Below are 110,279 nucleotides of genomic sequence, written 5' to 3' on the forward strand. Positions count from 1 at the left end.
GCGGGGGCCGGATTTGAACCGACGACCTTCGGGTTATGAGCCCGACGAGCTACCAGGCTGCTCCACCCCGCGTCCGTGGATGCGCACTATACTCGGATAGGTTTGTGATGCAACCCCTTTTTCACATAAATCATGATTTTGTATGCAAATTGAACGACATGGCTCTGTTCGGACTATTTTTTGCGCAAAATTTGCCAAAGGGCATGCGATCGCATTTCATTAGCCCTGGCGGTTTGTTATCTTCATCACGCGGAAATGGGCAACTTAAAGACGAGATATAATGAAAGGACGTTGGGCGAAGTATCTGATGGCGGGCGCAATGGTAGCGATTCTTGCGGCCTGTTCTTCCAAACCGACCGATCGCGGTCAACAGTATAAAGACGGGAAGTTATCCCAGCCTTTCTCTTTAGTTAATCAGCCTGATGCCGTCGGCGCACCGATTAATGCCGGTGATTTCTCCGAGCAGGTCTACCAGATCCGCAACGCGTCGCCGCGTCTGTATGGCGCCCAGAGTAGCGTGTATAACGCGGTCCAGGACTGGCTTAAAGCAGGCGGCGATACGCGCAACATGCGCCAGTTTGGTATCGACGCCTGGCAGATGGAAGGGGCCGATAACTACGGCAACGTCCAGTTTACCGGTTACTACACCCCGGTTATCCAGGCACGATACTCGCGTCAGGGCGAGTTCCAGTATCCTATCTACCGTATGCCGCCAAAACGCGGTCGTCTGCCGTCTCGCGCTGAGATCTACGCCGGTGCGCTGAGCGAAAATTACGTTCTGGCCTACAGCAACTCCCTGATGGATAACTTCATCATGGACGTTCAGGGCAGCGGCTACATTGATTTTGGCGACGGGTCGCCGCTCAACTTCTTCAGCTATTCCGGTAAAAACGGTCACGCCTATCGCAGTATCGGTAAGGTGCTGATCGACCGCGGTGAAGTGAAGAAAGAAGATATGTCGATGCAGGCGATCCGCGAGTGGGGCGAGAAACACAGCGAAGCCGAGGTGCGCGAGCTGCTGGAGCAGAACCCGTCGTTCGTCTTCTTCAAACCGCAAAACTTCGCGCCGGTGAAAGGAGCGAGTGCAGTTCCCCTGATTGGCCGCGCGTCGGTAGCATCGGATCGTTCGATTATTCCTGCAGGCACCACGCTGCTGGCTGAGGTTCCTCTGCTGGACAATAACGGCAAGTTCAACGGTCAGTATGAGCTGCGTCTGATGGTGGCGCTGGACGTCGGCGGGGCGATTAAAGGCCAGCACTTTGACATCTATCAGGGCATTGGCCCTGACGCAGGCCATCGCGCGGGCTGGTATAACCACTACGGACGCGTGTGGGTACTGAAGGCAGCTCCGGGAGCTGGAAACGTATTCAGCGGCTGATTGTGGTATTCTGAGCGCAATACGGATTACTGTTCAGGGTGAGGAAAACCTCACCCTTTTTACATCTGAGGTTTTATGTCTGTGGTAATCAGCGACGCCTGGCGCCAGCGTTTTGGCGGGACGGCACGTTTATATGGTGAAAAAGCCCTGCAGCTGTTTGCGGATGCGCACGTCTGCGTCGTGGGCATTGGTGGTGTGGGGTCGTGGGCGGCAGAAGCGCTGGCGAGAACCGGTATTGGCGCAATCACGCTGATTGACATGGATGACGTTTGCGTCACCAACACCAACCGTCAAATCCACGCCCTGCGCGATAACGTCGGCCTGGCGAAGTCTGAGGTCATGGCGGAACGTATCCGTTTGATCAACCCGGAGTGCCGCGTGACGGTGATCGACGACTTTGTGACGGCAGATAACGTCGCGGAGTACATGAGCAAAGGCTATAGCTATGTGATTGACGCCATCGACAGCGTGCGGCCAAAAGCGGCGTTGATCGCATACTGCCGTCGCTACAAGGTGCCGCTGGTCACGACGGGCGGCGCGGGCGGGCAAATCGATCCGACGCAGATCCAGGTGGCCGACCTGGCGAAAACGATCCAGGATCCGCTGGCGGCCAAGCTGCGCGAGCGCCTGAAGAGCGATTTTAACGTGGTGAAGAACAGCAAAGGCAAGCTCGGCGTCGACTGCGTGTTCTCGACCGAAGCGCTGGTCTACCCGCAGGCGGATGGCTCAGTCTGCGCGATGAAAAGCACGGCGGAAGGGCCAAAACGAATGGATTGCGCCTCAGGTTTTGGTGCGGCCACCATGGTGACCGCCTCCTTTGGCTTTGTGGCGGTGTCTCACGCCCTCAAGAAAATGATGGCGAAGGCGGAACGTCAGGCCTGAGCCTGACGTGCGGCATCCAGTACCGCGTCGCCCAGCGCGATCAACCCCTGACCACGCGAGGCGCTGAGCTGCGCGCGCAGCCCCAGCTCATCAAATAACGCCAGCGGCGAATGTGCCAGCAATTCCGCCGCGCTTTTCCCTTCCACAGCGGTCAGCAATACGGCCAGCAGGCCCCGGACGATGCGGCCTTCGCTGTCGCCGAAGAAGTGCAGCTTCTCGCCGGAGACGCTCACGCCCAGCCAGACGCGGTTTTCACAGCCTGCGATCTCTTTCGCCTGCGCTTTAAGATCGTCTGAAAGGGCCGGGAGCTGTTTACCCAGCAGGATCAGCTGTCGATATTTATCTTCCCACTGCTGGAGCGGGGCGAAGGTCTGTTTTAAGGTCTCTTCTGTGATGACGGTGCCAAACGGATGTCCGGCTAAAGCAGCGCTAGTCATTAATCCACCAGTATTTCAAGGGCGCGGTCAACGGCGGCAACCAGCACGTCGACATCGCTTTGGGTATTGTACGGCGCAAACGAGGCGCGCAGCGTACCGTTAACGCCAAGCGCCGCCAGCAGCGGCTGGGCGCAGTGCTGTCCGGCACGCAGGGCAATGCCGTACCCGGCCAGCAGCGTCACCATGTCGCTATGGTGAACGCCCGCAAAATCAAAGGCGAGCAGGCTTGAATCCTGAACGCGGAACGAGCGGAAACCCGGGCGCTTTTTGAGCTCTTCCTCTGCCAGCGTCGCCAGCCCCCGGCTCCAGCTTTCAGCCTGAACGATGTCTGTTTCTGCCAGCCACTCCAGCGCCGCGCTTAAGCCAATCACCCCCGCCACGTTCGGCGTACCGGCTTCCAGTCGATAGGGAACATCCTGAGTTTTGAAGCCATCGAACGACACTTCGGTGATCATTTTGCCGCCACCCAGCCACGGCGTCATTTTTGCCAGGAGTTCTGGCTTGCCGTACAACGCCCCAATACCGGTTGGCCCGTAGAGCTTATGCCCTGAGAAGGCATAGAAATCGATATCAAGCGCCTGCACATCAGCGGGGAAGTGCACCACGCCCTGAGCGCCGTCGACCATCACCACCATCCCGCATGCATGGGCAATGCGAATAGACTGAGCCAGGTCCGGGCAACCTCCCGTGACGTTCGACATCTGTCCGAGCGCCAGAATGCGGCTGCGAGGGGTAATCAGTTCGGGGAGACGGGCCACGTCGGGCAGAAGGTCTGCACCCAGTGGAAGCTTCACCACGCGTGCACCCGTTTGCTCGGCCACCATCAGCCACGGCACCAGGTTGGCGTGATGTTCCGCCTCGCTGACGACGATCTCATCGCCCGGCTGAAGCAGCGGGCGCGCGTAGCACTGGGCCACCATATTGATGGCTTCGGTCGTGCCGCGCGTCCAGACGATGTTTTTCCCGCTCTCGGCATTGATCAGGCGAGCGACCTGATCGCGTGCGGCTTCATAGCGCGCGGTTAATCGCTGCGCTTCGGCAAACTGGCTGCGATGCACGTTCCCGGCGCTCAGGCTGTAGAACTGCTGCGTGGCCTCAATCACCGCCTGTGGCTTAAGGGCGGTGGCGGCGCTATCCAGGTAAATACCGGCATCGGCCAGGGCCGGAAACTGTGCGCGGAACTGCGCAGGACTGAAAGCGTTCATGGGATTCCTCATTTCAATATAGCGATCGTCGCGCAATTTCAGCGGCAGGGCAAGGAGGTTGATATCTATCAGAATTGTCTGCTTATCCTTACGGCCTCAAAAAAGCAGGTTATGCTAAATAGTGTTAGGCGGATGTTTTAGCCTGTTATAAATCGAGGTTTGAATAGCATTAATTGCTAAAGGAGAATAATCATGAATAAGACAGCTGCAATCATTTCTGCCTGTGCGTTTACTTTTGCCCTGAGCGCCTGTTCCGGTAATAACTACGTGATGCACACCAACGATGGTCGTTCTATCGTTTCGGAAGGGAAACCGACTACCGATAATGATACCGGGATGATTTCGTACAAAGATGCTAACGGGAACAAGCAGCAGATCAACCGCACGGACGTGAAAGAGATGAAAGAGATCGAGCATTAACAGATCGCAGGCGAAAAAAAAGCACCGCAAATTGGCGGTGCTACATTAATCACTATGGACAGACAGGGTAAATGTACAGGAAGTGAAAAATTGGTAGCGTTGCTACCGTGGTCTGAATCGCAGACCAATTGCAAACACAACAACACAACATCACAACCGTAAGCCAAAAGCCCTTCAGAACACGCATTCCGAAAAAAGCTCTTCGTTCCGGCTCAGGAAGTGCCGCCACTATAGGTATTTGCTGGTAGTTCCTCAACGGACAAATTATAATGGCTCAGATAAAAAAAACTAATAGGTTAAACGTTGTTTCCTGTTTGTTAAATTCCGTTAACATCTAAGCCAGATAACCATGTCAAAGCGATTGCCACCTCTTAATGCATTACGAGTTTTTGATGCAGCAGCACGTCATCTGAGCTTTACCCGCGCAGCAGATGAGCTTTTTGTGACACAGGCCGCAGTAAGTCACCAAATCAAGTCTCTGGAGGATTTTCTGGGCCTTAAGCTGTTTCGTCGACGCAACCGTTCGTTGCTGTTGACCGAAGAGGGGCAGAGCTATTTTCAGGATATTAAAGAGATTTTTTCCCAGCTCACGGAAGCCACGCGTAAGCTGCAGGCTCGCAGTGCAAAAGGTGCTCTGACCGTCAGTTTATTGCCCAGTTTTGCCATTCATTGGCTGGTGCCAAGACTCTCAAGCTTTAACTCAGCTTATCCGGGGATCGACGTTCGAATCCAGGCGGTAGATCGTCAGGAGGACAAGCTGGCCGATGACGTGGATGTCGCCATTTTTTATGGTCGCGGTAACTGGCCGGGCTTGCGCGTTGAAAAATTATACGCAGAATATCTCCTGCCGGTCTGTTCTCCTCTGCTGTTAACAGGTGAGAAGGCGCTGAAGTCACCCGCTGACCTGGCTCAGCATACGCTTTTGCATGATGCCTCTCGCCGCGACTGGCAAACTTATACCCGTCAATTAGGTCTTACACATATTAACGTGCAGCAGGGACCCATTTTTAGCCACAGTGCGATGGTGTTACAGGCTGCCATTCACGGGCAGGGCGTGGCGTTGGCGAACAACGTCATGGCGCAGTCCGAAATTGAGGCAGGCCGCCTGGTTTGCCCTTTTAATGATGTACTGGTCAGCAAGAATGCGTTTTATCTGGTTTGTCATGACAGTCAGGCAGAACTGGGTAAAATAGCCGCCTTCCGGCAGTGGATACTGGCGAAAGCGGCAACCGAGCAAGAAAAATTCCGCTTCAGGTATGAGCAATAACGTTTGTGTGCCGGGCACGCATCAACTCAGGACTTAAACATGACCAGCCGATTCATGCTGATTTTTGCCGCGGTGAGTGGCTTTATTTTTGTTGCACTGGGCGCCTTTGGCGCACATGTATTAAGCAAGTCTTTAGGCGCAGTAGAGATGGGCTGGATCCAGACCGGCCTTGAATATCAGGCGTTCCACACGCTGGCTATTTTTGGGCTGGCGGTGGCGATGCAGCGTCGTATCAGTATCTGGTTTTACTGGAGCAGCGTGTTTATGGCGCTGGGTACCGTGTTGTTCAGCGGTAGCCTGTACTGCCTTGCGCTCTCACATTTGCGCCTGTGGGCGTTCGTTACACCTGTCGGCGGCTTCAGCTTCCTGGCGGGTTGGGTATTAATGTTTATCGGAGCTATCCGTCTGAAACGCAAGGGCGTTGTTCATGAATAAGGTTGTTTTATATTGTCGCCCGGGGTTTGAGAAAGAGTGCGCCGCGGAAATTACCGATAAAGCGGCGAAGCGCGAAGTCTTCGGCTTTGCCCGCGTAAAAGAAAACGCGGGCTATGTGGTATTCGAGTGCTATCAGCCTGAAGACGCAGACAAGCTGGCGCGCGAGCTGCCGTTCAGCTCGCTGATCTTTGCTCGCCAGATGTTTGTCGCGGGTGAGCTGCTGAAGGATCTTCCGCCGGAAGACCGCATCACGCCAATTGTCGGCATGCTGCAGGGCGTGGTGGAGAAAGGCGGCGATCTGCGCGTTGAAGTGGCGGATACCAACGAAAGTAAAGAGCTGATGAAGTTCTGCCGTAAGTTCACCGTGCCGCTGCGTGCGGCGCTGCGTGATGCAGGCGTGCTGACGAACTACGAAACGCCGAAGCGTCCGGTGGTGCATATCTTCTTTATCGCACCAGGCTGCTGCTATACAGGCTATTCGTACACCACCAACAACTCTCCCTTCTTTATGGGCATTCCGCGTTTGCGCTTCCCGTCCGATGCGCCAAGCCGTTCCACGCTCAAGCTGGAAGAGGCGTTCCACGTCTTTATCCCGGCGGATGAGTGGGATGAACGTCTGGCAAACGGCATGTACGCCGTCGACCTTGGCGCGTGCCCGGGCGGCTGGACCTATCAGCTGGTGAAACGCAATATGTGGGTATCGTCCGTTGATAACGGTCCAATGGCGCAAAGCCTGATGGACACCGGGCAGGTTACCTGGCTGCGGGAAGACGGTTTCCGCTATCGCCCGAACCGTAACAACATCTCGTGGATGGTGTGCGATATGGTTGAGAAGCCGGCAAAAGTCGCCGCGCTGATGGCCTCCTGGCTGGTGAACGGCTGGTGTCGTGAGACCATTTTCAACCTCAAGCTGCCGATGAAAAAGCGCTATGAGGAAGTATCGCAGAACCTGGCCTACATTCAGGAGCAGATGGACGAGCACGGTATTAACGTGGAGATCCAGGCGCGTCAGCTGTATCACGACCGTGAAGAGGTGACGGTGCATATTCGTCGCTGGTGGGCTGCGGTTGGCGGACGTCGCGACGAGCGATAGTACGTGCTTTGTTTTGCCCGGTGGCGCTACGCTTACCGGGCCTACAGAAAAGCGTTAACGCTCTAATCTCAACTGCTGTAAATTCCCGTCCAGCTGTAAATCCGTCTGTAGCGTTGCGATTTCCCGGCAGATAAACGCCATCTCTTTATGCGCCTCCAGCTTCTTGCGCCACTTTTCTGGCACCTCATCCAGACGGGCGTAAATCCCTTCCAGACTCTGAAAATCCTTCAGCAGCTGCGCGGCGCTCTTCGGCCCAATACCGGCGACACCCGGAACCTTAGAGCTGCTGATGCCTGCCAGCCCCCAGTAATCCGGCAGTTGCTCAGGCGAGACGCCGAACTCGCTGGCAATAAACGGCGCGTCCAGCCAGCGTTTTTGAAAATAGTCGCGAATGCGGATAGTCGGAGAAAGCAGCTGGCAGTAGCCTTTGTCAGTTGAAACGATAGTGGCCTGATGTCCGGCGCTTGCCACCTTTACAGCCAGGGTGGACGCGAGATCGTCGGCTTCATTTCCCTGTGCACCCCAGCAGGGAACTCCCCGCTGTTCAAATGCAGCGCGCAGCATGGGCAATTCAGCGTGAAGATCGTCCGGCATCGGGGCGCGTCCGGCTTTGTAGTCGGGCAGACGCTGGTGTCGCCAGCCCGTGTTGCGGGCTTCGTCATCAAATACCGCGACCGCGTGGGTGGGTTCACTGTGGCGAATAAGCTGTTCCAGCGCGTGCAGACAGGTGTCTTTACAAGGCGTCCCCTGTACCGCATGGATACGGCGGATCAGGTTAAGAGCATCGACGATAAGTAAATGAACGGCCACAGATAATCTCCCTTCTATCTCATGCGTGAAGAGTAACACTGTCAGCAGCGTGAAACTATGAATGGTGGGGAAAACAGGAAGAAGCCTCGCAAAACGAGGCTTCCTGAGAGGCTTAATCGCAGGTCACAATCTTCATCGCCAGGCCGCCACGAGAGGTTTCGCGGTATTTGGCGTTCATATCTTTACCGGTTTCGTACATGGTTTCGATAACCTTATCGAGACAGACGCGCGGCTCGCTGGTGCGGCGCAGCGCCATACGTGCCGCGTTCACCGCCTTCACGGAGGCAATCGCGTTACGTTCGATGCACGGTACCTGTACCTGTCCGGCAACCGGGTCACAGGTCAGCCCAAGGTTATGTTCCATGCCGATTTCCGCAGCAATGCACACCTGTGTAGGGCTTGCACCCAGCAGTTCGGCCAGACCCGCCGCCGCCATGGAGCACGCCACGCCGACTTCACCCTGACAGCCCACTTCCGCACCGGAAATAGACGCGTTCATCTTATACAGCGAACCAATCGCACTGGCGACCAGCAGGTAGCGCGCCAGTGAGTTCGCGTTCACTTCACGGATAAACTTGTCGTAGTACGCCAGCACCGCCGGAACGATACCGCAGGCACCGTTAGTCGGCGCGGTGACCACGCGGCCCCCTGCGGCGTTCTCTTCGTTTACCGCCAGGGCGAACATGTTGATCCAGTCTACAACGGCCATCGGGTCCGTTGTCGTTTTGTCGGTGCTCACCAGCATACGGCGCAGCGCAGCAGCGCGACGCGGCACGCGAAGCTTGCCCGGCAGAACGCCCTCGGTGGTGATCCCGCGCTCAATACCGCCGCGCATCACTTCCCAGACGTTAGTGAAGTGCTGTTCGAGCTCTTCTTTACTGTGAAGCGCCAGCTCGTTTTTCATCATCAGGCCGGAGAGGGAAAGGCCCGTCTCCTGGCAGTGACGCTGAAGATCCGCCGCCGTTTTGTACGGATACGGCACTTCGACAGAAGAGGTATTGGTTTGACCAAAGTGGTCTTCGTCGACGATAAAGCCGCCGCCGATAGAGTAATACGTCTGGCTGTATACCGCTTTGTCGCCGGCCAGCGCGGTAATGCGCATGCCGTTTTCGTGCAGCGACAGGTTGTCCGCATGGAAATTCATGCAGTGGTCAACCGGGAATTCAACCTCATGCTCACCGTTCGCCAGCAGCAGGCGGCCGTGGGTGTTCACATCCTGGATGAAGCCAGGGATCGCATCAATATCAACGGTATCCGGCAGGTTTCCCGCCAGGCCCATGATAATGGCGATATCGGTATGGTGGCCTTTCCCGGTCAGGGAAAGCGAGCCGTATACATCGACAACCACGCGGGTAATGTCATGCAAGATGCCGCGTGCAATCAAGTCATCCGTGAACTGCTTACCGGCTTTCATTGGTCCGACGGTGTGAGAGCTGGAAGGACCAATACCGATTTTGAAGATATCGAATACGCTAATCATGATGCGTCCATTGCTTTCAGTCAGAGAGGGAGGAGTGCGCCGTCCGAAGACGGCGCGGGTGATAATCAGAACATGGTGTACAGGGAGTAGAAGATCGCAGAGATTGCGATAAGACCCATGATAACCACAAACACGTTGCTCACATGACCGCTGTACTTGCGCATAGCAGGGACTTTCTGAATCGCGTACATCGGCATCAGGAACAGAATCATCGCGATGACCGGGCCGCCCAGGGTTTCAATCATGCCCAAGATGCTTGGGTTCAGGGTCGCTACCGCCCAGGTGGTGAGCAGCATGAACAGTGCAGTGATTTTGTTCAGCTTGTTGATTTCAATGCTCTTGCCTTTACCGCGCAGAGATTTAATCACCATACCGTTGAAGCCTTCACGCGCGCCGAGGTAGTGGCCCAGGAAGGATTTGGTGATGGCGATAATCGCGATAATTGGTGCCATCCACGCAATGACCGGTGCGTTAAAGTGGTTCGCCAGGTAAGACAGAATAGAGATGTTCTGCTCTTTCGCTGCCGCCAGATCCGCCGGGGAGAGGCTCAGTACGCAGCTGAAGACGAAGAACATTACGGTCAGTACCATCATGATGTGAGCGCGCGCCAGGATGCTGGAGCACTTCTTCTCTGCGCCATTACCGTACTCTTCACGTTTCGCCACGGCGAAAGAAGAGATGATTGGAGAGTGGTTGAAGGAGAACACCATCACCGGAATTGCCAGCCAGAGGGTCATCAGCAGGCCGTTACCGGTTGCCGATGCGCTGCTCAGGGACAGGGTTTCCAGCGCTGCACCGTTCCACTGTGGGATCAGGTAGCAAGCCAGTACCATCAGAGCAATAACGAACGGGAAGACCAGTACGCTCATTGCTTTCACAATCATCTGCTCACCGAAGCGAACGATGGTCATCATGCCCACGATCAGGATCAGCGACAGAATCGCACGCGGAGGCGGCGTCATGTGCAGCTGGTGCATCATGAAGCTTTCAACGGTGTTGGTGATCGCCACGCTGTAGACCAGCAGGATAGGGTAAATCGCGAAGAAGTAGAGCAGGGTAATCAGTTTACCTGCGCCAACGCCGAAATGCTCTTCAACAACTTCAGTGATGTCCTCGCCCGGGTTTTTACCGGACAGCACGAAGCGGGTCAGACCGCGGTGTGCGAAGAAGGTCATCGGGAAAGCAATGATAGCCATGATGATCAGCGGGATCAGACCGCCGACGCCTGCGTTGATAGGAAGGAACAGTACACCAGCGCCGATTGCTGTGCCGTAAAGGCCAAGCATCCACATGGTATCCGTTTTGCGCCAACCACTTCGGGATTCAATCGAAGCAACGGTGCTGGTTTGAGTGGTTTCCATCTGTATCTCCTGGAGGAAGCAAATTGTCAGGTTTTTAGTCAAATCCGATGAAAAAGTGCCTGACGGTAATATGAAATTCGTTCAGTGACGGTTTTTTAATAATTTTCGCCCGTAACTATTGGCGGGCGGAAAGATACATTCTAGTTATGAATCTATCAGTGATCCTGATCCCAAATGCAATAATCCACTTATGATGTGGGCATCTTTAGACCATTTATCTGTTAAAAAAACGTCAAAGAGAATTTACGGGCGCGAAGGCTACCACCAACGACATGTGAGCTGAAAGACTGGCCCGTGATATAGGTGTCTTTAGCTGTAAAGAAATGGGTTTTTAGTATTTTCTGGCAGGTAATTTGGATTAAGGCTGATAATTTACGGTTGAAAAAACAAGGTAATCGTTTGCGTTTGCGCATAGTTTGTAAAAGACATAAGTGATGCGTATGAATTACCTCGTAATAAAAAAAGCCGGGACGCGCAACAGGGCGACCCGGCTTTGATGAGATGCTGTTGAGCGTTATGTGCAGATTTCGTAGCAAGGAATATAGGCTGAGCCCGGCAGCTTCATGCGGTGCTGAGCGACAAAGCCCTGCAGCATGTCGTCCATGCGACGCATCATCTCCGGGTCGCCGTGGATCTTGTACGGACCGTACTGTTCAATAGCGCGGATGCCCATCTCTTTGACGTTGCCCGCCACAATCCCGGAGAAGGCACGACGCAGATCGGCAGCCAGGACTTCCACCGGCTGGTCCGGATAGAGTTTCAGGTTCGCCATATTTTCGTGCGTTGGCTCGAACGGGATCTGCAGATCCGGCGCGATACGGATTGACCAGTTAAAGCTGTACGCATCGCCGGTATCGCGACGGTTTTCTTTTACCAACGGCATCGCTTTTTTCATCTGGCGCGCCACTTCCGCGGCATCGTCAATGATGATGCGATAGTGACGACGCGCGGCTTCGCCCAGCGTGTGCACGATAAACTCGTCCAGCACGCGGAAGTAGTCGGCGCTCTCTTTTGGACCGGTCAGGATCAGCGGCAGAACCTGATCTTTGTTGGCCGGATTCATCAGAATACCCAGCAGATAGAGCAGCTCTTCCGCTGTCCCCACGCCGCCCGGGAAGATGATAATGCCGTGGGCGATACGGACAAACGCTTCAAGACGTTTCTCGATATCCGGCATGATAATCAGCTCGTTAACCAGCGGGTTAGGCGGCTCAGCGGCAATGATCGACGGCTCGGTCATGCCGATAAACCGTCCCTCTTTGTAACGCTGTTGCGCGTGTCCCACTGCGGCACCTTTCATTGGCGCTTCCATCGCACCCGGACCGCAGCCGGTACAGATATTCAGCTCGCGCAGGCCGAGCTGGGTGCCCACCCGACGCGCATAAAGGTATTCGGTTTCGTTAATGGAGTGGCCGCCCCAGCAGACGACCATGTTCGGCGCTTCGCCAACGTGCAGGGCACGGGCGTTACGCAAAATGGAGAACACCAGGTTGGTGATATGGACTGAGCTTTCCAGGTCGAGATGCTGGAAACGGCCGGCGTTGTGGATCTGCCCGTTAACAAACAGGATGTCACGCAGCACGGCAAACAGGTTAGCCTGAAGTGAACGAATGATACGGCCGTCGACAAAGGCCTCTTCCGGCGGGTTGATGACTTCAAGCTTCACGCCACGCTCGCGGCGCAGCACGTTGATATCAAAGCTTTCGAAGCGGGACAGCAGTTCTTTACTGTTATCTGTCAGGCTTCCGGAGTTCAGTACGGCAAGTGAACAGTTACGAAACAGTTGATAAAGATCGCTGCTGGCCGTGCGCTTAAGCATGTCCACTTCCAGCTGCGACAACATATCCATTGAGCCAAGCGGGCTAATATGTGTAATCAAGTGAGCTCCTTACGGGACGATTATCGTCTTTCCCTGTTGATTACAATAGCCCTGGCGCGTGACGTTTCACAACCTAAAGCGCGGAAGATACCGCGCATATTGTGAAAATATTTATATTACTGACGCACCAGCCGTCCCGTTGCTGGCACAAAAGCGGTGTTGGTGCGCCACGGGTTGATGTCCAGACCGCCACGGCGGGTGTAGCGCGCGTAAACGCTCAGTTTTTCTGGCTGGCAGAAACGCTGAATATCGCTAAAGATACGCTCCACGCACTGCTCGTGAAATTCGTTGTGATGGCGGAACGACACCAGGTAGCGCAGCAACTTTTCCCGGTCAATTTTCGGGCCGCGGTACTGGATCTGCACCGAACCCCAGTCCGGCTGGTGGGTGATCAGGCAGTTGGATTTCAGCAGGTGGCTGACCAGCGTCTCTTCGACCACCTTTCCGCTCGCCGCGTTTTCAAGGTAATCGGCGCTGAATTCATAATTCTCCACCTCGATATCCTGATCGTCGATGCAGGTCCCGTTGAAGTGGGCGACCGGCTGCCCTTCCAGCTCGTGCAGGCGATACAGTGAAACGCTCACCTTTCCCTGCGCGCAGGCGCTTAAATCACGTTCCAGGGTGTGCTGAACGTCGTCCCAGCTGCTGAATTTTGTCTGGTTAAAACTGTTGAGATAGAGCTTAAAGCTTTTGGATTCCACGAGATTAACGCTGGCGTAATCCAGCTCAACGTGGCCCACCGCCACCTGCGGCAGACCGCGCGCGTTAAGCCACGAGAGTTCGTACAGCGTCCAGATGTCACCGCCGACAAACGGCAAGGCATCCGCATGCAGGCCCAGAGGATCGCGGTTCAGGCTGCGCGGCACTCCCTGCAGCAGGCTTGCATCGTAGGTATCGCGGTAATCGGTCGATTTACCCAGCGTTAAGCCGGTTAACGCCTGATGATTTTCGTAAGACATGTTTCATAGCCACTTTACAGGTACACTTATGGCCTGAGTTTATCCTGTCTGACAAGAAGAGAGAAATCGGTGGACATCGAAACTGCAAATGCCCTCACTAGCTTCACGACCCGCTATTGCGACGCATGGCATGAAAAGGACCAGACATGGCCGCAAAGTGCTGATTTGTATGGCGTACCTTCGCCGTGCATTATCTCTTCAGTCGACGATTACGTTATCTGGCAACCAAAACCTTTCGACGGCGAGCAAAATGTAAATGCGGTTGAGCGGGCAATGGACATTGTGGTACAACCAGCGGTTCATGCATTTTATACCACGCAGTTCGCAGGGGATATGCCTGCGCGCTTTGCTGATATCACGCTGACGCTGTTGCAGACCTGGAGCGAAGACGATCTGCAGCGTGTTCAGGAAAACCTGATTGGTCACCTGGTCACGCAAAAACGCCTGAAGCTTTCTCCGACGCTCTTTATTGCCACGCTGGACAGCGAACTGGACGTTATCTCCGTCTGTAACCTGTCAGGTGAAGTGGTTAAAGAGACTATCGGCACCCGCAATCGCGAGACTCTCGCCCCCTCTCTTGCGGATTTCCTTACCCGACTTGAGCCACTTCTGTAATCCATGATGCTATAGCGCGTGTGAGAGATCTCTTACAACGTTTGTGAGAGATCGCTGAAGATTCAGTATTACCTCATTTAATTCAGATTAATATCGCTCTGTTTTTCAATGAATTACCTGTTCATCGTATTGTTTTTAGGGATTTCTTACGGCTTACAACCCAGAAAGGGTGGGTTGTAAGACGAAGCGGAATAGCGGATTCTATTTCTGTCGACAGGACGCCGACACGAGAAACGAACATCAGGATGATGGCGTTTCTCACACAGGACTCGTCAGGATGGCGCTGCAGGAAGGCTTCAGGATGAAGCGAAGTGGATAACGCAGGATGCGTAAGGGACACCTCCAGGAAGGAGAACGAGAGCCGGTCAGGATGGTCGGTGGGTCAGGAAGGCCAGGACGTTTCAGGATGAGACAAACACGTCAGGAAGATGTGTGCAGGATGCATCGGCTTACGGATGACCAGGCCTTCGGGCGTCAGGAAAAGTTGTCACGGATGAGCAGGGAGCACGAATTGTAGCTGGAATGCTGCGAAACGAACCGGGAGCACTGTTTTTACAGTGCTCCCTTTTTTTATTTCTGCCTTCCGCAATGCTATGCTGCGCGCCGTTCACTTTTTCAGTTGAGGTTACTATGACGCAACACGATAGCGTTCGTGCTCAGTTGCACGCCATCGAAGCCCTTTTGCGCCAACATCAGCTGTGGCAGGAGACCGCGCCGCAGCCAGAAGCGTTCGCGAGCACTCAGCCCTTCTGCCTGGATACGCTGGCCCCGTTTGAATGGCTGCAGTGGGTGTTAATTCCGCGCATGCACGCCCTGCTTGAGGGCGGTCACCCGCTTCCGCAGGCGTTTGCTGTCTCTCCCTACTATGAAATGGCGCTCGAGGCGACACACCCTGCGCGCGACGTGATGCTGGTCGAACTGGAAAAACTGGATGCCCTGTTTGCCGGTGAAGATGCATGACGCTTGAGATCCTCTATCAGGACGAGTGGCTGGTGGCGGTGAATAAACCGTCAGGCTGGCTGGTACACCGCAGCTGGCTCGATCGCGATGAGAAAGTGGTGGTGATGCAGACCGTTCGCGACCAGATTGGTCAGCATGTTTTTACCGCCCATCGTCTCGACAGGCCGACCTCCGGCGTGCTGCTGATGGGGCTTTCCAGCGAGGCGGGGCGTCTGCTGTCACAGCAGTTTGAACAGCATCAGATGCAAAAGCGCTACCACGCGATCGTGCGCGGCTGGCTGACGGAAGCCGCCACGCTGGACTATCCGCTGGTGGAGGAACTGGACAAAATCGCCGATAAATTTGCCCGCGATGACAAAGGTTCGCAGCCCGCAGTAACGGATTATCGCGGCATGGCGACGACCGAAATGCCGGTTGCAACCAGCAAATTCCCGACCACACGCTACAGCCTGGTTGAGCTTTTGCCTAAAACCGGGCGTAAGCACCAGCTGCGACGCCATCTTGCGCACCTGCGCCACCCGATTATTGGTGACAGCAAACACGGTGATTTGCGCCAGAACCGCAGTGCGGCCGAACACTTTGGCTGCCATCGTCTGATGCTGCACGCCAGCGAGCTGAGCCTGACGCACCCGTTTACCGGCGAACCGCTGACTATCCGTGCGGGGCTGGACGACGTCTGGATGCAGGCGCTGTCACAGTTTGGCTGGCTGGGACAACTCCCCGAAAATGAAAGGGTTGAGTTTGTATCGGGCAACGTTCAGGATGAACGGTAAACGCATTCATTATGGGAAAATATCATGGCTGAAGTAGGCATTTTTGTCGGCACAATGTACGGCAACTCGCTGCTGGTAGCGGAAGAGGCTGAGGCAATACTCGCCAGCCAGGGCCATAAAGCCACGGTCTATGAAGACCCGGAACTGGCAGACTGGGAAAAGTATAAAGATAAATACATTCTGGTGGTGACCTCCACCACCGGGCAGGGCGATCTGCCGGACAGCATCGTGCCGCTGTTTCAGGGCATTAAAGACCAGCTTGGCTATCAGCCGGACGTGCACTACGGCATCATTGCCCTGGGCGACAGCTCTTACGCCAACTTCTGCGGCGGCGGCAAGCAGTTCGATGCACTCCTTCAGGAGCAGAGCGCCCAGCGCGTCGGCGAGATGCTGCTGATTGATGCCGGTGAGCATCCTGAACCCGAAAGCGAATCGAACCCGTGGGTGGAGAACTGGGCAACTCTCCTTAAATAGTTATCCAGGCCGGGTAAGGCATAGCCGCCACCCGGCGATACACCCCGCTCCAAACGCCAAATCCGTGAACCACCTTCCATTCCCCTGGGCTTATGCCATAAACAACCTCTCATACACCCTTTAATACTGTGTTTCTGCACGGTGAGGTGATGAGGCACTCCTTCATATACTTTTCCGGTCACTATAAAACGGCGTCAGGCCGTACCAAAACGACAAAACACCAATCTCATTCTGATTACCCTACCGGTGCTGTACAGAATGAACCAGGCGAAAGCTATGTTTCAGGAGTGCAACAATGAGTACATTAAGCCACGCAGCGAGCAGCGCTGAAAAGCGCACTAATGCCCGCTACTGGATAGTGGTGATGCTGTTTATCGTCACATCCTTTAACTATGGTGACCGCGCCACGCTGTCGATTGCCGGTTCGGAAATGGCAAAAGATATCGGCCTTGATCCGGTGGGCATGGGTTACGTTTTCTCCGCATTCTCATGGGCCTACGTCATCGGGCAAATTCCTGGCGGCTGGCTGCTGGACCGTTTTGGATCTAAACGCGTCTATTTCTGGTCTATCTTTATCTGGTCGATGTTTACCCTGTTGCAGGGTTTCGTCGATATCTTCAGCGGCTTCGGCATTATCGTGGCGCTCTTCACGCTGCGCTTCCTGGTAGGCTTAGCGGAAGCACCTTCCTTCCCGGGGAACAGCCGCATTGTCGCTGCCTGGTTCCCGGCGCAGGAGAGGGGAACGGCGGTGGCGATTTTCAACTCCGCACAGTACTTCGCGACGGTGATCTTCGCGCCAATCATGGGCTGGCTGACGCATGAGGTGGGCTGGTCGCACGTCTTCTTCTTCATGGGCGGGCTTGGGATCGTCATCAGCTTCGTCTGGCTGAAAGTGATCCACGAACCCAACCAGCATCCTGGCGTGAACAAAAAAGAGCTGGAGTACATCGCGGAAGGCGGCGCGCTGATCAATATGGATCAGAAATCCGCAAAAGCAAAAGTTCCGTTCAGCCAGAAATGGGCGCAGATCAAGCAGCTCGTCGGCTCGCGCATGATGATCGGTATCTATCTGGGCCAGTACTGTATTAACGCCTTAACCTACTTCTTCATCACCTGGTTCCCGGTATACCTGGTGCAGGCACGCGGCATGTCGATTCTGAAAGCGGGATTTGTCGCGTCGGTCCCGGCAATTTGCGGCTTCGTCGGCGGCGTGCTCGGCGGAGTGATTTCCGACTGGCTGATGCGCCGTACCGGCTCGCTGAACATCGCGCGTAAAACCCCGATTGTGCTCGGCATGCTGCTCTCCATGACCATGGTGTTCTGTAACTACGTCAACGCCGAATGGATGATTATCGGCTTTATGGCGATGGCCTTCTTCGGCAAAGGCATTGGCGCGCTGGGCTGGGCGGTGATGGCGGATACGGCGCCGAAAGAGATCAGCGGCCTGAGCGGCGGCCTGTTCAACATGTTCGGCAACATATCCGGGATTGTTACGCCCATCGCTATCGGCTACATCGTCGGTACCACCGGCTCTTTCAACGGTGCGCTAATCTACGTAGGTGTGCATGCGCTGGTGGCGGTGCTGAGTTACCTGGTGCTGGTGGGGGATATCAAACGCGTCGAACTTAAACCTGTTGCGGAGCGTGGATAATGACAACGCAATCGAGCCCAACCGTCACGGAGATGAAGGTCATCCCGGTGGCCGGGCAGGACAGCATGCTGCTCAATATCGGCGGGGCGCATAGCGCCTGGTTTACCCGTAATATCGTCGTGCTGAAAGACAGCGCAGGGCATACCGGCGTGGGCGAGGCCCCGGGTGGGGAGGTGATCTACCAGACGCTGGTCGATGCCATTCCGCAGGTGGTGGGCCAGGAGGTCGCCCGTCTGAACAAGGTGGTTCAGCGGGTGCATAAGGGCAATCAGTCTGCAGACTTTGATACGTTCGGTAAAGGTGCCTGGACGTTTGAACTGCGGGTCAACGCGGTCGCCGCGCTGGAGGCCGCCCTGCTCGATTTACTGGGTAAGGCGCTCAATGTTCCGGTTTGCGAGCTGCTGGGGCCCGGCAAACAGCGTGATGCGGTCACCGTGCTGGGCTATCTGTTCTACGTGGGCGATCGCAATAAGACCGATCTCCCGTATCTGGCCCGATCCACGGGCGATCACGACTGGTATCGCCTGCGCCACCAGGAAGCGCTCTCCAGCGACGCGGTGGTGCGGCTGGCCGAGGCTGCGCAGGATCGCTACGGCTTTAAGGATTTCAAGCTGAAGGGCGGCGTGCTGCCCGGCGAGCAGGAGATTGAAACGGCCCGGGCGCTGAAAAAACGCTTTGCTGATGCGCGGATCACCGTCGATCCCAACGGCGCCTGGCTGCTGGAGGAAGCGATTAGCCTGTGCAAGGGGCTGGGGGATGTCCTGACCTATGCGGAAGACCCCTGCGGCGCGGAGCAGGGCTTCTCGGGCCGTGAAGTCATGGCTGAGTTCCGTCGCGCCACCGGGCTGCCTGTCGCGACCAACATGATCGCCACCAACTGGCGTGAAATGGGTCATGCGGTGATGCTGAACGCCGTCGACATTCCGCTGGCGGATCCTCACTTCTGGACGCTTTCAGGCGCAGTGCGCGTGGCGCAGCTGTGCGATGACTGGGGGCTGACCTGGGGCTGTCACTCTAACAACCACTTTGATATTTCGCTGGCGATGTTTACCCACGTTGGCGCGGCGGCGCCGGGTAACCCGACCGCCATCGATACCCACTGGATTTGGCAGGAAGGGGAAGCCCGCCTGACGAAAAATCCGCTGGAAATCATCAACGGCAAGATTGCCGTACCGGATGCGCCGGGGCTGGGCGTGGAGATTGACTGGGATCAGATCCATAAAGCCCATGAAGCGTATAAAAAGCTACCGGGCGGCGCGCGTAACGACGCGGGCCCGATGCAATACCTGATCCCCGGCTGGACATTTGACCGTAAGCGCCCTGTTTTTGGACGTCACTGATAAAAGGATTACACGATGAGTACTTTTACGACCCCTGTCGTCACTTCCATGCAAATCATTCCGGTTGCGGGCCATGACAGCATGCTGATGAACCTGAGCGGCGCGCATGCGCCATTCTTTACCCGCAATATTGTCATTATCAAAGACAATTCCGGGCATACGGGCGTGGGTGAAATTCCGGGCGGGGAGAAGATCCGCCAGACGCTGGAAGATGCCATTCCGCTGGTGGTGGGCAAAACGCTGGGTGAGTATAAAAATGTCCTCAACACCGTGCGTAACACGTTTGCCGATCGCGATGCCGGAGGGCGTGGCCTGCAGACCTTCGACCTGCGCACCACCATTCACGTGGTGACCGGTATTGAATCCGCGATGCTGGATCTACTGGGTCAGCATCTGGGCGTTAACGTTGCGTCGCTGTTGGGCGAGGGGCAGCAGCGCAGCGAAGTGGAAATGCTGGGCTATCTGTTCTTTGTCGGCGACCGCAGGCTGACGCCGTTGCCTTATCAGAGCCAGCCGGATGAACAATGCGATTGGTATCGACTTCGCCACGACGAGGCGATGACCCCGGATGCGGTGGTGCGCCTGGCGGAAGCCGCGTACGAAAAATATGGCTTTAATGATTTCAAACTGAAGGGCGGCGTGCTGGCAGGTGAAGAAGAGGCGGAAGCCGTTACCGCGCTGGCAAAACGCTTCCCGCAGGCCCGCGTGACGCTGGATCCGAACGGCGCGTGGTCGCTTGATGAAGCGATCAAAATTGGTAAACAGCTGAAAGGCGTTCTGGCGTATGCGGAAGATCCGTGTGGGGCTGAGCAAGGCTTCTCAGGACGTGAAGTCATGGCGGAATTTCGCCGCGCAACGGGGCTGCCGACCGCGACCAATATGATTGTCACCGACTGGCGTCAGATGGGACACACCCTGTCATTGCAGTCCGTCGATATTCCGCTGGCGGACCCGCACTTCTGGACGATGCAGGGGTCGGTGCGCGTGGCGCAAATGTGCCACGAGTTTGGCCTGACCTGGGGCTCGCACTCTAACAACCACTTCGACGTGTCGCTGGCGATGTTCACGCACGTTGCCGCCGCCGCGCCGGGCACGATTACCGCTATCGACACGCACTGGATCTGGCAGGAGGGTAATCAGCGTCTGACTAAGCAGCCGTTTGAGATCAAAGGTGGCATGGTGCAGGTGCCTTCCACGCCGGGGTTGGGGGTTGAGCTGGATATGGACCAGGTCATGAAAGCCCATGAGCTGTATCAAAAACACGGTCTGGGCGCGCGCGACGACGCCATGGCGATGCAGTATCTGATCCCCGACTGGACATTCGACAATAAACGCCCGTGCATGGTACGATAAACGCATTGGGACCGCTCCCACAAGCGGTCTTTTACGTGGTGTATGCTTAACGTAACGACTATGCGTAAGGATGGCTTATGAAAATTGTTATCGCACCGGACTCGTATAAGGAAAGTTTGAGTGCGCTTGAGGTTGCGACAGCGATAGAACGTGGTTTTCGCGAGATCTTTCCCGAGGCGGTTTACGTCAAACTGCCGGTCGCGGACGGTGGCGAAGGGACGGTTGAGGCGATGATCGCGGCAACGCAGGGACGCATTGTGCATGTTCCGGTGACCGGCCCGCTGGGTGAGCGCGTGGAAGGATTTTATGGCTTATCCGGTGACGAGCAAAGTGCCTTTATTGAAATGGCGGCGGCAAGCGGCCTGGAGCTGGTCGTTCCTTCGCAGCGTAATCCCCTGAAAACCACCTCGTGGGGCACGGGCGAACTTATTCGTCACGCGCTGGACGCAGGCGTTAAGCATATCATCATCGGCATTGGCGGCAGCGCCACCAATGACGGCGGGGCAGGGATGGTGCAGGCGCTGGGGGCAAAGCTGCTGGACGACAGCGGGCAGCCCCTTGGGCAGGGCGGGGGCGAGCTGGGAAAACTCGCGCGTATCGACCTGAGCGGGCTGGACAGACGTCTGGCGGAGTGCCGGATTGAGGTCGCCTGTGATGTGACGAATCCGCTCACCGGAAAGGATGGCGCATCAGCCGTATTTGGTCCGCAAAAGGGGGCCACACCCGAGATGATCGTCACCCTGGACAACGCGCTGGCGCAGTATGCGAGAGTCATTGCCCGGGATCTGGATATCGACGTGCTAAACCTTGCTGGCGGCGGCGCGGCGGGTGGCATGGGGGCCGCGCTGTACGCCTTTTGCGGCGCGGAGCTGCGCCAGGGCATTGAGATCGTGACCGATGCACTACACCTGGCCGACCAGGTGGCCGATGCGGATCTGGTGATCACGGGAGAAGGCCGCATCGACAGCCAGACGATCCACGGCAAAGTCCCGGTGGGCGTGGCGAAAGTGGCGAAACGCTTTAACAAACCCGTCATCGGCATTGCAGGCAGCCTGACGTCGGACGTTGGCGTGGTACACGATCACGGCATTGATGCGGTGTTTAGCGTGATTTACACCATCTGCTCGCTGGAAGATGCGCTGGAAAATGCCAGCGAGAACGTCAGGATGGCCGCCAGGAATATCGCGGCGGTGCTGAAAGTGGGGCAGGGAATGTAGTTCTCCCTCTCCCTGTGGTAGAGGATCGGGGTGAGGGCATCAGGCCGCACCCGCAATCGTAGGCCCGGTAAGCGTAGCGCCACCGGGCTTTTATCTCAGCTTCCCAGCAACTTCGTCGCTTCGCGCGTTACGTTATCCATCTCATCCAGCAGCTCCAGAAACTCCGGTTCAAGCTCCGATTCCGGCGTGCCGGCACGCAGCTGCTGCTCCAGCAGCTGGCAAAGATTTTTCAGCCGCGGTACGCCGCTATACCCGCAGCTGCCGTGCAGCTTGTGGATCGCTTCCAGCAGCGCTTCCGGGTTTTCACCCACCAGCTGCTCTTCCACCTTATTGCGAATTTCCGGCAGAAACGCGACCAGCATTTGCAGCATTTCGCGGGCTAAATCGGGTTTACCTGCCGCCTGGCGCAGCGCGAGCTGCCAGTCAAAGGTCGCGTTCTGGTTGACGCTGATTTCAACCGGCTCGCTGGAAACCGTGTACGTCCCGCTAATGTGACCCGGCTTATAGCGTAACAGCAGGTTATGAAGTTTCTCTTCATCGATGGGCTTCGCCAGATAGTCATTCATTCCGGCGCTCAGCAGCTTCTCTTTCTGACCGGCCATCGCGTGCGCGGTGACCGCAATGACAGGGGTTTGCTGCTGGTGCGGCAGCTGGTGGATCAGCTCGCAGGCCCGAATGCCATCCATGCCCGGCATCTGAATATCCATCAGGATTAAATCGAACTGCATCTGCTTCGCCTGTTCAACCGCCTGCGCGCCGCTGGTGCACAGCTCAACGTGCTGAACCTGGTCCTCAAGCAACGCGCCAATCAGCTTCAGGTTGGCCTGATTATCATCCACCGCCATCACGCTCATCGGCAATTTTTGCTCGTCGTCAATCAGAGGGAGAGCATGCTGGCTAAGACGGCAATACTCCGTGAGCGCGGGCAGGAGGCGGGTCGAAGTGAGCGGCTTCAGCAGACACGCGGCGGCTCCGTCGTTTTTCAACTCCTCCGCATTTATCTGGGCGTGGCAGGGTAGCGCCAGCAGCAGATAGTCGGTCATTGACGCGGCTTTCGCCAGCCGCTCCTGCTGCATGGTCAGTTCGCCGGTGAAGGTGACCGGGATCCCCATCAGCAGAATATCGTAGTGCTCAACGGCAAGCGCTGAGAAGGTTGGGCTGTAGACCACCTCCAGCGGCGTGGTGCTTAAAATATCGAGCGCACACTGCGCTGCCGCCGCGTTAGGTTCGACGTAGGCCAGGCGCTTGCCTTTCAGGCAGTCCGTCACCGGGCCATCGGTCAAAACGTTCGGGTTGAGGTCCAGATTAATATGGAACCAGAAGGTTGAACCGCGATTCGGCTGGCTGTGGAAAGAGATATCGCCGCCCATCTCGTTCACCAGGCGCTGCGTGATCACCAGCCCCAGGCCGGTACCGCCATGACGGCGGGAGATACTGGCGTCCGCCTGACGGAACGCCTGGAACAGACGCGACTGATCCCGCTCAGGAATACCGATGCCGGTATCGCGGATCTGGACTTCAATCTGCACCTTATTGCTGCTGATAGAGCGTTTTTCTACCAGAATGTCGATGTTACCGCTTTCGGTGAATTTAATCGCATTCCCGACAAGGTTGGTAATGACCTGCTGCAGGCGCAGCGGATCGCCAATGACGTTATCCGGCACGTCGTTTTTAATGTTGAGCGTCAGCTCAAGGCCCTTGTCGTGCGACGAGTGCGCGAGCAGCGTCACCACCTCATCGAGCGTACTGCGCAGCGGGAACGGAATGCTTTCCAGGATCAGCTTGCCCGCTTCCAGCTTGGAGAAGTCCAGCACGTCGTTGATGATCGCCAGCAGGTTGTTGGCCGAGCGTTCAATGGTGTGCAGGTGATCGCGCTGAGTCGGGTTGAGCTCGCTTTTCAGCGTCAGGCGGGTAAAGCCGATCACGCCATTGAGCGGCGTACGCAGCTCGTGCGACATATTGGCCAGGAATTCCGACTTAATACGTGCCGCTTCCTGGGCGCGCTTTTTCGCCAGATCCAGCTCAACGTTCTGGATCTCCATCTGCTCCAGCGTTTCGCGCAGGTCGGACGTCGCCTGGTCAACGTTGTGCTGCATCTCTTCGTGATACGCCGCCAGCGACATGGCCATTGAGTTGATGCCGTTCTTCAGCATGTCCAGCTCGCCCAGCATAAACCCTTCCACCCGGCTGTCGAGCTGTCCCCGGCGGATGCGGTCAACCGTATTAACCATGTTGCGGATGGGGCCCGTCACGTCGCGCATCAGGCGCCAGCCGAAGATCAGCGCAATGCCAATGCAGAACAGCATCATCACGCCCGAGATGAAAATTTCTTTGTACTGCTGTAGCCGGACCGACTTGAGATCCAGCTCCAGCGCCACGTATCCCAGCATATTGTTGCTGGATTTGGCGTCGGATTGCGCTGACTCATCGGGTGAATAGCTTTCCGACACGATCGGCGTGCGCAGGATCATGATATCGCCGCGCCGCAAGACGGTGAGGTGGCGCGGGAACGGCGTACCGTCCGGGATCTTCAGGGCCGCCGGATCGAGATGAAAATTCGAGGTGACAAACAGGCGGTTATGTTCGTCGTAAACGGAAATGGCGCGTACGATGTCCGAGTGACGGCGGTGGAGCACGCTGATTAACTGGCCAATGGATTCGCGGTTTTGCAGGTTCATGCCGTACTCGCTGGAAACGGCAAGCGGTTCGATAATGCTGGCGCCTGCATCCTCAAGCTGTCGCTGCAAATCGTTATAGCGGTGCACAACAAAGAAGATACTCAGCAGCAAACCGATGAGAACGGTGGGGGCGAGGATCAAAATCATCATGCGCGCGCGCAGGCTGTAGTTGGTCATGGCGTTCCGTTATGGGACAATTAAGATAATTATGTTTATGTGAGAAAAATCTCGGCGATGGCGCAATTCTACTCTGCAAAGCGACGCGTGACGACGCGTCAAATCATTACTGTTGAAGCCACGGACCTCGATCCGTTTGGTCAGGGAGTGGCACGTCACAACGGTAAGGCTCTGTTTATAACAGGTTTACTGCCGACAGAACGAGCAGAAATTACGCTGACGGAAGATAAACGCCAGTTCGCGCGCGGACAGGTTAAGCGTCGCCTCAACGATAGCCCGGAGCGCGTGAAGCCCCGCTGCCCACATTTTGGCGTTTGCGGGGGCTGCCAGCAACAGCATGCGAGCACAGAATTACAGCAAAAAAGCAAAAGCCGCGCGCTGGCGCGTCAGCTTAAACATGACGTTAACGAAATTCTCGCCGATGCGCCCTGGGGCTATCGGCGACGCGCGCGCCTGAGCCTCAGCTATCAGCCAAAAACGGCGCGGCTGGAGATGGGGTTTCGCAAGGCCGGTTCCAGTGACATCGTCGATGTGCAGCAGTGCCCCATTTTGGTGCCCCATCTTGAGGCATTGCTTCCGGATGTGCGCACCTGTCTCTCCGGGCTGGACGGCGTTCGCCACCTCGGGCATGTCGAACTGGTCATGGCCAACAATGGACCGCTGATGGTGCTGCGCCATACCGCGCCGCTGTCGAAAAAAGATCGCGAAAAACTGGAACGCTTTTCGCATTCCCACGACCTGGCGCTTTTCCTTGCACCACAAAGCGAGATACTTGAGCAGGTCACCGGTGAGGCGCCCTGGTATGCGTCAAACGGGCTACGCTTAACGTTCAGCCCGCGGGATTTCATTCAGGTGAATGACGGCGTAAACCAGCAGATGGTTGAGAAAGCGCTGACGTGGCTGGATGTTCAGAAAAGCGATCGGGTGCTCGATCTGTTCTGCGGAATGGGCAACTTCACGCTGCCGCTGGCGCGAAAAGCGGCCAGCGTCGTCGGCGTGGAAGGCGTTGAGGCGCTGGTGGCTAAAGGGCAGGAGAACGCGCTGCAGAACGGCTTGCAAAATGTGACATTCTTTCATCAAAATCTTGAAGAAGATGTCACCCAACAGCCGTGGGCAAAACAGGGCTTTGATAAAATTTTGCTCGACCCGGCGCGTGCCGGTGCCCCGGGTGTGATGGCACATATTATTAAACTCGCGCCAAAGCGTGTGGTCTATGTTTCCTGTAACCCGGCAACGCTTGCCCGGGACAGTGAGGCATTAATCAGCGCGGGTTACCAGATTCAGCGTCTGGCAATGCTGGACATGTTCCCGCACACTGGACATCTGGAATCGATGGTGTTGTTCGAGCACATCTAATTTGTTTGGCTTGTCGACTTCGACAGGCCCAGGTCCCTAAAGGAGAGGACAATGGTTGCGGTAAGAAGTGCACATCTCAATAAAGCTGGGGAATTTGACCCACAAAAATGGATCGCAAGTCTGGGAATTTCCAGCCAGCAGTCGTGTGAACGCTTAACCGAAACCTGGGCCTATTGTCTGCGCACCACGCAGGGGCATCCCGACGCCGATCTTCTCCTGTGGCGCGGCGTGGAGATGGTGGAAATCTTATCCATGCTGAACATGGATATTGAAACGCTGCAGGCCGCGCTTCTCTTCCCCCTAGCGGATGCGGACGTGGTCAGCGAAGACGTGCTGCGCGACAGCGTCGGGAAATCCGTCGTCGAGCTGATCCACGGCGTGCGCGATATGGCGGCCATTCGCCAGCTCAAAGCCGCGCACACCGATTCCGTCTCCTCTGAGCAGGTCGATAACGTACGCCGGATGCTGCTGGCCATGGTGGATGATTTCCGCTGCGTGGTCATCAAGCTTGCCGAGCGGATTGCCCACCTGCGTGAGGTGAAGGATGCGCCGGAAGACGAGCGCGTGCTGGCGGCCAAAGAGTGTACAAATATCTACGCGCCGCTGGCGAACCGCTTAGGCATTGGTCAGCTGAAATGGGAGCTGGAAGATTACTGCTTCCGCTATCTGCACCCGGCGGAATATAAACGTATTGCCAAACTCCTTCATGAACGCCGTATCGACCGCGAGCACTATATCGAGGAATTTGTCGGCGGCCTGCGCCAGGCGATGAAAGAAGAGAACGTGCGCGCCGAAGTCTACGGCCGGCCTAAGCATATCTACAGCATCTGGCGCAAAATGCAGAAGAAACACCTCGCGTTTGACGAGCTGTTTGACGTGCGCGCCGTGCGTATCGTGGCGGATCGTCTGCAGGACTGCTACGCCGCGCTGGGGATAGTACACACTCACTTCCGTCATCTGCCCGATGAGTTCGATGACTATGTCGCCAACCCCAAACCGAACGGCTATCAGTCTATCCATACCGTTGTGCTTGGCCCTGGCGGCAAAACGGTCGAGATTCAGATCCGCACCAAACAGATGCACGAAGACGCCGAGCTGGGCGTGGCCGCGCACTGGAAATACAAAGAAGGCACCTCCGGCGGAGCGCGTTCTGGCCACGAAGACCGCATTGCCTGGCTGCGCAAGCTGATTGCGTGGCAGGAAGAGATGGCCGACTCCGGCGAGATGCTCGACGAAGTGCGCAGCCAGGTCTTTGACGATCGCGTCTACGTCTTTACTCCAAAAGGGGACGTTGTCGACCTGCCTGCGGGCTCTACGCCGCTCGATTTTGCCTACCACATCCACAGCGATGTGGGGCACCGCTGCATCGGGGCGAAAATTGGCGGACGTATCGTACCGTTCACCTATCAACTGCAGATGGGGGACCAGATTGAAATCATTACCCAGAAGCAGCCCAACCCGAGCCGTGACTGGCTTAACCCGAACCTGGGCTACGTCACCACCAGCCGCGGGCGCTCGAAAATTCACGCCTGGTTCCGTAAACAGGATCGTGACAAGAACATCCTTGCCGGTCGCCAGATCCTCGACGACGAGCTGGAGCATATCGGGATAAGCCTGAAAGAGGCGGAGAAATTCCTGCTGCCGCGCTACAACTTCAACGAGCTTGACGAGCTGCTAGCGGCCATTGGCGGCGGTGATATTCGTCTGAATCAGATGGTGAACTTCCTGCAGGCGCAGTTCAATAAGCCAAGCGCGGCAGAGCAGGACGCGGCGGCGCTGAAGCAGCTGCAGCAGAAAACCTATGCGCCGCAGCAGCGCAGCAAAGACAACGGCCGCGTGGTGGTTGAAGGCGTAGGTAACCTGATGCACCACATTGCCCGCTGCTGTCAGCCTATTCCGGGCGACGATATCGTCGGCTTTATCACTCAGGGACGCGGGATTTCGATTCACCGCTCCGACTGCGACCAGCTTGCCGAGCTGCAGTCGCATGCGCCGGAGCGCATCGTGGAAGCGGTCTGGGGTGAGAGCTATTCTGCCGGCTACTCGCTGGTGGTGCGCGTCACTGCCAACGACCGCAGCGGCCTGCTGCGCGACATCACGACCATTCTCGCCAACGAGAAGGTCAACGTGCTGGGCGTCGCCAGCCGCAGCGATACCCGCGAGCAGCTTGCCACCATCGATATGACCATCGAAATCTACAACCTGCAGGTGCTGGGCCGCGTGCTTGGCAAACTGAACCAGGTGCCGGATGTGATTGACGCGCGTCGTCTGCACGGCGGTTAAACACACTCTTCTGTAGGCCGGGTAAGGCTTTGCCGCCACCCGGCTTGTTTTTTTAATGGAAAACACTATGACTCAAATCGACCGCCTGCTCGGCATCATGAAACGCCTGCGCGACCCGGAAAACGGCTGCCCGTGGGACAAAGAGCAGACTTTCGCCACCATCGCGCCTTATACCCTCGAAGAGACCTACGAGGTGCTGGACGCCATTTCCCGCGAAGATTTTGACGACCTGCGCGGCGAGCTGGGCGATCTGCTGTTCCAGGTGGTGTTCTATGCGCAAATGGCGCAGGAAGAGGGGCGCTTTAACTTTGACGATATCTGCGCTGCCATCAGCGACAAGCTTGAGCGCCGTCATCCCCATATCTTCGGCGATGCCACCGCAGGGAACAGCGCTGAGGTGCTGGCCCGCTGGGAGCAGATCAAAAGCGCCGAGCGGGCGGAAAAATCCCAGCACTCGGCGCTGGATGATATTCCGCTGAGCCTGCCCGCGCTGATGCGCGCGCATAAAATCCAGAAACGCTGCTCCGCCGTCGGTTTTGACTGGACCTCCCTCGGCCCGGTGCTCGATAAAGTGCACGAAGAGATTGACGAAGTCATGCACGAAGCGCAGCAGGCGGTGGTGGATGAAGCAAAGCTTGAGGAAGAGATGGGCGACCTGCTGTTTGCAACCGTCAACCTTTCTCGCCATCTGGGTGTAAAAGCGGAAACCGCCCTGCAAAAAGCCAACATAAAATTCGAACGACGCTTTCGCGAAGTTGAGCGGATTGTCGCCTCGCGAGGCCTGGAAATGAGCGGAATTGACCTCGAAGCGATGGAAGAAGTCTGGCAAGAAGTAAAGCGCCAGGAATCTGATCTCTAACGAGATTTTGCGATCAAGCGCAATTTGTGTGATTTTTTAAATGACAAGCGCTTGATTTGCGTCAAAAACATTTACCCAAAAGGGGCTATTTTCTCACTCCTTATGTTTGTCATGGCCTGGAATGGAGACGGAGAATGAAAGTTTGTGGCGCTCGCCGTGTTCGGGTATACTACTTTCCCGTCCTGGTTATTCCATCGTTTCACCCTAACTTCTCAGGTTCAGCATGACAACGAACTATATTTTTGTGACCGGCGGGGTCGTATCCTCTCTGGGTAAAGGCATTGCCGCAGCCTCCCTCGCAGCCATTCTTGAAGCCCGTGGCCTCAATGTGACCATGATGAAACTGGATCCGTACATCAACGTCGATCCGGGCACCATGAGCCCAATCCAACACGGGGAAGTGTTCGTTACTGAAGACGGCGCTGAAACCGATCTGGATCTTGGCCACTACGAGCGTTTCATCCGCACCAAAATGACCCGTCGTAACAACTTCACGACTGGCCGCATCTACTCCGACGTTCTGCGTAAAGAGCGCCGTGGTGACTATCTGGGTGCAACCGTTCAGGTTATCCCGCACATCACTAACGCAATCAAAGAACGCATTGTTGCGGGTGGCGAAGGCCACGACGTGGTGCTGGTTGAAATCGGCGGTACCGTGGGTGATATCGAATCCCTGCCATTCCTGGAAGCGATTCGTCAGCTGGCGGTAGATATCGGCCGTGAGCACGCGCTGTTCATGCACCTGACTCTGGTGCCGTACATGGCCGCCGCTGGTGAAGTGAAAACCAAGCCGACTCAGCACTCTGTGAAAGAGCTGCTCTCCATTGGTATTCAGCCAGATATCCTGGTTTGCCGCTCCGATCGTGCGGTTCCGGCGAACGAACGTGCGAAAATTGCATTGTTCTGTAACGTGCCTGAAAAAGCCGTTATTTCAATGAAAGATGTCGATTCCATTTATAAAATCCCGGGCCTGTTGAAATCTCAGGGCCTGGACGATTATATTTGTAAACGATTCAGCTTGAACTGTCCGGAAGCGAACCTGTCTGAATGGGAACAGGTTATTTATGAAGAAGCCAACCCGGCAGGGGAAGTGACTATCGGTATGGTCGGCAAGTACATTGAACTGCCGGATGCCTATAAGTCAGTGATCGAAGCGCTGAAACACGGTGGTCTGAAGAACCGTGTTTCCGTGAACATCAAGCTGATTGATTCGCAGGATGTTGAAACGCGTGGCGTTGAAATCCTGAAAGATCTGGATGCTATCCTCATCCCTGGCGGCTTCGGCTACCGTGGTGTAGAAGGCAAGATCGCCACCGCGCGCTATGCGCGTGAAAACAATATTCCATACCTCGGCATCTGTCTGGGTATGCAGGTTGCGCTGATCGAATTTGCGCGCAACGTAGCGGGAATGGAAAACGCGAACTCTACGGAATTTGTGCCAGACTGTAAGTACCCTGTTGTGGCGCTTATCACTGAATGGCGTGACGAAGAAGGTAACGTCGAAGTCCGTACCGAGAAGAGCGATCTGGGTGGCACCATGCGTCTTGGCGCACAGGCCTGCCAGCTGTCTGACGATAGCGTGGTTCGCAAGCTGTACGGCGAGCCGGTCATCACCGAGCGCCATCGTCACCGCTATGAAGTCAACAACATGTTGTTGAAACCTATTGAAGCCGCGGGCCTGCGTGTTGCGGGCCGCTCCGGGGATGATCAGTTAGTCGAGATCATTGAAGTGCCAAACCATCCGTGGTTTGTCGCCTGCCAGTTCCACCCGGAATTTACTTCAACGCCACGTGACGGGCATCCGCTGTTTGCAGGCTTCGTGAAGGCCGCCAGCGACTACCAGAAGCGTCAGGCGAAGTAAAAAAAGTTAGAACGGCAACGCGTACCTTTGGTACGCGTTGTTTGTCTGGAGTTTTAGTTTAACTTGTACTGAGGAAAATCTAATGTCCAAAATCGTTAAAGTCATCGGTCGTGAAATCATCGACTCCCGTGGTAACCCGACCGTTGAAGCCGAAGTTCACCTGGAAGGTGGTTTCGTTGGTATGGCTGCTGCTCCATCAGGTGCTTCTACTGGTTCTCGCGAAGCGCTGGAACTGCGCGATGGCGACAAATCCCGCTTCCTGGGCAAAGGCGTACTGAAAGCGGTTGGCGCTGTAAACGGTCCGATTGCTCAGGCAATCCTTGGCAAAGACGCCAAAGACCAGGCTGGCATCGACAAGATCATGATCGATCTGGACGGTACTGAAAACAAATCTAACTTCGGTGCGAACGCAATCCTGGCTGTTTCCCTGGCGAACGCCAAAGCGGCAGCTGCTGCGAAAGGTATGCCACTGTTCGAGCACATCGCTGAACTGAACGGCACCCCAGGCAAATACTCCATGCCTGTACCAATGATGAACATCATCAACGGTGGTGAGCACGCAGACAACAACGTTGATATTCAGGAATTCATGATTCAGCCAGTTGGCGCGAAATCCCTGAAAGAAGCGGTACGTATGGGTTCTGAAGTGTTCCACAACCTGGCTAAAGTTCTGAAAGCTAAAGGTATGAACACTGCTGTTGGTGACGAAGGTGGCTATGCGCCAAACCTGGGTTCTAACGCAGAAGCGCTGGCTGTTATCGCAGAAGCAGTAAAAGCTGCTGGCTACGAGCTGGGCAAAGACATCACCCTGGCGATGGACTGTGCAGCATCTGAATTCTACAAAGACGGTAAATACGTTCTGGCTGGCGAAGGCAACAAAGCGTTCACCTCCGAAGAGTTCACTCACTTCCTGGAAGACCTGACCAAACAGTACCCAATCGTGTCTATCGAAGACGGTCTGGACGAGTCTGACTGGGCTGGCTTCGCATACCAGACTAAAGTACTGGGCGACAAAATCCAACTGGTTGGTGACGACCTGTTCGTAACCAACACCAAGATCCTGAAAGAAGGCATCGAGAAAGGCATCGTTAACTCCATCCTGATCAAATTCAACCAGATCGGTTCTCTGACCGAAACTCTGGCTGCGATCAAAATGGCGAAAGACGCTGGCTACACCGCTGTTATCTCTCACCGTTCTGGCGAAACTGAAGACGCTACCATTGCCGACCTGGCTGTGGGTACCGCTGCAGGCCAGATCAAAACCGGTTCTATGAGCCGTTCTGACCGTGTTGCTAAATACAACCAGCTGATTCGTATCGAAGAAGCTCTGGGCGAAAAAGCACCATACAACGGTCTGAAAGAGATCAAAGGCCAGGCATAATTGCTTAAGCCTTAAAATGAAAATGCCAGTCGAATGACTGGCATTTTTTTGGCTATTTAAAATCGACCGCCATTTGCTCCGGAATGGTCAGCCCCTGAGTGGTTTGCACGCAGCGGGCGATGTAATCCGTAAACCGGGGTGGCTTCGGCATCCCCATACTCAGCAGCTTATCGTTGCTGAAGCGCACGTTAAGCGTGGCAAACGCACCGTATAAACGCATGGCTTTCAGCATCAGACGTTCGTTGCACGGCCCAAAAATATGTTTCAGCTCGCGGCGCATTCTGACCAGCGTTTCGTAGCTGACCTGCGCATATTTATCCCCGACGGGGGCTTTCTCCAGCGCCTGCGCCATTGCCTGATCGATATCCGCAAAGCGAACGCTGTTCTCTTCTCCCGCAGAAATGTGTACCACTTCTCCCGGACGAGCGTTGCTGTTGAGCAGCATTAACATCGCGTCGGCGCAATAATCCACCGGAACAACGTCGATCCTGTCTTCCATTGAGCACATAAATTTCTGCAGCATCAGGCCCATGCTAAAGACCCAGAAAATGCTGCTCGACGGCGTGCAGCCGTGACGGGTATGGCCGACAACGATGGACGGACGGGCGATGAGCAGCGGCAGGTTCGGACACTCCTGGCGCATAAGCTGTTCGATAGTTGACTTCGAAAACGTGTATTCCACCAGGTGTTCTGCATTCTCTCTGAATTCAGCGCTTTCGGCGACCAGTGAATCCTGCTCCGGCGTGCATGACATTGCTGTGCCGACGTGGAGGAAACGCTGCAGTCCTGTAACCTGCTCCATACGGCGCGCCAGCGCGAGCGTACCTTCAACGTTGACTTTCCAGATCAGCGGGTTATTACCAAATGAGGCGACGGCCGCACAGTTAACCACGTGCGTGACCCGATCCAGACGGGGATCGTTGAGAAAGGCTTCAGGCTGGCTGAGGTCGCCAATCAGGATATTATCCACCTTCAGGGAGGCCAGCTTGTCCTCGGGAACGTTGAACTTGCGCATGTTCTCCAGCACGCGCTCCAGCCCGCTCTGCGGATCGCTGGAGCGCGCAAGCAAAAGGAGTTTTGCGGGTTGATCGCTGGTCAGGATTTTTTCAAGAACTGCACCACCCAGAAATCCGGTCACGCCTGTAATCAATAACATCTTCATTAATACCGTCTCATTATGATTGATGAGGCGGATTGTAGGCGTGCAAAAGTAAACGGCATTTAAATAATAAAACGCCGAAATCAATGGCGTCTTAAGCTTATTTTAAGGAAAGGAAATCAGGTGGATATATTGGACAGTATCGCAAGGGTAAAAATTCACTCTATTAAAATTTAAATTTTAACTCATTGAATTTAATTGTTTTTATGAATTCTGTGCCGAATAGCAAACCTAATTCAAAATGTAATAAATATAATAATTTGTTACACCAAATATTTATCGAATAAATGCTTTAAATACCCCTTAACTCAAATCAGACAACATACGTCGCAGGCCGATTTATTTAGCCTGCGAATGATTTTCAGAGCAAAAGGGGAAGCGTGGCGCTAGCTGTTTGCTGGCTAACGTCGCCGTAATGACCATCCAGCGCAATCATGGACGTGGTCAGCAGCTCGACCAGCAGCATCACTCCAACCTTAGCATTGAGCGCGCCTGCACTTAGAGGGCCTTCTGGTTTGGCGGCAACCAGCTGCATGTCGCTCAGAGACGCCAGCGGGCTGCGGGGCGTATTGCTGAGCGCCAGAACCTTAACGCCGCGCTTGCGGGCAAGCTTCACCACGTGGAGTAAATCCCGCGTTGAACCCGAAATGGAGATGGCCACAACCAGCGTATCTTTCGAAAGCGTTGTCGCATTCATGGCCGCGCGGTGCATATCGCTAAACAACTGTGCGGGTTTGCCCAGCCGCAGCAGCTTGTAATGCAGATACTCCCCGAGGATCGCGCTGGCCGCGACGCCATAAATCTGCACGGATTGCGCCTGATGCAGCGCCAGCGCCGCTTTTTCAAGCAACGTGCGGTCGAGGAGTCTGGCGGTATCCTGCAAAGCCTGCACCGACTCATCCACGACGTTATCAATCTCATCCCCCGCCTGACGCGCGGGCTGGCCCTGCTGAATATCCAGCGCAAGCGCCATTTTAAATTCGTTATAGCCCTTGCAGCCCAGCGTCCGGCAAAGGCGCGTGACGCTGGCTTCGCTGGTGTGGCTCTCGCGCGCCAGTTCAGTGATCGTCAGGTAGAGCACCCGGGCAGGATCGCTGAGGACAAACTCACCGAGTTTTTGTTGCGTTGGGCTGTACCCGGAAGCCTCCTGGCGGAGCTTCAGCAGCAGATTTTCATGGTCCGACATGCCACGTCCTTAATGTGTTTCGCTGCGACTAGTGTGGCGGAAAGGAGGGGAAAGATGCCAGTCATTTTGAAAAAGTATGATCGGCTTCCTGGTTTTTGATGATAATTTTCACTGAGTGATATTTATATGGTAAAAATTTTCATCGTTTAAAGGGGAGATGAAAAAATGATGCAAATGTTCAGTGGTGCTTCTTCGGGGGGATGGTTTGAAAAAGCGCAGCGCTTTGGTAAATCCTTTATGTTGCCTATCGCCGTGCTGCCCGCGGCGGGCCTGCTGCTGGGGATAGGCGGCGCGTTATCGAATCCCAATACGCTGGCGGCTTATCCGTTTTTAGATGTGGGCTGGCTGCAGGCCATTTTCACTATCATGAGCAGCGCCGGTTCAATCGTGTTTGCGAACCTCTCGGTGCTGTTTGCGGTTGGGGTAGCCGTCGGGCTGGCAAAAAGCGATAAGGGCACGGCTGGGCTGGCGGCGCTACTCGCGTTTCTGGTGATGAATGCCACCATCAACGCGCTGCTGATCCTCACCGGCAAACTGGCGCACGAGAACCCGGGCGCTGTGGGGCAGGGCATGACGCTGGGGATCCAGACGCTGGAAACCGGCGTGTTTGGCGGCGTGGTGATTGGTCTGGTGACCTGCACGCTCCATCATCGGTTTAATAAAATTGCGCTTCCGCAGTTCCTCGGGTTTTTTGGCGGCTCGCGCTTTGTTCCCATCATCAGCTCGCTGGCGGCGATACTCGTCGGCGCGCTCATGACGGTGGTCTGGCCGCATTTCCAGAAGCTGATTTTTGGTCTCGGCGGGCTGGTGGATGCCACCGGCTATCTGGGAACCCTGCTGTACGGCTTCATTTTACGCATGCTGGGCCCGTTTGGTTTGCACCACATCTTCTATCTGCCGTTCTGGACCACCGCGCTCGGCGGCAGTGAGATTGTTAACGGTCACCTCGTTGAGGGCACACAGCGGATCTTCTTCGCCCAGCTGGCCGACCCGAACACGCAGCATTTCTATGAGGGCACGTCGCGCTTCATGTCCGGGCGCTTTATTACGATGATGTTTGGCCTGCTCGGCGCGTGTCTGGCGATGTACCACACGGCAAAACCGGAGAGCAAAAAGCGCGTTGCCGGGCTGCTGCTCTCTGCGGCGTTAACCTCGTTCCTGACCGGGATTACCGAGCCTATCGAGTTCTCCTTCCTGTTTATTGCGCCGGTGCTTTACGTCATTCATGCGCTGTTTGACGGGCTGGCGTTCATGCTCGCACACATGCTGCATATCACCATCGGGCAAACCTTCTCCGGCGGTTTTATCGACTTCGTGCTGTTCGGCATTTTGCAGGGGGAAGCCAAAACCAACTGGATGTTCGTTCCGCTGGTCGGCGTGCCGTGGTTCTTCCTCTACTACTTCACTTTCCGTTACCTGATTAACCGCTTCGATTTTGCCACGCCGGGCCGTGAAAAGGAGGCGATGGCCAATGAGGTGACCTTCTCACAGAGCGAGCGCGCCGTTGCGGTGATCGCGGGATTAGGCGGAAAAGAGAATCTGGAAGAGGTGGACTGCTGCGCCACGCGGCTTCGCGTCACGGTGAAGGACGGCAGCAAAGTGAATGACGCGGCGCTGAAAGCCACCGGCGCGCGCGGCGTTATCGTGCGCGGTAACGGGGTTCAGGTCATTTATGGCCCGCACGTCACGATTATCAAAAACGAAGTGGAAGAGATCTTATCGTAATGAAAACTGTACTGGATAACCTGAAGGGAAAACTGGTCGTCTCCTGTCAGGCGCTGGAAAATGAACCGCTGCATAGCCCGTTTATTATGTCGCGCATGGCGCTGGCGGCGGCGCAGGGCGGAGCCGCCGCCATTCGTGCCAACAGCGTGGTGGATATCGAGGCCATTAAGCAGCAGGTCTCTTTGCCTGTTATCGGCATCATCAAACGGGATTACCCGGAAAGTGAGGTGTTTATCACCGCCACGATGAAAGAGGTGGATGAGCTCATGGCCGTCTCTCCGGAAATCATTGCGCTTGATGCAACGGCGCGGGAGCGTCCCGGTGGAGAATCCCTGGAAACGCTGGTCGCGCGCATCCGCTCGCGCTATCCCGCGGTACTGCTGATGGCGGATATTTCCACCGTGGGCGAAGCCGTGACGGCGCAGGCGCTTGGCTTTGACTGTGTCGGCACCACGCTTTACGGCTATACGGCGGAAACGGCGGGCCATTCGCTTCCGGAAAATGACTGCGCGTTCCTGAAGGGCGTGCTGGCTGCCGTGACGGTTCCCGTGGTTGCCGAAGGCAACGTGGATACGCCTGAACGCGCGGCCAGATGCCTGGCGCTGGGCGCGCATACGGTCGTCGTCGGCGGCGCCATCACCCGTCCACAGCAAATTACCGAGCGTTTTATGGCGGCGATTGGCGCGCAAAGCACCGATGGAGCATGACCATCAGGCGGGGATCTGCGATACTTATCGTTTATCCCCTTTACTGAGATGACTATGCAGTACCCGATTAACGAGATGTTCCAGACCCTGCAAGGCGAGGGTTACTTTACCGGCGTTCCCGCTATTTTCATTCGTTTACAGGGATGCCCGGTTGGCTGTGCCTGGTGTGATACCAAACATACGTGGGATAAGCTCGCAGATCGGGAAGTGTCGCTGTTTAGCATTCTGGCGAAAACCAAAGAGAGCGATAAGTGGGGCGCGGGCAGTTCAGAAGATCTGCTGGCCATTATTGGTCGTCAGGGCTGGACGGCGCGCCACGTCGTGATCACCGGCGGTGAACCCTGCATCCACGATCTGACGCCGCTGACCGAGCTGCTCGAAAAGAACGGCTACAGCTGCCAGATTGAAACCAGCGGCACCCATGAAGTGCGCTGTTCACACACCACCTGGGTGACGGTATCGCCAAAAGTGAATATGCGCGGCGGGTATGACGTGCTGTCTCAGGCGCTGGAACGCGCGGATGAGATTAAGCACCCGGTTGGGCGCGTGCGTGATATCGAAGCGCTGGATGAACTGCTGGCAACGCTGACGGATGAAAAGCAGCGCGTCATTGCGCTACAGCCGATCAGCCAGAAAGACGACGCGACGCGCCTGTGCATTGAAACCTGTATTGCGCGCAACTGGCGCCTGTCGATGCAGACGCACAAATACCTGAATATTGCCTAAAAAAAGCCCGGTTTAGCCGGGCTTTTTTTACTCCCCGCGATAGATACAGCCGGCGGTACAGGTCTCTTTAATCATCACCGCGCTCAGCAGCGGTACCAGCGGCTTCATCTGATCCCAAATCCATTTCGCCAGCACTTCGCTGGTCGGGTTTTCAAGGCCCGGGATATCATTCAGGTAGTAATGATCCAGACGATCGTAGGTCGGCTTAAACGCCGCCTTCAGTTCGGCAAAATCCATGATCCAACCGGTATGCGGATCAACTTCACCGGTGATCTCAAGACGCACCATGAACGAATGCCCGTGCAGACGGCCGCATTTATGCCCTTCAGGGACATGCGGAAGGTGGTGGGCGGCTTCGAAGGTGAAATCTTTAAACAGTGTGGTGGACATGATCGCTCTCAGTAATGCGGAAAAAACCGCCGCATAGTACCGGAAAGCACAATTTTTAGCATTAACTAAAACGGCTCTGAAGCCTGGCGTCTCGTTAACAGGCGTTTTTTGATGCTTTTATCGATAATTTTCAGAGGGTTAATTAATCGGTTTTATCGCTAAGTATGACAACTAAAACAGGTTAGTCCATTTGGTTATTTATTATTTCCATCCCTTCTTTAATTGTTATTATCCTCGCCGTTAACCTTATCTTCAGTTTGGATTTATTCGCTTAAAGTCCGCTTGGCTACTGGAACATAACGACGCATGACAACACAGGCCCCACCTTCAAATTTGCTTCCCCTGAACCCGGAGCAACTGGCGCGCCTTCAGGCTGCCACCTCTGATTTTTCTCCCACTCAGCTTGCCTGGGTCTCCGGTTATTTCTGGGGAATGCTCAATCAGCAGCCTGGCGCTGTGGCGGGTGCACCGGTAACGGCCGTTGAAATTCCGGCCATTACCCTGATTTCCGCCTCGCAGACGGGCAATGCGCGCCGCGTGGCCGAAGCGCTGCGTGACGACCTCCTGGCCGCCAAACTGAACGTGAACCTGGTCAACGCCGGGGATTATAAATTTAAGCAAATCGCGTCAGAAAAACTGCTGGTGGTGGTCGCCTCTACGCAGGGTGAAGGTGAACCTGCTGAAGAAGCGGTGGCCCTGCATAAGTTCCTGTTCTCGAAAAAAGCGCCGAAGCTGGATGCCACGGCGTTTGCCGTATTTGGCCTGGGCGATACCTCGTATGAATTCTTCTGCCAGTCCGGTAAAGACTTCGACAGCAGGCTGGCGGAGCTGGGCGCGGAGCGCCTGCTGGACCGCGTTGACGCGGATGTTGAATACCAGACCGCCGCCGCCGAATGGCGTGCGCGCATCGTTGAGGTGTTGAAAGCGCGCGTGCCGAAAGAGACGTCGGCGCAGGCCGCGTTCACCGCGACGGGGGCCGTCAACGACATCCACACCAGCCCGTACACCAAAGAGGCGCCGCTGACGGCGAGCCTGTCGGTGAACCAGAAAATCACCGGCCGCGATTCGGAAAAAGACGTGCGCCATATCGAGATCGATCTCGGCGACTCTGGCCTGCGCTATCAGCCGGGCGACGCGCTGGGTATCTGGTATCAGAACGATCCGGCTCTGGTGAAAGAGCTGGTTGAGCTGCTGTGGCTGAAGGGTGACGAGCCCGTCACCGTTGACGGCAAAATCCATCCGCTTGCAGAGGCGCTGCAGTGGCATTTCGAACTGACGGTGAATACCCCGAATATCGTCGAAAATTATGCCACCTTAACGCGCAGCGAATCCCTGCTGCCGCTGGTGGGCGACAAAGCGAAGCTGCAGCATTACGCCGCGACGACGCCAATTGTCGATATGGTGCGTTTCTCTCCGGCTCAGCTGGATGCGGATGCGCTGATCGGCCTGCTGCGACCGCTGACGCCGCGCCTGTACTCCATCGCCTCTTCGCAGGCCGAAGTGGAGAGTGAAGTGCATATTACCGTCGGCGTGGTGCGCTACGACATCGAAGGCCGCGCCCGTGCGGGTGGGGCATCAAGCTTCCTGGCGGATCGCGTGGAAGAAGAGGGCGAAGTGCGCGTCTTTATCGAGCACAACGACAACTTCCGCCTGCCGGCGAACCCGGAAACGCCGGTCATCATGATTGGCCCGGGCACCGGCATTGCGCCGTTCCGCGCCTTCATGCAGCAGCGCGCGGCAGATGAAGCGCCGGGTAAAAACTGGCTGTTCTTCGGCAACCCGCACTTTACCGAGGATTTCCTCTACCAGGTTGAGTGGCAGCGCTATGTGAAAGAAGGCGTACTGACCCGCATCGATCTGGCCTGGTCCCGCGACCAGAAAGAAAAAGTATACGTACAAGATAAACTGCGCGAACAGGGCGCAGAGCTGTGGCGCTGGATCAATGACGGTGCCCACATTTATGTCTGCGGCGACGCCAATCGCATGGCGAAGGACGTTGAGCAGGCACTGCTGGAAGTGATTGCCGAATTCGGCGGTATGGATGCCGAAACGGCGGATGAATTTTTAAGTGAGCTGCGCGTTGAGCGCCGTTATCAGCGAGATGTCTACTAATGAGCGAAAAACATCCAGGGCCACTGGTGGTCGAAGGTAAACTGACAGACGCCGAGCGCATGAAGCTGGAAAGCAACTATCTGCGCGGCACCATTGCTGAAGATCTGAATGACGGTCTCACCGGCGGCTTCAAAGGCGACAACTTCCTGCTGATCCGCTTCCACGGCATGTACCAGCAGGACGATCGCGACATCCGCGCCGAGCGTGCCGAACAGAAGCTGGAGCCGCGTCATGCGATGCTGCTGCGCTGCCGTCTGCCGGGCGGGGTGATCACCACCAGACAGTGGCAGGCCATCGACAAGTTTGCCGGTGAAAACACGATTTATGGCAGCATCCGCCTGACCAACCGTCAGACATTCCAGTTCCACGGCATTCTGAAGAAGAACGTCAAGCCGGTGCATCAGATGCTGCACTCGGTCGGGCTGGACGCGCTGGCGACCGCCAACGACATGAACCGTAACGTGCTTTGCACCTCGAACCCGTATGAGTCCCAGCTGCACGCCGAAGCGTACGAGTGGGCGAAGAAGATCTCTGAGCACCTGCTGCCGCGCACCCGCGCCTATGCGGAGATTTGGCTCGATCAGGAAAAAGTCGCGACCACGGACGAAGAACCGATCCTTGGCCAGACCTATCTGCCGCGTAAGTTTAAAACCACGGTCGTGATCCCACCGCAGAACGATATCGACCTGCACGCCAACGACATGAACTTCGTGGCGATTGCTGAAAACGGCAAGCTGATTGGCTTTAACCTGCTGGTGGGCGGCGGCCTGTCCATTGAACACGGTAATAAGAAAACCTACGCCCGCACCGCGAGCGAGTTCGGCTTCCTGCCGCTGGAGCACACGCTGGCCGTGGCGGAAGCGGTAGTGACCACGCAGCGCGACTGGGGCAACCGTACCGACCGTAAAAACGCGAAAACCAAATACACCCTGGAGCGCGTGGGCGTTGAGACGTTCAAAGAGGAAGTGGAGCGTCGTGCGGGCATCAAATTTGAGCCGATCCGCCCTTACGAATTCACCGGTCGCGGCGATCGCATTGGCTGGGTGAAAGGTATCGACAATAAATGGCACCTGACGCTGTTTATCGAAAACGGTCGTATTCTGGATTATCCGGGCCGTCCGCTGAAAACCGGTCTGCTGGAAATTGCTAAGATCCATAAAGGCGAATTCCGCATTACCGCTAACCAGAATCTCATTATTGCCGGCGTGCCGGAGAGCCAGAAGGCGAAGATCGAGAAGCTGGCGCGCGACCACGGATTAATGGATGCGGTTAAGCCGCAGCGTGAAAACTCGATGGCCTGCGTGTCGTTCCCGACCTGTCCGCTGGCGATGGCCGAAGCGGAACGTTTCCTGCCGTCATTCACTGACAAAGTGGAGGCGATTCTGGAAAAACACGGTATTCCGGACGAGCATATTGTTATGCGCGTCACCGGCTGCCCGAACGGCTGCGGCCGCGCGATGCTGGCCGAGCTGGGTCTGGTGGGGAAAGCGCCGGGGCGCTATAACCTGCACCTGGGCGGTAACCGTATCGGCACGCGCATTCCGCGTATGTTCCGCGAGAACATTACCGAGCCGGAAATCCTTGATTCCATCGACGAGCTTGTCGGGCGCTGGGCGAAAGAGCGCGAAGCGGGTGAAGGCTTCGGCGACTTTACGGTGCGTGCGGGCATCATTCGCCCGGTGCTCGATCCCGCAAGGGATTTCTGGGAGTAACCACGAGAGGTAATTATGTCCGTACTCGATCTAAACGCCCTTAACGATCTGCCTAAAGTCGAACGCATTCTGGCGCTGGCAGAAACCAATGCCCACCTTGAAAAGCTGGACGCCGAAGGGCGCGTGGCGTGGGCGCTGGAAAACCTGCCGGGAGACTATGTGCTCTCGTCGAGCTTTGGTATTCAGGCGGCGGTCAGCCTGCATCTGGTGAATCAGATCCGTCCGGACATTCCGGTGATCCTTACCGATACCGGCTACCTGTTTCCTGAAACCTACCAGTTTATTGACGAGCTGACGGACAAGCTCAAGCTGAACCTCAAAGTGTACCGCGCGACGGAAAGCGCGGCCTGGCAGGAGGCGCGCTACGGTAAGCTGTGGGAGCAGGGCGTTGAGGGCATTGAGAAATACAATGAGATCAACAAAGTCGAGCCGATGAACCGGGCGCTGAAAGAGCTCAATGCGCAGACGTGGTTTGCGGGGCTGCGCCGCGAGCAGTCCGGCAGCCGTGCAACCTTACCGGTGCTGGCGGTCCAGCGCGGGGTATTTAAAGTGCTGCCGATTATCGACTGGGATAACCGTACGGTGTATCAGTATCTGCAAAAACACGGGCTGAAGTACCATCCGCTGTGGGACCAGGGCTATCTGTCGGTGGGCGACACCCACACCACGCGCAAATGGGAACCGGGAATGGCGGAAGAAGAGACGCGATTCTTTGGGCTGAAGCGCGAGTGCGGGCTGCACGAAGGGTGATCCTTTATCCACCCTCTCCCTGTGGGAGAGGGTTGGGGTGAGGGCATCAGGCCGCCCTATGCTTAACGACCTCAGGCTTTCCCCGCTTTCGCCAGCTCCTTCACCAGCGGCAGCATGACCTTCACCACATCACGACTGCGGTGCTCAATCCGCTGCGGCAGCGCGCTGTCAATGTGCAGCTGATTATCCAGCATCACGTTGTGCCAGCTTGTACCGTCCGGGAAGGCTTTCGATTTAGCGCGTTGCTGATAGCCATCTTTCTTGCCCAATGCCCAGTTTGTCGCTTCCACGTACAGCACCGGAATGCCCGCCTTATCGAAGACTTCCCCGTCGTTGCAGCAGCCTGTTCCGCGTGGGAAAGCAGGATTCCCGCCCGGATTGGTCGTGGCAAAAACGCCATGGCTGCGGGCAATCGCCAGCGCCCGGTCGCGCGTCAGTTTCCGCACGGGTCCCGGCGTACTCTGCCCGCTGTTGAAATAAAGCTTATCGCCGACGATCAGGTTATCGAGGTTGATCACCAGCAGCGTATTTTTCTTCTCCTCAGCGCTCATGCGTTTAAGGAGATTCTCAGCGCCGAGTTTGCCCTCTTCTTCACCGCTGGTGGCAACGAAACGAATACCATACTGGGTTGGAATATCTTTCATCCGCTCGGCCAGTTCGAGCATCACGCCCAGGCCCGCCGCGTTGTCGTCCATGCCCTGCAGCGTCAGCCCGCCGAGGTTGTTATCCGTATCGGCATCGCTCATCGGGGCGTAGGTATCAAGGTGCGCCATGATAATAATCTGTTCAGCCGCGCGACCTTCATGCGCCGCGATAACCGTACTGCCGGTCACGTTATGCCAGTTTTTCGTTTTATTTCGTGAGGTATAGACGTAGCGGCTGTGAAACGACCGGATATCGCTCTGGTAGCCCATCCCGGCAAACTGCTGGCGAAGATAGTCCGCAGAGAGCATCTCCGCAGGCGAGCCGGTCATGCGGCCAGGGAAGACGGTGGCAATATGCCGCGCCTGCATAGTGGCGATTTCACCATAAGGTTGGTTTTTTGCCTGGGCAGGAAGAATAAAGCAAACGCCGAACGCCAGGGCAGCAATACGGTGGCGCGTTGCGGAAAACATAGTGAGTCCTTAAAAACTGAGCAAAATAATAACCCGCCTAGTATGAAACTGTGATCGTCCATACACAATTTGAATTGGTCTTAAATGCCCGAAATTTCGCGTGTTAAGCACTTTTTGGTATTAGCTTTTTCACGGCGTTATTCCATTGAGTAACTACTCATTCCAATTCGTAATTTCATTCGGTCTAAGCCGCCCCCTATAGTCCCTTTATTCCTCGTTGTTAGTGAGTTGTTGCTTGTGGACTATCTGCCCTTATTTGCCGCGATAAAAGAGAAGCCGGTGCTGGTTGTTGGCACGGGTGAAATTGCCGATCGCAAAATCGCGTTTCTGCAACGCGCAGGGGCGCAGGTGCGGGTAGTGGCAGAAGCGGATTTTGACGAATCACAAATCGACAGCGTCGTGCTGGTGATTGCGGCGACCGAAGATCGCGACCTGAACCGGCGGATTTCCGACGCCGCTCAGGCCCGTTACCGCCTGGTGAACGTGGTGGACGACCAGCCGTTATGTTCGTTCATCTTCCCGTCGATCGTTGACCGTTCTCCGCTGCTGGTGGCGATCTCCTCCGGCGGTACCGCACCGGTGCTGGCGCGCGTGCTGCGTGAAAAAATCGAAGCGCTGCTGCCGACCAGCCTCGGGCGCATGGCGGAAAAAGCCAGCTACTGGCGCAACCACCTGAAAATGCGCCTGACCAGCGTAACGGAACGCCGTCGCTTCTGGGAGCGCGTGTTTCGCGGCCGCTTTGCCAGCCTGATGCATGCCGGTAATGAGACGGCAGCGCAGAAAATTCTCGAGGACGAACTGGATAACCCCGGCAGCACGGGCGGGGAGATCATTCTGGTGGGCGCAGGGCCGGGCGATGCCGGGCTTCTGACGCTGCGCGGTCTGCAGGTGCTGCAGGACGCGGACGTGGTGTTCTACGACCATCTGGTCACCGACGGCGTGCGCGAGCTGATCCGTCGCGATGCGGAGCAAATCTGCGTCGGCAAACGGGCTGGCGAGCACTCGGTGCCGCAGCACGACACCAACCAGATGCTGGTTGACGCCGCCAAAGCGGGTAAAACCGTGGTGCGCCTGAAAGGGGGCGATCCGTTCATTTTTGGTCGCGGCGGCGAAGAGCTGCAGGCGGCAGCCGAAGCGGGCATACCGTTCCAGGTGGTGCCCGGCATCACGGCAGCCTCTGCGGTGACGGCCTATGCCGGTATCCCGCTGACCCATCGTGATTACGCCCAGAGCGTGACCTTCGTGACCGGCCACTACAAGGCCGACAGCACGCCGTTTGACTGGTCGCATCTCGCCCAGAGCCGCCAGACGCTGGCGATCTACATGGGCACGATGAAAGCGGCAGACATCAGCGAACAACTTATTCAGCACGGTCGCGAGGCGACGACGCCCGTTGCCGTTATTTCTCGCGGCACGCGCGTCGATCAGCACGTGGCGACGGGCACGCTGGAACATCTTGCAACCCTGGCGAAAGACGCCCCGATGCCCGCCCTGATCGTGGTGGGAGAAGTGGTGCAGCTGCACAGCACGCTCGCCTGGTTCCAACATACAACCGATACAGAAGGCTTTGGTTCTTCTGTCGTAAATTTGGCTTAAGGAACGGTTATGGACCAAAAACGTCTTACACACCTGCGGCAGCTCGAAGCGGAGAGTATCCATATCATCCGCGAAGTGGCCGCCGAGTTTTCTAACCCGGTGATGATGTACTCCATCGGTAAAGATTCCAGCGTCATGCTGCATCTGGCGCGTAAAGCGTTTTATCCGGGCACGCTGCCGTTCCCGCTGCTGCACGTGGATACCGGCTGGAAATTCCGCGAAATGTACGAGTTCCGCGACCGTACCGCGAAAGCCTACGGCTGCGAGCTGCTGGTGCATAAAAACCCGGAAGGGGTGGCGATGGGCATTAACCCGTTCGTGCACGGCAGCGCCAAGCACACCGATATCATGAAAACCGAAGGGCTTAAGCAGGCGCTGAACAAATACGGTTTTGACGCGGCCTTCGGCGGCGCGCGCCGTGACGAGGAGAAATCCCGCGCCAAAGAACGTATCTACTCCTTCCGCGACCGCTTCCACCGCTGGGATCCGAAAAACCAGCGTCCGGAGCTGTGGCACAACTACAACGGCCAGATCAACAAAGGCGAAAGCATTCGCGTCTTCCCGCTCTCCAACTGGACCGAGCTGGATATCTGGCAGTACATCTATCTGGAAAACATCGAAATCGTTCCGCTGTATCTGGCCGCCGAGCGCCCGGTGCTGGAGCGCGACGGCATGCTGATGATGATCGACGACGATCGTATCGACCTGCAGCCGGGCGAAGTGATCAAACAACAGATGGTGCGCTTCCGTACCCTCGGCTGCTGGCCGCTGACCGGGGCGGTGGAATCCAGCGCGCAGACGCTGCCGGAGATCATCGAAGAGATGCTGGTGTCCACCACCAGCGAGCGACAGGGGCGCGTGATTGACCGCGACCAGGCAGGCTCCATGGAGCTGAAGAAACGTCAGGGTTATTTCTAAGGAGCCGCCATGAACACCACTATTGCTCAACAAATTGCCAACGAAGGCGGCGTGGAAGCGTATCTGCACGCGCAACAACACAAAAGCCTGCTGCGTTTTCTGACCTGCGGCAGCGTGGATGACGGGAAAAGTACCCTGATTGGCCGCCTGCTGCACGATACGCGCCAGATTTACGAAGATCAGCTCTCTTCCTTGCATAACGACAGTAAGCGTCACGGCACCCAGGGTGAAAAACTCGACCTGGCGCTGCTGGTGGACGGCCTGCAGGCGGAGCGCGAGCAGGGCATCACCATCGATGTGGCCTACCGCTACTTCTCTACCGAGAAGCGCAAATTTATTATCGCCGATACCCCGGGGCACGAGCAGTACACCCGCAACATGGCGACCGGCGCGTCTACCTGCGACCTGGCGATCCTGCTGATGGACGCGCGTAAAGGCGTGCTGGATCAGACCCGTCGTCACAGCTTTATCTCGACGCTGCTGGGGATCAAACACCTGGTGGTGGCGGTCAACAAGATGGATCTGGTCAACTTCAGCGAAGAGAAGTTCGAGGAGATCCGCCAGAGCTACCTGACCTTTGCCGAACAGCTGCCGGGCAACCTGGATATTCGCTTTGTACCGCTTTCGGCGCTGGAAGGGGATAACGTCGCCTCCCAGAGCGCGAACATGCCGTGGTACAGCGGTCCGACGCTGCTGGAAGTGCTGGAAACCGTTGAAATTCAGCGCGTGGTCGATACCCAGCCGATGCGCTTCCCGGTGCAGTACGTGAACCGTCCGAACCTCGATTTCCGCGGTTTCTCAGGCACCCTCGCGTCAGGCTCCGTAAAGGTAGGTCAGCGCGTCAAGGTACTGCCATCCGGCGTGGAATCGACTATCGCCCGCATCGTCACCTTCGACGGTGACCTGCAGGAAGCGGGCGCCGGTGAAGCCGTAACGCTGGTGCTGAAAGACGAAATTGATATCAGCCGGGGCGACCTGCTGGTTGACGCGCAGGAAACGCTGGCGGCAGTGCAGGGGGCTTCCGTGGACGTGGTGTGGATGGCCGAACAGCCGCTGACCGCTGGCCAGAGCTATGACATCAAAATTGCCGGCAAGAAAACCCGCGCCCGCGTGGACGGTATTCAGTTCCAGGTGGATATCAACAATCTGACCCAGCGTGACGTCACCGAGCTGCCGCTGAACGGCATTGGTCTGGTCGATCTGACCTTCGACGAACCGCTGGTGCTGGATCCGTATCAGCAGAACCCGGTCACGGGAGGTCTTATCTTTATCGACAGGCTGACCAACGTTACCGTCGGAGCCGGTATGGTGCGCGAACCGATTAAACAGGCTGCCGCGACGTCTGAATTCAGCGCCTTCGAGCTGGAACTGAACGCGCTGGTGCGTAAACACTTCCCGCACTGGGGTGCACGCGATCTGCTGGGAGGCAAGTAATGGCCGCCCATGATGAGAACGTCGTCTGGCATCCTCATCCGGTCACCGTCGCCCAGCGCGAACAGCTCCACGGTCACCGTGGGGTTGTGCTGTGGTTTACCGGGCTGTCCGGCTCGGGTAAATCGACAGTGGCCGGCGCGCTGGAAGAGGCGTTGCATCAGCAGGGCGTAAGCACGTACCTGCTGGATGGCGACAACGTGCGTCACGGCCTGTGCAGCGATTTAGGGTTTAGCGACGATGACCGCAAAGAGAACATCCGCCGGGTGGGCGAAGTCGCCAGCCTGATGGCTGACGCCGGGCTGGTGGTGCTGACCGCGTTTATCTCTCCGCACCGCGCCGAGCGCCAGATGGTGCGCGAACGCGTGGGCCAGGATCGCTTTATCGAGGTGTTTGTCGATACGCCGTTGGAGATTTGCGAAGCGCGTGACCCGAAAGGGCTTTACAAGAAAGCGCGTGCCGGAGAACTGCGTAACTTCACCGGAATTGACGCGGTATACGAAGCGCCTGAATCGCCTGAAATTCACCTGGAAGGTCAACAATTGGTAACAAATTTAGTAAGCCAATTATTAGACCTGCTCAGACGGGACGATATTATCAGATCCTGAGGCGGTATCGTTCGGGAGCTGTCTTCCCGAACGATCAGTCACGGTCACAGGATTAGCTATGCGCAACAGTGAACATTACATCACCACCACCGGGTCGGAGCCGCTAGCGACCGACGACGAAACGACCTGGTCATTTCCTGGGGCCATCATTGGCTTCGTCTCATGGCTGCTGGCGCTTGGCATTCCGTTTCTCATCTATGGCGGCAACACGCTGTTCTTCTTTCTCTACACCTGGCCTTTCTTTCTGGCGTTGATGCCCGTGGCGGTTGTCGTCGGCATTGCGCTGCACTCGCTGCTCAACGGTAAGCTCCTGTACAGCACCGTGGTCACGATTGTGACGGTGGTTCTCATGTTTGGTCTGTTATTTTTGTGGCTCATGGGCTAACTTCAGCCATAATTCAAACCGTAACCAACTGTGTAACGATATTGAGCAGGACGATTCTGCGGAAAAAATGTGGTACATTTGCCCGCGATGTTGCGGCATCTCTGTTACCCCGGCGTAGTGCTCTGGGGAAGTCTTGGGATGATGATGCCGTTTTTCAGGGGGCAGGATGGGTAAACTAACGCTGCTGTTGCTGGCTTTGCTAATCTGGCTGCAATATTCGCTGTGGTTCGGTAAGAACGGACTGCACGACTATAGCCGGGTGAGCGATGACGTCGCGGCTCAGCAGGCAACAAACGCCAAACTTAAGGCGCGAAACGATCAACTCTTTGCTGAAATTGATGACCTCAATGGCGGGCAAGAGGCGATTGAGGAACGCGCACGCAATGAACTCAGTATGACTAAGCCGGGCGAAACCTTTTATCGTCTGGTTCCGGATGCGTCTAAACGCAATCAGGGCTCAGCACAAAACAATCGATAATCAGGCCCAGGATTACGACATGGCAGTAACTTTTTCGGACGTATGCGCCGTGGTGCCGGCCGCAGGTTTTGGCCGGCGCATGCAGACAGAATGTCCCAAGCAGTACCTCTCTATTGGCGATAAAACGATCCTCGAGCACGCCGTGGCGGCGCTGCTGGCGCACCCGCGGGTGACGCGTGTGATCATCGCTATCAGCCCTGGCGATGCGCGCTTCGCGGAGCTGCCGCTGGCAAATCATCCACATATTACCGTCGTTGACGGTGGCGCCGAACGCGCCGATTCCGTTCTGGCGGGCATTCAGGCCGCCGGAAACGCGTCGTGGGTGCTGGTACATGACGCAGCGCGTCCGTGCCTGCATCAGGACGATCTTGCGCGCCTGCTGGCGCTAAGCGAAACAAGCAAGGTTGGCGGGATTCTGGCCGCACCGGTGCGCGACACCATGAAGCGCGCCGAGCCGGGCAAACAGGCTATCGCCCACACCGTCGATCGCGTCGATTTATGGCACGCGCTGACGCCACAATTTTTCCCCCGCGAATTACTCCACGACTGCTTAACGCGTGCGCTTAAAGAAGGCGCGACCATCACGGACGAAGCCTCCGCGCTGGAGTATTGCGGTTTCCACCCTGAGCTTGTTGAAGGACGCGCTGATAATATTAAAGTGACGCGTCCGGAAGATTTAAAGCTTGCGGAATTTTATCTTACCCGTTCGACCCATCAGGAGAAGGCATAATGCGAATTGGACATGGTTTTGATGTACACGCCTTTGGCGGAGAAGGCCCAATTATCATTGGCGGCGTGCGCATTCCTTATGAAAAAGGACTGCTGGCGCATTCTGATGGCGACGTGGCACTGCATGCGCTGACCGACGCGCTGTTGGGCGCTGCCGCGCTGGGCGATATCGGCAAGCTGTTCCCGGACACCGACCCGGCATTTAAAGAGGCGGACAGCCGCGAACTGCTGCGCGAAGCGTGGCGCCGCATTCAGGCGAAAGGCTACACCCTCGGCAACGTCGACGTGACGATTATTGCCCAGGCCCCGAAAATGCTGCCGCATATTCCGCAGATGCGCGTGTTTATTGCAGAAGATCTGGGCTGCCATATGGACGACGTGAACGTTAAAGCGACGACGACCGAGAAGCTGGGCTTTACCGGGCGTGGCGAAGGAATTGCCTGTGAAGCCGTGGCGCTGCTGCTGAAGGCGAGCAAATGACAGACTTCGACAACCTGACATACCTGCACGCTAAACCGCAGGGGAACGGGGTGCTGAAAGCCAGCCCGGAAGATTTCCTCGTGGTGGAGGATCTGGGCTTTGAGCCGGATGGCGAAGGCGAACATATCCTGGTGCGTATTCTGAAAAATGGCTGCAATACCCGCTTTGTGGCCGACGCGCTGGCAAAATTCCTCAAAATCCATGCCCGCGAAGTGAGCTTTGCCGGACAGAAAGATAAACACGCCGTCACGGAACAGTGGCTCTGCGCGCGCGTTCCCGGCAATACGATGCCTGATTTAAGCAAATTTGAGCTTGAAGGCTGTAAGGTACTGGAATTCGCCCGCCACAAGCGCAAACTGCGTCTGGGGGCGTTGAAGGGGAACGACTTTACGCTGGTGCTGCGTGAAGTGTCTCACCGCGAAGATGTTGAAAAACGTCTGAACGCGATCAGTGAACGCGGTGTGCCGAACTACTTTGGCGCGCAGCGCTTTGGCATTGGCGGCAGCAACCTGCATGGTGCGCTGCGCTGGGCGCAAAGCGATGCCCCGGTGCGCGACAGGAATAAACGCAGTTTTTGGTTGTCGGCGGCCCGCAGCGCGTTGTTTAATCAGATTGTGAGCGAAAGGCTGAAAAAACCGGACGCGAATCAAGTTGTTGTTGGCGATGCGCTACAATTAGCGGGACGCGGAAGCTGGTTTGTGGCAACGGCTGAAGAAATGGCCGATGTGCAGTCGCGCGTGGACGCAAAAGCGCTGATGATTACCGCCGCGCTGCCCGGTACGGGCGACTGGGGAACGCAGGGCGACGCGCTGGCTGGCGAGCAGTTAGCCGTAGCGGATGCGCCAGAATTGCAATCCTTGCTGGTGCGGGAAAAAGTCGAAGCGGCACGCCGCGCGATGCTGCTCTATCCGCAGCAGTTAAGCTGGAACTGGTGGGATGACGTAACCGTCGAGTTACGCTTCTGGCTACCGGCAGGTAGCTTTGCCACCAGTGTTGTCAGGGAACTTATCAACACCTCGGGTGATTATGCGAATATTGCTGAGTAACGATGACGGGATCCACGCGCCAGGCATTCAGACCCTGGCAAAACACCTCCGCGAATTCGCGGATGTGCAGGTCGTGGCGCCCGATCGTAACCGCAGTGGAGCGTCTAACTCTCTGACGCTGGAGTCGTCGCTTCGCACCTTTACCTTTGAAAATGGCGATATTGCCGTGCAGATGGGCACGCCAACCGACTGCGTTTTTCTGGGCGTGAACGCGCTGATGCGGCCGCGTCCGGATATCGTTGTTTCCGGCATTAACGCCGGTCCTAACCTCGGCGATGACGTGATTTACTCCGGTACCGTGGCGGCCGCAATGGAAGGGCGCCATCTGGGGTTCCCGGCGCTGGCGGTCTCGTTGAACGGCCACACGCACTACGACACCGCCGCCGCGGTGACCTGTTCGATCCTGCGGGCGCTCGGCCGCGAGCCGTTGCGTACCGGGCGCATCCTCAACATCAACGTGCCGGATCTTCCTCTCGATGAAATTAAAGGCATTCGCGTCACCCGTTGCGGAAGCCGACATCCTGCCGATCAGGTGATCCCGCAGCAGGATCCTCGCGGCAACACGCTTTACTGGATTGGCCCTCCCGGCGATAAGTGCGATGCGGGTCCGGATACCGACTTTGCCGCCGTGGAGGAAGGCTATGTTTCGGTTACCCCGCTGCACGTAGATTTAACCGCGTATAGCGCGCATGATGTGGTGTCGGGCTGGCTGGATCGCGCAGGAGTGAACGCGCAATGGTAAACAAACGTGTACAAACTCTTCTGGAACAACTCCGCGCGCAGGGGATCCGCGACGAGCACGTGCTTGAAGCGCTTGCTCAGGTTCCGCGTGAGAAATTTGTAGATGAGGCGTTTGAACACAAAGCGTGGGAAAACGTGGCGCTGCCCATCGGACAGGGCCAGACGATTTCGCAGCCTTACATGGTGGCGCGCATGACGGAGCTGCTGGAGCTGACGCCTGACTCCCGCGTGCTGGAGATTGGCACCGGGTCGGGGTATCAGACCGCGATCCTGGCGCATCTGGTTCATCATGTATGCTCCGTTGAGCGGATTAAAGGTTTACAGTGGCAGGCGCGTCGTCGCCTGAAACAACTTGATTTACATAATGTTTCGACACGACACGGTGATGGATGGCAGGGTTGGAAGGCGCGCGCGCCGTTTGACGCGATCATCGTGACGGCGGCCCCGCCTGAAATTCCTGCGGCCCTGTTGTCGCAGCTGGATGAGGGGGGCATTCTTGTTCTGCCCGTCGGGGACGAGCAGCAGCTTTTGAAGCGCGTTCGTCGGCGCGGCGGCGAGTTTATTATCGACACCGTGGAAGCCGTGCGCTTTGTGCCTCTGGTAAAGGGGGAGTTGGCCTGAGACTCGGAATTATCCAGGGTTATTAAGGCAAATTCAGCGTATGGTGTGGCGCGAAAGATTCGTGCCATCACGGTAAATTTTAAGTCACTGGTAGTTAACACATTCCTGGGGGATAAATGAGCGCGGGAAGCCCTAAATTCACCATCAGCCGTGTTGCGGCATTATCACTGGTTTCGCTCTGGCTGGCAGGCTGTACAAGTTCTAATAACGCGCCTGCGCCCGTCAGTTCTGTCGGCGGAAACAGCGGCTCGGGTAACACGTCCGGCGGAATGTTGATCACTCCTCCGCCTAAAATGGGTACCTCTACGGCGCAACAAAATCCGCCAATCCAGCCGGTTCAGCGTCCAATGACGCAGCCGACGCAGATTCAGCCAGTGGAACAGCCTGTTCAGACCCAGAATGGCCGCATAGTCTATAACCGTCAGTATGGGAACATTCCGAAAGGCAGCTATACCGGTGGCAGCACCTATACCGTGAAACGCGGGGATACGCTGTTCTACATTGCGTGGATCACCGGGAACGATTTCCGTGACCTCGCGCAGCGCAATAACGTCCAGGCCCCATACGGTCTGGAAGTCGGGCAAACGCTCCAGGTTGGCAACGCGACGGGCACGCCGCTTACGCCTGGCAACACCGTTTCAGCGGCCGATGTGACGGCTCAAAATAACAGCGTTAAGCCTGCACAAAAATCCACCACGGTGGTTGCTTCACAACCTGTAATTACGTATTCTGAGGATTCAGGTGATCAGACTGCTAACAAAATGTTGCCGAATAATAAAGGTACTGCGACTGTTGTCACAGCACCGGTTACGGCACCTGTGGTTAGCTCTACTGAACCGACTGCCAGCAGTATGACCTCCAGTTCGCCAATTTCTGCATGGCGCTGGCCAACTGACGGCAAGGTTATCGAGAACTTCTCTTCCTCCGAGGGGGGAAATAAAGGGATTGACATCGCAGGGAGTAAAGGACAGGCTATCATCGCGACCGCAGACGGGCGCGTTGTGTATGCCGGTAACGCTCTGCGCGGTTACGGTAATCTTATTATCATCAAACATAACGATGATTACCTGAGTGCCTACGCCCATAACGACACAATGCTGGTCCGGGAACAACAAGAAGTTAAGGCGGGGCAAAAAATCGCTACCATGGGTAGCACCGGAACCAGTTCTACACGCTTGCATTTTGAAATTCGTTACAAGGGGAAATCCGTAAACCCGCTGCAGTATTTGCCGCAGCGATAATTTGACGGGGCATGCCAGCCAGGGTGTCTCGTTCAGGGATCACGGGTAGGAGCCACCTTATGAGTCAGAATACGCTGAAAGTTCATGATTTAAATGAAGACGCGGAATTTGATGAGAACGGAGTAGAGGCTTTTGACGAAAAAGCCTTAGTAGAAGAGGAACCCAGTGATAACGATTTGGCTGAAGAAGAGCTGTTATCGCAGGGTGCCACACAGCGTGTACTGGACGCGACTCAGCTTTACCTTGGGGAGATTGGTTACTCCCCACTGCTAACGGCCGAAGAAGAAGTCTATTTCGCACGTCGTGCTTTGCGTGGTGATGTCGCCTCGCGTCGTCGCATGATTGAAAGTAACCTGCGACTGGTCGTGAAAATTGCCCGCCGTTACGGCAATCGTGGTCTGGCTCTGCTGGATCTGATTGAAGAGGGCAACTTAGGTCTCATCCGCGCAGTTGAGAAGTTTGACCCGGAACGCGGGTTCCGTTTCTCAACCTACGCGACCTGGTGGATTCGTCAGACCATCGAACGGGCTATTATGAACCAGACCCGTACGATCCGCCTGCCGATTCACATCGTCAAAGAGTTGAACGTTTATCTGCGCACCGCGCGCGAGTTGTCCCATAAACTGGACCACGAGCCAAGCGCAGAAGAAATTGCCGAACAACTCGATAAACCGGTTGATGACGTAAGCCGTATGCTGCGTCTCAACGAGCGCATTACCTCCGTTGACACCCCGCTGGGTGGCGACTCCGAAAAAGCGCTGCTGGACATCCTGGCCGATGAAAAAGACAACGGTCCGGAAGACACCACGCAGGACGATGACATGAAGCAGAGCATCGTCAAATGGCTGTTCGAACTGAACGCCAAACAGCGTGAAGTGCTGGCACGTCGTTTCGGTTTACTGGGGTATGAAGCTGCGACACTGGAAGACGTCGGCCGCGAAATTGGCCTGACCCGTGAACGTGTTCGTCAGATTCAGGTTGAAGGTCTGCGCCGCCTGCGTGAAATCCTGCAGGGGCAAGGTCTGAACATCGAAGCGCTGTTCCGCGAATAAGCAACCTTTCGTCAAAAAAGGCCCGTCGTGAGACGGGCCTTTTTCTTTTGCGCTACGGCTTAGCCGTTTCGTGCAGAAGACGCCACACTATCCGATCGCCTTCCTGATTGAGCACCGCGGTTGACCAGCGCACGTTGGCGGGCAGGTCCGGCCGGGTTTGCGTCTCCCGGTAGTGCAGCACCGCGCCACGATCCCAACGCTCGATCGTGGATAATTCGTCAATGACGATCTTCAGTCCGGGACGGCTTCCGCGCTGGTTTTCCAGAAAACTGATCAGACCGGCATAGTCGATATGAGCGCCGCCCGGCGGGATCATCAGAAAATCCGGGCTGAAGCGGGCGAGCAGGGCGTCGGGATCTCCTTCACCTTTGCCTAACCAGTTTTCAAGCGCAATGTGGAGGTCGATAATGTCGTGTTCGAAAGGCGTCATGAATTCTCCTGTCGCAGCTGGGTGAGCACCTGCGTATTGTTAAGACGAAAAACGTACGGTACAGGCAGCAAGGTCATGCCTGCGGAAAAAATAAACATCCCATGCCAGGCCGCGAGCGGTGGCAGCCAGACCTGCGCCAGGTTCAGCGTCTGCGCCAGCAGCAGGGCACCGGCAAAAAAGCTCAGCTGCCGATTAAGATTCCACAGCGCGCTGGCATCCGGCATCTCTTCCCGGCGCGTCGTCAGAAAAGCGCTGCTTTGAGCCGTACTGCTGCACAGGCTTCCCCCCGCGCCCATCAGGGTAAACGCAACGGCATGCAGCAGCGTCGCCGAACTGACGTTAATCAAAAGCAGAATACCCGTCGCCTGCAGCAGGCAACCGATGACGATCAGCGGCCGGGGGCCAATACGGTTAAAATAGCGTCCCGTTGCCGTGATGGCGATAAACGATGCCGCGGACCACGGCAGCATGAGCATCCCCGTTGCGGCTGGGCTCATGTTCGCCACGTGCTGAAGATAAAACATGCCCGTGACGTTCACCCCAATAAACATGCCGGGTACGCAGATATAGACAAGCATGGAAAAACGCAAAAGCGGGTCCGCGAGCAACGACAGGTTTAGCAGTCTGGCCGCTTTCATCGCGGGCATTTCGTGTTTAAGCCACAGGCAGGCCAAAACAAAGGTCACGACAGCGACCGGTAGCGTGGCGAAAAATATCCATCGCCAGCTGAGCGTCTGCACCAGCAGTCCTCCTATCGCAGGAGAGCAGGCCGGGGCAAGCAACGCGACCAGCATCACCGCCGAGGAGAGTCGGGCCCGCTCGTGAGGCTTAAACTGTTGCCAGGTCAGCGCCTGTCCGACGGGGATCAGTAAGCCCCCTCCCACGCCCTGGAGTACTCGCCAGGCGATCAGACTTTCAAGCGTTGCAGACAAGCCCGCCGCAGCGGAGGCAGCGCTGAACAGAAAAAGCGAGAGCAAGATGACTCGCTTTGGCCCGATGCGGCGCGTGAGCACGCTGCTGAACGGGATCACCAGCGTCAGGCCGGCAATGTACCCGTTACTGACCCAGGCAAGGGCTGAAGGCGTGGTGTTAAAGGCGTGAGCCATTGCCGGGAAGGCGACGCTGGCAATGAACATGTTGATCAAATCAAGAAAAAAGCCCAGCAGGTAAACAACGGCGACTTTGCTGCGATACGTCATGGTGGATCCTCCGGTGAGGTGGCGTATCGTATCGATCCGGGAAGAACGGATAAACCTGACAAAGCGCGATATACTGTCAAAAATATTTTGACAGTAAAAGGCGTGATGATGATTAACCTACAGCGAGCGCAGATGTTTGTCGCGGTGGCCGATACCGGCAGTTTCACTGCCGCAGCCGAGGCAATGGGGCTGACAAAAGCCGTGGTCAGCTTCAATATTCGCCAGCTTGAAGATGAGCTGGGCGTTACGCTGCTGCTGCGCTCCACCCGCCGCCTGACGTTAACCGAGGCGGGCGCGCTCTTTCATCAGCGCAGCGTGGCGCTTCTGAAGGATGCGGAACGGCTGCAGGATGATGTCCGTGCGAATCATGCGGGGCTCACTGGCGAACTGCGGATCACGACGACGCCCGAGTATGGTTCACAGGTGGTGGTGCCGTTGCTGGCCAGGTTTAGCCAGCAGCACCCGGCTCTTCGCGTGCGGCATGTTTCGTCCTCCCTGCACGCCGACCTTATCTCGGAGCGCTTTGACGTAGCTATCCGGCTGGGAACGCTTGCCGATTCGCGCAACCACGCCGCGCTGATTTCGCACTTCTCGATTCTCCCCGTCGCGACGCCCGGGTGGCTCGTTAACCATCCGATCGAAACGCTTGCGCAGCTGGCCCACGCGGACTGGATTATTCACGAGCGCCTGGCCTCGCCGCTGCGCTGGCAGGTGAAGGATGCCCGCGGTGCGCCCGAAACGCTGGAGATAAAAAAAGCGCCGCGCCTGTTTGCCGACAGCGCGCAGGCTCTTATGGCCTTTGCACTTGCTGGCGGAGGCGTGGCGTTACTGCCGGAATGGCTGGCGCGCGATGCGCTTGATGCGGGAAAACTGGTCCCGGTTTTACCGGGATATACCTTTGCGCAGCAGGGCATCTATGCGGTTTATCCCGATGCCCGGCACGTGACGGCGAAGGTGCGCACGTTTATCGATTTTATGCGCACCAGCGTGAATTAATCGTGCATCATCTTTTTGATGAGCGCAGAGAACTGCTCCCGCTCGGCCTTGTTAAGACGTCCTAAAAACGCCTCATCCACCTCGTTGCCAAGCGGTTTACAGCCTGCAAGCAGGGCTTCACCTTCTGGGGTCAGGAAGACAAACCGGCGGCGCTTGTCAGCCGGATCGTGCTCGCGTTTCACCAGCCCGCGCGCCTCCATGCGGCTGAGCATCTCCGCCAGGGTCGCTTTCGTGCTGACCGCCACTTCGGTCAACGCCACCTGTTCAATACCCGGATGCTCGGCAATAGAGCGCATCACCGCATACTGTGGCTTGGTCAGTTCCGGTAAGGCATGTTGCCACTGCGCGGTATGCTGTTGAAAAAGCTGACGTAACAGGTGGAACGCCTCTTGTCTTAGTTCCATGAACACTCCGACGGAAAAAATCTCTCCCCTATGATAGCCGCTATTGCTCTCAATTTTAACGCGGCATCTTTTAGCCATTCGTGTGATCGTATGCGAACGATCTTGTCAGGTAAACGATCCTGGAGTAGCTTATTTATAATGTTCGTACACGAACAAAATATTGAGGTGATGAATGAGATTGATAGTGGGAATGACGGGGGCAACGGGCGCACCGCTGGGCGTGGCGCTGCTGCAGGCGCTGCGGGAAATGCCGGAGGTGGAGACGCATCTGGTCATGTCTAAGTGGGCAAAAACCACCATTGAGCTGGAAACGCCCTACACCGCGCAGGACGTTGCTGCCCTGGCTGACGTTGTCCACAGTCCGGCTGACCAGGCCGCCACCATCTCCTCCGGCTCGTTTCGTACCGACGGCATGATCGTCATTCCCTGCAGCATGAAAACGCTGGCGGGGATCCGCGCGGGCTACGCCGAAGGGCTGGTGGGACGCGCGGCTGACGTGGTGCTAAAAGAGGGGCGCAAGCTGGTGCTGGTTCCGCGTGAAACACCGCTCAGCACCATTCATCTTGAGAACATGCTCGCACTTTCCCGCATGGGCGTGGCGATGGTGCCGCCCATGCCTGCGTATTACAACCACCCACAAACCGCAGATGACATTACCCAGCACATCGTGACCCGCGTGCTCGATCAGTTCGGGCTGGAGCATAAAAAGGCGCGCCGCTGGAACGGGCTGCGGGAGGCGAAACATTTTTCACAGGAGAATAAAGATGGCATTTGATGATTTGAGAAGCTTCCTGCAGGCGCTCGATGAGCAAGGGCAGCTGCTGAAAATTGAGGAAGAGGTTAACGCCGAGCCCGATCTCGCGGCGGCAGCCAACGCGACCGGCCGCATTGGCGACGGCGCTCCCGCGCTGTGGTTCGACAACATTCGTGGCTTTACCGATGCCCGCGTGGTGATGAACACCATCGGCTCCTGGCAGAACCACGCCATTTCGATGGGGCTCCCTGCGAACACTCCGGTAAAAAAACAGATCGACGAATTTATCCGCCGCTGGGATAAATTTCCCGTCACGCCGGAGCGCCGCGCCAACCCGGCCTGGGCGCAGAATACGGTGGACGGTGAAGATATTAACCTGTTCGATATCCTGCCGCTGTTTCGCCTGAACGACGGTGACGGCGGTTTTTATCTCGATAAAGCGTGCGTTGTCTCGCGCGATCCGCTCGACCCGGACAACTTCGGCAAGCAGAACGTCGGGATCTACCGCATGGAAGTGAAGGGCAAGCGCAAGCTCGGCCTGCAGCCTGTTCCGATGCACGATATCGCCCTGCATCTGCAGAAGGCGGAAGAGCGCGGTGAAGACCTGCCGATTGCGATTACGCTGGGCAACGACCCGATCATCACCCTGATGGGCGCCACGCCGCTGAAATACGATCAGTCCGAGTATGAAATGGCCGGCGCGCTGCGTGAAAGCCCGTACCCGATTGCCACCGCGCCGCTGACCGGCTTCGATGTGCCGTGGGGGTCTGAAGTGATCCTGGAAGGGGTGATTGAAGGCCGCAAGCGTGAAATCGAGGGGCCATTCGGCGAGTTTACCGGACACTATTCCGGTGGCCGTAACATGACGGTGGTCCGTATCGACAAAGTCTCTTCCCGCACCAGGCCGATTTTCGAATCCCTTTACCTCGGCATGCCGTGGACCGAGATTGACTATCTGATGGGACCGGCCACCTGCGTGCCGCTCTACCAGCAGCTGAAAGCGGAATTCCCGGAAGTGCAGGCGGTGAACGCGATGTACACCCATGGTCTGCTGGCGATTATCTCCACCAAAAAACGCTACGGCGGTTTTGCCCGCGCGGTGGGTTTACGCGCCATGACCACGCCGCACGGTCTGGGCTACGTGAAGATGGTAATTATGGTGGATGAGGATGTCGATCCGTTCAACCTTCCGCAGGTGATGTGGGCGCTGTCGTCGAAAGTGAACCCGGCAGGGGATCTGGTGCAACTGCCGAACATGTCGGTCCTTGAACTCGATCCTGGCTCCAGCCCGGCGGGCATTACCGACAAACTGATTATCGATGCCACCACGCCTGTCGCGCCGGACACCCGGGGCCACTACAGCCAGCCGGTACAGGATCTGCCTGAAACCAAAGCCTGGGCTGAAAAACTGACCGCGATGCTGGCAGCACGCCAATAAGGAGGAAAAGATGATTTGTCCACGTTGTGCCGATGAGCATATTGAAGTGATGGCGACGTCGCCGGTAAAAGGGGTCTGGACCGTTTACCAGTGCCAGCATTGTTTGTATACCTGGCGTAATACTGAACCGCTGCGCCGTACCAGCCGCGAGCATTACCCGGAAGCGTTCCGCATGACGCAGAAGGATATTGACGAGGCGCCGCAGGTGCCGACGATCCCGCCGCTGCTGTAAAAAAAGTCCGGTGGCGCTGCGCTTACCGGGCCTACGGTTTTGTAGGTCGGGTAAGGCGAAGCCGCCACCCGACAAAACAGACCGCAGAAAACTAAACCAGACTCTTCAACCTGTAAATCCACTCCAGCGCCTGACGCGGCGTCAGTGAATCCGGGTCGAGGTTCTCCAGCGCTTCCACCGCAGGCGACGTCTCTTCCGCAGGCACCAACAGCGACATCTGCGTACCATCAATCTGCGTCGCCGCCGCATTCGGTGACAGGCTTTCCAGTTCACGCAGTTTCTGACGCGCGCGCTTGATCACCTCTTTCGGCACACCTGCCAGCGCCGCGACGGCCAGGCCATAGCTCTTGCTCGCCGCGCCATCCTGCACCGTGTGCATGAAGGCAATGGTATCGCCGTGCTCCAGCGCATCCAGATGAACGTTCGCAACCCCTTCCATTTTCTCCGGCAGCTGCGTCAGTTCGAAATAATGGGTGGCAAACAGCGTCATGGCCTTGATTTTATTAGCAAGGCTTTCCGCACAGGCCCATGCCAGGGACAGACCATCATAGGTTGACGTTCCGCGTCCGACTTCGTCCATTAGCACCAGACTGTGCTCCGTCGCGTTATGCAGAATGTTTGCCGTTTCGGTCATCTCGACCATGAAGGTTGAGCGTCCGCTCGCCAGATCGTCCGCAGCCCCGACGCGGGTAAAGATGCGGTCGATGGGGCCAATCTCCACGTTTTGCGCCGGGACGTAGCTGCCGATATACGCGAGCAGCGCAATAAGCGCCGTCTGACGCATATAGGTACTCTTACCGCCCATGTTCGGACCGGTAATGATCAACATTCTTCTCTGCGGTGACAGGCTTAGCGGGTTGGCGATGAACGGTTCGTTGAGTACCTGCTCTACCACCGGGTGACGGCCTTCAGTGATGCGAATGCCGGGCTTATCGGTAAAGGTCGGGCAGGTGTAGTTCAGCGTTTCAGCGCGTTCTGCCAGATTGACCAGCACGTCCAGCTCCGCCAGCGCGCTGGCGCTCTGCTGCAGGTCGCCCAGGTGCGGCATCAGCATGTCGAATAGCTCGTCATAAAGCTGTTTTTCCAGCGCCAGCGCCTTGCCTTTCGAGGTGAGGACTTTGTCTTCGTACTCTTTCAGTTCAGGAATGATGTAGCGTTCGGCGTTTTTCAACGTCTGGCGACGCACGTAGTGAATCGGCGCCAGGTGGCTCTGCCCGCGGCTAATCTGAATGTAGTAACCGTGTACCGCGTTATATCCCACTTTCAGGGTGTCGAGCCCAAGACGTTCGCGCTCGCGGATTTCCAGCTTATCGAGGTAGTCCGTCGCACCATCGGCCAGCGCGCGCCATTCGTCCAGCTCCTCGTTGTAGCCTGGGGCAATCACGCCGCCATCACGCACCAGAACCGGAGGCGCATCGATAATGGCGCGCTCCAGCAGTTCGCGAAGCTCGGTAAATTCGCCCATGGTTTCGCGGAGTTTCTGTACCGGCGAGCTGTCAACGTCACTCAGCTGCGCGCGCAGTTCCGGCAGCTGCTGGAAAGCATGACGCATCCGCGCGAGGTCGCGTGGTCGCGCTGTTCGTAGTGCCAGACGCGCAAGGATACGCTCCAGATCGCCTACCTGGCGCAGGACCGGCTGCAGTTCGGTATAGCGATCCTGCAGCGCGGCAATCGTCTGCTGACGGCAAACCAGCGTCTCGGTATTGCGGATCGGCATATGCAGCCAGCGTTTCAGCATGCGGCTGCCCATTGGCGTAACCGTACTATCGAGGACCGACGCGAGCGTATTTTCTACGCCACCCGCCAGGTTCTGCGTGATCTCCAGGTTACGGCGCGTGGCGGCATCCATGATGATGCTGTCCTGCTGGCGCTCCATGGTGATAGAGCGGATATGCGGCAGGGCGGTGCGCTGGGTATCTTTCACGTACTGCAGGAGACAACCGGCCGCACACAGCCCGCGCGGTGCGTTTTCCACGCCAAAGCCAATCAGATCGCGGGTGCCAAACTGCAGATTCAGCTGCTGGCGCGCGGTATCAATTTCGAATTCCCACAGCGGACGACGGCGCAACCCGCGACGACCTTCAATCAGCGCCATTTCGGCGAAATCTTCGGCATAGAGCAATTCTGCCGGGTTGGTGCGCTGCAGTTCGGCGGCCATCGTTTCACGGTCAGCCGGTTCACTCAGACGAAAACGTCCGGAGCTAATATCCAGCGTCGCGTAGCCAAACCCTTTACCGTCCTGCCACAGCGCTGCCAGCAGGTTATCCTGGCGCTCCTGTAACAGGGCTTCATCACTGATGGTGCCAGGCGTAACGATGCGCACGACTTTGCGTTCCACCGGGCCTTTTGAGGTCGCCGGATCGCCGATCTGTTCGCAGATGGCAACGGACTCGCCCTGATTCACCAGCTTCGCCAGGTAGTTTTCTACCGCGTGGTGCGGGATACCTGCCATAGGAATGGGCTCGCCTGCCGATGCGCCACGTTTGGTCAGCGAGATGTCGAGCAGCTGCGATGCACGCTTAGCATCGTCATAAAACAGCTCGTAAAAATCGCCCATACGGTAAAACAGCAGGATTTCCGGATGCTGTGCTTTCAGCTTCAGATACTGCTGCATCATCGGCGTATGTGCGTCGAAATTGTCGATTGTGCTCATGGAGTTATGATGTCCATTTCTTTGAAAATAAACCGTTTTGATGGGCTCAATGGCCGTTTGTTCCTTCTATTGTCGCATGAAAAAAAGGTCCGGCGCAGAAAAATGTCGTGGCTTTACGAGGCATCTTCCGCCATTAATTCGATGACAATTTTTCCATGCTCCACGCCCACCCTGACTCGGGAATGGGTCGTAAACCCCGCCTTTTCAAGCCAGTCACCTTTTAAGCTCAGCGCCGCATGTACGCTGTAGCGCTTCGGTATCTTTGTATTGCGGTCTTCATGGCGCTTTCTAAAATATCCCACTTTCAAATGGCGATAGGGTTTGCCGATCGTGAGCTCTTGCATAGGGTCTCCAGACAACACGGACAAAGGTCATTTCTGATGCTGTATAAAATACCAGTGATTGTTCGCCGGTGCAGGGCTAAAACTGGAATCAGCCTTCAGGAAACGAAATGCAACCGCTGAAATCCAGCGTTGAAAGGTGTATTATCGATGCACTTTATTATTCGGTAATCCGCTATGTCCGGTAAACGCATCTCACGAGAAAAAGAGACCATCGCGAAAATGATCGCGTTGTATGAAAAGCAGTGTCCACAGGCCTCTCAGGAGGAAGGGTATTATCAGGCGCTCAACGCGTATGCCGATAAGCGCCTGGATAAATGCGTTTTCGGTGAGGACAAGCCGGCCTGCAAGCAGTGTCCCGTACACTGCTACCAGCCTGCCAGACGTGAAGAGATGAAGCAGGTTATGCGCTGGGCAGGCCCGCGTATGTTATGGCGTCATCCTATTCTTACCGTTCGCCATCTGATGGATGACCGCCGTCCCGTGCCGGAACTGCCGGAGAAGTACCGTCCGAAAAAGTGATCGGTTCAGCGTCTCAGCGGGCGGCAAATCATCTTCAGGGCCAGCGCGCTGCAGAGCGGGAAGAGGGCCAGCAGCAGCCAGGGGTACATCGCCTGCGTTGAGGGCACCAGCGCGCGGTCCAGCAGGCTGCCAAACACCAGGTTTCCCGCCAGTACCGCTATGCCTCCGGCGGTGGCGAGTGCGCCGTAGTGCGCGCCAAGCGTGGATTCCTCCGCAAACCGAGGGATCAGATCTTTAGCCGAGGGCACCAGCAGCATTTGCCCCAGCGTCAACAGCGTCACAAAACAGACAGAAGGCAGTAAGCGCAGCCAGCCTTCCGGCGGCGTCATCGGGGCGAACGTCGCCACGCTCGCAAATGCGGCTGACAGCAGCAAAAATCCCACCGGCAGAATTCTCACCGCGCCCACGCGACGGGCGAAGCGCGCCAGCGGCAGCTGTAAGGTGATGATCAGAACGGAGGCCAGCATAAAAAGCGGGCCGAGATCTTTCTCGTTACCGCCAGAACGCTGGATTTCCACCGGAAGCGCCAGATAAAGCTGGTTATAGCTTAACAGCCACGAGCTGTAGGCAATGATAAAGGCGACAAAGCGCGGCTGGCGGAACGTTGTCCACCAGGGCTGTATTTTCAGCGTCTGTGAACGGTGGCCAGCAGCAGGCAGGCAAAAGTAGAGCACCACTAGCGCAATGATAAAGACGCCTGCTCCCGCCAGCGCCACCTGACGAAAGCCGAGGCCGGTGAGCAGAGCGCCAGCAGCCGGGCCCAGTACCGCGCCGAGCTCTCCGCAGACGGCAAAGAGCGCAAACCACTCCGCGCGGCTGCGTTTGCCTTTTGCCTCGCTGTGAGTGCCCGCTTTTGCCAGCAGTGCCTCAATTGAGGGAGAAAATAACGCGCCGCCAACGCCCGTCAGACACGCGCCCAGAATAATCGGCCACAGGGATTCCCCGAAGGCCAGCAGCAGATAGCCTGAAACACGAACAATACAGCCGCTCAGGATAATCACTTTCGCGCCAAACCGGTCCGAGAGCGCACCGCCAACGATAAACATCCCCTGTTGCGAGAAGGTACGCAGGCCCAAGATCAGCCCGATCAGTCCGCCGGAGAGCAGCATGTCGTCGCGCAGGAATATCGCCAGGAAGGGAACGACGGCGTAAAAGCCAATGTTGAAAACAAACTGGCTACCCAGTAAGACGGGCGGCCAGAGCGCGGCGGCAGGGCGAAGGGGCATCGTCGTTCACTCGCCCCTAAACGATAAAGTGGATGTGCTTTTTGCCATGGAACGGCGAGATCTCAATTTTGGTTTTGACCCGGAAGACATCCCACAATAATGACTCGGATAAGATGTCCTGCGGTGTCCCCGTCGCCACAATTTGCCCTTTCTGCATCACAATCAGCGAGTCGCAGAACATCGAGGCGTGGTTCAGATCGTGGATAGCGACAATGCTGGTGACCGGTAATTCGCTGATCAACTGCATCAGCTGCATCTGATGATGAATGTCCAGGTGGTTGGTCGGTTCGTCCAGCAGGATTTCCGTTGGGGCCTGAGCCAGCGCGCGGGCAATATGCACGCGCTGGCGCTCTCCGCCGGAGAGGCTCAGCCAGCCCTGGCCGCTTTTATCCAGCATATCCACGCGCTGCAGGGCGGCAGTGACGGTTTCGTCATCGTGGTTGCTCCAGTTGGAAAAAGCAGAGTGGTGCGGAATACGCCCGAGTTTCACCACGTCCCGCACGCGCATGTTGGCGTCCGTCATGCCGTGCTGCTCGACGAAGGCGACCCGGCGCGCCAGCTGCTTTTTGGCGATGCGGGAGATGTCCTGGCCGTCCAGGGTAACGCAGCCAGCATTCGGGCGACGAAGCCCCGCGAGGATCCGTAAAAGAGACGATTTACCGCAGCCGTTAGGGCCAAGCAGCCCTACCGTTTCGCCCCGGGAAACCTTCAGCGAGATGTTGTTAACGATGACCTTTTTGCCGACTTTCCAGGTAATATTTTCAGCGCAGATACTCATCACTTATTCCTTGAACGGTAGATAATCACGGCAAAGAAAGGCACGCCAACCAGCGCGGTGACCACGCCGACGGGCAGGCTTTGCGGCGCAATCAGCATGCGCGAGGCGATATCAGCCAGCACCATCAGGATCGCCCCTGCCAGCGCGCTGGCAATCAGCAGCGTGCGGTGCAGCGGCCCGAACAGGAAACGCATCACGTGCGGGACCACCAGCCCGACAAAGCCGATTGAGCCCGCCATGCTGACAATCGTCGCGGTAATCAGCGCGGTAGTGGTAAAGAGCGTCAGGCGCACCCACGGGACGGCAATACCTAAAGAGGCCGCAGCGTCATCACCGAACGTGAAGGCATCCAGCGCCCGGGAATAGTAGAGGCAAACGGCTAATCCAGTCAGCACCACCACCAGCGCCAGCTGGAATTCAGGCCAGCGTACGCCGCTGAAGCTGCCCAGCAGCCAGAACATCACGTCGCGCGCCTGCTGGGCGCTGGCGGAGGTGCTGATGGTGTAGGCAGTAATGGCGTTGAACAGCTGTGAGGCGGCAACGCCAGCCAGAATGGTACGTTCATTTCCCCCGCGCGCGCCGTTCGTCAGAAACGCGACAAACGCAAAGGCGGCGAACGCCCCGGCAAACGCGCCCGCAGAGAGCGACACCGCACCGGTGCCAATCCCCAATACGACGACCGACACCGCCCCGGTTGAGGCACCTGCCGACACGCCGAGCACGTAAGGTTCCGCCAGGGCGTTCTTCAGCAGGCTCTGCAATACGGCACCGCAGATGGCCAGCCCCGCGCCGCAGCAGGCCGCCACCAGCGCGCGGCTCAGGCGAAAGTCCCAGATCACGCTCTCATAGATGCGGGTGAGCGGAACCTCGGTGAGCCCCATTTTATTGCTGATGGCGTAAAACACCTTATCCAGCGGGATGGACAGCTCGCCGACGCTGACGCTCAGCGCGATCGTCAGAAATAACAGTACCAGGGCGAGCAAACCCGAGGTCGTCAGAACCAGGCTCTGCCGGGCCTGAAGAACGGCGGTTGTCATCAGTTCAGCCCCAGCTTTCTGAGCTGTTCGCCGACCTGCTCAGCCCCGTAAATCGTACGGATCGTCGGGTTCATCGCCTGGCCGTCCATCACCACGATATGGCCTTTTTTCACCGCGTCCAGCTGGCTGACCGCCGGATCGCTCTTCAGGAATTTGATTTTTTCTTCCGCGTTATCCAGCGCCCAGCGGTTGCGGTCCAGGCTGGACACCACAATGACATCCGGATTGGCGGCAATAATGCTTTCCCAACCCACGGTTGGCCATTCGGTCTCGGACGTAATGGCGTTATGGCCGCCCATCAGGCTGGCGATAAACCCGGAGGGGCTATTTTTACCGCCGACGTAGGCGTCAGCAGAAGGGGACGAACTGGAGAACCAGAAGACAAACGAAAGGTCTTTTTTACTCTTGCCGAATTCCTTACGCAGGTCGGCCTCGCGTTTTTTGAAATCGGCAATAACGGCCTGACCGCGGTCTTCAACGTTAAAGATTTTGGCGAAATCCTCAATCTCTTTATAGAGATACGTCATATCCCACAGCTTCTGGCGGCTGCCGTACATATCGCCTGTGGCTTTTTTGGTCGCGCACATGCCCGGCGACACGTAGCTGTTCACGCCCAGGGTCATCAGGTCTTCGCGTTTTGCGACCTTACTTTCAGGCCCCAGCAGCAGCGGGGACTGCGCCGGGACAAAGTCAGGATTTTGCGCAAGAACGGATTCAAGGGTCGGGATTTCGACCGTCAGGGTTTTGATTTTTGCGTTCTGCTCCGCCAGCTGCGGCAGCACTTTGGTCGGCCAGAAGGCGCTGGCCTTCACCTTATCTTCCAGGCCCAGCAGGAGCAAAATTTCGACGGTGTTCTGGCCCAGGGCCACGACGCGTTCCGGCGCTTTGGTGAACGTCTCTTTGTAGCCACAGTTTTCAATCGTCAGGGGATAGGTGGTTGCCAGAGCAGAACCGACCGACGCAATCGCTAGGCCTAACGCGCAGATGACCTTTTTCATGAAACGCTACCCTTCATTAAAATTATTATTGATGCAAATGAAACTCATTATTAAGGCGGAATTTTATACAGAGGAAACGATTTTGTGTCAATGAGGGACAATTACGCAGGGGAACAAAAGGCGGTGTCAGAAAAACACCGCCGGAATAAGGTCTTAAATGAGGCTCTCTTTATCAATCCCGAGACGCTTCATGCGTGACAGCAGGGTGGTGCGTTTTAACCCCAGTCTCTGGGCCGCACCTTTTGGCCCGGCGACCACGCCGTTGGTCTCTTTCAGCACGCGCATAATGAGCTGATATTCATCTTCTCCCTCTTTCGCTGTCTCGGCGGCGGGTGCGGTGACGTCAGGAAGCGTAACCTCAGGCAGGGAGAGTTGCAGCACGTTACCGCGCGTCAGCAGCACCGCGCGTTCGATGACGTTTTCCAGCTCGCGCACGTTGCCGGGCCATTCCATCGATGAAAGGGTGCGCAACGTCTCGGCAGGAATACTGTCGATGTTTCGCCCCATCCGGCGAGCGATCTTCGCGGTAAAGGCTTTGACCAGCAGGGGGATATCTTCCGGGCGCTCGCGCAGCGGCGGCAGGAAGAGCGGGAAGACGTTCAGACGATAGTAAAGATCGCTGCGAAACTCGCGGTCGGCGACCATTTTTTTCAGGTCACGGTTGGTGGCGGCAATCAGCCGCACGTCGGTCTGAATAAGCTTGTTGCTGCCCAGGCGCTCAAACTCCTGCTCCTGCAGGACGCGCAGCAGTTTCGGCTGTAGCTCAAGCGGCATATCGCCCACTTCGTCGAGGAACAGCGAGCTTTTGTCCGCCAGCTCAAAACGGCCCAGCCGCTGGCTGCTGGCCCCGGTGAATGCTCCGCGCTCGTGGCCGAACAGATCGCTTTCCAGCAGTCCCGCAGGCATCGCGGCGCAGTTCATCTTCACCATCCGTCGGCTGTTGCGGTTGCTCAGGTTGTGGATTGCGCGGGCTATCAGCTCTTTGCCCGTGCCGGTTTCGCCCAGAATCAGCACCGTGCTGTCGCTTTGCGCCACCATCTCAACCTGCTTAAGCACGCTGTACATAGCGTCGCTGCGCCCGATGATTTCACCAAACTCGCTGTCCACGTTGTTGAGCTGTTCGGTCAGGGCCAGGTTCTCATCCACCAGCCGCTCTTTCAGGCGATGAATTTCCTGATAGGCGAGGGCGTTATCCAGGGCAATAGAGATACGCTCGGCAATCTGGCGCAGCAGCTTCAGGTTAGCGGTGGTAAACACGCCCTCCTCGCACTGCGCCAGCTTTAGCACGCCCAGCATGGTGTTGCCGGACATCAGCGGCAGCAGGCACAGAGTCTGAATTTTATTGCCCCAGGTGTTAAACAGCATCCGCTCGTACGGCGCGACCGGGTCCTGCTCGTTCAGGTTGAGCAGAAGGATCTCTTTGCTCTTGAAGACCCGCTCGGAAAGGGTGCCCGCTTCGTCAACCTCGCTCTGCTCGTGCGCCGGGTTGGCTTCATCAAGATAGTGCGTGGAGTAGATGTTCAGCTTGCCCTTGCGATGGCCGCGCAGCGCAATGCTGATGGCGTCGATTTTGAAATAGTGGTGGATCTCTTTCGAGACTTCGCTGACCAGCTCGTCCATGTCCAGGCGGGAGAGCACGGCGTTGGTGATGGCGACCAGAATGCGGAAGTTGTCGCGCTCGCGGCTCAGCAGGTCGTAATCGACGTTATTGGTGACGCGGCTTTGGATCTGCTCCGCGACGACGGCCACAATCTGGGTAAAGGTGTGCAGGCGCTCGTATTCCGCCTCGCTCCAGGGCTGGTCGGTCGTGCGGATAAACTCGCAGCCGCCAAAAATCTGGCCCTCAGCCGCCAGCGGCAGCATGCAGTAATGCCCGAAAGGCTGATAGAGGTCGCTTTCCGCCAGCTTCGGCCACGCCTGGCGGAACTCCGCAAAGTTGCAGTGCAGCACTTCAGGCCGGGAGAGTATGCGGCGCACCGGGCCGTGCGCAAGATACGTTTCGTCTTCGTATTCAAACGTTTTGCCATTATCACGCGTCGAGTAGTAGCTCGCGCGCTGCGTTCCGCTATGCCAGAGCACAATCGCGGCGCTGTCCGCCAGCGCCGATTGCCTGACCAGCCGCGTCAGGGCATCGCTCAGCGCGCCGAGATCGGGCTGCTGTAAAAGTGTGCGCGTGATGTCAAACAGGCCCTGCTGTCCAAGATCGCTCATCGGTGTATACGGCATATTGCTTTCCAATAGAAACTGGCAAAAAAGAGATTCAGTGCTGACCGCTTTTGGCGCGGTTCTAGCAAATACGGGGTAAGGGTTCCGCATGCGGCAGATCCAGCGTCCGTTTAACGCCATACAGCCCGGCCAGGCGCACCCCTTTGCGCTCAACCACTTCACCAATCATCGCCGCCTCTTTTCCTGACGGATGAGCCCGCAACTGTTCAAGAACCGCTTCCGCTGACGCGCGTTCAACGCCAATAACCAGTTTGCCTTCGTTGGCGAAGTTAAGCGGGTCAAGGCCCAGCAGTTCGCAAAGGCCGCGAACGGCAGGCTTAACGGGCAGGCTGCGCTCGGTGAGTTCAATCCCGTATCCACAGCTTGCTGCAAATTCGTGGACCACGGCGTTCACGCCGCCTCGCGTGGCGTCCCGCAGGGCTTTCACGCCGGGAATACCCCTCAGCGTCTGGATCAGCGGGGTGAGCACCGCGCAGTCGCTGCGCAGTTCCCCGTCCAGCCCCAGACCTTCGCGCAGGTTTAGGATGGTCGCCCCGTGGCAGCCCAGCGTTCCGGTCACGATCAGCACGTCGCCCACGCTAAGCCGCTGCGCGCCCCAGTGAATATCGGCGGGGATCGCCCCCATGCCGGCGGTATTGATAAACAGCTTGTCGGCCGCGCCGCGCTGCACCACTTTGGTATCGCCGGTGACGATAGCTATCCCCGCCTCGCGCGCGGTCTGCGCCATGCTGTTGACCACTGCCGTGAGCGTCTCCATCGGTAACCCCTCTTCGAGGATAAACCCGCAGGAGAGGTAGCGCGGAATGGCGCCGCTGACCGCCACGTCGTTGGCCGTGCCGCAGACGGCGAGCTTGCCGATATCGCCGCCGGGGAAGAACAGCGGGTCAATCACGTAGCTGTCGGTGGAGAACGCCAGCCTGTCGCCCTGCGAGGTGAGGGTCGCGAGGTCAATGCGCGCCTGGTCTTCCTGTTCGGCGAGCCAGGGGTTGTTGAAGGCTTCCATAAACAGCCGGTTAATCAGCTGCTGCATCGCCTGTCCGCCGCTGCCGTGCGCCATTTCAACCGTATTCATGCTTCACTCTCCTGGTTGCGATACTGATACCACGCGGCGCACGCCCCTTCGGAGGAGACCATCAGCGCGCCAAACGCCGTTTGCGGGTTACAGGTATTGCCAAATAACGGGCATTGATGCGGTTTGCATTTACCGGTGAGCACGTCGCCGCAGCGGGCCCGGGGATCGTCGCAAACCTGCTGCGGCTGCGGGCGGAAATGCGCTTCGGCGTCGAACGCGCGATAGGCTGGCGTCAGGCGCACGCCGGATTCGGCAATCAGCCCCAGACCACGCCATTCGCTGTCGCCCTCAACGCTGAACACGTCAGCTATCGCCTGCTGCGCCCGCTCATTTCCCGCATCCGGTACCACGCGGCGGTACTGGTTTTCCACGGTACTCAGGGCCGCTATTTTCTGCTCAACCAGCATGGTGACACCTTGCAGTAGATCAAGTGGTTCGAAACCAGCGACCACTAACGGACGATTGTACTGTTCAGCGATAAAACCGTAGGCGTCTGTGCCAATTACCATGCTGACATGCCCCGGTGCCAGAAAGGCGTCAATGCCGTTTCCCGGCTCTTCCAGCAGGCTGCGCAGCGTGGGAATGAGCGTAATGTGCTGGCAGAAGAAGAAAAAATTCCCGACGCCGCGCGCTTTCGCCTGCTGCAGCGTGATGGCGGTGGCGGGCATGGTGGTTTCAAACCCCAGGCCAAAAAACACCACCTTGCGCGCGGGGTTGTCCTCCGCCAGCGTCAGGGCATCCATCGGCGAATAGACGATCCGGATGTCGGCCCCGCGCGCTTTCGCCTGCAGCAGCGAGCCGTTTTTCCCCGGCACGCGCATCGCGTCGCCAAAGGTGCAGAAAATGACGTCGGGCTGGCTGGCAATTTCAATACAGCTGTCGATGCGCCCCATCGGCAGCACGCACACCGGGCAGCCGGGGCCGTGGATAAACTCGATATTCTCCGGCAGCAGCTGGTCGAGGCCAAATTTGAAGATGGCGTGCGTGTGTCCGCCGCACACCTCCATGATCCGCAGCGGTCTCTCTTTGGTGTAGTCCAGCAGCGCCGCGCGCGTTTTCAGGTGCCCGATAAGCTGCAGCACCTGCTCGGGCGCGCGGTATTCATCAACGTAACGCATGGCTAACGCTCCTCGCCGTACAGCAGCGCGCCCACGTCAGGCTCCACGTCGAACATGTTTTGCAGGGCATCCAGCGTGTCGCGGGCTTCCGCTTCGTTAATCACGCTCATGGCAAACCCCACGTGGACGAGCACCCACTGGCCGAGACGCGATGCGCCCGTTTCATCGCTGCTGCCCACCAGCGTCAGGTCCACGTCGCGCAGGATGCCGCAGACCTCCACTTTGGCCTGGTTCCCGTCAATGGAATGGATTTGTCCCGGTACGCCTATGCACATCGTTCACTCTCCAGCCAGTTCAGCCAGGCGTCCATGCCGTCGCCGCGCGTGGCGGATACCAGCAGGATCTCAATCTCGGGATTCACTTCCCGGGCGCAGGACAGGCACTTATCCACGTCGAAGTTCAGGTACGGCAGCAGGTCGACTTTGTTCAGCAGCATGATGGAGGCGGCGGCAAACATATGCGGGTACTTCAGCGGCTTGTCTTCGCCTTCGGTCACCGAAAGCACCGCCACCTTGTGGCGTTCGCCCAGATCGAAGCTTGCCGGGCAGACCAGATTGCCGACGTTTTCAATAAACAGAATGCCGTTATGCGCCAGCGGCAGGCGCGGGGCGGCGTCGGCAATCATCTGCGCATCCAGGTGGCAGCCTTTGCCGGTATTGACCTGAATCGCCGGGGTGCCGGTTTCGCGAATGCGCGCCGCGTCGTTAACGGTTTGCTGGTCGCCTTCAATCACCGCGCAGGAGACGCGCCCGTTCAGGCGTTTGAGCGTTTCCGTTAACAGCGTGGTTTTGCCGGAGCCGGGGCTGGAGACCAGGTTCAGCACCAGCTGTTTGCGGGCGGCAAAGCGCGCGCGGTTGCGGGCGGCGATCTGGTTATTTTTGTCCAGCACGTTGATTTCCACCTCCAGCATCTGGCGCTGGCTGATGCCCGGCGCGTGGGTACCCGCTTCGCCGTGGCCGTAGTGCAGATCGCCCGCAGCGGAGCGTTGCGGGGCGAAGGTGATACCGGTTAAAGCCGCAGCAGGCCGCGGGGCAGGCGAAAAGGGCGCGGAGCGAAACGCGGAATGGGGACGGTGTTCATCCCCTTCTATATACAGGTTGCCTTCGGCGCAACCGCAGGTGCTACACATACTTTACTCCTTCTCGATTTCGAGGCGTTGGATCTGCATGCCGTCGTCCGCCACGATGCGAAGACCGGTGCTCTGACACTGCGGACAGCGCTGAACCTTTGATGACAGCAGGGTGACGTACTGCTGGCACTGCTCGCACCAGCACTCCGCCTGCTGCTCTTCGATATGGAGCTCGCAGCCTTCCGCCAGCGTGCCGCGACAAACCAGCTCAAAACAGAAATTCAGGGCGCTGGTCTCGACGCAGGAAAACGCCCCGACCTTCAGCCAGACGCCGGTGATGCGCTTCGCGTGGTTTTGCACTGCCTGCTGTTCGATAAGTTCCAGAGCCCGCTGGCAGAGGGTGATTTCGTGCATGACGCCTCCTCAATGAATTACGCCATTGAATGCAATAACGGTGCCAGCTTGATTTTTGTTAAGGCGTGACGATGTCAACGCTGTCGAAATGACACGTCGACACCGCGGCGTTGACAGCGGTTTTGTAATTAAATCTATTTAAAATCAGCAAGATAAAAACTGGCATGGAATCTGCTTAACAGCCGCTATCTCCATTAACCGGATACCTTCTATGACTATTTGGGAAATCAGCGAAAAAGCGGATTACATCGCGCAGCGTCATCAGCAGCTGCAGGACCAGTGGCACCTCTACTGCAACTCTCTGGTTCAGGGCATCACCCTCTCGAAAGCGCGTCTTCACCACGCGATGAGCTGCGCGGCGCAGGGCGACATGCGCTTCGTCCTGTTCGGCCATTTCACCATTAACGTTACCCTGGCGGATAACTTCAACAGCCACACCATTGAGTACCACCTCGAGACAAAAGACGGCGAAAAACAGTGTATTGCGAAGGCGCAGCTGATGGCCGATGGCATGGTGGACGGCCACGTCAGCAACCGCGATCGCCAGCAGGTGCTGGAGCACTATCTGGAAAAAATCGCGCCGGTCTATAACGGCCTGTACGCCGCCGTTGAGCACGATCTTCCGGTCAACCTGAAGCAGCTGATGGACGGAAACGCCTCAGCGAATGTGGCCTGACTCCTGCGTGTCGAGAAGTGTCGACAAGACAGTTTTTCGTCAAAAATGACTATCACCAGAGGATAACCCGGTGAACCGTTTTGTAATTGCTGACTCGACGGTCTGTATTGGCTGTCGAACCTGTGAGGCGGCGTGCTCGGAAACGCATCGCCTGCATGGGCTGCAGTCCATGCCGCGCCTGCACGTCATGCGTAATGAAAAAGAGTCTGCCCCGCAGCTCTGCCATCACTGTGAAGACGCCCCCTGCGCGGGTGTCTGCCCTGTGAATGCCATCACCCGCGTGGATGGCGCTGTCCAGCTGAACGAAAGCCTGTGCGTAAGCTGCAAGCTGTGCGGCATTGCCTGCCCGTTCGGCGCGATTGAATTTTCCGGCAGCCGTCCGCTGCATATTCCGGCGAACGCCAACTCGCCAAAAGCCCCACCCGCGCCACCGGCTCCGGCACGCGTAAGTACGCTGCTGGACTGGGTGCCCGGCATCCGTGCCGTTGCGGTGAAATGCGACCTGTGCAGCTTCGATGAGCAGGGCCCGGCCTGCGTGCGCACCTGCCCGACTAAGGCGTTGATTCTGGTTAACATTCGCGACATCGCCCGTACCAGCAAGCGTAAACGCGAGCTGACCATCAACAGTGATTTTGGCGACCTTTCTCTGCTACAGGCGCTTAACGAGGGGGCGAAATGAACGCGGCGATGATGATTACCAGCGCGGTAGCCTGTTTTGCTGCCGCCGCTGTTCTGGCGCTGATCTTCTCATTCCATAAAACCCTGAGCGGCGCGATCGCCGGGATCGGCGGGGCGGTTGCTAGCCTGATGACGCTGGCGGCAGGCGGCGTTGTCCTGCTCGGCGGCCAGTCCGCAGAGGCCGTGATGCCGCTGATTCGCCACACGGTTGAGATCACGCCGCTGAACGCCATCTGGCTGGTGACGTTTGGCCTGTGCGGGCTGTTTATCAGCCTGTTCAATATCGACTGGCACCGCCATCCGCACGCCAGGGCTAACGGCCTGCTGGTTAACCTGCTGATGGCGGCGGCGGTCTGCACCGTTATTGCCAGCAACCTCGGCGCGCTGGTGGTGATGGCGGAAATCATGGCGCTGTGCGGCGTGTTCCTGACGGGCTGCAGCGCCTCCGGCAAGCTGTGGTTTGCGCTGGGACGCCTCGGGACGCTGCTGCTGACGCTGGCCTGCTGGCTGGTGTGGCACCGCTTCGGCACGCTGGACTTCGCTGCGCTCAACGGCCATCCGCTGGGGAACGACGTCTGGCTGCTGGGCGTGATCGGCTTTGGCCTGCTCGCCGGGATTATCCCGCTGCACGGCTGGGTGCCGCAGGCGCATGCGAATGCCTCCGCGCCCGCCGCCGCGCTGTTTTCTGCGGTGGTGATGAAAGTGGGTCTGTTCGGGATTCTGGCGATTACGCTGACCGGCGGACAACCGCCGCTGTGGTGGGGCGTCGTGCTGCTGGTCGCCGGAATGATTACCGCGTTCGTCGGCGGCCTGTACGCGCTGATGGAGCACAATATCCAGCGCCTGCTGGCGTACCACACCCTGGAAAATATCGGCATTATCCTGCTCGGTATTGGCGCGGGCGTGACCGGGCTAGCGCTCAATCATCCGGCGCTGATTGCCGCCGGGTTTATCGGCGGTCTTTATCACCTCGTCAACCACAGCCTGTTTAAAAGCACTCTGTTCCTCGGCGCGGGCAGCGTCTGGTTCCGCACCGGTCATCGGGATATCGAAAAGCTGGGCGGGATTGGCAAAAAGATGCCGGTGATTTCGCTGGCGATGCTGGTCGGGCTGATGGCAATGGCCGCGCTGCCGCCGCTGAACGGCTTTGCCGGGGAGTGGGTGATCTATCAGTCCTTCTTCGCGCTCGGCCAGAGCGACGCATTTATCGCACACCTGCTCGGCCCGCTGCTGGCGGTCGGTCTGGCGATTACCGGGGCGCTGGCGGTGATGTGTATGGCGAAAGTCTACGGCGTGACCTTCCTCGGCGCGGCGCGCACCCGCGAAGCGGAAAACGCCTGCTGCGCACCCTTGTTGATGGGCATCAGCGTGGTCGCGCTGGCGCTGTGCTGCATCGCGGGCGGCGTCGCCGCGCCGTGGCTGCTGCCGCTGCTGGGCAACGCCATTCCGCTGCCGCTGACCGTGGCGAATACCACCGTCTCTCAGCCCATGATCGCGCTGCTGCTGATTGGCGCACCGCTGCTGCCGCTCGTCCTGATGCTGTTCTTCAAACGCGACCGACTCGCCTCCCGCTCGCGCGGTGCGGCGTGGGCCTGCGGCTACGAACACGAACAGTCGATGGTCATCACCGCCCACGGTTTCGCCATGCCGGTGAAGGAGAACTTCGCCGCCGTGCTGAAGCTGCGCCACTGGCTGAACCCGGTAGGCTGGGTACCCGGCTGGCAGAGCGCCGCCGCACCCGCGCTGTTCCGCAGTCTGGCGGTCATCGAGCTGGCGGTGCTGGTGGTCATTGTGATTTCACGAGGAGCCTGACATGAGTCTGTTACTGGCAATTCTTCAGGCGCTGGTGCTGTTCGCCGCTGCGCCGCTGCTGTCGGGCGTCACGCGCGTGGCGCGCGCCCGGATGCACAACCGTCGCGGGCCTGGGGTGCTTCAGGAATACCGCGATCTCTTTAAACTGCTCTCCCGTCAGAGCATCGCGCCGGACGCCGCAGGTTGGGTCTTCCGCCTGACGCCGTTTGTGATGGTGGGCGTGATGCTGACCATCGCCACCGCGCTGCCGGTGGTGACGGTGGCGTCGCCGCTGCCCGTGCTTGGCGATCTGATCACGCTGATTTACCTCTTTGCTATCGCCCGCTTCTTCTTTGCGATTGCGGGCCTGGACACCGGGAGCCCGTTTACCGGCATCGGTGCCAGCCGCGAGGCAATGCTCGGCGTGCTGGTGGAGCCGATCCTGCTGCTGGGGCTGTGGGTCGCCGCGCAGGTCGCGGGCTCTACCCACATCAGCTTTATCACCCACACCGTTTACCACTGGCCGGTGGCGCGCTCGATCCCGCTGGTGCTGGCGCTGTGCGCCTGCGCGTTCGCGACGTTTATTGAGATGGGCAAACTGCCGTTCGACCTCGCGGAAGCCGAGCAGGAGCTGCAGGAGGGGCCGCTTACCGAATACAGCGGCTACGGCTTCGCGGTGCTGAAGTGGGGCATCAGCCTCAAACAGCTGGTGGTGCTGCAGATGTTTGTCGGCGTCTTCTTCCCGTGGGGGCAGATGACGCACTTCTCCGCAGGCGGTCTGGTGCTGGCCGTCGTGATTGCCGCCCTCAAGCTGCTGGTCGGCGTGCTGGTGATTGCCCTGTTTGAAAACAGCATGGCGCGCCTGCGTTTTGTGGAAACGTCGCGCATCACCTGGGCCGGTTTTGGTTTTGCATTTTTAGCGTTCGTCTCCTTGCTGGTGGCGTGATTAAAGAGAGTATTTATGTCTGAAGAAAAGAAAGGTCAGCAGTATCTCGCCGCGTTGCATCAGGCTTTCCCCGGCGTGGTGCTGGAAGAGTCCTGGCAAACCAAAGACCAGGTAACCGTCACCATTAAGGTGAACTATCTGCCGGAAGTGGTGGAGTTTCTGTACTACCAGCAGGGCGGTTGGCTGTCGGTGCTGTTCGGCAACGACGAGCGCCAGCTGTGCGGCAACTATGCGGTGTACTACGTGATGTCGATGGAGCAGGGCGAAAAGTGCTGGCTCACCGTGCGCGTCGAAGTCGACCCGGCTAAGCCGGAATACCCGTCCGTCACGCCGCGCGTGCCCGCCGCCGTCTGGGGCGAGCGCGAAGTGCGCGACATGTACGGCCTGGTGCCGGTCGGCCTGCCGGACGAGCGCCGCCTGGTGCTGCCGGACGACTGGCCGGACGAACTCTATCCGCTGCGCAAAGACAGCATGGACTACCGCCAGCGCCCGGCGCCGACCACCGACAGCGAAACCTACGAGTTTATCAACGAGCTGGGCAGCAAGAAGAACAACGTGGTGCCGATCGGCCCGCTGCACGTTACCTCCGACGAACCGGGCCACTTCCGCCTGTTCGTCGACGGCGAAAACATCATCGACGCCGACTACCGCCTGTTCTACGTCCACCGCGGCATGGAAAAGCTGGCGGAAACCCGCATGGGCTACAACGAAGTGACGTTCCTCTCTGACCGCGTGTGCGGTATCTGCGGCTTCGCCCACAGCACCGCCTACACCACCTCGGTGGAGAACGGCATGGGGATCGTGGTGCCGGAGCGCGCGCAGATGATCCGCGCCATTCTGCTGGAGGTGGAGCGTCTGCACTCGCACCTGCTGAACCTCGGCCTGGCCTGCCACTTCGTCGGTTTTGACTCCGGGTTTATGCAGTTCTTCCGCGTGCGTGAAGCGTCAATGAAGATGGCGGAGATCCTCACCGGGGCGCGTAAAACCTACGGCCTGAACCTGATCGGCGGGATCCGCCGCGACCTGCTGAAGGACGACATGATCCAGACCCGCCAGCTGGCGCAGCAGATGCGCCGCGACGTGCAGGAGCTGGTGGACATGCTGCTCAGCACGCCAAACATCGAGCAGCGCACCGTCGGCATCGGCCGCCTTGACCCGGAGATCGCCCGCGACTTCAGCAACGTCGGCCCGATGGTGCGCGCCAGCGGCCACGCCCGCGACACGCGTGCCGATCACCCGTTCGTCGGCTACGGCCTGCTGCCGATGACCGTGCACAGCGAGCAGGGCTGCGACGTCATCTCGCGCCTCAAGGTGCGCATCAACGAGGTATTCACCGCCCTGAACATGATCGACTACGGCCTCGATAACCTGCCGGGCGGCCCGCTGATGGTGGAAGGCTTCACCTACATTCCGAACCGTTTTGCCCTCGGCTTTGCCGAAGCGCCGCGCGGGGACGACATTCACTGGAGCATGACCGGCGACAACCAGAAGCTCTACCGCTGGCGCTGCCGCGCGGCCACCTACGCCAACTGGCCAACCCTGCGCTATATGCTGCGCGGTAACACCGTATCCGATGCGCCGCTGATCATCGGCAGCCTCGACCCGTGCTACTCGTGCACCGACCGCATGACCGTGGTGGACGTGCGCAAGAAGAAAAGCCAGGTGGTGCCGTACAAAGAGCTTGAGCGCTACAGCATCGAGCGTAAAAACTCGCCGCTGAAATAAGGACTCGCCATGTTTACCTTTATCAAAAAAGTAATCAAAACCGGCACTCAGACCAGCCGCTATCCGCTGGAGCCGATGCCGGTGGATAAAAATTTTCGCGGTAAGCCGGAGCACAACCCTCAGCAGTGCATCGGCTGCGCGGCCTGCGTCAACGCCTGTCCGTCGAACGCCTTAACGGTGGAAACGGATCTCAAAACCGGCGAGCTGGCCTGGCAGTTTAACCTCGGGCGCTGCATCTTCTGCGGCCGCTGCGAGGAGGTCTGCCCGACGGTCGCCATTCGCCTGTCGCAGGAATTCGAGCTGGCGGTGTGGAAGAAGGAGGATTTTCTGCAGCAGTCGCGCTTTGACCTGTGCAGCTGCCGCGTCTGCAGGCGCCCGTTCGCCGTGCAAAAAGAGATCGACTACGCCATCGCGCTGCTGCAGCACAACGGTGACGCCCGCGCGGAGCACCACCGCGAAAGCTTTGAAACCTGCCCGGAGTGCAAGCGTCAGAAGTGCCTGCTGCCGTCCGACCGCATTGATATCACCCGCCATATGAGAGAGGCCAGCTGATGGAAAATTTACTCGGCCCGCGCGACGCTAACGGCATTCCGGTGCCGATGACGGTGGAGGAGTCCATCGCCAGCATGAAGGCATCGCTGCTGAAAAAAATCAAACGCTCGGCCTACGTCTACCGCGTGGACTGCGGCGGCTGCAACGGCTGCGAGATCGAGATCTTCGCTACGCTGTCGCCGCTGTTTGACGCCGAGCGCTTCGGCATCAAAGTGGTGCCGTCCCCGCGTCATGCGGACATCCTGCTGTTTACCGGGGCCGTCACCCGCGCCATGCGCTCGCCGGCGCTGCGCGCCTGGCAGTCCGCGCCGGACCCGAAAATCTGCATCTCGTACGGGGCCTGCGGCAACAGCGGCGGCATCTTCCACGACCTTTACTGCGTCTGGGGCGGTACCGACAAAATCGTGCCGGTGGACGTCTACATTCCGGGCTGTCCGCCAACGCCCGCCGCGACGCTGTACGGCTTCGCGATGGCGCTTGGCCTGCTGGAGCAGAAAATCCACGCGCGCGAGCCGGGCGAGCTGGACAACCGGCCTGCGGCCATCCTGCACCCGGACATGGTTCAGCCGCTGCGGGTGAAGATTGACCGCACGGCGCGCAGGCTGGCGGGCTATCGCTACGGGCGCCAGATTGCCGATGATTATCTGCGCCTGCTGAGCCAGGGCGACCATCAGGTGGCGCGCTGGCTGGAGGCGGAAAACGATCCGCGTCTCAATGAGATCGTGGCGAACCTGAACAGCATCGTGGATGAGGCGCGTATCCGATGAGTGAAACGGTGGTGTTCAGCCAGCTGAGCCGTAAGTTTATTGATGAGAACGATGCCACGCCGGATGCGGCGCAGCAGGTGGTCTATTACAGCCTGGCGATTGGGCATCACCTCGGGGTGATTGACTGCCTGGAGGCGGCGCTGAGCTGCCCGTGGCCCGAGTACCTGGCGTGGATCGCCACGCTGGAGGAGGGCAGCACGGCGCGGCGCAAGATGGAGGGCGTGCCGAAGTACGGCGAGATCGTCATCGACGCCAACCACATTGCAATGCTCGCCAACGCCTTTGACGCGGCGCTCGCCAGGCAAACCCCCGAGCAGCAGTCGTGGAGCAAAACGCTGCTCGGCATGCTGCACGATATTCACCAGGAGAGCGCCATCTACCTGATGGTGAGGAGATTACGTGACTGACGTTTTACTGTGTGTCGGCAACAGCATGATGGGCGACGACGGCGCGGGCCCGCTGCTGGCAGAGATGTGCGCCGCGAATCCGCAGGGCAATTGGGTGGTGATTGACGGCGGCAGCGCGCCGGAAAACGACGTGGTCGCCATCCGCGAGCTGCGCCCGGAGAAGCTGTTAATCGTCGATGCCACCGATATGGGGCTCAACCCCGGCGAGATCCGCCTGATTGATCCGGACGACATCGCCGAGATGTTTATGATGACCACCCACAATATGCCGCTGAACTACCTGGTCGATCAGATTAAAGACGACGTGGGCGAGGTGCTGTTTTTGGGGATTCAGCCGGACATCGTTGGATTTTATTATCCGATGACGCCGCCGGTGAAGGAGGCGGTGGAACGGGTCTATTCACGGCTTGCGGAGTGGGTTGGGGATGGAGGGTTTGAACCCCTCACCCCGGCCCTCTCCCCAGAGGGGAGAGGGTGAAAACCGCGCCGAGCAGTCCTTTATTCCCGGAGTAAAGAGGGTGAAAACCGCACCAAACGGTTCCCTCTCCCCTATGGGGAGAGGGTTAGGGTGAGGGGTAAGGACAGGCTACTCGAGATCCGCCCCGTTACTCGCAATCACCTTCTTATACCACCAGAACGATTTCTTGCGTTTTCTGTCCAGCGTGCCGTTTCCGGCGTCGTCGCGGTCAACGTACACAAAACCGTAGCGCTTGCTCATCTCGCCCGTTGAGGCGGCCACCAGGTCGATGCAGCCCCAGGTGGTGTAGCCCATCAGCGGCACGCCGTCCTCAATCGCGTCGCCCATCGCGCGGATGTGCTCGCGCAGGTAGCTGATGCGGTAGTCGTCGTTGATCTCGCCGTTTTCATCAATAACGTCTTTCGCCCCGAGGCCGTTTTCCACCAGGAACAGCGGCTTCTGGTAGCGGTCGTACATCATGTTCATGGTGATGCGCAGGCCGAGCGGGTCGATGCCCCAGCCCCATTCGCTCACCTGAATATGCGGGTTACGCAGGGACTTCACGATGTTCGCCGCGCTGGTGTTGCCCGCGTTCATATCCGCCGACGCGCAGCGCGAGGCGTAATAGCTGAACGAGACAAAGTCGACGGTGTTTTTTAACAGCTCGTCGTCGCCCGGATCTTTCACTATCACCACGCCTTTCTCGCGGAACACGCGTGCGGAGTAGGCCGGGTAGCTGCCGCGCGCCTGCACGTCGATAAAGAACAGGTTCTCGCGGTCTTTCTCCAGCGCCATCCACACGTCTTCCGGCTTGCAGGAGTACGGATAGAAATTTCCGCCCGCCAGCATGCAGCCCACCTGGTTTTCCGGGTTCACCTCGTGGGCGATTTTGGTCGCCAGCGCGCTTGCCACCAGCTCGTGGTGCGCGGCCTGGTATTTCACCTGGTCTTCGTTTTCGCCTTCCTCAAACACCAGCCCCGCGCCGGAGAACGGGCTGTGCAGCATGATGTTGATTTCGTTGAAGGTCAGCCAGTATTTCACCAGCCCGTTAAACTCTTCGAAGCAGGTGCGGGCGTAGCGGGCGAAGAAATCGACCATCTTACGGTTGCGCCAGGAGCCGTATTCCGTCACCAGGTGCATCGGCACGTCGAAGTGGCAGAGCGTCACCAGCGGCTCGATGTTGTACTTTTTGCACTCCTCGAACACCGCGCGATAGAAGGCAATGCCCTCTTTGTTCGGCAGCGGTTCGTCGCCGTTCGGGTAGAGGCGGCTCCAGGCAATGGAGGTGCGGAACACCGTAAAGCCCATCTCCGCCATCAGGGCGATGTCTTCTTTATAGCGATGGTAAAAATCAATCGCTTCGTGGCTCGGGTAGAACTCGTCGTCACGCAGCGAAAAACGCTTTTCCTTACCGATCTTCACCGCCAGGCGATTCGCGCCGTGGGGGATCATATCGACCGTCGTCAGTCCTTTGCCGCCTTCACGGTAAGCACCTTCACTCTGGTTGGCGGCAAGCGCGCCGCCCCATAAAAATCCTTGTGGAAAAACAGACATTCTTACCTCGCTTTCAATTTATGCTTTTGCTGCGTTGTTCTGTACCGGTGCGGTCTGCAGGGCGCGTGCTTTTTCAGCCTCATCTTCGACCGGGATATCCTCAAACCCTAAAAGCAGGGTCAGAACAAAGGACAGCACCACTGCCAGCCCCATCACGCCGAACACCCAGACGATGGTCATCGGGTTGGCCGGGTCAAAGAACTGCACGCTGGTGAACAGCCCCGGGGCCGCCATCGAGTGGCTGGCAAGACCGGCCATGCCGGCGACCGCCCCACAGATAAAGCCGCTGATCAGGCTCGCAATCAGCGGACGTTTCAGACGCACCGCCACGCCGTACAGGGCCGGTTCAGAGATCCCCGCCATAATGGCGGAGGCTGCCGCCGCCAGCGCCGTCTGGCGCAGCTCCGGGTTTTTGGTTTTCCACGCCACCGCCAGCGACGAGCCGCCGAGCGACAGGTTGGCGCCGATTTCCGACGGCATCACCATCCCTTCCTTGCCCGTTTCGGCAATGGTCTGAATGATGGTCGGCGTAAACACGCGGTGCATCCCGGTCATCACCAGCAGCGGCCAGAGCGCGCCCATGATGGCGACGGAGAGCCAGCCCAGGTAGCCGTGAATGGTGTAGACCAGCGCGGAGATGGCGCTACCGATCCAGATCCCCAGCGGGCCAATCAGCACGATGGCGAGCGGGGCGGCAATCAGCACGATCAGCATCGGCTTGAGGAAGTTTTTCGTCACCGCCGGGGTAATGCGATCCACCCAGCGTTCGATATACGACAGGCACCAGGTCATCACCAGCGCCGGGATGACGGTGTAGGTGTATTTCACCGCCGTCACCGGAATAAAGGCGAACTCAACGTGCTCGCCCTGCGCGGCTTTCGCCATCAGCTCGATAAAGCTCGGGTGCACCAGCACGCCGGCAATGGCGATGGCCAGCGACATGTTGGTTTTGAACTTCACCGCCGCCGAGGCCGCCACCATCAGCGGCAGGAAGAAGAAGGCGCCGTCGCCGATGACGGTCAGAATAGTGAGCGTCGGCGCGCCTTTTGGCAGCACGCCGGTCATCTCGAGGATCATCGCCAGCAGCTTGACCATCGAGCCGCCGATGATCGCCGGGATCAGCGGGGACATGGTGCCGATCAGCGCGTCGAGGATCCCGGCGCCAATGCGGCGTAAGGTCATCTTCTGCGGACCTTCCGGCACTGCGGGCTGCAGGTCCGTGGGCAGCAGGCTCACCACTTCGCGGTACGCCTGTGAAACCGTGTTGCCAATAATGACCTGGCACTGGTTGTCGTTGCGTACCACGCCGAGCACGCCGCTGATGCTTTTCAGTCGCGCAGCGTCGGTCAGGCTTTCGTCTTTCAGTACGAAACGCAGACGCGTCATGCAGTGGGTGACGGCGACGATGTTCTCTTTGCCGCCCAGCGCGCTGATAACGTCGTTCGCCAGCGCAGCGTAATTTTTGGCCATCGGATGTGATCCTGTTATTGTTGTGAGACATGTAGGAAACCGGTTCCACATAATCATCATGAGTTTCTGTGAATGAAACAAGATCGCTTTTTGACCATTTTTTCGTTTCGTGATGCAGATCGCAATGAGGTATCGAAAGCGTGATTTCACCGCTGCGACAATTTTTTTGCAGTGCAGTACACTGCGCTCCATCAGATTCAGACGGAATAACACTATGACCACGATGCTTGAAGTGGCGAAGCGGGCAGGCGTTTCGAAAGCCACGGTGTCCCGGGTGCTGTCGGGAAATGGCTACGTCAGCCAGGAGACCAAAGACCGGGTGTTTCAGGCCATTGAAGAGAGCGGCTATCGCCCGAATTTACTGGCGCGAAACCTGGCGACCAAACGTACCCAGACGCTGGGGCTGGTGGTGACTAACACCCTCTATCACGGCGTCTACTTTAGCGAACTCCTGTTTCACGCCGCGCGCATGACGGAAGAAAAGGGGCGGCAGCTGATCCTCGCGGACGGCAAGCACAGCGCGGATGAAGAGCGCGAGGCGATCCAGTACCTGCTCGATATGCGCTGCGACGCGGTGATTATCTATCCGCGTTTCCTGAGCGTGGAAGAGATGGATGAGATCGTCGAGAAGTGCGAACAGCCCATCATGGTGCTCAACCGCCGCCTGCGGAAAAACAGCAGCCACTGCGTCTGGTCCGATCATAAAGCCTCCAGCCAGGAGGCGGTGTCGCAGCTGATTGCGAAAGGGCACCGGGAAATCGCGTTTATCACCGGCTCGCTGGATTCTCCCACCGGGGTTGAACGTCTCTCCGGCTACAAAGACGCGCTGGCGCAGCACGGTATTCCGCTGCGCGAGGGGCTGATTGCGCAGGGAAAGTGGAACCCCGCCAGCGGCGCGGCGGCGGTTGCCGAACTGCTTGCGCGCGGTGAACGCTTTACGGCGCTGGTGGCGAGTAATGACGACATGGCGATCGGCGCCATGAAGCAGCTGCACGACAGCGGCGTGGCCGCACCGGACGCGGTGTCGGTGATCGGTTTCGACGACGTGGCCATCGCGCCTTACATCGTGCCGTCGCTTTCCAGCGTGCGTATTCCGGTGACGGAGATGATCAAAGAGACCATCAGCCGCCTGATCTTCATGCTCGACGGCGGTGAGTTTAAGTATCAGCAGACCTTCTCCGGCGAGCTTGTCCTGCGCGACTCCGTTATTGACGGCCCGCACCGCTGATGTCGACAGCTGTCATCGTCATAAGTGACGATGACAGCACCATCGTGATTTTTAAATTCATCTAAAATCAACAGGTTAATTATTGGCACGGTTTATGAATATCTCCGCGCATAACTGTAATGCTGGAGAAGCAGATGAACCGTTTTATTATGGCCGATGCCAGTAAGTGTATTGGTTGCCGTACCTGTGAAGTGGCGTGCGTGGTTTCCCATCAGGAGGAGCAGGACTGCGCGTCGCTCACCCCTGACACCTTCCTGCCGCGCATCCACGTCATCAAAGGCGTGAATATTTCCACCGCCGCCATCTGTCGCCAGTGCGAAGACGCACCGTGCGCGAACGTTTGCCCGAACGGGGCGATTAAACGCGAGAAAGGCTTTGTGCACGTCATGCAGGAGCGCTGCATTGGCTGCAAAACCTGCGTGGTCGCCTGCCCGTACGGCGCGATGGAGGTGGTTGTTCATCCGGTGGTACGCAACAGCGGCATGGGTCTGAGCGTACGTGCGGAGAAAGCCGAAGCCAACAAATGCGATCTTTGCTATCACCGCGACGCCGGTCCGGCCTGCATGGAAGCCTGCCCGACGCATGCGCTGGTCTGCGTGGATCGCGAGAAGCTTGAGCAGATGAGCGCCGAAAAGCGCCGTCGTGCGGCATTCGACACGTCGTCATCGCTGCTGTTCTGAACCGTATGTGCAGTAACGGTGTCCAGCTGCGCGTGCGGGGCAAGGTGCAGGGCGTGGGGTTTCGTCCCTTCGTCTGGCAGCTGGCGCAGGCGCTTCAGTTGACCGGCGACGTCTGCAATGATGGAGAGGGCGTGCTGGTGCGCCTCGCGGGTAATGGGGGGGCCTTTACCGCGAGGCTGCATCAGGACTGCCCACCGCTGGCACGCATTGACCACGTTGAAACGCAGCCGTTTACGTGGGCGCAGGTGCCGGAGGACTTTACCATCCGCCAGAGCGCGGGCGGGGCGATGGAAACGCAGATCGTCCCCGACGCCGCGACCTGCCCGGCGTGCCTGGCTGAAATGCGCGACCCCGGCGAGCGCCGCTATCGCTATCCGTTCATCAACTGTACGCACTGCGGGCCGCGGTTTACCATTATCCGCGCGATGCCCTATGACCGTCCGGCCACGTCAATGGCCGCATTTCCCCTCTGCCTGCCTTGTGAGACGGAATACCGTAACCCAGCCGATCGACGTTTTCACGCCCAGCCGGTAGCCTGCCCGGACTGTGGGCCAGCGCTGGAATGGCGTGCGGGCGTCATCACCGCTTCCCGTGAGGCTGCGCTGAGCGCGGCGGTGGCGATGCTGAAAAGCGGCGGCATAGTCGCGGTCAAAGGGCTGGGCGGTTTTCATCTCGTCTGCGACGCGCGTAATCCGCAGGCGGTCGCGACGCTTCGGGCACGCAAGCAGCGTCCCGCGAAGCCGCTGGCGGTGATGATCCCGAATGCGGACGGCGTGCCGGAGGCGATCCAGACGCTGTTACGCTCCTCCGCAGCGCCGATTGTGCTGACCCCAAAAGCCTCGCTTCCCGGATTTCCCGAAGGGATTGCACCCGGGCTCGATTGTATTGGCATCATGCTTCCCGCTAACCCGCTGCAACATTTGCTGATGATGGACTGCCGGCGCCCGCTGGTGATGACTTCCGGCAACCTCAGCGGCAGACCGCCTGCCATGACCAACCAGCAGGCGCTGGATGAGCTCGGCGACGTCGCGGACGGCTTCCTGCTGCACAACCGCGATATCCTGCAGCGGATGGATGATTCGGTGATGGATCGCGACGGCGCGATGCTTCGCCGCGCGCGCGGTTTTGTGCCCGATGCCGTCGCGCTGCCTGCGGGTTTTGAGAATATCCCCGCCATGCTATGCACCGGCGCGGAGATGAAAAACACCTTCTGCCTGGTGCGTGGCAGCCAGGCGGTGCTGAGCCAGCATTTTGGCGATCTCGGTGACGAGGGTGTCGAAGCGCAGTGGCGCGGCGCGCTATCGCTGATGCAGAAAATTTACGCCTTTCAGCCGGATCGCGTGGTGTGTGACGCCCATCCGGGTTATCACACACAACGGTGGGCGCAGGCGCAGGGGCTGCCGGTCGAAACCGTACTGCACCATCACGCCCATGCGGCGGCGTGCCTGGCGGAGAACGGCTGGCCGCTCGACGGCGGAGACGTGATTGCCCTGACGCTGGACGGGATCGGCATGGGCGAGGACGGCGCGCTGTGGGGCGGGGAGTGCCTGCGGGTGAGCTATCTCGCGTGCGAGCGTCTGGGCGGGCTGCCTGCCGTTGCGCTGCCGGGGGGCGATCTGGCGGCGCGGCAGCCGTGGCGCAATTTACTCGCCCACTGCCTGGCGTTTGTCCCTGACTGGCAGCAGTACCCGGAAACGCGCGCGGTTCAGCGCCACAGCTGGCCGCTGATGGCAACGGCGATCCGGCGCGGCATCAACGCGCCGCAGGCCTCGTCCTGTGGTCGCCTGTTTGATGCGGTCGCCTGCGCGCTGGGTATTGAAACCCAATCCTGGGAAGGTGAAGCGGCCTGCCGGCTGGAAGCGCTGGCCTCGCAGTGCGCGGGCGTCGACCATCCGGTGACGCTGGACGTGGATAACCTCGCGCAGTTCTGGCAGCAGTGGCTGAGCTGGCAGGCGGAATCCTGCCAGCGCGCGTGGGCGTTTCACGACGCGCTGGCAAAAGGGCTGGCGCAACTCGCCGCACGCCATGCCCGACGCCTGTCGCTGTCAACAATCTGTCTCAGCGGCGGCGTGCTGCACAACCGTCTGCTGCGCGCGCGCCTGCGTCATTATCTTTCTGACTTTACGCTTCTTTTTCCTTCGCGCCTGCCCGCAGGTGACGGAGCGATCTCCTTCGGGCAGGCGGCGATCGCCGCTGCCCGGTCATGTTCACAAAGGACTTAAAATGTTACGACTCTTACACAATGAACCTCGCGCCGCGCTTCTGCTGCTGGCTCTGGTAATGGCAAACCTGCTGGCCTGGGGATGGGCATGGCACGCTTTTAGCGGCAGCACGGCGCTGATGGCCGCCAGCCTGCTGGCGTGGTGCTACGGGCTGCGTCACGCGGTGGACGCTGACCACATCGCGGCGATTGATACCGTGACGCGTAAGATGATGCAGCAGGGCAAACGTCCTTCCGGCGTGGGGGCGTGGTTCTCGCTGGGGCACTCCACCATCGTGGTGCTGGCCTCTATTGCTATCGCCGCGACCGCGACGGCGTTTCAGAAAAACATGGAATGGTTCCACGAAACCGGCAGCCTGATTGGCACCGCCGTTTCCGCCACCTTCCTGCTGGCGATGGCGCTGGTGAACATGGTGATCCTGCGCGGCGTCTGGCGCAGTTTTCAGGCGCTGAAACAGGGCAGGCCCGTGCAGGGCGACATCACGCTCCCTGCCCAGGGCGGCGTCATGAACTGGCTGTTTGGCAAAACCTTCCGCCTGGTGAATAAAAGCTGGCAGATGTACCTGGTCGGTTTCCTGTTTGGCCTCGGCTTTGACACGGCCACCGAGATTGGCGTGCTGGGGATCTCTGCCGCCAGCGCGTCAAGCGGGATGTCGGTGTGGTCAATCATGGTCTTCCCGGCGCTCTTCGCCAGCGGCATGGCGCTGGTGGATACTCTCGATAACCTGTTGATGGTCGGTGCCTACGGTTGGGCGTTCAACAAGCCGCAGCGCAAGCTCTACTACAACATGACCATCACCGGCACCTCCGTGGTGGTGGCGCTGTTTATCGGCGGGCTGGAAGCGCTGGGTCTGCTGATGGACAAATTTGCCCTCAGCGGCGGCGTGTGGGATCTGATTGGCACGGTAAACGACAATCTGGGCAACGCCGGGTTTGTGGTGGTTGGGCTGTTTGTCGCCTGCTGGCTGATCTCCATGGTCAACTACCGCTGGCGCGGCTACGACGCGCTGGTGGTACGTTCCTGAACTGGCTCCTGCACGGCGCAACCTCCGCGACTTCCTCAATGGCTGGCGCATAGCGGCATACCGATAAAAAAGATGCTGAAAATGTAGAACTTTTGCGGAATAAATATATTCCGCATTCTTCGCTTGTGTGAAATAACGAGAAAGATAATTGAGTTATTTATAAAAATTCGCCATGATTCGCCTCCTGCTGATGATGTATTTTCAGACTGAGTCGGCTGACAATAATAAAGCTGGATGATGTTTTTAATCTGTTTCAGATTAAAGTATTTACGAAAATAATAAATAAGGGATTGATAGCGATGATATATCTACTTTGCATTTATTTGATGAATAGAATACGTAAAAAAAAGCCCCGGAATATCGGGGCGGTGAATAATAAAATCCAAAGATTAAGACAGCGTAGACTTGCTGTTGGCCGGGTAAACGAAGCGCTACCCGGCAAAACGAGGGTTAAGCAGGTAACAGTTTCAGCAGTGCGAAAGCCTCCTTCATCCGGTCTTCACTAACCACAAAAGCGCGAATCTGACCCTCGTTATCCGCGCCGCGCGCGACCATTCCCTGCGGTTCGAGGGTAATTTGCCAGTTCAGATCCTGACGCTGCGTTTCACCGGCAAGATGCAGCGGTAATTCCGGCGTTTTGACTTTAATCAGCATGGCGGGTAATTTCAGTGGCGCGTTGCCGCCGAGCAGGTTTTTCGCCAGATACATCGCACTTAATTGAATTGGCTGTAAAAATGGCAGCACATGACCGTTAATTTCAGCGCAGTCACCTAACGCGTAAATATCAGGTTGCGTGGTTTGCAGGTAGCTATTTACCTTCACGCCACGCTGTATTTCGGCGCCTGCGCGATGCGCCAGCGCGGTTTCCGGGCGCAGGCCCGTTGCAGCGATTACCACATCCACCTCAACGCTGCGGCTGCGGTCGAGCGTGGCACGAATGCCGCCTTCGGTTTTGCTCAGGCTTTGCAGCTGCGATTTCAACAGCAGATGCACCCCCATGTCGGTCAGGCGATGCTGTAAGCGACTGCTTACTTCTGCCGGCATCAGCGACGACAGAATGCTCGCCGCATGGTCGACCAGAGTCACGGATTTACCCGCCCGGCAGAAATCCATCGCCAGCTCGGTGCCTATCAGCCCGCCACCAACAATCATTACCCGCTGCGCGTCGCGAAGCGCCGTTTCGCTGGCCTGATACTCCTGCTGGCTGTTGAGGGTGATCGTCAGCTCGCGGCCCTCAACCGGCGGCACAAACGCAGAGGCACCCGTGGCCAGCACCAGTTTGTCGTACTGCCAGGTTTTCTCTTTTGCTTTTACCACGTGGGCGGCGGCGTCGATGTCGGTGACCCAGGTGTAGGGAAACAGACGCAGGTTAAACTGTTCCGCGAACTCCCCCGCCGTCTGGCGGGTGAGGTCCTCGGCGCGCTGATTCTGGCTAATGACGTGGCTCAGATCGGGCTTGTTGTACTCGTCCATGCTGTCGGCGGCGATCACCGTCAGCGGCACGCTGGCGTCCTGCTTGCGGATATTTTTCACCAGCTGGCGGGCGGCAAAGCCCGAGCCGATGATGACGATCCCGTTGCTCATTTTGCCTCCGTACCCAGTTCGTCAAAGACGTCTTTCCCGAGGGAACATTCCGGGCAGAGGAAATTGTCCGGCACGTCACTCCAGGGTGTACCTGGCGCAACGTCCTGCAGCGGCTCGCCCAGTTCAGGATCGTAAATCCACTGGCAGACGCTGCACTGCATGCGCGGTCCGGGATCGGCGGCTGCCTCGGCGGCGCAGGCGCAGGTTTCCTGCTGTTCGGATGGTTGTGCCGCTTGCGGAAGGGGGGCGAGCGCCCACTGGCGGGCAATGTCGCGGCCGTGCTGGCGGCAGACCTCCAGGGCGTCGATATCTGGGCGCCATTTCGCCTTCAGGCTGAGGGACATTTCAAAGCCCGCATCCTGTAAACGGGTGGAGAGACGGTCTACCGCGCCGCCGCTCCAGCCGTGGGAGCCAAAGGCGCTGGCGCGCTTGTTGCGAAAACGCAGGCCGGTCATCTCTTCTACCAGACCGGCAATTTTCGGCATCATCACGTTGTTCATGGTGGAGGTACCCACCAGCACGCCCTTAGAGCGAAAGACGTTGGTCAATACCTCGTTCTTATCGCTGCGCGCCACGTTGAAGATTTTCACCGCCACGTTGGGGTCCACTTCGTTGATGCCCTGGGCAATGGCGTTCGCCATCATGCGGGTGTTGTTGGACATGGTGTCGTAGAAAATAGTGATGCGGTCTTCCTGATAGTCCGCCGCCCATTTCAGGTACAGCTCCACAATCTGGGTGGGATTTTCACGCCACACCACGCCGTGGGAGGTGGCAATCATATCCACCGGCAGGTTAAAGCCGAGGATCTCGGTGATTTTCGGCGTCACCAGGCGGCTGAACGGCGTCAGGATGTTGGCGTAGTAGCGCTGGCACTGCTCGAACAGCTCGGTCTGGTCCACTTCGTCGTTGAACAGGCGCTCGTCGCAGTAGTGCTGGCCGAAGGCGTCGTTGCTGAACAGCACCGCGTCGCCGGTCATGTAGGTCATCATGCTGTCCGGCCAGTGCAGCATCGGGGTTTCTACGAAGATCAGCTGCTTGCCGTTGCCGATATCCAGCGCGTCGCCGGTTTTTACGGTGCGGAAGTTCCACTCCGGATGGTGGTGGTGGCCGTTGATCGAGTCGATGGCGTTGGTGGTGCAGTAGATCGGCGTGTTCGGAATGTAGGACATCAGCTCGGTCAGCGCGCCGGCGTGGTCCTCTTCCGCGTGGTTGATGATGATGTAGTCGATGGCGTCCAGGTCGATTTCACTGCGCAGGTTCTGCACGAACTCGCGGCTGAACTTGTGATCGACGGTATCGATCAGCACGTTTTTTTCTTCGCGGATGAGATAGCTGTTGTAGCTGCTGCCGCGCAGCGTTTTGTATTCCGTCCCGTGGAAATCGCGCACTTCCCAGTCACGTTGACCCACCCAATGAATGTTATTTTTAACCAGAATAGACATAGCAACCTCTACGTAATACAGCATTTTCAAATAAGATGGTTTGCCTATATCAAGTTGCGTGCCAGTTTTTAATTTATTGATTTAACTTAATTAATATTTTTATGATCCGTAGTGGGTAGTCATTATGACTATCAAAATCAGTGTCAATATGACAATATGAATTGTCAAAATGACAGCGAGGTCACTATGAGCTTTTCCGTAGACGTGCTGGCGAAGATCGCCATTGAGCTGCAGACCGGTATCGGCCATCAGGACCGCTTTCAACGGCTGATCTCCACGCTGCGCCACGTGCTGGCGTGCGATGCGTCCGCGCTGCTGCGCTACGAGGGGCGGCAGTTTATTCCGCTGGCTATCGACGGGCTGGCGAAGGACGTGCTCGGACGGCGTTTTACCCTAGAGGGCCATCCGCGTCTGGAAACCATCGCCCGCGCGGGTGACGTGGTGCGCTTCCCGGCGGACAGCGACTTGCCCGACCCGTACGACGGGTTGATTCCCGGACAGGAGAGCCTGAAGGTGCACGCCTGTATCGGCCTGCCGCTGTTTGCCGGACAAAATCTGATTGGCGCACTGACCCTCGACGGCCTGTCGCCGGACCAGTTCGACACCTTTAGCGACGAAGAGCTGCGCCTGATTGCCGCCCTGGCCGCCGGGGCGCTGAACAATGCCCTGCTGATTGAACAGCTGGAGAGCCAGAACATTCTTCCCGGCAGCCCGGCGGCGTTTGAGCAGGTGACGCACACGGAGATGATCGGCCTCTCTCCGGGCATGGCGCAGCTCAAAAAAGAGATTGAGATTGTCGCCGCCTCAGATTTGAACGTGCTGATCTTCGGGGAAACCGGCACCGGCAAGGAGCTGGTGGCGAAGTCCATTCACGAAGCGTCGCCGCGCGCGGTGAACCCGCTGGTGTACCTCAACTGCGCCGCGCTGCCGGAAAGCGTGGCGGAAAGTGAGCTGTTTGGTCACGTAAAAGGGGCGTTTACCGGAGCCATCAGCAACCGCAGCGGCAAGTTCGAAATGGCCGATAACGGCACGCTGTTTCTGGATGAAATCGGCGAGCTCACCCTGTCGCTGCAGGCCAAGCTGCTGCGCGTGCTGCAGTACGGCGACATCCAGCGCGTGGGGGATGACCGCAGCCACAGAGTGGACGTTCGCGTGCTGGCGGCCACCAACCGTGACCTGCGTGAAGCGGTACTGGCAGGGCAGTTCCGCGCCGACCTGTTCCATCGCCTGAGCGTGTTCCCGCTTACCGTGCCGCCGCTGCGCGAGCGCGGTGACGACGTGGTGCTGCTGGCGGGCTTTTTCTGCGAGCAGTGCCGTCTCAGGATGGGGCTTTCCCGCGTGGTGCTGAGCCCGGGTGCGAGGTCGCATCTGCTGAGCTACGGCTGGCCGGGCAACGTGCGCGAGCTGGAGCATGCGATTCACCGCGCGGTGGTGCTGGCGCGGGCGACGCGTTCGGGTGATGAAGTGGTGCTCCACGCGCGTCATTTTGCGCTGCAGGATGAAACCGCACCGGCTGTCGCCCAGGCAGTACCCGAGATAGCGAATGAAAATCTGCGTGAAGCCACGGAGACATTTCAGCGTCAGATGATTACCCGCGCGCTGGAGCAGAATAACCGCAGCTGGGCGGCGTGCGCGCGGGCGCTGGAGATGGACGTCGCCAACCTGCACAGGCTGGCGAAGCGTCTGGGACTGAAGGGTTAGATAATCCCGGCCTGATAGAAATCCTGCAGGTTGATGGCGCCGCACAGCCTGCCGGCGTCATCCACCACCGGTGCGGCGGTAATTTTGCGCTTCATCAGCATCTCTTTGGCTTCAATGGCGCGGCTCTCGGCGTTCAGCGTCAGCCCGCCTTTGGTCATGGCGTCCGACACTTTGGTTTCCAGCCTGCCGCCGCCCACCAGCCAGCGGCGCAGGTCGCCATCGGTGAACACGCCCTTAACGCTCCCGCCGTCATCGCACACCGCAACCAGCCCAAGGCCGGTGCGGCTGAGCTCCAGCATCGCGTCCATGACGCTGGTATCGAGTTTGACCTGCGGAATGGCATCGTCGGTGCGCATCAGGTGGTGAACCTTGTTGAGCAGGCGTGCGCCGAGCGCGCCCGCCGGATGCGAACGGGCGAAATCTTCTTCGTTAAAGCCGCGCGCCTGCATCACCGCCATTGCCAGCGCGTCGCCCATCATTAGGGTGTTAACGGTGCTGGAGGTCGGGGCGAGGTGCATCGGACAGGCTTCACGCTCAACGGAAATATCCAGCGTCGCCTTGGCGGCCAGCGCCAGCGGCGAGCGGGATTTTCCGGTCATCGCCAGCAGGGCGACCGATTTTTCCTGCAGGCGCGGAATAATCAGATCCAGCTCTTTGGCCGAACCGGAGTAGGAGATAAACAGCATCACGTCGCGGCTTTCAATCATCCCCAGATCGCCGTGCAGCGCCTCTGCCGGATGCACGAAGAACGCTGGGGTGCCGGTGCTGGCGAGCGTCGCGGCAATCTTTTTGCCGATATGGCCGGATTTACCGATGCCCGCCACGATCACTTTGCCTTCGCAGTGGATAATGGTGTTGGCCGCGCGGACGAAATCCTCGCCCAGACGTTCCGGCAGGCGGCTGGCTTCCTGCAGTTCCAGCATCAGCGTCTGGCGGCCCGTTTCTAACAGAAAATCACTCATCTCTCTCTCCGGTTACGATCACGTCGATTCCTTTCTCTTCCAGCGCTTTCTTGAACGCCGGATCGATACCCGCGTCGGTAATCAGCTTATCAACGCTTTCAAGGCTACAGACAATGTTGGGGCTTTTGCGGCCAAATTTCGACGAGTCTGCCATCAAAATCACTTCCCGCGCGGCGTTGCACATGGCTTTACTGACGCTGAACACCTCGTTGAACGTCGTAACGCCGGCGTTCAGGTCGATGCCGTCGGTGCCCATAAAGAGTTTATCAAAGCTGAAGTGCTCGAAGGCATTCTCCGCCAGCTGGCCGTGAAACGACGCCGATTTTTTGCGGAAGGTGCCGCCGGGCATCAGGATGGTCTGCTCGCTGTCGAACTCTGACAGGGCGTTGACGATGTGCAGGCTGTTGGTCATCACCGTGATGTTGTTAAAGCGGCTGAGCAGCGGGATCATCTGCAGGACTGTGCTGCCTGCATCCAGAATGATGGAATCGCCATCGTGGATAAATTTGACGGCGGCTTCGGCAATCAGCGCTTTCTGGTGGGTATTGATCAGCGTTTTGTGGTCGATAGGCGGGTCCGCTTCGTCCTTATTGAGCACCACGCCGCCGTAGGTTCGAATGACGGCACCAGAGTTTTCGAGCAATACCAGGTCCTTGCGTATTGTCGTGCCGGTGGTGTCAAAGTAGTGGGCCAGATCCTCTACCGAGCATTTTCCCTGCTTTTGCAGATGCTCGAGAATGGCCGCCTGCCGCTGACGAGGTTTCATAGGCGCTTCGTTCCTTAGGTTGCGAAATGATAATTTCGCAAGTCTATAGCTTTCACAACGAAATTATCCATGTTTCAGATTAAGCGCTAATGATAGTGCATTCTGACAGAGTGGATCATGGGGAAAGATCACATCAGGCCGTAATTCCTGCAGCGAAATGCCGTTGATTGCCTGGATTTTCATCGGTCGGGCAAAGACGGTCATGCCGCGCATGATGAGGGAATCGCAAACGTGATTGTTTTCATCCAGCGCAACGGCGACGACCACGCGCGGTTTGAAGCGTCCACCGGAACGCCCGACCCCGACGCGACCTTTCTGACACAGCGCGTCAAACGCGCGGTTAAACTGGTGGATCTGCCAGCCGCCAAACGCCATCTGGCAAATCCAGGCGAGGGCGGCGACGGTGATGAGTGCGGTGACCATATCGGCTCCTTGTTTTGTTCCCTCTCCCGGTGGGAGAGGGTTAGGGTGAGGGCATCAGGCCGCTCGATCAGAACATCACCTGCCCGCCGGTGACGTTAATCGACTGCCCGGTGCAGTACGAGGCTTTCGGGCTGGCGTAAAACAGCAGCATGTTCAGCACGTCCTGATAATCGCACCCGCGCTTCAGCGGCACTTTATCGATGTAGTACTGCTCCACTTCCTCAGCCTTGATGCCGAGCTTGGTGGCGTACTGCGGCAGCAGGGACTGGAACATCGGCGATTTCAGCAGATTGCCCAGCATCAGCGAGTGCACGGTAATGCCGTACTCGGCCAGATCCAGCGCCAGAGACTGCGTCAGCCCCACGCCGCCAAACTTCGCCGCGCTGTAGCCGGAGTTATGCTTGCTGCCCACTTTCCCTGATTTGGAGTTGATCTGAATGATGCGCCCCTGAACGCCGTCGCGGATCATCAGACGGGAAAACTCGCGGGCGCAGAGGAAATAGCCCACCAGATTCACCTGCAGCGAGCGGTCAAAGTCCCCCAGCTCGAAATCGCTGATAAAGGCCGCTTTCGCAATCCCCGCGCTGTAGACCAGCAGGTCGGTACGCCCAAAAATCTCGTCCACGCCGCGGGCCAGCGCCATCACGCTCTGTTCGCTGGTGGCGTCGGCGCCAAACCCGTACGCCATCCCTTCACCAAACTCGGTGTTAATGGTGTCCGCCACGCGGGCGGCTTTTTCACTCTGAATGTCCACTACCGCCACGCGGTAGCCCTCTGCGGCAAGCCCACGGCAGAGGAACTCGCCTAAGGTTTGTCCTCCACCAATGACAACGGCAACCTGACTCATGTGTTTCTCCTTAATTACGCAACAAATTTTAACGTGCAGCCTGGGGTGACAGCCTGCGGAACCGGGCCCGCCACGTGAACCGTGCCGGGATATTCGGCCTGCGGCTGGCCGTCGAAACGCAGGGTGATGTGGCCCAGCTCGCGCAGGTTTTGCTCGGCCACGTCGCCGACGGCGGTCACGGCATAGCGCGCCTCGCCCAGCTCCAGCTGGCTCCCGGCCTTCAGCTCGCCCTTCAGCTCGCCGTGACAGTGGATAAAGCAAAACTCTTCGATATCCGCCGGGGCGCCTTCGCGGAAGGTGATCAGCATCTGGTCGCTCAGCGCGTCAGCCGCGCTCTGGCCGATGCGGGTAATGGTGGTCTGGTAAATCACGGTCATCGCAGGAACCTCTTATTGATAAATAAAGCCGGAGACAAACCAGGCAATCAGCACCGTCGGCGCGCCCGTCAGGAAGCGGCTCACCAGCACGGACGGCACGCCCACGCGCACGGTGTCCTGGCGTGCTTCCGCCAGCGACAGCCCTACGGGGATGAAATCGCACGCCGCCTGGGCGTTAATGGCGAACAGGGCGGGCAGGGCGAGGTGCGGGGGAATGTTCCCCAGACCAATCTGCACGCCAATCAGCACGCCGATGACCTGGGCAATCACCGCGCCCGGGCCGAGGAACGGCGACAGCAGCGGGAAGGAGCAGATCAGCGCCAGCGTCACCAGCCCGAGCGGGTGGCTGGCGAGCGGGGCGAGGCCGTGGGCAATCCAGTCGCCCAGGCCGGACGCCATGATGATGCCGATCAGCGCCGAAACGAATGCCATAAACGGCAGGATGGTTTTCAGCACCGTGTCGATGGTGTCGCGCCCTGACTGGAACAGCACCGCTACGGCGGACCCCATGCCCATCCCGACCTTCGCCAGCAGGCCGTCGCTCTGCTCGGTGATTTTCTTGCTGGTGTCGTACTCGCGCGGGGCCGCTTTTTGCGGCGCGGCAGTGCCATTCACCAGAGTGATGTTGTCCTCCTTCACGCCTGAGACATAAATGTCCTCAATGATGTACTGCGCCAGCGGGCCGGATTTTCCGGTGGAGTGAATATTCACTGTCGGAATGCGGCGCTTCGGATAGATACCGCAGCGCAGCGTGCCGCCGCAGTCGATCACCGCCACGCCGATTTCCGCTTCCGGCGGCTCGCCCTCCTTGAAGCCGTCGACCGCTTCCCAGCCGGTTAGCTCGCGCAGCCTGTCGACGATCGCCGGGCGCGTGCCTGCGGTGATGTAGACGATCTTTTTGCCTTCGGTGGCGTCGAACTCCAGCGGGCCGCCCCAGCCGCCCGTGCCTTTCTCAATGCGGATCCGGTTCATGCTGTGGCTCCTGAAAGATGGACTTTCTGTTCAAGCTGGATGCCCATTTTTTTCTCAAAAATGGCGGTGGTGAGGTCGGTCACCCAACCGCGGAAGAAGTTGGTGACCAGGCCAACCAGCAGGTAGCTCACCGCCAGCGGGCCGAGCGGCAGGCCAAGGGTGGTGAGACCGCTGGCGATCCCGAGATAGACAAACAGCTCGCCGGGGTTAATGTGCGGGAACAGGCCGTTCATCGAATGGCAGCTGTAGGAGGCGGCGGCGTAGTAGCTCGGCTTGTACTTTTCCGGCATGAAGCGGCCGAGGCTTAAGGTCATCGGGTTGCAGAACACGAAGGTGCCGATGAACGGCAGTACCAGGTAGCGGGACAGCGGATTACCGGCACAGCGCTGGGCGAAGCGTTCGATGCGCTGCTGGCCGATAAAGTTAATCAGCGCGTTCATGATCACCAGCAGGCTGATCAGCAGGGGCAGGATCCCGGTCACCATGCCGGTGAACACTTCTCCGCCTTTCTGAAACAGCCCGATGAACCACTCGGCGCCGTGGGTGATGGTTTCTATCATTCTTCTCTCCTGTGAGGCTTTTTTGTTTTTGTGTTGCGGGGCTAATAATAATCACTTTGAAAGGTTTTAAAGTGTTAGTTAGATCTCACAATGAAAGAAAAATGGATTATTTTGAAAGTTTATTGATGGGGTCAATGATTTCGGTGGAAAAAAGGGCGGATTTGCGTGGGGGAGGCGCGTACCGCTTCCTTGAGGTGTTGCGAATGCTTTACCATACTGGGTTCTTATCGAACCCGTTAAATGGATGTCTCATGTTCAAGCGTCGTTATGCAGCGCTGTTGCCTGCGCTTATTCTGCTGTCTGCCTGTAGTAGCAAACCTAAGACCGAAGCCGTTCAGCAAACGGCGGGCGCGCCTTCCGGAGGATTCCTGCTGGAGCCGCAGCACAATATGATGCAGATGGGCGGCGACTTCGCGAATAACCCGGCGGCCGAGCAGTTCATCGATAAAATGGTGAGCAAGCACGGCTTTGACAGACAGCAGCTGCACGAAATTTTGTCTCAGGCCAGGCGACTGGACTACGTGCTGCGCCTGATGGACAGGCAGGCTCCAACCGCCCAGGTGCCGAGCGGGCCGAACGGCGCGTGGCTGCGCTACCGCAAACAGTTTATTACCCCGGACAACGTGCAAAACGGCGTGGTGTTCTGGAATCAGTATGAAGATGCGCTCAACCGCGCGTGGCAGGTCTACGGCGTACCGCCTGAAATCATCGTCGGGATTATCGGCGTAGAAACCCGCTGGGGCCGCGTGATGGGTAAAACCCGCATCCTGGACGCGCTGGCGACGCTCTCCTTTAACTATCCGCGCCGCGCGGAGTATTTCTCTTCCGAGCTGGAAACCTTCCTGCTGATGGCGCGCAGCGAGCAGGACGATCCGCTCGATCTGAAAGGGTCGTTTGCCGGCGCGATGGGCTACGGCCAGTTTATGCCGTCCTCCTATAAGCAATATGCCGTCGACTTTAACGGGGACGGTCATATCAACCTGTGGGATCCGGTAGATGCCATCGGCAGCGTGGCGAACTACTTCAAAGCGCACGGCTGGACGCCGGGCGGCCAGGTGGCGGTGCAGGCGAACGGTCAGGCGCCGGGGCTGGAAAACGGCTTCAAAACCAAATACAGCGTTGCGCAGCTGACGGCGGCGGGCTTAACACCGACTCAGCCGTTGGGCAATGTCGATCAGGTAAGTCTGTTGCGTCTGGATGTGGGAACCGGTTATCAGTACTGGTACGGCATGCCGAACTTCTACACCATCACCCGTTATAACCACAGCACTCACTATGCGATGGCCGTATGGCAGCTGGGGCTGGCGGTATCGCAGGCCCGCGTGCCGGCAGCGTCTCCGTTTAGTCAGTAAGTCATCTTATTCCCCCTCTCCCTGTGGGAGAGGGCTGGGGTGAGGGCACCCGCGCGCACCTATTTCCTGCAGAAACATTTCGCCACACTCCCTTTTCAAACCCGCCATTTACATCTTCACCGCCTTTCATTATTGTTATGTTATAACATTTAACGTGGTGTCAGAATGTCAACGTCCCTTTTTTCTCTGTCTTCTCTGGCTCGGCTTTTGCTGGCGCTGGTGCTTGTTGCCTTTATCGGGCTGGCCGTGCGCTGGGCGGTGGCATTGCCATGATTGTGATGAATGAACTGGTCGCGGGATATGAACGTCAGCCCGTTACGCGGCCCCTCTCGGGCACGATTGAGCGCGGCAGCATGACCGCCATTATCGGCGCTAACGGCTGCGGGAAATCCACGCTGCTGAAAACGCTGGCGGGATTTATTCCTCCCGTCAGCGGCGGCTTCCGTTGGCAGGGGAAGCGCCCGGTAATCGGCTGGCTGGCACAGCGTCACGCGCTGGAGGCGCAGTTTCCGCTGACCGTACAGGACGTGGTAAGCATGGGCTGCTGGCCGGGCATGTCGCTTTTTTCCGGGTTTCGTCGCGAAACGCGGTTGCGCATTGCCAGCGCGCTTGAGCGCGTCGGGCTTGAGTCCATGGCGTTATCCACCATCGATGAACTCTCCGGCGGTCAGTTTCAGCGCATGCTGTTTGCCCGCGTCCTGGTGCAGCAGGCGCCGCTGGTGATGCTGGATGAACCCTTTACCGGAGTCGATGAAGCTACCTGCAGCGTGCTGATGGATCTGATGCTGGAGATGTATATGAAGGGGCAAACGCTGCTCGCGGTACTGCACGACAGCGAGCGCGTGTCGCGCCATTTTCCGCAGACGCTGCGGCTGGATGCGGACGTTCCCCAGTGGAAAACCGAGCGGGTGAGGGTGGCATGATCTGGCATCTCTTTTTTCAGCCGTTTATTGAGTACGGCTTTATGCGTCGCGCGCTGGTGGTTTGCCTGGCGCTCTCGGTCAGCACCACCGCGCTCGGCGTGTTTCTTCAGCTGCGTCGGATGAGCCTGATGGGCGACGCCCTTTCTCACGCCATTTTGCCGGGTGTCGCCGTGGGGTATTTGCTCAGCGGTATGTCTCTGCTGGCGATGAGTATTGGCGGTTTTATCGCGGGAATTACCGTGGCGCTGCTGGCCGGTCTGGTCAGTCGACGCACGCCGCTGAAAGAAGATGCCAGCTTTGCCGGGTTTTATCTCGGCTCGCTGGCGCTGGGGGTCACGCTGGTGTCGCTTCGCGGGTCGAATGTCGATCTGCTGCATCTGCTGTTTGGTTCCATCCTCGCCGTGGACAACGACGCCGCGCTGTTCGTCACGGGCGTGTGTATGTTCACCCTTATCACGCTGGCGCTCTTTTATCGCGGGCTGGTGACAGAAGCGTTTGATACCGCCTGGCTGCAGGTGAACGCCCGCTGGCTGCCTGGGTTGCTGCACGGACTGTTTCTTGCGCTGCTGGTGCTTAACCTGGTGGCCGGTTTTCAGGTGCTCGGCACGCTGATGGCCGTCGGGCTGATGATGCTTCCGGCCGTGGCAGCCCGCTGCTGGGTGCGCACGTTACCTGCCTTACTCCTGATGGCGGGTATCAGCGGTATCTTCTGCGCATGGCTGGGGCTGAGCCTCTCCTGGTCGATGAGTCTGCCGGCCGGGCCGTCCATCGTGCTCACCGCCAGCGCGCTGTTCTTTATTTCCATTTTACTGGGCACGCGAAGCAGGCTCGCTGGCAGCCTGCGGGCGTATTTTTAACGCAAGGGGAAACGATGAAACGTACAGGATTTGTAGTGGCGCTCGCGCTGGGGATGATGTCGCACGGCGTGATGGCGAAAACGCTGAATGTGGTGACCAGCTTTTCGATTCTGGGGGATATCACGCAGGAGGTAGGCGGTGACCATGTGAACGTGACGACGCTGGTCGGGCCGGACGGCGATCCGCATACCTTTGAACCGTCGCCGAAAGACAGCGCGGCCCTGAGCAAGGCTGATGTGGTGGTGGTGAACGGCCTGGGGCTGGAGGGCTGGCTTGATCGTCTGGTAAAAGCCTCCGGGTTCAAAGGGCAACTGGTTGTCGCCTCAACAGGGGTGAAAACCCACACGCTTGAGGAAGATGGAAAGACTGTGACCGATCCCCATGCGTGGAACAGCGCGGCGAACGGGGCGCTCTATGCGCAAAATATTCTGAACGGGCTGGTGAAAGCCGATCCGCAAGATAAAGCGGCGCTCGAGGCTACCGGTAAGCCGTATATCGCGGAGCTGACGCAACTGGATAACTGGGCCAAAACGCGCTTTAGCCAGATCCCGCCGGCGAAGCGTAAAGTGCTGACCAGCCATGACGCGTTCGGCTATTTCAGCCGCGCTTACGGCGTGACGTTTATGGCGCCGCAGGGGCTGTCGTCTGAGAGCGAAGCCAGCGCGGCGCAGGTCGCTGAGATTATCAATCAGATCAAAGCCGACGGCGTGAAAACCTGGTTTATGGAAAATCAGCTCGATCCGCGTCTGGTGAAACAGATTGCGTCGGCGACGGGCGCACAGCCCGGGGGCGAGCTTTACCCCGAAGCGCTGTCGGCAAAAGGTGGGGTGGCAGACACCTACATTAAGGCGTTTCGCCACAATGTGAACACTCTCGCTGACAGCATGAAATAACCTTTCCACCGCCGGTGCGTCCGTACCGGCTTTTTCTGAAGCCCCCTCGTAAAACCGGAAGTCCATCCCCACATCTGACGAGAAAGTGCTATCTTGTGCAGCACGTTTTTCTGATGCCTGGAGCGAGAATGACTGACCATGAATTGATGCAGCTTAGCGAGATCGTTGGCCTTGCGCTGAAGCAGCGTGGCGCGACAATCACCACTGCGGAATCCTGCACCGGCGGCTGGGTGGCGAAAGCGATTACCGATATTGCCGGCAGTTCCGCCTGGTTTGAACGCGGTTTTGTGACCTACAGTAACGAAGCTAAAGCTCAGATGATTGGCGTGCGTGAATCCACGCTTGAACAGCATGGCGCGGTCAGCGAACCGGTGGTGATCGAGATGGCCATTGGCGCGCTCAAAGAGGCGCGGGCAGATTACGCCATTTCCATTAGCGGCATTGCAGGCCCGGACGGCGGCAGCGACGTGAAGCCTGTCGGCACCGTCTGGTTTGGGTTCGCCACCTCCAAAGGGGAAGGGATCACCCGCCGGGAGTGCTTCAGCGGCGATCGCGAAAGCGTGCGTCGTCAGGCAACCGTTTATGCGTTAAAAACGCTCTGGCAACAATTTCTACAAAACACTTGATACTGTATGACCATACAGTATAATTGCACCAACAGAACAGAAATCCACGGTGAAGCACAGTCGCTTCTCCCGGCATGACAGGAGTAATAATGGCTATCGACGAAAACAAACAGAAAGCGTTGGCGGCAGCACTGGGCCAGATCGAAAAGCAATTCGGTAAAGGCTCCATCATGCGCCTGGGTGAAGACCGTTCCATGGATGTGGAAACCATCTCCACCGGTTCGCTTTCTCTGGATATCGCGCTGGGCGCTGGCGGTCTGCCTATGGGCCGTATCGTAGAAATCTACGGGCCAGAGTCCTCCGGTAAAACCACCCTGACGCTGCAGGTGATTGCCGCGGCACAGCGCGAAGGTAAAACCTGTGCGTTTATCGATGCCGAGCACGCGCTGGACCCTGTTTATGCCCGCAAGCTGGGCGTGGATATCGACAACCTGCTGTGTTCTCAGCCGGACACCGGTGAGCAGGCGCTGGAAATTTGTGACGCGCTGGCGCGTTCTGGTGCCGTTGACGTTATCGTGGTCGACTCCGTTGCCGCACTGACGCCAAAAGCCGAAATCGAAGGTGAAATCGGTGACTCGCATATGGGCCTCGCGGCACGTATGATGAGCCAGGCGATGCGTAAGCTGGCGGGTAACCTGAAGCAGTCCAACACGCTGCTGATCTTCATCAACCAGATCCGTATGAAAATTGGTGTGATGTTCGGTAACCCGGAAACCACTACCGGTGGTAACGCACTGAAATTCTACGCCTCTGTCCGTCTGGATATCCGCCGTATCGGCGCGGTGAAAGAGGGCGAGAACGTGGTCGGTAGCGAAACCCGCGTGAAGGTTGTGAAGAACAAAATCGCCGCGCCGTTCAAACAGGCTGAGTTCCAGATCCTCTACGGCGAAGGGATCAACTTCCTCGGCGAGCTGGTTGACCTGGGCGTGAAAGAGAAGCTGATTGAAAAAGCGGGCGCCTGGTACAGCTACAACGGTGACAAGATTGGTCAGGGTAAAGCGAACGCGATCTCCTGGCTGAAAGAGAACCCGGCTGCGGCGAAAGAGATTGAGAAGAAGGTGCGTGAGCTTCTGCTGAACAACCAGGACTCCAAACCTGATTTCGTGGTGGATGCCGCGGATGCTGAAGAAACTAACGAAGACTTTTAATTGTTTCGTTTAAAAATGAAGGGCTGCTGATGCGGCCCTTTTTGCATTTCTGAATCAGCAGGTTTTTTATGAGTGAACCGACAACACGTCGACCCGCGTATGCACGCTTACTGGACCGCGCGGTGCGCATCCTGGCCGTTCGTGACCACAGTGAACAGGAGCTGCGGCGAAAACTGTCGGCTCCGGTGATGAGTAAAAACGGGCCGGAAGAGATTGATGCCACCGCGGAAGATTATGACCGCGTGATTGCCTGGTGCTATGAGCATCGTTATCTTGATGACGAGCGTTTTGCCTCACGGTTTCTCGCCAGCCGCGGCCGTAAAGGATATGGGCCCGCGCGCATCCGGCAGGAACTGAACCAGAAAGGGGTGGCCAGGGAGTCCATCGAAAAAGCGATGCGCGAATGCGATACTGACTGGTGCGAGCTGGCCAGAGAACAGGCGATTCGTAAATACGGCGAACCGCTGCCGCGTGAGTTTTCAGAAAAAGTTAAAATCCAGCGCTTTTTGCTCTACCGCGGCTTTCTGATGGAAGATATTCAGGATATCTGGCGTAATTTTGCCGATTGAACGCATGCGGGATTTTACTTCCCACTAAAGAAAACTTATCTTATTCCCACTTTTTCCAGTAGCTGGTCTGTCCAACGGTTTACCGATACAGGCTGGCTACGACATTTCGTTAGCTTGATTTCAGGATAATTATGAGCAAGAGCACCGCTGAGATCCGTCAGGCGTTTCTCGATTTTTTCCATAGTAAGGGACACCAGGTTGTTGCCAGCAGCTCCCTGGTACCGAACAACGATCCGACTCTGCTGTTTACCAACGCCGGGATGAACCAGTTCAAGGATGTGTTCCTTGGTCTCGACAAGCGTAATTATTCCCGCGCCACAACCTCACAGCGTTGCGTGCGTGCGGGCGGTAAACACAACGACCTGGAAAACGTCGGTTACACCGCGCGTCACCATACGTTCTTCGAAATGCTGGGTAACTTCAGCTTCGGCGACTACTTCAAACACGATGCTATTCAATATGCGTGGGAACTGCTGACCGGTGAAAACTGGTTCAACCTGCCAAAAGAGCGTCTGTGGGTTACCGTCTATGAAACCGATGACGAAGCCTACGAAATCTGGGAAAAAGAAGTCGGGATCCCGCGCGAGCGTATCATTCGCATCGGTGATAACAAAGGCGCGCCATACGCGTCTGACAACTTCTGGCAGATGGGTGATACCGGCCCTTGCGGTCCGTGCACCGAGATCTTCTACGATCACGGCGACCACATCTGGGGTGGGCCTCCGGGCAGCCCGGAAGAAGACGGCGATCGCTACATTGAGATCTGGAACATCGTGTTCATGCAGTTCAACCGTCAGGCCGACGGTACGATGGAGCCGCTGCCGAAGCCTTCCGTCGATACCGGTATGGGCCTGGAGCGTATTGCAGCGGTTCTGCAGCACGTTAACTCCAACTACGAAATTGATCTGTTCAGCACCCTGATCAAAGCCGTTGCGAACGTTACCGGCGCGACCGATCTGAACAACAAATCGCTGCGCGTTATCGCGGACCACATTCGTTCCTGTGCGTTCCTGATTGCCGACGGCGTAATCCCGTCGAATGAAAACCGTGGCTACGTGCTGCGTCGTATCATTCGTCGTGCCATCCGTCACGGCAACATGCTGGGCGCGAAGGACACCTTCTTCTATAAACTCGTTGGGCCACTGATTGGCGTGATGGGTGCTGCCGGTGATGAGCTGAAACGCCAGCAGGCGCAGGTAGAGCAGGTTCTGAAAACCGAAGAAGAGCAGTTTGCGCGTACGCTTGAGCGCGGCCTGGCGCTGCTGGACGAAGAGCTGGCGAAACTTAAGGGCGACACGCTGGATGGCGAAACCGCTTTCCGCCTGTACGACACCTACGGCTTCCCGGTTGACCTGACGGCGGACGTTTGCCGCGAGCGCAATATCAAAGTTGACGAAGCGGGCTTCGAAGCCGCGATGGAAGAGCAGCGTCGTCGTGCGCGTGAGTCCAGCGGTTTCGGTGCGGACTACAACGCGATGATTCGCGTTGATAGCGCGTCTGAATTCAAAGGTTATGACGCGCTGGAACTGACCGGCAAAGTGACCGCCCTGTTTGTTGACGGTAAAGCCGTGGACAGCATCAGCGCGGGCCAGGATGCGGTTGTCATTCTGGACAAAACGCCGTTCTACGCGGAATCCGGCGGTCAGGTTGGCGATAAGGGCGAGCTGAAAGGCAACGGCTTTAGCTTTAGCGTCAGCGACACCCAGAAATACGGTCAGGCGATTGGTCACCAGGGCAAACTGGTTTCCGGTTCTCTGAAAGTGGGCGAGGGCGTACAGGCTAACGTGGATGAAGCTCGCCGCGCGCGCATTCGTCTGAACCACTCTGCAACCCACCTGATGCACGCAGCCCTGCGCGACGTGCTCGGTAACCACGTTGCACAGAAAGGTTCTCTGGTTAACGACAAAGTGCTGCGTTTCGACTTCTCGCATTTTGAAGCGATGAAACCGTCTGAGATCCGCGCGGTGGAAGATCTGGTGAACGCGCAGATCCGTCGTAACCTGCCAATCGAGACCCACATCATGGAGCTCGAGGACGCGAAGAAAAAAGGTGCGATGGCGCTGTTTGGCGAGAAATATGACGACCGCGTTCGCGTGCTGAGCATGGGCGACTTTTCTACCGAGCTGTGCGGCGGTACGCACGCATCGCGCACCGGTGACATCGGCCTGTTCCGCATTGTTTCCGAATCCGGTACGGCGGCAGGCGTGCGTCGTATTGAAGCGGTGACCGGTGAAGGCGCAATCGCCAGCCTGCATGCGCAGAGCGATCAGCTGCACGACATCGCGCAGCTGCTGAAAGGCGATAGCCAGAACCTGGGCGAGAAAGTGCGCGTTGCGCTGGATCGCACGCGTCAGCTGGAAAAAGAGCTGCAGCAGCTGAAAGAGCAGGCTGCGGCGCAGGAGAGTGCAAACCTCTCCAGCAAGGCTGTAGACATTAAGGGCGTCAAACTGCTGGTCAGCGATCTGGCGGGCGTTGAGCCTAAGATGCTGCGTACTATGGTCGACGATCTCAAGAACCAGCTTGGTTCTACCGTTATCGTGCTGGCGACAGTGGCAGAAGGTAAGGTTTCTCTGATTGCGGGCGTCTCTAAGGATGTGACCGACCGCGTTAAAGCAGGGGAACTGATTGGTATGGTCGCTCAGCAGGTGGGCGGCAAGGGTGGCGGTCGTCCGGACATGGCGCAAGCCGGTGGTACGGATGCAGCGGCACTTCCGCAAGCTTTGGCCAGCGTTGAAAGCTGGGTAAGCGCGAAACTGTAATAACTACAAAGCACAAGCAGACGCCATAGCGGTAACGTTATGGCGTCTTGTTCACTGTGCTATCGATAACGATAAAGTCAGGTTGAGTTTGTGTATATCGGCTAAACTTACGTTTAACAGAATGTGATGCCGTGACTGCTTACACTTTACGTGTTTGTCATCGCTTACTTTTTGGCGTTATATGATGGATAATGCCGGGATACAAGAGACCCGACTCTTTTAATCTTTCAAGGAGCAAAGAATGCTGATTCTGACTCGTCGAGTTGGTGAGACCCTCATGATTGGGGATGAGGTCACCGTGACAGTTTTAGGGGTAAAGGGTAACCAGGTACGTATTGGTGTTAACGCTCCTAAAGAAGTATCTGTCCACCGTGAAGAGATCTACCAGCGTATCCAGGCTGAAAAATCCCAGCAGTCCAGTTACTGATATTGTCGCGTCTCGCTGTCGGGCGAGACGCAACCCTCCTGTCATTTTTCCTGCTCAACGTTACCGTTTAATTTCAAACGCTCTCTTTTTAACCACTCCGTTACCCTGAACTCGCCCTTACGCCGCTATTTCTGCAAAGGTTTTCTGTGAAGATGCCTGCAAAATCCGCTTATAAAACACCCTCTTTGCGGCTTTTACATGCGAATTGCGTGTGATTTGTGCAAACGATAAAAGCTTTTGGAAAATTGTTTGACTTATAAGTCCCAGAAAGTAATATATGCGCCACGCAGCGACGAGAAGCTCTTAACGAGTAACTCGAAGCACTCGAAAGAGGCGTTGTGTGGTGAGGTGGCCGAGAGGCTGAAGGCGCTCCCCTGCTAAGGGAGTATGCGGTCAAAAGCTGCATCCGGGGTTCGAATCCCCGCCTCACCGCCATTTTGCATCCGTAGCTCAGCTGGATAGAGTACTCGGCTACGAACCGAGCGGTCGGAGGTTCGAATCCTCCCGGATGCACC

At 57.8% G+C, this 110,279-nt stretch carries 104 protein-coding genes and 2 tRNA genes; 68 read left to right on the forward strand and 38 right to left on the reverse strand.

Going from position 1 to position 110,279, the window contains the following annotated elements; all coding sequences use genetic code 11:
- Window positions 1-280 precede the first annotated feature (280 nt).
- On the forward strand, window positions 281-1,378 hold the full coding sequence (gene mltA, locus AC27FC_RS18970) for a murein transglycosylase A (RefSeq protein WP_196354992.1): 1,098 nt from the start codon (window positions 281-283) through the stop codon (window positions 1,376-1,378).
- 75 nt (window positions 1,379-1,453) lie between these two features.
- Complete coding sequence (gene tcdA, locus AC27FC_RS18975) at window positions 1,454-2,260, forward strand: tRNA cyclic N6-threonylcarbamoyladenosine(37) synthase TcdA (protein WP_006811804.1); 807 nt, start codon at window positions 1,454-1,456, stop codon at window positions 2,258-2,260.
- On the opposite strand, the gene csdE is transcribed toward tcdA, so the two are convergent.
- On the reverse strand, window positions 2,251-2,697 hold the full coding sequence (csdE, locus tag AC27FC_RS18980; RefSeq protein ID WP_094934829.1) for a cysteine desulfurase sulfur acceptor subunit CsdE: 447 nt from the start codon (window positions 2,695-2,697) through the stop codon (window positions 2,251-2,253). The genes tcdA and csdE overlap by 10 nt on opposite strands.
- Window positions 2,697-3,902 carry a cysteine desulfurase CsdA gene (csdA, locus tag AC27FC_RS18985; protein WP_196354993.1) on the reverse strand — a complete coding sequence of 402 codons (1,206 nt, stop codon included), beginning with the start codon at window positions 3,900-3,902 and terminating at the stop codon, window positions 2,697-2,699. Before csdA ends, csdE begins: the two co-directional genes overlap by 1 nt.
- 192 nt (window positions 3,903-4,094) lie before the next feature.
- On the opposite strand from csdA, the gene AC27FC_RS18990 reads away from it, so the two are divergent.
- The 4 genes from AC27FC_RS18990 to rlmM all read left to right on the forward strand — a co-directional run bounded on the left by AC27FC_RS18990 (window position 4,095) and on the right by rlmM (window position 7,117).
- Window positions 4,095-4,322 carry a YgdI/YgdR family lipoprotein gene (locus AC27FC_RS18990; RefSeq protein WP_008499648.1) on the forward strand — a complete coding sequence of 76 codons (228 nt, stop codon included), beginning with the start codon at window positions 4,095-4,097 and terminating at the stop codon, window positions 4,320-4,322.
- A 349-nt stretch (window positions 4,323-4,671) separates the two neighbouring features.
- Window positions 4,672-5,589 (forward strand): glycine cleavage system transcriptional regulator GcvA, encoded by a 918-nt coding sequence (gene gcvA / locus AC27FC_RS18995; RefSeq protein WP_023309032.1) that lies wholly within the window; start codon window positions 4,672-4,674, stop codon window positions 5,587-5,589.
- Between the two features lie 39 nt (window positions 5,590-5,628).
- Window positions 5,629-6,024: a DUF423 domain-containing protein gene (locus tag AC27FC_RS19000; RefSeq protein WP_023309031.1), complete on the forward strand. Its 396-nt coding sequence runs from the start codon at window positions 5,629-5,631 to the stop codon at window positions 6,022-6,024.
- Window positions 6,017-7,117: a 23S rRNA (cytidine(2498)-2'-O)-methyltransferase RlmM gene (gene rlmM, locus AC27FC_RS19005; RefSeq protein ID WP_023309030.1), complete on the forward strand. Its 1,101-nt coding sequence runs from the start codon at window positions 6,017-6,019 to the stop codon at window positions 7,115-7,117. The genes AC27FC_RS19000 and rlmM overlap by 8 nt, the downstream gene beginning before the upstream one ends.
- 54 nt (window positions 7,118-7,171) lie before the next feature.
- Here the strand turns inward: rlmM and xni are convergent, their stop codons facing one another.
- The 5 genes from xni to queF form a co-directional block, all read right to left on the reverse strand.
- On the reverse strand, window positions 7,172-7,927 hold the full coding sequence (gene xni, locus AC27FC_RS19010) for a flap endonuclease Xni (RefSeq protein WP_033146432.1): 756 nt from the start codon (window positions 7,925-7,927) through the stop codon (window positions 7,172-7,174).
- A 112-nt stretch (window positions 7,928-8,039) separates the two neighbouring features.
- The gene (locus tag AC27FC_RS19015; protein ID WP_033146431.1) at window positions 8,040-9,407 is read right to left on the reverse strand and encodes an L-serine ammonia-lyase; all 1,368 of its coding nucleotides are present in this window, start codon (window positions 9,405-9,407) and stop codon (window positions 8,040-8,042) included.
- Between the two features lie 65 nt (window positions 9,408-9,472).
- A complete protein-coding gene (locus AC27FC_RS19020; protein ID WP_024909280.1) occupies window positions 9,473-10,768 on the reverse strand; it encodes an HAAAP family serine/threonine permease in 1,296 nt (431 codons plus the stop codon).
- 514 nt (window positions 10,769-11,282) lie between these two features.
- Window positions 11,283-12,647 carry a nucleotide 5'-monophosphate nucleosidase PpnN gene (gene ppnN / locus AC27FC_RS19025; protein WP_023309027.1) on the reverse strand — a complete coding sequence of 455 codons (1,365 nt, stop codon included), beginning with the start codon at window positions 12,645-12,647 and terminating at the stop codon, window positions 11,283-11,285.
- A gap of 116 nt (window positions 12,648-12,763) precedes the next feature.
- Window positions 12,764-13,606: an NADPH-dependent 7-cyano-7-deazaguanine reductase QueF gene (gene queF, locus AC27FC_RS19030; RefSeq protein ID WP_087823260.1), complete on the reverse strand. Its 843-nt coding sequence runs from the start codon at window positions 13,604-13,606 to the stop codon at window positions 12,764-12,766.
- 69 nt (window positions 13,607-13,675) lie between these two features.
- Here queF and syd point away from each other — a divergent pair, with 69 nt between their 5' ends.
- The 8 genes from syd to AC27FC_RS19070 all read left to right on the forward strand — a co-directional run bounded on the left by syd (window position 13,676) and on the right by AC27FC_RS19070 (window position 21,989).
- Window positions 13,676-14,221 (forward strand): SecY-interacting protein, encoded by a 546-nt coding sequence (syd, locus tag AC27FC_RS19035; RefSeq protein ID WP_045888075.1) that lies wholly within the window; start codon window positions 13,676-13,678, stop codon window positions 14,219-14,221.
- A gap of 630 nt (window positions 14,222-14,851) precedes the next feature.
- Window positions 14,852-15,181: a YqcC family protein gene (locus AC27FC_RS19040; protein WP_023309024.1), complete on the forward strand. Its 330-nt coding sequence runs from the start codon at window positions 14,852-14,854 to the stop codon at window positions 15,179-15,181.
- Complete coding sequence (gene truC, locus AC27FC_RS19045; protein ID WP_033146427.1) at window positions 15,178-15,954, forward strand: tRNA pseudouridine(65) synthase TruC; 777 nt, start codon at window positions 15,178-15,180, stop codon at window positions 15,952-15,954. The genes AC27FC_RS19040 and truC overlap by 4 nt, the downstream gene beginning before the upstream one ends.
- A 24-nt stretch (window positions 15,955-15,978) precedes the next feature.
- The gene (locus tag AC27FC_RS19050; RefSeq protein ID WP_023333248.1) at window positions 15,979-16,428 is read left to right on the forward strand and encodes a flavodoxin; all 450 of its coding nucleotides are present in this window, start codon (window positions 15,979-15,981) and stop codon (window positions 16,426-16,428) included.
- A 295-nt stretch (window positions 16,429-16,723) separates the two neighbouring features.
- On the forward strand, window positions 16,724-18,079 hold the full coding sequence (gene gudP, locus AC27FC_RS19055; protein ID WP_023309021.1) for a galactarate/glucarate/glycerate transporter GudP: 1,356 nt from the start codon (window positions 16,724-16,726) through the stop codon (window positions 18,077-18,079).
- Entirely contained in the window at window positions 18,079-19,419 is a 1,341-nt protein-coding gene (locus AC27FC_RS19060) for an enolase C-terminal domain-like protein (RefSeq protein WP_196354995.1), read from the forward strand. Before gudP ends, AC27FC_RS19060 begins: the two co-directional genes overlap by 1 nt.
- A 15-nt stretch (window positions 19,420-19,434) precedes the next feature.
- Entirely contained in the window at window positions 19,435-20,772 is a 1,338-nt protein-coding gene (gene gudD, locus AC27FC_RS19065; RefSeq protein WP_196354996.1) for a glucarate dehydratase, read from the forward strand.
- Window positions 20,773-20,849: 77 nt separating this feature from the next.
- On the forward strand, window positions 20,850-21,989 hold the full coding sequence (locus AC27FC_RS19070) for a glycerate kinase (RefSeq protein ID WP_073001473.1): 1,140 nt from the start codon (window positions 20,850-20,852) through the stop codon (window positions 21,987-21,989).
- 95 nt (window positions 21,990-22,084) lie between these two features.
- On the opposite strand, the gene barA is transcribed toward AC27FC_RS19070, so the two are convergent.
- Window positions 22,085-24,844 carry a two-component sensor histidine kinase BarA gene (gene barA, locus AC27FC_RS19075; RefSeq protein WP_196354997.1) on the reverse strand — a complete coding sequence of 920 codons (2,760 nt, stop codon included), beginning with the start codon at window positions 24,842-24,844 and terminating at the stop codon, window positions 22,085-22,087.
- A 57-nt stretch (window positions 24,845-24,901) separates the two neighbouring features.
- Between barA and rlmD the strand changes: the two genes are divergently transcribed.
- From rlmD to eno, 5 genes are all read left to right on the forward strand, one after another.
- On the forward strand, window positions 24,902-26,200 hold the full coding sequence (gene rlmD, locus AC27FC_RS19080) for a 23S rRNA (uracil(1939)-C(5))-methyltransferase RlmD (protein ID WP_196354998.1): 1,299 nt from the start codon (window positions 24,902-24,904) through the stop codon (window positions 26,198-26,200).
- Window positions 26,201-26,251: 51 nt separating this feature from the next.
- Window positions 26,252-28,483: a GTP diphosphokinase gene (gene relA, locus AC27FC_RS19085; RefSeq protein WP_047059994.1), complete on the forward strand. Its 2,232-nt coding sequence runs from the start codon at window positions 26,252-26,254 to the stop codon at window positions 28,481-28,483.
- 67 nt (window positions 28,484-28,550) lie between these two features.
- Window positions 28,551-29,342: a nucleoside triphosphate pyrophosphohydrolase gene (gene mazG / locus AC27FC_RS19090; protein ID WP_032660259.1), complete on the forward strand. Its 792-nt coding sequence runs from the start codon at window positions 28,551-28,553 to the stop codon at window positions 29,340-29,342.
- 223 nt (window positions 29,343-29,565) lie between these two features.
- The gene (gene pyrG / locus AC27FC_RS19095) at window positions 29,566-31,203 is read left to right on the forward strand and encodes a glutamine hydrolyzing CTP synthase (RefSeq protein ID WP_023309013.1); all 1,638 of its coding nucleotides are present in this window, start codon (window positions 29,566-29,568) and stop codon (window positions 31,201-31,203) included.
- A gap of 82 nt (window positions 31,204-31,285) precedes the next feature.
- Window positions 31,286-32,584 (forward strand): phosphopyruvate hydratase, encoded by a 1,299-nt coding sequence (gene eno, locus AC27FC_RS19100; protein ID WP_023309012.1) that lies wholly within the window; start codon window positions 31,286-31,288, stop codon window positions 32,582-32,584.
- Window positions 32,585-32,636: 52 nt separating this feature from the next.
- On the opposite strand, the gene AC27FC_RS19105 is transcribed toward eno, so the two are convergent.
- Together AC27FC_RS19105 and AC27FC_RS19110 are read right to left on the reverse strand one after the other, a co-directional pair.
- On the reverse strand, window positions 32,637-33,746 hold the full coding sequence (locus tag AC27FC_RS19105; protein ID WP_094934819.1) for an SDR family oxidoreductase: 1,110 nt from the start codon (window positions 33,744-33,746) through the stop codon (window positions 32,637-32,639).
- A gap of 358 nt (window positions 33,747-34,104) precedes the next feature.
- Complete coding sequence (locus tag AC27FC_RS19110) at window positions 34,105-34,929, reverse strand: MurR/RpiR family transcriptional regulator (protein ID WP_196354999.1); 825 nt, start codon at window positions 34,927-34,929, stop codon at window positions 34,105-34,107.
- A 165-nt stretch (window positions 34,930-35,094) separates the two neighbouring features.
- Here AC27FC_RS19110 and AC27FC_RS19115 point away from each other — a divergent pair, with 165 nt between their 5' ends.
- Genes AC27FC_RS19115 through queE form a run of 3 tightly spaced genes read left to right on the forward strand, consistent with a single transcriptional unit; the run spans window position 35,095 to window position 38,087 of the window.
- Complete coding sequence (locus tag AC27FC_RS19115) at window positions 35,095-36,654, forward strand: PTS transporter subunit EIIC (RefSeq protein ID WP_196355000.1); 1,560 nt, start codon at window positions 35,095-35,097, stop codon at window positions 36,652-36,654.
- Window positions 36,654-37,361: an N-acetylmannosamine-6-phosphate 2-epimerase gene (locus tag AC27FC_RS19120; RefSeq protein WP_196355001.1), complete on the forward strand. Its 708-nt coding sequence runs from the start codon at window positions 36,654-36,656 to the stop codon at window positions 37,359-37,361. The genes AC27FC_RS19115 and AC27FC_RS19120 overlap by 1 nt, the downstream gene beginning before the upstream one ends.
- Before the next feature lie 54 nt (window positions 37,362-37,415).
- Window positions 37,416-38,087: a 7-carboxy-7-deazaguanine synthase QueE gene (queE, locus tag AC27FC_RS19125; RefSeq protein WP_023333236.1), complete on the forward strand. Its 672-nt coding sequence runs from the start codon at window positions 37,416-37,418 to the stop codon at window positions 38,085-38,087.
- 27 nt (window positions 38,088-38,114) lie between these two features.
- Here queE and queD read toward each other — a convergent pair whose 3' ends face one another.
- On the reverse strand, window positions 38,115-38,477 hold the full coding sequence (queD, locus tag AC27FC_RS19130; protein WP_023309002.1) for a 6-carboxytetrahydropterin synthase QueD: 363 nt from the start codon (window positions 38,475-38,477) through the stop codon (window positions 38,115-38,117).
- Window positions 38,478-38,783: 306 nt separating this feature from the next.
- Between queD and cysJ the strand changes: the two genes are divergently transcribed.
- From cysJ to cysH, 3 genes are read left to right on the forward strand one after another with little or no spacing between them, the layout of a single operon-like run.
- On the forward strand, window positions 38,784-40,589 hold the full coding sequence (gene cysJ / locus AC27FC_RS19135; protein ID WP_196355002.1) for an NADPH-dependent assimilatory sulfite reductase flavoprotein subunit: 1,806 nt from the start codon (window positions 38,784-38,786) through the stop codon (window positions 40,587-40,589).
- Window positions 40,589-42,301, forward strand: a complete 1,713-nt coding sequence (cysI, locus tag AC27FC_RS19140) for an assimilatory sulfite reductase (NADPH) hemoprotein subunit (protein WP_033146414.1) — start codon at window positions 40,589-40,591, stop codon at window positions 42,299-42,301. The genes cysJ and cysI overlap by 1 nt, the downstream gene beginning before the upstream one ends.
- 15 nt (window positions 42,302-42,316) lie before the next feature.
- Entirely contained in the window at window positions 42,317-43,051 is a 735-nt protein-coding gene (gene cysH, locus AC27FC_RS19145) for a phosphoadenosine phosphosulfate reductase (protein ID WP_023308999.1), read from the forward strand.
- Window positions 43,052-43,122: 71 nt separating this feature from the next.
- On the opposite strand, the gene AC27FC_RS19150 is transcribed toward cysH, so the two are convergent.
- Window positions 43,123-44,166, reverse strand: a complete 1,044-nt coding sequence (locus tag AC27FC_RS19150) for an aminopeptidase (RefSeq protein WP_196355003.1) — start codon at window positions 44,164-44,166, stop codon at window positions 43,123-43,125.
- A 237-nt stretch (window positions 44,167-44,403) separates the two neighbouring features.
- Here AC27FC_RS19150 and cysG point away from each other — a divergent pair, with 237 nt between their 5' ends.
- From cysG to rpoS, 13 genes are all read left to right on the forward strand, one after another.
- Complete coding sequence (gene cysG, locus AC27FC_RS19155) at window positions 44,404-45,762, forward strand: siroheme synthase CysG (protein ID WP_143346544.1); 1,359 nt, start codon at window positions 44,404-44,406, stop codon at window positions 45,760-45,762.
- A 9-nt stretch (window positions 45,763-45,771) separates the two neighbouring features.
- A complete protein-coding gene (gene cysD, locus AC27FC_RS19160) occupies window positions 45,772-46,680 on the forward strand; it encodes a sulfate adenylyltransferase subunit CysD (RefSeq protein WP_010434549.1) in 909 nt (302 codons plus the stop codon).
- A 9-nt stretch (window positions 46,681-46,689) separates the two neighbouring features.
- Window positions 46,690-48,114, forward strand: a complete 1,425-nt coding sequence (cysN, locus tag AC27FC_RS19165) for a sulfate adenylyltransferase subunit CysN (RefSeq protein ID WP_023308996.1) — start codon at window positions 46,690-46,692, stop codon at window positions 48,112-48,114.
- Entirely contained in the window at window positions 48,114-48,719 is a 606-nt protein-coding gene (gene cysC, locus AC27FC_RS19170; RefSeq protein WP_010434543.1) for an adenylyl-sulfate kinase, read from the forward strand. Before cysN ends, cysC begins: the two co-directional genes overlap by 1 nt.
- 58 nt (window positions 48,720-48,777) lie before the next feature.
- Entirely contained in the window at window positions 48,778-49,104 is a 327-nt protein-coding gene (locus tag AC27FC_RS19175) for a DUF3561 family protein (RefSeq protein ID WP_008499610.1), read from the forward strand.
- Window positions 49,105-49,270: 166 nt separating this feature from the next.
- Window positions 49,271-49,582 carry a cell division protein FtsB gene (gene ftsB / locus AC27FC_RS19180; RefSeq protein WP_008499609.1) on the forward strand — a complete coding sequence of 104 codons (312 nt, stop codon included), beginning with the start codon at window positions 49,271-49,273 and terminating at the stop codon, window positions 49,580-49,582.
- A gap of 19 nt (window positions 49,583-49,601) precedes the next feature.
- On the forward strand, window positions 49,602-50,312 hold the full coding sequence (gene ispD, locus AC27FC_RS19185) for a 2-C-methyl-D-erythritol 4-phosphate cytidylyltransferase (protein ID WP_094934813.1): 711 nt from the start codon (window positions 49,602-49,604) through the stop codon (window positions 50,310-50,312).
- Window positions 50,312-50,791, forward strand: a complete 480-nt coding sequence (gene ispF, locus AC27FC_RS19190) for a 2-C-methyl-D-erythritol 2,4-cyclodiphosphate synthase (protein WP_196355004.1) — start codon at window positions 50,312-50,314, stop codon at window positions 50,789-50,791. The genes ispD and ispF overlap by 1 nt, the downstream gene beginning before the upstream one ends.
- Window positions 50,788-51,837 (forward strand): tRNA pseudouridine(13) synthase TruD, encoded by a 1,050-nt coding sequence (gene truD, locus AC27FC_RS19195; protein ID WP_196355005.1) that lies wholly within the window; start codon window positions 50,788-50,790, stop codon window positions 51,835-51,837. The genes ispF and truD overlap by 4 nt, the downstream gene beginning before the upstream one ends.
- Window positions 51,818-52,579: a 5'/3'-nucleotidase SurE gene (surE, locus tag AC27FC_RS19200; RefSeq protein WP_023333225.1), complete on the forward strand. Its 762-nt coding sequence runs from the start codon at window positions 51,818-51,820 to the stop codon at window positions 52,577-52,579. Before truD ends, surE begins: the two co-directional genes overlap by 20 nt.
- Window positions 52,573-53,199 (forward strand): protein-L-isoaspartate(D-aspartate) O-methyltransferase, encoded by a 627-nt coding sequence (locus tag AC27FC_RS19205; protein ID WP_023333224.1) that lies wholly within the window; start codon window positions 52,573-52,575, stop codon window positions 53,197-53,199. The genes surE and AC27FC_RS19205 overlap by 7 nt, the downstream gene beginning before the upstream one ends.
- Before the next feature lie 116 nt (window positions 53,200-53,315).
- The gene (gene nlpD, locus AC27FC_RS19210; protein ID WP_033146405.1) at window positions 53,316-54,440 is read left to right on the forward strand and encodes a murein hydrolase activator NlpD; all 1,125 of its coding nucleotides are present in this window, start codon (window positions 53,316-53,318) and stop codon (window positions 54,438-54,440) included.
- 59 nt (window positions 54,441-54,499) lie between these two features.
- Window positions 54,500-55,492 carry an RNA polymerase sigma factor RpoS gene (rpoS, locus tag AC27FC_RS19215; RefSeq protein WP_008499600.1) on the forward strand — a complete coding sequence of 331 codons (993 nt, stop codon included), beginning with the start codon at window positions 54,500-54,502 and terminating at the stop codon, window positions 55,490-55,492.
- Window positions 55,493-55,544: 52 nt separating this feature from the next.
- Here the strand turns inward: rpoS and AC27FC_RS19220 are convergent, their stop codons facing one another.
- Both AC27FC_RS19220 and AC27FC_RS19225 read right to left on the reverse strand, forming a co-directional pair.
- Window positions 55,545-55,922: a DUF4440 domain-containing protein gene (locus AC27FC_RS19220; RefSeq protein WP_196355006.1), complete on the reverse strand. Its 378-nt coding sequence runs from the start codon at window positions 55,920-55,922 to the stop codon at window positions 55,545-55,547.
- Window positions 55,919-57,121: an MFS transporter gene (locus AC27FC_RS19225; protein WP_487160260.1), complete on the reverse strand. Its 1,203-nt coding sequence runs from the start codon at window positions 57,119-57,121 to the stop codon at window positions 55,919-55,921. Before AC27FC_RS19225 ends, AC27FC_RS19220 begins: the two co-directional genes overlap by 4 nt.
- A gap of 108 nt (window positions 57,122-57,229) precedes the next feature.
- Between AC27FC_RS19225 and AC27FC_RS19230 the strand changes: the two genes are divergently transcribed.
- Window positions 57,230-58,117 carry a LysR family transcriptional regulator gene (locus tag AC27FC_RS19230; RefSeq protein WP_196355036.1) on the forward strand — a complete coding sequence of 296 codons (888 nt, stop codon included), beginning with the start codon at window positions 57,230-57,232 and terminating at the stop codon, window positions 58,115-58,117.
- Here the strand turns inward: AC27FC_RS19230 and AC27FC_RS19235 are convergent.
- Entirely contained in the window at window positions 58,114-58,521 is a 408-nt protein-coding gene (locus AC27FC_RS19235) for a MarR family winged helix-turn-helix transcriptional regulator (protein ID WP_033146401.1), read from the reverse strand. The two genes, AC27FC_RS19230 and AC27FC_RS19235, sit on opposite strands and share 4 nt — an antisense overlap.
- Window positions 58,522-58,693: 172 nt before the next feature.
- Between AC27FC_RS19235 and AC27FC_RS19240 the strand changes: the two genes are divergently transcribed.
- The 3 genes from AC27FC_RS19240 to AC27FC_RS19250 are packed head-to-tail and all read left to right on the forward strand — an operon-like array spanning window position 58,694 to window position 60,945.
- Complete coding sequence (locus AC27FC_RS19240) at window positions 58,694-59,296, forward strand: non-oxidative hydroxyarylic acid decarboxylases subunit B (RefSeq protein WP_008499595.1); 603 nt, start codon at window positions 58,694-58,696, stop codon at window positions 59,294-59,296.
- Window positions 59,286-60,713, forward strand: coding sequence for a non-oxidative hydroxyarylic acid decarboxylases subunit C (locus AC27FC_RS19245; RefSeq protein ID WP_094934808.1), 1,428 nt, complete (start codon window positions 59,286-59,288; stop codon window positions 60,711-60,713). Before AC27FC_RS19240 ends, AC27FC_RS19245 begins: the two co-directional genes overlap by 11 nt.
- Before the next feature lie 10 nt (window positions 60,714-60,723).
- Window positions 60,724-60,945: a non-oxidative hydroxyarylic acid decarboxylases subunit D gene (locus AC27FC_RS19250; protein ID WP_033146398.1), complete on the forward strand. Its 222-nt coding sequence runs from the start codon at window positions 60,724-60,726 to the stop codon at window positions 60,943-60,945.
- A gap of 91 nt (window positions 60,946-61,036) precedes the next feature.
- Here AC27FC_RS19250 and mutS read toward each other — a convergent pair whose 3' ends face one another.
- Together mutS and AC27FC_RS19260 are read right to left on the reverse strand one after the other, a co-directional pair.
- Window positions 61,037-63,598, reverse strand: a complete 2,562-nt coding sequence (gene mutS / locus AC27FC_RS19255) for a DNA mismatch repair protein MutS (protein ID WP_094934807.1) — start codon at window positions 63,596-63,598, stop codon at window positions 61,037-61,039.
- A gap of 113 nt (window positions 63,599-63,711) precedes the next feature.
- A complete protein-coding gene (locus tag AC27FC_RS19260; RefSeq protein WP_023333217.1) occupies window positions 63,712-63,942 on the reverse strand; it encodes a SymE family type I addiction module toxin in 231 nt (76 codons plus the stop codon).
- 174 nt (window positions 63,943-64,116) lie between these two features.
- On the opposite strand from AC27FC_RS19260, the gene AC27FC_RS19265 reads away from it, so the two are divergent.
- The gene (locus tag AC27FC_RS19265; RefSeq protein ID WP_094934806.1) at window positions 64,117-64,461 is read left to right on the forward strand and encodes a nitrous oxide-stimulated promoter family protein; all 345 of its coding nucleotides are present in this window, start codon (window positions 64,117-64,119) and stop codon (window positions 64,459-64,461) included.
- Between the two features lie 5 nt (window positions 64,462-64,466).
- On the opposite strand, the gene AC27FC_RS19270 is transcribed toward AC27FC_RS19265, so the two are convergent.
- From AC27FC_RS19270 to hypA, 10 genes are all read right to left on the reverse strand, one after another.
- The gene (locus tag AC27FC_RS19270) at window positions 64,467-65,687 is read right to left on the reverse strand and encodes an MDR family MFS transporter (RefSeq protein WP_094934805.1); all 1,221 of its coding nucleotides are present in this window, start codon (window positions 65,685-65,687) and stop codon (window positions 64,467-64,469) included.
- A gap of 16 nt (window positions 65,688-65,703) precedes the next feature.
- The gene (gene eitC / locus AC27FC_RS19275) at window positions 65,704-66,465 is read right to left on the reverse strand and encodes a siderophore ABC transporter ATP-binding protein EitC (protein ID WP_094934804.1); all 762 of its coding nucleotides are present in this window, start codon (window positions 66,463-66,465) and stop codon (window positions 65,704-65,706) included.
- A complete protein-coding gene (locus AC27FC_RS19280) occupies window positions 66,465-67,502 on the reverse strand; it encodes a FecCD family ABC transporter permease (RefSeq protein ID WP_048979267.1) in 1,038 nt (345 codons plus the stop codon). Before AC27FC_RS19280 ends, eitC begins: the two co-directional genes overlap by 1 nt.
- A complete protein-coding gene (gene eitA / locus AC27FC_RS19285) occupies window positions 67,502-68,500 on the reverse strand; it encodes a siderophore ABC transporter substrate-binding protein EitA (RefSeq protein WP_039263373.1) in 999 nt (332 codons plus the stop codon). The genes AC27FC_RS19280 and eitA overlap by 1 nt, the downstream gene beginning before the upstream one ends.
- A 153-nt stretch (window positions 68,501-68,653) precedes the next feature.
- On the reverse strand, window positions 68,654-70,726 hold the full coding sequence (gene flhA / locus AC27FC_RS19290; RefSeq protein ID WP_454543942.1) for a formate hydrogenlyase transcriptional activator FlhA: 2,073 nt from the start codon (window positions 70,724-70,726) through the stop codon (window positions 68,654-68,656).
- A 61-nt stretch (window positions 70,727-70,787) separates the two neighbouring features.
- Window positions 70,788-71,798 carry a hydrogenase expression/formation protein HypE gene (gene hypE, locus AC27FC_RS19295; RefSeq protein ID WP_196355009.1) on the reverse strand — a complete coding sequence of 337 codons (1,011 nt, stop codon included), beginning with the start codon at window positions 71,796-71,798 and terminating at the stop codon, window positions 70,788-70,790.
- A complete protein-coding gene (hypD, locus tag AC27FC_RS19300) occupies window positions 71,795-72,916 on the reverse strand; it encodes a hydrogenase formation protein HypD (RefSeq protein ID WP_039263377.1) in 1,122 nt (373 codons plus the stop codon). Before hypD ends, hypE begins: the two co-directional genes overlap by 4 nt.
- A gap of 2 nt (window positions 72,917-72,918) precedes the next feature.
- Window positions 72,919-73,191 carry a HypC/HybG/HupF family hydrogenase formation chaperone gene (locus AC27FC_RS19305; RefSeq protein WP_023308975.1) on the reverse strand — a complete coding sequence of 91 codons (273 nt, stop codon included), beginning with the start codon at window positions 73,189-73,191 and terminating at the stop codon, window positions 72,919-72,921.
- A complete protein-coding gene (gene hypB / locus AC27FC_RS19310; RefSeq protein WP_094934800.1) occupies window positions 73,182-74,045 on the reverse strand; it encodes a hydrogenase nickel incorporation protein HypB in 864 nt (287 codons plus the stop codon). The genes AC27FC_RS19305 and hypB overlap by 10 nt, the downstream gene beginning before the upstream one ends.
- Before the next feature lie 3 nt (window positions 74,046-74,048).
- Window positions 74,049-74,399 (reverse strand): hydrogenase maturation nickel metallochaperone HypA, encoded by a 351-nt coding sequence (hypA, locus tag AC27FC_RS19315; protein ID WP_094934799.1) that lies wholly within the window; start codon window positions 74,397-74,399, stop codon window positions 74,049-74,051.
- A gap of 211 nt (window positions 74,400-74,610) precedes the next feature.
- Here hypA and hycA point away from each other — a divergent pair, with 211 nt between their 5' ends.
- The 9 genes from hycA (at window position 74,611) to hycI (ending at window position 82,419) form a co-directional block, all read left to right on the forward strand.
- Window positions 74,611-75,075: a formate hydrogenlyase regulator HycA gene (hycA, locus tag AC27FC_RS19320; RefSeq protein ID WP_029739532.1), complete on the forward strand. Its 465-nt coding sequence runs from the start codon at window positions 74,611-74,613 to the stop codon at window positions 75,073-75,075.
- Between the two features lie 70 nt (window positions 75,076-75,145).
- A complete protein-coding gene (locus tag AC27FC_RS19325; protein WP_023308971.1) occupies window positions 75,146-75,754 on the forward strand; it encodes a 4Fe-4S dicluster domain-containing protein in 609 nt (202 codons plus the stop codon).
- Window positions 75,751-77,565: a formate hydrogenlyase subunit 3 gene (gene hycC / locus AC27FC_RS19330; protein WP_487160261.1), complete on the forward strand. Its 1,815-nt coding sequence runs from the start codon at window positions 75,751-75,753 to the stop codon at window positions 77,563-77,565. The genes AC27FC_RS19325 and hycC overlap by 4 nt, the downstream gene beginning before the upstream one ends.
- 1 nt (window position 77,566) lies before the next feature.
- On the forward strand, window positions 77,567-78,490 hold the full coding sequence (locus tag AC27FC_RS19335; RefSeq protein WP_058841085.1) for a respiratory chain complex I subunit 1 family protein: 924 nt from the start codon (window positions 77,567-77,569) through the stop codon (window positions 78,488-78,490).
- A 15-nt stretch (window positions 78,491-78,505) separates the two neighbouring features.
- Window positions 78,506-80,215 (forward strand): formate hydrogenlyase subunit HycE, encoded by a 1,710-nt coding sequence (hycE, locus tag AC27FC_RS19340; RefSeq protein WP_047059952.1) that lies wholly within the window; start codon window positions 78,506-78,508, stop codon window positions 80,213-80,215.
- 9 nt (window positions 80,216-80,224) lie between these two features.
- Window positions 80,225-80,767, forward strand: coding sequence for a formate hydrogenlyase complex iron-sulfur subunit (locus AC27FC_RS19345; protein WP_010434471.1), 543 nt, complete (start codon window positions 80,225-80,227; stop codon window positions 80,765-80,767).
- On the forward strand, window positions 80,767-81,534 hold the full coding sequence (locus AC27FC_RS19350; RefSeq protein ID WP_033146382.1) for an NADH-quinone oxidoreductase subunit B family protein: 768 nt from the start codon (window positions 80,767-80,769) through the stop codon (window positions 81,532-81,534). Before AC27FC_RS19345 ends, AC27FC_RS19350 begins: the two co-directional genes overlap by 1 nt.
- Window positions 81,531-81,941 carry a formate hydrogenlyase maturation HycH family protein gene (locus tag AC27FC_RS19355; protein WP_033146381.1) on the forward strand — a complete coding sequence of 137 codons (411 nt, stop codon included), beginning with the start codon at window positions 81,531-81,533 and terminating at the stop codon, window positions 81,939-81,941. Before AC27FC_RS19350 ends, AC27FC_RS19355 begins: the two co-directional genes overlap by 4 nt.
- The gene (gene hycI, locus AC27FC_RS19360; RefSeq protein ID WP_064673529.1) at window positions 81,934-82,419 is read left to right on the forward strand and encodes a hydrogenase maturation peptidase HycI; all 486 of its coding nucleotides are present in this window, start codon (window positions 81,934-81,936) and stop codon (window positions 82,417-82,419) included. The genes AC27FC_RS19355 and hycI overlap by 8 nt, the downstream gene beginning before the upstream one ends.
- Window positions 82,420-82,527: 108 nt before the next feature.
- Here hycI and AC27FC_RS19365 read toward each other — a convergent pair whose 3' ends face one another.
- Together AC27FC_RS19365 and ascF are read right to left on the reverse strand one after the other, a co-directional pair.
- On the reverse strand, window positions 82,528-83,952 hold the full coding sequence (locus tag AC27FC_RS19365) for a 6-phospho-beta-glucosidase (protein WP_054830370.1): 1,425 nt from the start codon (window positions 83,950-83,952) through the stop codon (window positions 82,528-82,530).
- Between the two features lie 18 nt (window positions 83,953-83,970).
- A complete protein-coding gene (gene ascF, locus AC27FC_RS19370; RefSeq protein WP_032660344.1) occupies window positions 83,971-85,422 on the reverse strand; it encodes a PTS cellobiose/arbutin/salicin transporter subunit IIBC in 1,452 nt (483 codons plus the stop codon).
- Between the two features lie 214 nt (window positions 85,423-85,636).
- Here ascF and AC27FC_RS19375 point away from each other — a divergent pair, with 214 nt between their 5' ends.
- The 4 genes from AC27FC_RS19375 to AC27FC_RS19390 all read left to right on the forward strand — a co-directional run bounded on the left by AC27FC_RS19375 (window position 85,637) and on the right by AC27FC_RS19390 (window position 90,576).
- The gene (locus AC27FC_RS19375) at window positions 85,637-86,650 is read left to right on the forward strand and encodes a LacI family DNA-binding transcriptional regulator (protein WP_045888102.1); all 1,014 of its coding nucleotides are present in this window, start codon (window positions 85,637-85,639) and stop codon (window positions 86,648-86,650) included.
- A 134-nt stretch (window positions 86,651-86,784) separates the two neighbouring features.
- Window positions 86,785-87,330 (forward strand): electron transport protein HydN, encoded by a 546-nt coding sequence (hydN, locus tag AC27FC_RS19380; RefSeq protein ID WP_487160262.1) that lies wholly within the window; start codon window positions 86,785-86,787, stop codon window positions 87,328-87,330.
- Window positions 87,331-87,335: 5 nt separating this feature from the next.
- Window positions 87,336-89,552 carry a carbamoyltransferase HypF gene (hypF, locus tag AC27FC_RS19385; RefSeq protein ID WP_196355012.1) on the forward strand — a complete coding sequence of 739 codons (2,217 nt, stop codon included), beginning with the start codon at window positions 87,336-87,338 and terminating at the stop codon, window positions 89,550-89,552.
- 1 nt (window position 89,553) lies between these two features.
- Window positions 89,554-90,576 (forward strand): HoxN/HupN/NixA family nickel/cobalt transporter, encoded by a 1,023-nt coding sequence (locus tag AC27FC_RS19390; RefSeq protein WP_033146376.1) that lies wholly within the window; start codon window positions 89,554-89,556, stop codon window positions 90,574-90,576.
- A 450-nt stretch (window positions 90,577-91,026) separates the two neighbouring features.
- Here the strand turns inward: AC27FC_RS19390 and norW are convergent, their stop codons facing one another.
- Together norW and norV are read right to left on the reverse strand one after the other, a co-directional pair.
- On the reverse strand, window positions 91,027-92,160 hold the full coding sequence (gene norW, locus AC27FC_RS19395; RefSeq protein ID WP_196355013.1) for an NADH:flavorubredoxin reductase NorW: 1,134 nt from the start codon (window positions 92,158-92,160) through the stop codon (window positions 91,027-91,029).
- Window positions 92,157-93,602, reverse strand: a complete 1,446-nt coding sequence (gene norV / locus AC27FC_RS19400; RefSeq protein WP_196355014.1) for an anaerobic nitric oxide reductase flavorubredoxin — start codon at window positions 93,600-93,602, stop codon at window positions 92,157-92,159. Before norV ends, norW begins: the two co-directional genes overlap by 4 nt.
- 186 nt (window positions 93,603-93,788) lie before the next feature.
- Between norV and norR the strand changes: the two genes are divergently transcribed.
- The gene (gene norR, locus AC27FC_RS19405; protein ID WP_196355015.1) at window positions 93,789-95,303 is read left to right on the forward strand and encodes a nitric oxide reductase transcriptional regulator NorR; all 1,515 of its coding nucleotides are present in this window, start codon (window positions 93,789-93,791) and stop codon (window positions 95,301-95,303) included.
- On the opposite strand, the gene gutQ is transcribed toward norR, so the two are convergent.
- From gutQ to srlA, 7 genes are all read right to left on the reverse strand, one after another.
- Window positions 95,300-96,265: an arabinose-5-phosphate isomerase GutQ gene (gutQ, locus tag AC27FC_RS19410; protein ID WP_094934790.1), complete on the reverse strand. Its 966-nt coding sequence runs from the start codon at window positions 96,263-96,265 to the stop codon at window positions 95,300-95,302. The two genes, norR and gutQ, sit on opposite strands and share 4 nt — an antisense overlap.
- Window positions 96,258-97,031 carry a glucitol operon DNA-binding transcriptional repressor SrlR gene (srlR, locus tag AC27FC_RS19415; RefSeq protein ID WP_032660362.1) on the reverse strand — a complete coding sequence of 258 codons (774 nt, stop codon included), beginning with the start codon at window positions 97,029-97,031 and terminating at the stop codon, window positions 96,258-96,260. The genes gutQ and srlR overlap by 8 nt, the downstream gene beginning before the upstream one ends.
- A 63-nt stretch (window positions 97,032-97,094) precedes the next feature.
- Window positions 97,095-97,454: a transcriptional regulator GutM gene (gene gutM, locus AC27FC_RS19420; RefSeq protein WP_094934789.1), complete on the reverse strand. Its 360-nt coding sequence runs from the start codon at window positions 97,452-97,454 to the stop codon at window positions 97,095-97,097.
- A gap of 67 nt (window positions 97,455-97,521) precedes the next feature.
- A complete protein-coding gene (srlD, locus tag AC27FC_RS19425; protein WP_033146371.1) occupies window positions 97,522-98,301 on the reverse strand; it encodes a sorbitol-6-phosphate dehydrogenase in 780 nt (259 codons plus the stop codon).
- Window positions 98,302-98,315: 14 nt separating this feature from the next.
- On the reverse strand, window positions 98,316-98,678 hold the full coding sequence (gene srlB / locus AC27FC_RS19430; protein WP_023308951.1) for a PTS glucitol/sorbitol transporter subunit IIA: 363 nt from the start codon (window positions 98,676-98,678) through the stop codon (window positions 98,316-98,318).
- A 12-nt stretch (window positions 98,679-98,690) separates the two neighbouring features.
- Entirely contained in the window at window positions 98,691-99,650 is a 960-nt protein-coding gene (gene srlE, locus AC27FC_RS19435) for a PTS glucitol/sorbitol transporter subunit IIB (protein WP_196355016.1), read from the reverse strand.
- Complete coding sequence (gene srlA, locus AC27FC_RS19440) at window positions 99,647-100,210, reverse strand: PTS glucitol/sorbitol transporter subunit IIC (RefSeq protein WP_023333189.1); 564 nt, start codon at window positions 100,208-100,210, stop codon at window positions 99,647-99,649. The genes srlE and srlA overlap by 4 nt, the downstream gene beginning before the upstream one ends.
- A gap of 251 nt (window positions 100,211-100,461) precedes the next feature.
- Here srlA and mltB point away from each other — a divergent pair, with 251 nt between their 5' ends.
- From mltB to AC27FC_RS19495, 11 genes are all read left to right on the forward strand, one after another.
- Entirely contained in the window at window positions 100,462-101,562 is a 1,101-nt protein-coding gene (gene mltB, locus AC27FC_RS19445) for a lytic murein transglycosylase B (RefSeq protein ID WP_176690106.1), read from the forward strand.
- 269 nt (window positions 101,563-101,831) lie between these two features.
- The gene (locus AC27FC_RS19450) at window positions 101,832-102,485 is read left to right on the forward strand and encodes a metal ABC transporter ATP-binding protein (RefSeq protein WP_094934787.1); all 654 of its coding nucleotides are present in this window, start codon (window positions 101,832-101,834) and stop codon (window positions 102,483-102,485) included.
- Window positions 102,482-103,342 carry a metal ABC transporter permease gene (locus AC27FC_RS19455; protein WP_112778115.1) on the forward strand — a complete coding sequence of 287 codons (861 nt, stop codon included), beginning with the start codon at window positions 102,482-102,484 and terminating at the stop codon, window positions 103,340-103,342. Before AC27FC_RS19450 ends, AC27FC_RS19455 begins: the two co-directional genes overlap by 4 nt.
- A 14-nt stretch (window positions 103,343-103,356) precedes the next feature.
- Window positions 103,357-104,235: a metal ABC transporter substrate-binding protein gene (locus tag AC27FC_RS19460; RefSeq protein WP_094934785.1), complete on the forward strand. Its 879-nt coding sequence runs from the start codon at window positions 103,357-103,359 to the stop codon at window positions 104,233-104,235.
- Between the two features lie 128 nt (window positions 104,236-104,363).
- Complete coding sequence (pncC, locus tag AC27FC_RS19465; RefSeq protein WP_023308944.1) at window positions 104,364-104,861, forward strand: nicotinamide-nucleotide amidase; 498 nt, start codon at window positions 104,364-104,366, stop codon at window positions 104,859-104,861.
- Between the two features lie 89 nt (window positions 104,862-104,950).
- A complete protein-coding gene (gene recA / locus AC27FC_RS19470) occupies window positions 104,951-106,009 on the forward strand; it encodes a recombinase RecA (protein ID WP_023308943.1) in 1,059 nt (352 codons plus the stop codon).
- Between the two features lie 68 nt (window positions 106,010-106,077).
- A complete protein-coding gene (gene recX, locus AC27FC_RS19475; protein WP_033146366.1) occupies window positions 106,078-106,578 on the forward strand; it encodes a recombination regulator RecX in 501 nt (166 codons plus the stop codon).
- Between the two features lie 131 nt (window positions 106,579-106,709).
- A complete protein-coding gene (alaS, locus tag AC27FC_RS19480; protein WP_112778114.1) occupies window positions 106,710-109,337 on the forward strand; it encodes an alanine--tRNA ligase in 2,628 nt (875 codons plus the stop codon).
- A gap of 241 nt (window positions 109,338-109,578) precedes the next feature.
- On the forward strand, window positions 109,579-109,764 hold the full coding sequence (csrA, locus tag AC27FC_RS19485) for a carbon storage regulator CsrA (RefSeq protein ID WP_000906486.1): 186 nt from the start codon (window positions 109,579-109,581) through the stop codon (window positions 109,762-109,764).
- Window positions 109,765-110,106: 342 nt separating this feature from the next.
- Window positions 110,107-110,199 (forward strand) — tRNA-Ser (locus tag AC27FC_RS19490).
- A 4-nt stretch (window positions 110,200-110,203) separates the two neighbouring features.
- Window positions 110,204-110,277, forward strand: a tRNA-Arg gene (locus AC27FC_RS19495).
- The last annotated feature ends 2 nt before the right edge of the window (window positions 110,278-110,279 follow it).

The organism is Enterobacter sp. C3_dUdeg, from assembly GCF_057536195.1.

What these genes read in the sequence shown, in the direction of transcription:
- mltA (WP_196354992.1), top strand. Translation starts at nt 281, where the DNA reads ATGAAAGGACGTTGGGCGAAGTATCTGATGGCGGGCGCAATGGTAGCG.
- tcdA (WP_006811804.1), top strand. Translation starts at nt 1,454, where the DNA reads ATGTCTGTGGTAATCAGCGACGCCTGGCGCCAGCGTTTTGGCGGGACG.
- csdE (WP_094934829.1), bottom strand. Translation starts at nt 2,697, where the DNA reads ATGACTAGCGCTGCTTTAGCCGGACATCCGTTTGGCACCGTCATCACA.
- csdA (WP_196354993.1), bottom strand. Translation starts at nt 3,902, where the DNA reads ATGAACGCTTTCAGTCCTGCGCAGTTCCGCGCACAGTTTCCGGCCCTG.
- AC27FC_RS18990 (WP_008499648.1), top strand. Translation starts at nt 4,095, where the DNA reads ATGAATAAGACAGCTGCAATCATTTCTGCCTGTGCGTTTACTTTTGCC.
- gcvA (WP_023309032.1), top strand. Translation starts at nt 4,672, where the DNA reads ATGTCAAAGCGATTGCCACCTCTTAATGCATTACGAGTTTTTGATGCA.
- AC27FC_RS19000 (WP_023309031.1), top strand. Translation starts at nt 5,629, where the DNA reads ATGACCAGCCGATTCATGCTGATTTTTGCCGCGGTGAGTGGCTTTATT.
- rlmM (WP_023309030.1), top strand. Translation starts at nt 6,017, where the DNA reads ATGAATAAGGTTGTTTTATATTGTCGCCCGGGGTTTGAGAAAGAGTGC.
- AC27FC_RS19015 (WP_033146431.1), bottom strand. Translation starts at nt 9,407, where the DNA reads ATGATTAGCGTATTCGATATCTTCAAAATCGGTATTGGTCCTTCCAGC.
- AC27FC_RS19020 (WP_024909280.1), bottom strand. Translation starts at nt 10,768, where the DNA reads ATGGAAACCACTCAAACCAGCACCGTTGCTTCGATTGAATCCCGAAGT.
- queF (WP_087823260.1), bottom strand. Translation starts at nt 13,606, where the DNA reads ATGTCTTACGAAAATCATCAGGCGTTAACCGGCTTAACGCTGGGTAAA.
- AC27FC_RS19040 (WP_023309024.1), top strand. Translation starts at nt 14,852, where the DNA reads ATGACGCAACACGATAGCGTTCGTGCTCAGTTGCACGCCATCGAAGCC.
- truC (WP_033146427.1), top strand. Translation starts at nt 15,178, where the DNA reads ATGACGCTTGAGATCCTCTATCAGGACGAGTGGCTGGTGGCGGTGAAT.
- AC27FC_RS19050 (WP_023333248.1), top strand. Translation starts at nt 15,979, where the DNA reads ATGGCTGAAGTAGGCATTTTTGTCGGCACAATGTACGGCAACTCGCTG.
- gudP (WP_023309021.1), top strand. Translation starts at nt 16,724, where the DNA reads ATGAGTACATTAAGCCACGCAGCGAGCAGCGCTGAAAAGCGCACTAAT.
- AC27FC_RS19060 (WP_196354995.1), top strand. Translation starts at nt 18,079, where the DNA reads ATGACAACGCAATCGAGCCCAACCGTCACGGAGATGAAGGTCATCCCG.
- gudD (WP_196354996.1), top strand. Translation starts at nt 19,435, where the DNA reads ATGAGTACTTTTACGACCCCTGTCGTCACTTCCATGCAAATCATTCCG.
- AC27FC_RS19070 (WP_073001473.1), top strand. Translation starts at nt 20,850, where the DNA reads ATGAAAATTGTTATCGCACCGGACTCGTATAAGGAAAGTTTGAGTGCG.
- barA (WP_196354997.1), bottom strand. Translation starts at nt 24,844, where the DNA reads ATGACCAACTACAGCCTGCGCGCGCGCATGATGATTTTGATCCTCGCC.
- rlmD (WP_196354998.1), top strand. Translation starts at nt 24,902, where the DNA reads ATGGCGCAATTCTACTCTGCAAAGCGACGCGTGACGACGCGTCAAATC.
- relA (WP_047059994.1), top strand. Translation starts at nt 26,252, where the DNA reads ATGGTTGCGGTAAGAAGTGCACATCTCAATAAAGCTGGGGAATTTGAC.
- mazG (WP_032660259.1), top strand. Translation starts at nt 28,551, where the DNA reads ATGACTCAAATCGACCGCCTGCTCGGCATCATGAAACGCCTGCGCGAC.
- pyrG (WP_023309013.1), top strand. Translation starts at nt 29,566, where the DNA reads ATGACAACGAACTATATTTTTGTGACCGGCGGGGTCGTATCCTCTCTG.
- eno (WP_023309012.1), top strand. Translation starts at nt 31,286, where the DNA reads ATGTCCAAAATCGTTAAAGTCATCGGTCGTGAAATCATCGACTCCCGT.
- AC27FC_RS19105 (WP_094934819.1), bottom strand. Translation starts at nt 33,746, where the DNA reads ATGAAGATGTTATTGATTACAGGCGTGACCGGATTTCTGGGTGGTGCA.
- AC27FC_RS19110 (WP_196354999.1), bottom strand. Translation starts at nt 34,929, where the DNA reads ATGTCGGACCATGAAAATCTGCTGCTGAAGCTCCGCCAGGAGGCTTCC.
- AC27FC_RS19115 (WP_196355000.1), top strand. Translation starts at nt 35,095, where the DNA reads ATGATGCAAATGTTCAGTGGTGCTTCTTCGGGGGGATGGTTTGAAAAA.
- AC27FC_RS19120 (WP_196355001.1), top strand. Translation starts at nt 36,654, where the DNA reads ATGAAAACTGTACTGGATAACCTGAAGGGAAAACTGGTCGTCTCCTGT.
- queE (WP_023333236.1), top strand. Translation starts at nt 37,416, where the DNA reads ATGCAGTACCCGATTAACGAGATGTTCCAGACCCTGCAAGGCGAGGGT.
- queD (WP_023309002.1), bottom strand. Translation starts at nt 38,477, where the DNA reads ATGTCCACCACACTGTTTAAAGATTTCACCTTCGAAGCCGCCCACCAC.
- cysJ (WP_196355002.1), top strand. Translation starts at nt 38,784, where the DNA reads ATGACAACACAGGCCCCACCTTCAAATTTGCTTCCCCTGAACCCGGAG.
- cysI (WP_033146414.1), top strand. Translation starts at nt 40,589, where the DNA reads ATGAGCGAAAAACATCCAGGGCCACTGGTGGTCGAAGGTAAACTGACA.
- cysH (WP_023308999.1), top strand. Translation starts at nt 42,317, where the DNA reads ATGTCCGTACTCGATCTAAACGCCCTTAACGATCTGCCTAAAGTCGAA.
- AC27FC_RS19150 (WP_196355003.1), bottom strand. Translation starts at nt 44,166, where the DNA reads ATGTTTTCCGCAACGCGCCACCGTATTGCTGCCCTGGCGTTCGGCGTT.
- cysD (WP_010434549.1), top strand. Translation starts at nt 45,772, where the DNA reads ATGGACCAAAAACGTCTTACACACCTGCGGCAGCTCGAAGCGGAGAGT.
- cysN (WP_023308996.1), top strand. Translation starts at nt 46,690, where the DNA reads ATGAACACCACTATTGCTCAACAAATTGCCAACGAAGGCGGCGTGGAA.
- cysC (WP_010434543.1), top strand. Translation starts at nt 48,114, where the DNA reads ATGGCCGCCCATGATGAGAACGTCGTCTGGCATCCTCATCCGGTCACC.
- AC27FC_RS19175 (WP_008499610.1), top strand. Translation starts at nt 48,778, where the DNA reads ATGCGCAACAGTGAACATTACATCACCACCACCGGGTCGGAGCCGCTA.
- ftsB (WP_008499609.1), top strand. Translation starts at nt 49,271, where the DNA reads ATGGGTAAACTAACGCTGCTGTTGCTGGCTTTGCTAATCTGGCTGCAA.
- ispD (WP_094934813.1), top strand. Translation starts at nt 49,602, where the DNA reads ATGGCAGTAACTTTTTCGGACGTATGCGCCGTGGTGCCGGCCGCAGGT.
- ispF (WP_196355004.1), top strand. Translation starts at nt 50,312, where the DNA reads ATGCGAATTGGACATGGTTTTGATGTACACGCCTTTGGCGGAGAAGGC.
- truD (WP_196355005.1), top strand. Translation starts at nt 50,788, where the DNA reads ATGACAGACTTCGACAACCTGACATACCTGCACGCTAAACCGCAGGGG.
- surE (WP_023333225.1), top strand. Translation starts at nt 51,818, where the DNA reads ATGCGAATATTGCTGAGTAACGATGACGGGATCCACGCGCCAGGCATT.
- AC27FC_RS19205 (WP_023333224.1), top strand. Translation starts at nt 52,573, where the DNA reads ATGGTAAACAAACGTGTACAAACTCTTCTGGAACAACTCCGCGCGCAG.
- nlpD (WP_033146405.1), top strand. Translation starts at nt 53,316, where the DNA reads ATGAGCGCGGGAAGCCCTAAATTCACCATCAGCCGTGTTGCGGCATTA.
- rpoS (WP_008499600.1), top strand. Translation starts at nt 54,500, where the DNA reads ATGAGTCAGAATACGCTGAAAGTTCATGATTTAAATGAAGACGCGGAA.
- AC27FC_RS19220 (WP_196355006.1), bottom strand. Translation starts at nt 55,922, where the DNA reads ATGACGCCTTTCGAACACGACATTATCGACCTCCACATTGCGCTTGAA.
- AC27FC_RS19225 (WP_487160260.1), bottom strand. Translation starts at nt 57,121, where the DNA reads ATGACGTATCGCAGCAAAGTCGCCGTTGTTTACCTGCTGGGCTTTTTT.
- AC27FC_RS19230 (WP_196355036.1), top strand. Translation starts at nt 57,230, where the DNA reads ATGATTAACCTACAGCGAGCGCAGATGTTTGTCGCGGTGGCCGATACC.
- AC27FC_RS19235 (WP_033146401.1), bottom strand. Translation starts at nt 58,521, where the DNA reads ATGGAACTAAGACAAGAGGCGTTCCACCTGTTACGTCAGCTTTTTCAA.
- AC27FC_RS19240 (WP_008499595.1), top strand. Translation starts at nt 58,694, where the DNA reads ATGAGATTGATAGTGGGAATGACGGGGGCAACGGGCGCACCGCTGGGC.
- AC27FC_RS19245 (WP_094934808.1), top strand. Translation starts at nt 59,286, where the DNA reads ATGGCATTTGATGATTTGAGAAGCTTCCTGCAGGCGCTCGATGAGCAA.
- AC27FC_RS19250 (WP_033146398.1), top strand. Translation starts at nt 60,724, where the DNA reads ATGATTTGTCCACGTTGTGCCGATGAGCATATTGAAGTGATGGCGACG.
- mutS (WP_094934807.1), bottom strand. Translation starts at nt 63,598, where the DNA reads ATGAGCACAATCGACAATTTCGACGCACATACGCCGATGATGCAGCAG.
- AC27FC_RS19260 (WP_023333217.1), bottom strand. Translation starts at nt 63,942, where the DNA reads ATGCAAGAGCTCACGATCGGCAAACCCTATCGCCATTTGAAAGTGGGA.
- AC27FC_RS19265 (WP_094934806.1), top strand. Translation starts at nt 64,117, where the DNA reads ATGTCCGGTAAACGCATCTCACGAGAAAAAGAGACCATCGCGAAAATG.
- AC27FC_RS19270 (WP_094934805.1), bottom strand. Translation starts at nt 65,687, where the DNA reads ATGCCCCTTCGCCCTGCCGCCGCGCTCTGGCCGCCCGTCTTACTGGGT.
- eitC (WP_094934804.1), bottom strand. Translation starts at nt 66,465, where the DNA reads ATGAGTATCTGCGCTGAAAATATTACCTGGAAAGTCGGCAAAAAGGTC.
- AC27FC_RS19280 (WP_048979267.1), bottom strand. Translation starts at nt 67,502, where the DNA reads ATGACAACCGCCGTTCTTCAGGCCCGGCAGAGCCTGGTTCTGACGACC.
- eitA (WP_039263373.1), bottom strand. Translation starts at nt 68,500, where the DNA reads ATGAAAAAGGTCATCTGCGCGTTAGGCCTAGCGATTGCGTCGGTCGGT.
- flhA (WP_454543942.1), bottom strand. Translation starts at nt 70,726, where the DNA reads ATGCCGTATACACCGATGAGCGATCTTGGACAGCAGGGCCTGTTTGAC.
- hypE (WP_196355009.1), bottom strand. Translation starts at nt 71,798, where the DNA reads ATGAATACGGTTGAAATGGCGCACGGCAGCGGCGGACAGGCGATGCAG.
- hypD (WP_039263377.1), bottom strand. Translation starts at nt 72,916, where the DNA reads ATGCGTTACGTTGATGAATACCGCGCGCCCGAGCAGGTGCTGCAGCTT.
- AC27FC_RS19305 (WP_023308975.1), bottom strand. Translation starts at nt 73,191, where the DNA reads ATGTGCATAGGCGTACCGGGACAAATCCATTCCATTGACGGGAACCAG.
- hypB (WP_094934800.1), bottom strand. Translation starts at nt 74,045, where the DNA reads ATGTGTAGCACCTGCGGTTGCGCCGAAGGCAACCTGTATATAGAAGGG.
- hypA (WP_094934799.1), bottom strand. Translation starts at nt 74,399, where the DNA reads ATGCACGAAATCACCCTCTGCCAGCGGGCTCTGGAACTTATCGAACAG.
- hycA (WP_029739532.1), top strand. Translation starts at nt 74,611, where the DNA reads ATGACTATTTGGGAAATCAGCGAAAAAGCGGATTACATCGCGCAGCGT.
- hycC (WP_487160261.1), top strand. Translation starts at nt 75,751, where the DNA reads ATGAACGCGGCGATGATGATTACCAGCGCGGTAGCCTGTTTTGCTGCC.
- AC27FC_RS19335 (WP_058841085.1), top strand. Translation starts at nt 77,567, where the DNA reads ATGAGTCTGTTACTGGCAATTCTTCAGGCGCTGGTGCTGTTCGCCGCT.
- hycE (WP_047059952.1), top strand. Translation starts at nt 78,506, where the DNA reads ATGTCTGAAGAAAAGAAAGGTCAGCAGTATCTCGCCGCGTTGCATCAG.
- AC27FC_RS19345 (WP_010434471.1), top strand. Translation starts at nt 80,225, where the DNA reads ATGTTTACCTTTATCAAAAAAGTAATCAAAACCGGCACTCAGACCAGC.
- AC27FC_RS19350 (WP_033146382.1), top strand. Translation starts at nt 80,767, where the DNA reads ATGGAAAATTTACTCGGCCCGCGCGACGCTAACGGCATTCCGGTGCCG.
- AC27FC_RS19355 (WP_033146381.1), top strand. Translation starts at nt 81,531, where the DNA reads ATGAGTGAAACGGTGGTGTTCAGCCAGCTGAGCCGTAAGTTTATTGAT.
- AC27FC_RS19365 (WP_054830370.1), bottom strand. Translation starts at nt 83,952, where the DNA reads ATGTCTGTTTTTCCACAAGGATTTTTATGGGGCGGCGCGCTTGCCGCC.
- ascF (WP_032660344.1), bottom strand. Translation starts at nt 85,422, where the DNA reads ATGGCCAAAAATTACGCTGCGCTGGCGAACGACGTTATCAGCGCGCTG.
- AC27FC_RS19375 (WP_045888102.1), top strand. Translation starts at nt 85,637, where the DNA reads ATGACCACGATGCTTGAAGTGGCGAAGCGGGCAGGCGTTTCGAAAGCC.
- hydN (WP_487160262.1), top strand. Translation starts at nt 86,785, where the DNA reads ATGAACCGTTTTATTATGGCCGATGCCAGTAAGTGTATTGGTTGCCGT.
- hypF (WP_196355012.1), top strand. Translation starts at nt 87,336, where the DNA reads ATGTGCAGTAACGGTGTCCAGCTGCGCGTGCGGGGCAAGGTGCAGGGC.
- AC27FC_RS19390 (WP_033146376.1), top strand. Translation starts at nt 89,554, where the DNA reads ATGTTACGACTCTTACACAATGAACCTCGCGCCGCGCTTCTGCTGCTG.
- norW (WP_196355013.1), bottom strand. Translation starts at nt 92,160, where the DNA reads ATGAGCAACGGGATCGTCATCATCGGCTCGGGCTTTGCCGCCCGCCAG.
- norV (WP_196355014.1), bottom strand. Translation starts at nt 93,602, where the DNA reads ATGTCTATTCTGGTTAAAAATAACATTCATTGGGTGGGTCAACGTGAC.
- norR (WP_196355015.1), top strand. Translation starts at nt 93,789, where the DNA reads ATGAGCTTTTCCGTAGACGTGCTGGCGAAGATCGCCATTGAGCTGCAG.
- gutQ (WP_094934790.1), bottom strand. Translation starts at nt 96,265, where the DNA reads ATGAGTGATTTTCTGTTAGAAACGGGCCGCCAGACGCTGATGCTGGAA.
- srlR (WP_032660362.1), bottom strand. Translation starts at nt 97,031, where the DNA reads ATGAAACCTCGTCAGCGGCAGGCGGCCATTCTCGAGCATCTGCAAAAG.
- gutM (WP_094934789.1), bottom strand. Translation starts at nt 97,454, where the DNA reads ATGGTCACCGCACTCATCACCGTCGCCGCCCTCGCCTGGATTTGCCAG.
- srlD (WP_033146371.1), bottom strand. Translation starts at nt 98,301, where the DNA reads ATGAGTCAGGTTGCCGTTGTCATTGGTGGAGGACAAACCTTAGGCGAG.
- srlB (WP_023308951.1), bottom strand. Translation starts at nt 98,678, where the DNA reads ATGACCGTGATTTACCAGACCACCATTACCCGCATCGGCCAGAGCGCG.
- srlE (WP_196355016.1), bottom strand. Translation starts at nt 99,650, where the DNA reads ATGAACCGGATCCGCATTGAGAAAGGCACGGGCGGCTGGGGCGGCCCG.
- srlA (WP_023333189.1), bottom strand. Translation starts at nt 100,210, where the DNA reads ATGATAGAAACCATCACCCACGGCGCCGAGTGGTTCATCGGGCTGTTT.
- mltB (WP_176690106.1), top strand. Translation starts at nt 100,462, where the DNA reads ATGTTCAAGCGTCGTTATGCAGCGCTGTTGCCTGCGCTTATTCTGCTG.
- AC27FC_RS19450 (WP_094934787.1), top strand. Translation starts at nt 101,832, where the DNA reads ATGATTGTGATGAATGAACTGGTCGCGGGATATGAACGTCAGCCCGTT.
- AC27FC_RS19455 (WP_112778115.1), top strand. Translation starts at nt 102,482, where the DNA reads ATGATCTGGCATCTCTTTTTTCAGCCGTTTATTGAGTACGGCTTTATG.
- AC27FC_RS19460 (WP_094934785.1), top strand. Translation starts at nt 103,357, where the DNA reads ATGAAACGTACAGGATTTGTAGTGGCGCTCGCGCTGGGGATGATGTCG.
- pncC (WP_023308944.1), top strand. Translation starts at nt 104,364, where the DNA reads ATGACTGACCATGAATTGATGCAGCTTAGCGAGATCGTTGGCCTTGCG.
- recA (WP_023308943.1), top strand. Translation starts at nt 104,951, where the DNA reads ATGGCTATCGACGAAAACAAACAGAAAGCGTTGGCGGCAGCACTGGGC.
- recX (WP_033146366.1), top strand. Translation starts at nt 106,078, where the DNA reads ATGAGTGAACCGACAACACGTCGACCCGCGTATGCACGCTTACTGGAC.
- alaS (WP_112778114.1), top strand. Translation starts at nt 106,710, where the DNA reads ATGAGCAAGAGCACCGCTGAGATCCGTCAGGCGTTTCTCGATTTTTTC.
- csrA (WP_000906486.1), top strand. Translation starts at nt 109,579, where the DNA reads ATGCTGATTCTGACTCGTCGAGTTGGTGAGACCCTCATGATTGGGGAT.